At 67.1% G+C, this 111126-nt stretch carries 110 protein-coding genes, 1 tRNA gene and 2 pseudogenes (2 of these 113 running past the window's edge); 51 read left to right on the plus strand and 62 right to left on the minus strand.

Features of this window, described 5'->3' with window-relative positions; genetic code table 11:
• The 4 genes in view from BJQ94_RS18175 to dnaK are tightly spaced (at most 9 nt apart) and all read right to left on the minus strand, a layout consistent with a single transcriptional unit that may run on beyond the window.
• On the minus strand, positions 1–205 hold the start of the coding sequence (locus BJQ94_RS18175) for a MerR family transcriptional regulator (RefSeq protein ID WP_265399286.1). It extends 209 nt beyond the left edge of the window; 205 of the gene's 414 nt are visible here — the first part of the coding sequence; the start codon lies at positions 203–205; the stop codon falls past the left edge of the window.
• 9 nt (positions 206–214) lie between these two features.
• The gene (locus BJQ94_RS18180) at positions 215–1219 is read right to left on the minus strand and encodes a DnaJ C-terminal domain-containing protein (protein ID WP_265399285.1); all 1005 of its coding nucleotides are present in this window, start codon (positions 1217–1219) and stop codon (positions 215–217) included.
• Complete coding sequence (locus BJQ94_RS18185) at positions 1212–1856, minus strand: nucleotide exchange factor GrpE (protein ID WP_265399284.1); 645 nt, start codon at positions 1854–1856, stop codon at positions 1212–1214. The genes BJQ94_RS18180 and BJQ94_RS18185 overlap by 8 nt, the downstream gene beginning before the upstream one ends.
• Positions 1856–3721, minus strand: coding sequence for a molecular chaperone DnaK (gene dnaK, locus BJQ94_RS18190; RefSeq protein ID WP_265399283.1), 1866 nt, complete (start codon positions 3719–3721; stop codon positions 1856–1858). The genes BJQ94_RS18185 and dnaK overlap by 1 nt, the downstream gene beginning before the upstream one ends.
• A gap of 168 nt (positions 3722–3889) precedes the next feature.
• Between dnaK and BJQ94_RS18195 the strand changes: the two genes are divergently transcribed.
• The 3 genes from BJQ94_RS18195 (at position 3890) to BJQ94_RS18205 (ending at position 6326) form a co-directional block, all read left to right on the plus strand.
• Complete coding sequence (locus BJQ94_RS18195) at positions 3890–4372, plus strand: 2'-5' RNA ligase family protein (RefSeq protein WP_265399282.1); 483 nt, start codon at positions 3890–3892, stop codon at positions 4370–4372.
• Between the two features lie 67 nt (positions 4373–4439).
• Positions 4440–4943 carry a GNAT family N-acetyltransferase gene (locus BJQ94_RS18200; protein ID WP_265399281.1) on the plus strand — a complete coding sequence of 168 codons (504 nt, stop codon included), beginning with the start codon at positions 4440–4442 and terminating at the stop codon, positions 4941–4943.
• A gap of 54 nt (positions 4944–4997) precedes the next feature.
• Entirely contained in the window at positions 4998–6326 is a 1329-nt protein-coding gene (locus BJQ94_RS18205; protein ID WP_265399280.1) for an MFS transporter, read from the plus strand.
• Between the two features lie 25 nt (positions 6327–6351).
• Here the strand turns inward: BJQ94_RS18205 and BJQ94_RS18210 are convergent, their stop codons facing one another.
• On the minus strand, positions 6352–6618 hold the full coding sequence (locus BJQ94_RS18210) for a hypothetical protein (RefSeq protein WP_265399279.1): 267 nt from the start codon (positions 6616–6618) through the stop codon (positions 6352–6354).
• A 103-nt stretch (positions 6619–6721) separates the two neighbouring features.
• On the opposite strand from BJQ94_RS18210, the gene BJQ94_RS18215 reads away from it, so the two are divergent.
• Positions 6722–7522 (plus strand): isocitrate lyase/phosphoenolpyruvate mutase family protein, encoded by an 801-nt coding sequence (locus BJQ94_RS18215; protein WP_265399278.1) that lies wholly within the window; start codon positions 6722–6724, stop codon positions 7520–7522.
• A 162-nt stretch (positions 7523–7684) separates the two neighbouring features.
• Positions 7685–8770, plus strand: a complete 1086-nt coding sequence (locus BJQ94_RS18220) for a glutamate--cysteine ligase (RefSeq protein WP_265399277.1) — start codon at positions 7685–7687, stop codon at positions 8768–8770.
• Between the two features lie 19 nt (positions 8771–8789).
• Here the strand turns inward: BJQ94_RS18220 and BJQ94_RS18225 are convergent, their stop codons facing one another.
• The gene (locus tag BJQ94_RS18225) at positions 8790–10058 is read right to left on the minus strand and encodes an ROK family transcriptional regulator (protein WP_265399276.1); all 1269 of its coding nucleotides are present in this window, start codon (positions 10056–10058) and stop codon (positions 8790–8792) included.
• Positions 10059–10243: 185 nt separating this feature from the next.
• On the opposite strand from BJQ94_RS18225, the gene BJQ94_RS18230 reads away from it, so the two are divergent.
• The gene (locus tag BJQ94_RS18230; RefSeq protein WP_265399275.1) at positions 10244–12250 is read left to right on the plus strand and encodes an FAD-dependent oxidoreductase; all 2007 of its coding nucleotides are present in this window, start codon (positions 10244–10246) and stop codon (positions 12248–12250) included.
• Between the two features lie 62 nt (positions 12251–12312).
• Here the strand turns inward: BJQ94_RS18230 and BJQ94_RS18235 are convergent, their stop codons facing one another.
• From BJQ94_RS18235 to BJQ94_RS18245, 3 genes are read right to left on the minus strand one after another with little or no spacing between them, the layout of a single operon-like run.
• Entirely contained in the window at positions 12313–12807 is a 495-nt protein-coding gene (locus tag BJQ94_RS18235) for an FBP domain-containing protein (protein WP_265399274.1), read from the minus strand.
• A gap of 8 nt (positions 12808–12815) precedes the next feature.
• On the minus strand, positions 12816–13415 hold the full coding sequence (locus BJQ94_RS18240; RefSeq protein WP_265399273.1) for a TetR-like C-terminal domain-containing protein: 600 nt from the start codon (positions 13413–13415) through the stop codon (positions 12816–12818).
• 36 nt (positions 13416–13451) lie between these two features.
• Entirely contained in the window at positions 13452–14561 is a 1110-nt protein-coding gene (locus tag BJQ94_RS18245; protein WP_265399272.1) for a DNA alkylation repair protein, read from the minus strand.
• 159 nt (positions 14562–14720) lie between these two features.
• On the opposite strand from BJQ94_RS18245, the gene BJQ94_RS18250 reads away from it, so the two are divergent.
• Positions 14721–15098 carry a DUF2255 family protein gene (locus BJQ94_RS18250; RefSeq protein ID WP_265399271.1) on the plus strand — a complete coding sequence of 126 codons (378 nt, stop codon included), beginning with the start codon at positions 14721–14723 and terminating at the stop codon, positions 15096–15098.
• Here the strand turns inward: BJQ94_RS18250 and BJQ94_RS18255 are convergent.
• Positions 15020–16012, minus strand: coding sequence for a DMT family transporter (locus BJQ94_RS18255; RefSeq protein ID WP_265399270.1), 993 nt, complete (start codon positions 16010–16012; stop codon positions 15020–15022). The genes BJQ94_RS18250 and BJQ94_RS18255 overlap by 79 nt on opposite strands.
• Positions 16013–16059: 47 nt before the next feature.
• Here BJQ94_RS18255 and BJQ94_RS18260 point away from each other — a divergent pair, with 47 nt between their 5' ends.
• The 5 genes from BJQ94_RS18260 to BJQ94_RS18280 all read left to right on the plus strand — a co-directional run bounded on the left by BJQ94_RS18260 (position 16060) and on the right by BJQ94_RS18280 (position 19522).
• Positions 16060–16656, plus strand: coding sequence for a TetR/AcrR family transcriptional regulator (locus BJQ94_RS18260; protein ID WP_265399269.1), 597 nt, complete (start codon positions 16060–16062; stop codon positions 16654–16656).
• 99 nt (positions 16657–16755) lie between these two features.
• Positions 16756–17463: an alpha/beta hydrolase gene (locus BJQ94_RS18265; protein WP_265399268.1), complete on the plus strand. Its 708-nt coding sequence runs from the start codon at positions 16756–16758 to the stop codon at positions 17461–17463.
• Between the two features lie 82 nt (positions 17464–17545).
• Positions 17546–17992: an HTH domain-containing protein gene (locus BJQ94_RS18270; RefSeq protein WP_265399267.1), complete on the plus strand. Its 447-nt coding sequence runs from the start codon at positions 17546–17548 to the stop codon at positions 17990–17992.
• Positions 17993–18091: 99 nt separating this feature from the next.
• Positions 18092–18982: an aldo/keto reductase gene (locus BJQ94_RS18275; protein WP_265399266.1), complete on the plus strand. Its 891-nt coding sequence runs from the start codon at positions 18092–18094 to the stop codon at positions 18980–18982.
• Between the two features lie 87 nt (positions 18983–19069).
• The gene (locus tag BJQ94_RS18280; protein WP_265399265.1) at positions 19070–19522 is read left to right on the plus strand and encodes a VOC family protein; all 453 of its coding nucleotides are present in this window, start codon (positions 19070–19072) and stop codon (positions 19520–19522) included.
• A gap of 144 nt (positions 19523–19666) precedes the next feature.
• On the opposite strand, the gene BJQ94_RS18285 is transcribed toward BJQ94_RS18280, so the two are convergent.
• From BJQ94_RS18285 to BJQ94_RS18300, 4 genes are read right to left on the minus strand one after another with little or no spacing between them, the layout of a single operon-like run.
• Complete coding sequence (locus tag BJQ94_RS18285; protein ID WP_265399264.1) at positions 19667–21400, minus strand: biotin carboxylase N-terminal domain-containing protein; 1734 nt, start codon at positions 21398–21400, stop codon at positions 19667–19669.
• Positions 21397–23055, minus strand: coding sequence for an urea amidolyase family protein (locus BJQ94_RS18290; RefSeq protein WP_265399263.1), 1659 nt, complete (start codon positions 23053–23055; stop codon positions 21397–21399). Before BJQ94_RS18290 ends, BJQ94_RS18285 begins: the two co-directional genes overlap by 4 nt.
• Positions 23056–23068: 13 nt before the next feature.
• Entirely contained in the window at positions 23069–23854 is a 786-nt protein-coding gene (locus tag BJQ94_RS18295; protein ID WP_265399262.1) for a 5-oxoprolinase subunit PxpA, read from the minus strand.
• Between the two features lie 10 nt (positions 23855–23864).
• On the minus strand, positions 23865–25136 hold the full coding sequence (locus BJQ94_RS18300) for an NRAMP family divalent metal transporter (RefSeq protein WP_265399261.1): 1272 nt from the start codon (positions 25134–25136) through the stop codon (positions 23865–23867).
• 212 nt (positions 25137–25348) lie between these two features.
• Here BJQ94_RS18300 and BJQ94_RS18305 point away from each other — a divergent pair, with 212 nt between their 5' ends.
• The 4 genes from BJQ94_RS18305 (at position 25349) to BJQ94_RS18320 (ending at position 29240) form a co-directional block, all read left to right on the plus strand.
• Complete coding sequence (locus BJQ94_RS18305; RefSeq protein WP_265399260.1) at positions 25349–26017, plus strand: GntR family transcriptional regulator; 669 nt, start codon at positions 25349–25351, stop codon at positions 26015–26017.
• Between the two features lie 44 nt (positions 26018–26061).
• Entirely contained in the window at positions 26062–26616 is a 555-nt protein-coding gene (locus BJQ94_RS18310; RefSeq protein WP_265399259.1) for an isocitrate lyase/phosphoenolpyruvate mutase family protein, read from the plus strand.
• A 237-nt stretch (positions 26617–26853) separates the two neighbouring features.
• A complete protein-coding gene (locus tag BJQ94_RS18315; protein ID WP_265399258.1) occupies positions 26854–28779 on the plus strand; it encodes an MFS transporter in 1926 nt (641 codons plus the stop codon).
• Between the two features lie 41 nt (positions 28780–28820).
• On the plus strand, positions 28821–29240 hold the full coding sequence (locus BJQ94_RS18320; protein ID WP_265399257.1) for a GNAT family N-acetyltransferase: 420 nt from the start codon (positions 28821–28823) through the stop codon (positions 29238–29240).
• A 19-nt stretch (positions 29241–29259) separates the two neighbouring features.
• Here the strand turns inward: BJQ94_RS18320 and nrdG are convergent, their stop codons facing one another.
• The 4 genes from nrdG to dcd all read right to left on the minus strand — a co-directional run bounded on the left by nrdG (position 29260) and on the right by dcd (position 33602).
• Positions 29260–29862, minus strand: a complete 603-nt coding sequence (nrdG, locus tag BJQ94_RS18325; protein WP_265399256.1) for an anaerobic ribonucleoside-triphosphate reductase activating protein — start codon at positions 29860–29862, stop codon at positions 29260–29262.
• A gap of 8 nt (positions 29863–29870) precedes the next feature.
• Entirely contained in the window at positions 29871–32120 is a 2250-nt protein-coding gene (gene nrdD, locus BJQ94_RS18330; protein ID WP_265399255.1) for an anaerobic ribonucleoside-triphosphate reductase, read from the minus strand.
• Positions 32121–32351: 231 nt separating this feature from the next.
• Positions 32352–32873, minus strand: a complete 522-nt coding sequence (locus BJQ94_RS18335) for a hypothetical protein (RefSeq protein WP_265399254.1) — start codon at positions 32871–32873, stop codon at positions 32352–32354.
• A gap of 123 nt (positions 32874–32996) precedes the next feature.
• Positions 32997–33602 (minus strand): dCTP deaminase, encoded by a 606-nt coding sequence (gene dcd / locus BJQ94_RS18340; protein ID WP_265399253.1) that lies wholly within the window; start codon positions 33600–33602, stop codon positions 32997–32999.
• A 69-nt stretch (positions 33603–33671) separates the two neighbouring features.
• On the opposite strand from dcd, the gene BJQ94_RS18345 reads away from it, so the two are divergent.
• From BJQ94_RS18345 to BJQ94_RS18360, 4 genes and pseudogenes are all read left to right on the plus strand, one after another.
• A tRNA-Gly gene (locus BJQ94_RS18345) sits at positions 33672–33742 on the plus strand.
• Between the two features lie 715 nt (positions 33743–34457).
• Positions 34458–35693, plus strand: a pseudogene (locus tag BJQ94_RS18350) (IS256 family transposase).
• A 646-nt stretch (positions 35694–36339) separates the two neighbouring features.
• On the plus strand, positions 36340–37506 hold the full coding sequence (locus BJQ94_RS18355) for a hypothetical protein (protein WP_265399251.1): 1167 nt from the start codon (positions 36340–36342) through the stop codon (positions 37504–37506).
• 170 nt (positions 37507–37676) lie between these two features.
• On the plus strand, positions 37677–37994 hold the full coding sequence (locus tag BJQ94_RS18360) for a hypothetical protein (protein ID WP_265399250.1): 318 nt from the start codon (positions 37677–37679) through the stop codon (positions 37992–37994).
• A 261-nt stretch (positions 37995–38255) separates the two neighbouring features.
• Here BJQ94_RS18360 and BJQ94_RS18365 read toward each other — a convergent pair whose 3' ends face one another.
• The 3 genes from BJQ94_RS18365 to BJQ94_RS18375 form a co-directional block, all read right to left on the minus strand.
• On the minus strand, positions 38256–39218 hold the full coding sequence (locus BJQ94_RS18365) for a carbohydrate ABC transporter permease (RefSeq protein WP_265399249.1): 963 nt from the start codon (positions 39216–39218) through the stop codon (positions 38256–38258).
• Positions 39208–40086 (minus strand): sugar ABC transporter permease, encoded by an 879-nt coding sequence (locus BJQ94_RS18370; protein WP_265399248.1) that lies wholly within the window; start codon positions 40084–40086, stop codon positions 39208–39210. Before BJQ94_RS18370 ends, BJQ94_RS18365 begins: the two co-directional genes overlap by 11 nt.
• A 68-nt stretch (positions 40087–40154) precedes the next feature.
• Positions 40155–41435 carry a sugar ABC transporter substrate-binding protein gene (locus BJQ94_RS18375; RefSeq protein ID WP_265399247.1) on the minus strand — a complete coding sequence of 427 codons (1281 nt, stop codon included), beginning with the start codon at positions 41433–41435 and terminating at the stop codon, positions 40155–40157.
• 292 nt (positions 41436–41727) lie between these two features.
• Here BJQ94_RS18375 and BJQ94_RS18380 point away from each other — a divergent pair, with 292 nt between their 5' ends.
• On the plus strand, positions 41728–42711 hold the full coding sequence (locus BJQ94_RS18380; RefSeq protein WP_265399246.1) for an acetylxylan esterase: 984 nt from the start codon (positions 41728–41730) through the stop codon (positions 42709–42711).
• Here the strand turns inward: BJQ94_RS18380 and BJQ94_RS18385 are convergent.
• From BJQ94_RS18385 to BJQ94_RS18395, 3 genes are read right to left on the minus strand one after another with little or no spacing between them, the layout of a single operon-like run.
• Positions 42708–45116 carry a glycoside hydrolase family 95 protein gene (locus BJQ94_RS18385; protein ID WP_265399245.1) on the minus strand — a complete coding sequence of 803 codons (2409 nt, stop codon included), beginning with the start codon at positions 45114–45116 and terminating at the stop codon, positions 42708–42710. The genes BJQ94_RS18380 and BJQ94_RS18385 overlap by 4 nt on opposite strands.
• A gap of 14 nt (positions 45117–45130) precedes the next feature.
• The gene (locus BJQ94_RS18390; RefSeq protein ID WP_265399244.1) at positions 45131–47098 is read right to left on the minus strand and encodes a beta-galactosidase; all 1968 of its coding nucleotides are present in this window, start codon (positions 47096–47098) and stop codon (positions 45131–45133) included.
• The gene (locus BJQ94_RS18395) at positions 47088–48407 is read right to left on the minus strand and encodes an enolase C-terminal domain-like protein (RefSeq protein ID WP_265399243.1); all 1320 of its coding nucleotides are present in this window, start codon (positions 48405–48407) and stop codon (positions 47088–47090) included. The genes BJQ94_RS18390 and BJQ94_RS18395 overlap by 11 nt, the downstream gene beginning before the upstream one ends.
• A gap of 118 nt (positions 48408–48525) precedes the next feature.
• On the opposite strand from BJQ94_RS18395, the gene BJQ94_RS18400 reads away from it, so the two are divergent.
• The 4 genes from BJQ94_RS18400 to BJQ94_RS18415 are packed head-to-tail and all read left to right on the plus strand — an operon-like array spanning position 48526 to position 51929.
• Positions 48526–49278 (plus strand): SDR family oxidoreductase, encoded by a 753-nt coding sequence (locus tag BJQ94_RS18400; RefSeq protein WP_265399242.1) that lies wholly within the window; start codon positions 48526–48528, stop codon positions 49276–49278.
• The gene (locus tag BJQ94_RS18405; RefSeq protein ID WP_265399241.1) at positions 49265–50218 is read left to right on the plus strand and encodes an aldo/keto reductase; all 954 of its coding nucleotides are present in this window, start codon (positions 49265–49267) and stop codon (positions 50216–50218) included. Before BJQ94_RS18400 ends, BJQ94_RS18405 begins: the two co-directional genes overlap by 14 nt.
• Positions 50215–51060: an amidohydrolase family protein gene (locus tag BJQ94_RS18410; protein WP_265399240.1), complete on the plus strand. Its 846-nt coding sequence runs from the start codon at positions 50215–50217 to the stop codon at positions 51058–51060. The genes BJQ94_RS18405 and BJQ94_RS18410 overlap by 4 nt, the downstream gene beginning before the upstream one ends.
• Positions 51057–51929 (plus strand): fumarylacetoacetate hydrolase family protein, encoded by an 873-nt coding sequence (locus BJQ94_RS18415; protein ID WP_265399239.1) that lies wholly within the window; start codon positions 51057–51059, stop codon positions 51927–51929. Before BJQ94_RS18410 ends, BJQ94_RS18415 begins: the two co-directional genes overlap by 4 nt.
• Here the strand turns inward: BJQ94_RS18415 and BJQ94_RS18420 are convergent.
• The gene (locus BJQ94_RS18420; protein WP_265399238.1) at positions 51926–52645 is read right to left on the minus strand and encodes a FadR/GntR family transcriptional regulator; all 720 of its coding nucleotides are present in this window, start codon (positions 52643–52645) and stop codon (positions 51926–51928) included. The genes BJQ94_RS18415 and BJQ94_RS18420 overlap by 4 nt on opposite strands.
• Before the next feature lie 661 nt (positions 52646–53306).
• On the opposite strand from BJQ94_RS18420, the gene BJQ94_RS18425 reads away from it, so the two are divergent.
• The 3 genes from BJQ94_RS18425 to BJQ94_RS18435 are packed head-to-tail and all read left to right on the plus strand — an operon-like array spanning position 53307 to position 56916.
• Positions 53307–54050 (plus strand): SDR family NAD(P)-dependent oxidoreductase, encoded by a 744-nt coding sequence (locus BJQ94_RS18425; protein ID WP_265399237.1) that lies wholly within the window; start codon positions 53307–53309, stop codon positions 54048–54050.
• Positions 54044–55525 (plus strand): alpha-L-fucosidase, encoded by a 1482-nt coding sequence (locus BJQ94_RS18430; protein ID WP_265399236.1) that lies wholly within the window; start codon positions 54044–54046, stop codon positions 55523–55525. Before BJQ94_RS18425 ends, BJQ94_RS18430 begins: the two co-directional genes overlap by 7 nt.
• The gene (locus tag BJQ94_RS18435) at positions 55522–56916 is read left to right on the plus strand and encodes a hypothetical protein (RefSeq protein ID WP_265399235.1); all 1395 of its coding nucleotides are present in this window, start codon (positions 55522–55524) and stop codon (positions 56914–56916) included. Before BJQ94_RS18430 ends, BJQ94_RS18435 begins: the two co-directional genes overlap by 4 nt.
• Here BJQ94_RS18435 and BJQ94_RS18440 read toward each other — a convergent pair.
• The 5 genes from BJQ94_RS18440 to BJQ94_RS18460 are packed head-to-tail and all read right to left on the minus strand — an operon-like array spanning position 56913 to position 62972.
• Positions 56913–57830 (minus strand): TIGR03560 family F420-dependent LLM class oxidoreductase, encoded by a 918-nt coding sequence (locus BJQ94_RS18440; RefSeq protein ID WP_265399234.1) that lies wholly within the window; start codon positions 57828–57830, stop codon positions 56913–56915. The two genes, BJQ94_RS18435 and BJQ94_RS18440, sit on opposite strands and share 4 nt — an antisense overlap.
• A 3-nt stretch (positions 57831–57833) precedes the next feature.
• Positions 57834–58793, minus strand: a complete 960-nt coding sequence (locus BJQ94_RS18445; protein WP_265399233.1) for a transketolase C-terminal domain-containing protein — start codon at positions 58791–58793, stop codon at positions 57834–57836.
• The gene (locus BJQ94_RS18450) at positions 58790–59644 is read right to left on the minus strand and encodes a transketolase (protein WP_265399232.1); all 855 of its coding nucleotides are present in this window, start codon (positions 59642–59644) and stop codon (positions 58790–58792) included. The genes BJQ94_RS18445 and BJQ94_RS18450 overlap by 4 nt, the downstream gene beginning before the upstream one ends.
• Positions 59641–61281, minus strand: coding sequence for a condensation domain-containing protein (locus BJQ94_RS18455; protein ID WP_265399231.1), 1641 nt, complete (start codon positions 61279–61281; stop codon positions 59641–59643). Before BJQ94_RS18455 ends, BJQ94_RS18450 begins: the two co-directional genes overlap by 4 nt.
• Positions 61282–61322: 41 nt before the next feature.
• Positions 61323–62972 carry an AMP-binding protein gene (locus BJQ94_RS18460; protein ID WP_265399230.1) on the minus strand — a complete coding sequence of 550 codons (1650 nt, stop codon included), beginning with the start codon at positions 62970–62972 and terminating at the stop codon, positions 61323–61325.
• 116 nt (positions 62973–63088) lie between these two features.
• Here BJQ94_RS18460 and BJQ94_RS18465 point away from each other — a divergent pair, with 116 nt between their 5' ends.
• Positions 63089–63346, plus strand: a complete 258-nt coding sequence (locus BJQ94_RS18465; RefSeq protein ID WP_265399229.1) for a phosphopantetheine-binding protein — start codon at positions 63089–63091, stop codon at positions 63344–63346.
• A gap of 7 nt (positions 63347–63353) precedes the next feature.
• On the opposite strand, the gene BJQ94_RS18470 is transcribed toward BJQ94_RS18465, so the two are convergent.
• The 9 genes and pseudogenes from BJQ94_RS18470 to BJQ94_RS18510 all read right to left on the minus strand — a co-directional run bounded on the left by BJQ94_RS18470 (position 63354) and on the right by BJQ94_RS18510 (position 74489).
• Complete coding sequence (locus BJQ94_RS18470) at positions 63354–64787, minus strand: AMP-binding protein (RefSeq protein WP_265399228.1); 1434 nt, start codon at positions 64785–64787, stop codon at positions 63354–63356.
• Positions 64788–64800: 13 nt separating this feature from the next.
• Positions 64801–66033, minus strand: coding sequence for a DegT/DnrJ/EryC1/StrS family aminotransferase (locus tag BJQ94_RS18475; protein WP_265399227.1), 1233 nt, complete (start codon positions 66031–66033; stop codon positions 64801–64803).
• Positions 66030–66866: a DUF4037 domain-containing protein gene (locus BJQ94_RS18480; protein WP_265399226.1), complete on the minus strand. Its 837-nt coding sequence runs from the start codon at positions 66864–66866 to the stop codon at positions 66030–66032. Before BJQ94_RS18480 ends, BJQ94_RS18475 begins: the two co-directional genes overlap by 4 nt.
• Positions 66867–66942: 76 nt before the next feature.
• Positions 66943–68628, minus strand: a complete 1686-nt coding sequence (locus BJQ94_RS18485; RefSeq protein ID WP_265399225.1) for an ABC transporter ATP-binding protein — start codon at positions 68626–68628, stop codon at positions 66943–66945.
• A gap of 68 nt (positions 68629–68696) precedes the next feature.
• Positions 68697–70529 (minus strand): ABC transporter ATP-binding protein, encoded by a 1833-nt coding sequence (locus tag BJQ94_RS18490; protein ID WP_265399224.1) that lies wholly within the window; start codon positions 70527–70529, stop codon positions 68697–68699.
• Complete coding sequence (locus BJQ94_RS18495) at positions 70526–71182, minus strand: 4'-phosphopantetheinyl transferase superfamily protein (protein ID WP_265399223.1); 657 nt, start codon at positions 71180–71182, stop codon at positions 70526–70528. The genes BJQ94_RS18490 and BJQ94_RS18495 overlap by 4 nt, the downstream gene beginning before the upstream one ends.
• Positions 71179–72351: a sedoheptulose 7-phosphate cyclase gene (locus tag BJQ94_RS18500; protein ID WP_265399222.1), complete on the minus strand. Its 1173-nt coding sequence runs from the start codon at positions 72349–72351 to the stop codon at positions 71179–71181. Before BJQ94_RS18500 ends, BJQ94_RS18495 begins: the two co-directional genes overlap by 4 nt.
• A 561-nt stretch (positions 72352–72912) precedes the next feature.
• A pseudogene (locus tag BJQ94_RS18505) lies at positions 72913–74019 on the minus strand (IS256 family transposase); the annotation flags it as partial.
• Between the two features lie 113 nt (positions 74020–74132).
• On the minus strand, positions 74133–74489 hold the full coding sequence (locus tag BJQ94_RS18510; RefSeq protein ID WP_265398712.1) for a hypothetical protein: 357 nt from the start codon (positions 74487–74489) through the stop codon (positions 74133–74135).
• 95 nt (positions 74490–74584) lie between these two features.
• Here BJQ94_RS18510 and BJQ94_RS18515 point away from each other — a divergent pair, with 95 nt between their 5' ends.
• Positions 74585–74824 (plus strand): hypothetical protein, encoded by a 240-nt coding sequence (locus tag BJQ94_RS18515; protein WP_265398711.1) that lies wholly within the window; start codon positions 74585–74587, stop codon positions 74822–74824.
• A 10-nt stretch (positions 74825–74834) separates the two neighbouring features.
• On the opposite strand, the gene BJQ94_RS18520 is transcribed toward BJQ94_RS18515, so the two are convergent.
• Complete coding sequence (locus tag BJQ94_RS18520) at positions 74835–75323, minus strand: MarR family transcriptional regulator (protein WP_265398710.1); 489 nt, start codon at positions 75321–75323, stop codon at positions 74835–74837.
• Complete coding sequence (locus BJQ94_RS18525; RefSeq protein WP_265398709.1) at positions 75320–75862, minus strand: MarR family transcriptional regulator; 543 nt, start codon at positions 75860–75862, stop codon at positions 75320–75322. The genes BJQ94_RS18520 and BJQ94_RS18525 overlap by 4 nt, the downstream gene beginning before the upstream one ends.
• Positions 75863–76014: 152 nt before the next feature.
• Between BJQ94_RS18525 and BJQ94_RS18530 the strand changes: the two genes are divergently transcribed.
• Together BJQ94_RS18530 and BJQ94_RS18535 are read left to right on the plus strand one after the other, a co-directional pair.
• A complete protein-coding gene (locus BJQ94_RS18530) occupies positions 76015–76317 on the plus strand; it encodes a hypothetical protein (RefSeq protein ID WP_265398708.1) in 303 nt (100 codons plus the stop codon).
• A gap of 69 nt (positions 76318–76386) precedes the next feature.
• Positions 76387–76647 (plus strand): GlsB/YeaQ/YmgE family stress response membrane protein, encoded by a 261-nt coding sequence (locus tag BJQ94_RS18535; RefSeq protein ID WP_265398707.1) that lies wholly within the window; start codon positions 76387–76389, stop codon positions 76645–76647.
• Between the two features lie 97 nt (positions 76648–76744).
• On the opposite strand, the gene BJQ94_RS18540 is transcribed toward BJQ94_RS18535, so the two are convergent.
• The 7 genes from BJQ94_RS18540 to BJQ94_RS18570 form a co-directional block, all read right to left on the minus strand.
• Positions 76745–77464, minus strand: coding sequence for a CPBP family intramembrane glutamic endopeptidase (locus tag BJQ94_RS18540; RefSeq protein ID WP_265398706.1), 720 nt, complete (start codon positions 77462–77464; stop codon positions 76745–76747).
• A 4-nt stretch (positions 77465–77468) separates the two neighbouring features.
• Positions 77469–79709 (minus strand): EAL domain-containing protein, encoded by a 2241-nt coding sequence (locus tag BJQ94_RS18545; RefSeq protein WP_265398705.1) that lies wholly within the window; start codon positions 79707–79709, stop codon positions 77469–77471.
• A 162-nt stretch (positions 79710–79871) separates the two neighbouring features.
• Positions 79872–80096 (minus strand): hypothetical protein, encoded by a 225-nt coding sequence (locus BJQ94_RS18550; protein WP_265398704.1) that lies wholly within the window; start codon positions 80094–80096, stop codon positions 79872–79874.
• A 131-nt stretch (positions 80097–80227) separates the two neighbouring features.
• Complete coding sequence (locus tag BJQ94_RS18555; RefSeq protein WP_265398703.1) at positions 80228–81403, minus strand: epoxide hydrolase family protein; 1176 nt, start codon at positions 81401–81403, stop codon at positions 80228–80230.
• Positions 81404–81468: 65 nt separating this feature from the next.
• On the minus strand, positions 81469–81762 hold the full coding sequence (locus BJQ94_RS18560; RefSeq protein WP_265398702.1) for a hypothetical protein: 294 nt from the start codon (positions 81760–81762) through the stop codon (positions 81469–81471).
• Positions 81763–81835: 73 nt separating this feature from the next.
• Entirely contained in the window at positions 81836–82705 is an 870-nt protein-coding gene (locus BJQ94_RS18565) for a cation-transporting ATPase (RefSeq protein WP_265398701.1), read from the minus strand.
• A 113-nt stretch (positions 82706–82818) separates the two neighbouring features.
• Positions 82819–83322: a DUF6328 family protein gene (locus BJQ94_RS18570; protein ID WP_265398700.1), complete on the minus strand. Its 504-nt coding sequence runs from the start codon at positions 83320–83322 to the stop codon at positions 82819–82821.
• Positions 83323–83458: 136 nt separating this feature from the next.
• Here BJQ94_RS18570 and BJQ94_RS18575 point away from each other — a divergent pair, with 136 nt between their 5' ends.
• Positions 83459–84598 (plus strand): aminotransferase class I/II-fold pyridoxal phosphate-dependent enzyme, encoded by a 1140-nt coding sequence (locus BJQ94_RS18575; protein WP_265398699.1) that lies wholly within the window; start codon positions 83459–83461, stop codon positions 84596–84598.
• Between the two features lie 11 nt (positions 84599–84609).
• On the opposite strand, the gene BJQ94_RS18580 is transcribed toward BJQ94_RS18575, so the two are convergent.
• Both BJQ94_RS18580 and BJQ94_RS18585 read right to left on the minus strand, forming a co-directional pair.
• Entirely contained in the window at positions 84610–85167 is a 558-nt protein-coding gene (locus BJQ94_RS18580) for a hypothetical protein (protein WP_265398697.1), read from the minus strand.
• Between the two features lie 3 nt (positions 85168–85170).
• Entirely contained in the window at positions 85171–85533 is a 363-nt protein-coding gene (locus BJQ94_RS18585) for a PadR family transcriptional regulator (protein ID WP_265398696.1), read from the minus strand.
• Between the two features lie 121 nt (positions 85534–85654).
• Here BJQ94_RS18585 and arr point away from each other — a divergent pair, with 121 nt between their 5' ends.
• The 4 genes from arr (at position 85655) to BJQ94_RS18605 (ending at position 90221) form a co-directional block, all read left to right on the plus strand.
• Complete coding sequence (gene arr / locus BJQ94_RS18590; RefSeq protein ID WP_265398695.1) at positions 85655–86083, plus strand: NAD(+)--rifampin ADP-ribosyltransferase; 429 nt, start codon at positions 85655–85657, stop codon at positions 86081–86083.
• A gap of 85 nt (positions 86084–86168) precedes the next feature.
• Positions 86169–87107: a 5'-3' exonuclease gene (locus tag BJQ94_RS18595; protein ID WP_265398713.1), complete on the plus strand. Its 939-nt coding sequence runs from the start codon at positions 86169–86171 to the stop codon at positions 87105–87107.
• 132 nt (positions 87108–87239) lie between these two features.
• The gene (locus tag BJQ94_RS18600; RefSeq protein ID WP_275875526.1) at positions 87240–88859 is read left to right on the plus strand and encodes an HNH endonuclease signature motif containing protein; all 1620 of its coding nucleotides are present in this window, start codon (positions 87240–87242) and stop codon (positions 88857–88859) included.
• A 54-nt stretch (positions 88860–88913) separates the two neighbouring features.
• Positions 88914–90221: a GNAT family N-acetyltransferase gene (locus BJQ94_RS18605; RefSeq protein WP_265398731.1), complete on the plus strand. Its 1308-nt coding sequence runs from the start codon at positions 88914–88916 to the stop codon at positions 90219–90221.
• A 20-nt stretch (positions 90222–90241) separates the two neighbouring features.
• On the opposite strand, the gene BJQ94_RS18610 is transcribed toward BJQ94_RS18605, so the two are convergent.
• From BJQ94_RS18610 to BJQ94_RS18630, 5 genes are all read right to left on the minus strand, one after another.
• Complete coding sequence (locus BJQ94_RS18610) at positions 90242–91381, minus strand: hypothetical protein (protein ID WP_265398716.1); 1140 nt, start codon at positions 91379–91381, stop codon at positions 90242–90244.
• A gap of 3 nt (positions 91382–91384) precedes the next feature.
• Positions 91385–91918 (minus strand): NUDIX hydrolase, encoded by a 534-nt coding sequence (locus tag BJQ94_RS18615; protein WP_265398717.1) that lies wholly within the window; start codon positions 91916–91918, stop codon positions 91385–91387.
• Positions 91919–91962: 44 nt separating this feature from the next.
• A complete protein-coding gene (locus tag BJQ94_RS18620; protein WP_265398718.1) occupies positions 91963–92514 on the minus strand; it encodes a dihydrofolate reductase family protein in 552 nt (183 codons plus the stop codon).
• A 239-nt stretch (positions 92515–92753) separates the two neighbouring features.
• Entirely contained in the window at positions 92754–93401 is a 648-nt protein-coding gene (locus BJQ94_RS18625; protein WP_265398719.1) for a hypothetical protein, read from the minus strand.
• 55 nt (positions 93402–93456) lie between these two features.
• Positions 93457–94281 (minus strand): SDR family oxidoreductase, encoded by an 825-nt coding sequence (locus BJQ94_RS18630; RefSeq protein WP_265398720.1) that lies wholly within the window; start codon positions 94279–94281, stop codon positions 93457–93459.
• A gap of 104 nt (positions 94282–94385) precedes the next feature.
• Here BJQ94_RS18630 and BJQ94_RS18635 point away from each other — a divergent pair, with 104 nt between their 5' ends.
• The 4 genes from BJQ94_RS18635 to BJQ94_RS18650 all read left to right on the plus strand — a co-directional run bounded on the left by BJQ94_RS18635 (position 94386) and on the right by BJQ94_RS18650 (position 97438).
• Positions 94386–94976, plus strand: coding sequence for a TetR family transcriptional regulator (locus tag BJQ94_RS18635; RefSeq protein WP_265398721.1), 591 nt, complete (start codon positions 94386–94388; stop codon positions 94974–94976).
• Between the two features lie 96 nt (positions 94977–95072).
• On the plus strand, positions 95073–95606 hold the full coding sequence (locus BJQ94_RS18640; protein WP_265398722.1) for a putative immunity protein: 534 nt from the start codon (positions 95073–95075) through the stop codon (positions 95604–95606).
• A gap of 26 nt (positions 95607–95632) precedes the next feature.
• A complete protein-coding gene (locus tag BJQ94_RS18645; RefSeq protein ID WP_265398723.1) occupies positions 95633–96337 on the plus strand; it encodes a PfkB family carbohydrate kinase in 705 nt (234 codons plus the stop codon).
• A 312-nt stretch (positions 96338–96649) separates the two neighbouring features.
• Entirely contained in the window at positions 96650–97438 is a 789-nt protein-coding gene (locus tag BJQ94_RS18650; RefSeq protein WP_265398724.1) for a carbonic anhydrase family protein, read from the plus strand.
• Between the two features lie 57 nt (positions 97439–97495).
• Here BJQ94_RS18650 and BJQ94_RS18655 read toward each other — a convergent pair whose 3' ends face one another.
• Positions 97496–98311, minus strand: a complete 816-nt coding sequence (locus BJQ94_RS18655) for a bacteriorhodopsin-like (RefSeq protein WP_265398725.1) — start codon at positions 98309–98311, stop codon at positions 97496–97498.
• A 157-nt stretch (positions 98312–98468) separates the two neighbouring features.
• On the opposite strand from BJQ94_RS18655, the gene BJQ94_RS18660 reads away from it, so the two are divergent.
• From BJQ94_RS18660 to BJQ94_RS18670, 3 genes are all read left to right on the plus strand, one after another.
• Positions 98469–98927 carry a MarR family transcriptional regulator gene (locus tag BJQ94_RS18660; protein WP_265398726.1) on the plus strand — a complete coding sequence of 153 codons (459 nt, stop codon included), beginning with the start codon at positions 98469–98471 and terminating at the stop codon, positions 98925–98927.
• A 108-nt stretch (positions 98928–99035) separates the two neighbouring features.
• Positions 99036–99794: a hypothetical protein gene (locus BJQ94_RS18665; protein ID WP_265398727.1), complete on the plus strand. Its 759-nt coding sequence runs from the start codon at positions 99036–99038 to the stop codon at positions 99792–99794.
• Between the two features lie 57 nt (positions 99795–99851).
• Positions 99852–100277 (plus strand): MauE/DoxX family redox-associated membrane protein, encoded by a 426-nt coding sequence (locus BJQ94_RS18670; RefSeq protein WP_265398728.1) that lies wholly within the window; start codon positions 99852–99854, stop codon positions 100275–100277.
• A 10-nt stretch (positions 100278–100287) separates the two neighbouring features.
• Here BJQ94_RS18670 and BJQ94_RS18675 read toward each other — a convergent pair whose 3' ends face one another.
• Positions 100288–100629, minus strand: coding sequence for a helix-turn-helix domain-containing protein (locus tag BJQ94_RS18675; RefSeq protein ID WP_265398729.1), 342 nt, complete (start codon positions 100627–100629; stop codon positions 100288–100290).
• Positions 100630–100763: 134 nt separating this feature from the next.
• On the opposite strand from BJQ94_RS18675, the gene BJQ94_RS18680 reads away from it, so the two are divergent.
• The 3 genes from BJQ94_RS18680 to BJQ94_RS18690 all read left to right on the plus strand — a co-directional run bounded on the left by BJQ94_RS18680 (position 100764) and on the right by BJQ94_RS18690 (position 103341).
• Complete coding sequence (locus tag BJQ94_RS18680) at positions 100764–101402, plus strand: NAD(P)-binding domain-containing protein (RefSeq protein ID WP_265398730.1); 639 nt, start codon at positions 100764–100766, stop codon at positions 101400–101402.
• Positions 101403–101565: 163 nt separating this feature from the next.
• Complete coding sequence (locus BJQ94_RS18685; protein WP_265398157.1) at positions 101566–102633, plus strand: LLM class flavin-dependent oxidoreductase; 1068 nt, start codon at positions 101566–101568, stop codon at positions 102631–102633.
• A gap of 66 nt (positions 102634–102699) precedes the next feature.
• Positions 102700–103341 carry a TetR/AcrR family transcriptional regulator gene (locus tag BJQ94_RS18690; protein WP_265398156.1) on the plus strand — a complete coding sequence of 214 codons (642 nt, stop codon included), beginning with the start codon at positions 102700–102702 and terminating at the stop codon, positions 103339–103341.
• Between the two features lie 128 nt (positions 103342–103469).
• On the opposite strand, the gene BJQ94_RS18695 is transcribed toward BJQ94_RS18690, so the two are convergent.
• Positions 103470–104528 (minus strand): medium chain dehydrogenase/reductase family protein, encoded by a 1059-nt coding sequence (locus BJQ94_RS18695; RefSeq protein ID WP_265398155.1) that lies wholly within the window; start codon positions 104526–104528, stop codon positions 103470–103472.
• An 84-nt stretch (positions 104529–104612) separates the two neighbouring features.
• A complete protein-coding gene (locus BJQ94_RS18700; RefSeq protein WP_265398154.1) occupies positions 104613–105206 on the minus strand; it encodes a TetR/AcrR family transcriptional regulator in 594 nt (197 codons plus the stop codon).
• A 106-nt stretch (positions 105207–105312) separates the two neighbouring features.
• Between BJQ94_RS18700 and BJQ94_RS18705 the strand changes: the two genes are divergently transcribed.
• From BJQ94_RS18705 to BJQ94_RS18715, 3 genes are read left to right on the plus strand one after another with little or no spacing between them, the layout of a single operon-like run.
• Entirely contained in the window at positions 105313–106416 is a 1104-nt protein-coding gene (locus BJQ94_RS18705; RefSeq protein WP_265398153.1) for an acyltransferase family protein, read from the plus strand.
• A gap of 52 nt (positions 106417–106468) precedes the next feature.
• Positions 106469–106924: a helix-turn-helix transcriptional regulator gene (locus BJQ94_RS18710; protein ID WP_265398152.1), complete on the plus strand. Its 456-nt coding sequence runs from the start codon at positions 106469–106471 to the stop codon at positions 106922–106924.
• A 10-nt stretch (positions 106925–106934) separates the two neighbouring features.
• Entirely contained in the window at positions 106935–107348 is a 414-nt protein-coding gene (locus BJQ94_RS18715) for a VOC family protein (RefSeq protein ID WP_265398151.1), read from the plus strand.
• Here the strand turns inward: BJQ94_RS18715 and BJQ94_RS18720 are convergent.
• The gene (locus BJQ94_RS18720; RefSeq protein ID WP_265398150.1) at positions 107345–107989 is read right to left on the minus strand and encodes a TetR/AcrR family transcriptional regulator; all 645 of its coding nucleotides are present in this window, start codon (positions 107987–107989) and stop codon (positions 107345–107347) included. The two genes, BJQ94_RS18715 and BJQ94_RS18720, sit on opposite strands and share 4 nt — an antisense overlap.
• Before the next feature lie 33 nt (positions 107990–108022).
• On the opposite strand from BJQ94_RS18720, the gene BJQ94_RS18725 reads away from it, so the two are divergent.
• Complete coding sequence (locus BJQ94_RS18725; protein WP_265398149.1) at positions 108023–109009, plus strand: SDR family NAD(P)-dependent oxidoreductase; 987 nt, start codon at positions 108023–108025, stop codon at positions 109007–109009.
• A gap of 103 nt (positions 109010–109112) precedes the next feature.
• Here BJQ94_RS18725 and BJQ94_RS18730 read toward each other — a convergent pair whose 3' ends face one another.
• Both BJQ94_RS18730 and BJQ94_RS18735 read right to left on the minus strand, forming a co-directional pair.
• On the minus strand, positions 109113–110177 hold the full coding sequence (locus tag BJQ94_RS18730) for an SDR family NAD(P)-dependent oxidoreductase (RefSeq protein WP_265398148.1): 1065 nt from the start codon (positions 110175–110177) through the stop codon (positions 109113–109115).
• On the minus strand, positions 110174–111126 hold the 3' portion of the coding sequence (locus BJQ94_RS18735; protein ID WP_265398147.1) for an FAD-binding protein. The gene runs 757 nt beyond the window's last position; 953 of the gene's 1710 nt are visible here — the last part of the coding sequence; the start codon falls outside the window, past its right edge — the gene reads right to left on this strand; the stop codon is at positions 110174–110176. The genes BJQ94_RS18730 and BJQ94_RS18735 overlap by 4 nt, the downstream gene beginning before the upstream one ends.

Below are 111126 nucleotides of genomic sequence, written 5' to 3' on the forward strand. Positions count from 1 at the left end.
TGCCTTCCAGGCTCACGCCTTCGGCACCGAGGTCGGCGATCTCCCGAAGCCGGGCCACGTCGCGCATGGAATAGCGGCGCGAGCGGCCCGGCGTACGGCCGGGACTGACGAGGCCCAGGCGGTCGTATTGCCGCAGGGTTTGCGGATGCATCCCGGCAAGATCTGCGGCGGTACTGATCACGAAGACCCGGGTGTTCTCGTCCATGCTGTGTCGTTACCCCTTGGCCCTGGCGAGCATCTCGTCGCGCGGGTTCTCCTTGGGCAGCGCCTCGTTGAACGCGAGCAGCTTCTCCTCGGCGTCCTTCGACAGGTGCGACGGCACCGCCACTTGAACCTCGGCGAGCAGGTCGCCAGTGCCCTTGGGGGTCACGACGCCGCGACCCTTGACGCGCAGCACCCGCCCGCTCGGAGTTCCCGGCGCGACGCGCAGCTTCACCGGGGGCCCACCCAGGGTGGGCACCTCGATGGTGGCCCCGAGGGCGGCCTCGACGAAGGTCACCGGCACGTTCACGCGCAGGTTGAGGCCCTCGCGTTCGAAAACCGGATGCTTGCGCACGGTGACGGTAAGCACGATGTCGCCGGCCTCGCCGCCATCCGGGCTGGGTTGCCCCTGCCCGCGCAGCTTGATCTTCTGGCCGTCGGCAACACCGGCGGGGATCTTCACCTTGATCGGCCGCCCCTCCTGCGTCTGCAGGGTGATCTGGTCGCCGTGGGTGGCGGTGATGAAGTCGACCGTGGTCGACGCGATCACGTCACGTCCCCTCGTCGGCCCGCCCTGGCCGCGGAAGCCGCCGGTGGAGGTGCCGAACCGGCCACCACTACCCTGCGCGCCTCGGCCGAACATGCCGCCGAGGATGTCGTCGAACCCGCCCTGCTCGTAGGAGTAGCCCTGTTGCCGGGCTCCTCCGCCGAACATGCCGCCGAAGACATCGTCGAAGCCGCCCTGCTGGCCGCCCTGGCCGGGGGCGGTGAAGCGTGCCCCACCGCCCATGGCGCGCACGGCGTCGTACTCCTTGCGCTGTTCGGGGTCACCGATGACCGAGTGGGCCTCGCTGATCTCCTTGAACTTCGCCTCCGCCGCGGGATTCCCCGGGTTGGAGTCTGGGTGGTACTTACGCGCGAGCTTGCGATACGCCTTCTTGAGGTCGGCGGCGGAGACGTCTTTCGAGACCCCGAGAACCTTGTAGAAGTCCTTGTCGAACCAGTCCTGGCTAGCCATCGCTCGGTACCTGAACAACCACCTTGGCGACCCGCAGCAGCGAGGATCCGAGGTAGTAGCCGGTCTCGGCGACGTCACCGACGGTCTCCACGTCGACGCCGGGAGTGGGCATCTGGAAGATCGCCTCGTGCACGGTGGGGTCGAAGACATCGCCGACCGAGCCGTACGGCTTGAGGCCGATCCGCTCGGTGGCGGCGCGCAGCTTCGCGGCGATGGTGGCGAAAGCGGAGTCGCCCTCGAGGTCGCCGTGCTTCTCGGCCCGGTACAGGTCGTCGAGCACCGGGAGCAGCACCTTGACGACCTCTCCGGTGACGCGCTCGCGTTCGATCTCGCGGTTCGCCTCGGTGCGCTTGCGGTAGTTCGCGTACTCGGCGGTGACCCGCTTGAGGTCGGCGAGGTGCTCGCTGGAGGGATCGACGGCCTCGAGGTTGGCCGCATCCAGGATGTCCTGCACGGTCAGCTCGTCCTCTTCGATGCCCTCAGCGCCGGCAACGTCAGCGTCAGCGGCCGTCGCGTCGACGGCCGGGTCGGAGCCCGGCCCGCCCGCCGCGGGGGCGCCCGATTCGGGCGCTCCCGCGGCTGCAGCAGCAGACTCGTCTTCAGGACGGAAATCGTCCGGACGGTTGGAGTCGGTCATTACTTCTTCGCTTCGTCCTCGTCGTCGACAACCTCGGCGTCGACAACGTCTTCATCCGTCTTGGAGTCGTCGGCCGGCGCGGCGGTCTCGGACTCGCTCGCCGCGGCATCCGCCTGGCTGGAGGCGTAGATGGCCTCGCCGAGCTTGCCCTGGCTCTCGTTGAGCTTGTCGTACGCGGCCTTGACCGCGTCGTCGTCGTCGCCGGCGAGAGCGGACTTGAGAGCGTCGACGTCGCCCTGCACCTCGGACTTGACGTCCTCGGGCAGCTTGTCGTTGTTCTCCTTGATCAGCTTCTCGATCGAGTAGGCGAGCTGCTCGGCCGTGTTGCGGGTCTCGGCAGCTTCACGACGACGCTTGTCCTCTGCGGCGTGCTCTTCACCCTCGCGAACCATGCGCTCGATGTCTTCCTTGCCCAGCGCGGTGCCGCCGGTGATGGTCATCGACTGCTCCTTGCCGGTGCCCTTGTCCTTGGCGGACACGTGCACGATGCCGTTGGCGTCGAGGTCGAAGGTGACCTCCACCTGCGGGATGCCGCGCGGCGCCGGCGCGATGCCGGTGAGCTCGAAGGTGCCCAGGTTCTTGTTGTCACGGGTGAACTCGCGCTCGCCCTGGAAGACCTGGATGGCTACGGACGGCTGGTTGTCGTCTGCAGTGGTGAAGGTCTCGCTGCGCTTGGTGGGGATGGCCGTGTTGCGCTCGATGAGGCGCGTCATGATGCCGCCCTTGGTCTCGATGCCGAGGCTCAGCGGGGTGACGTCGATGAGCAGAACGTCCTTGCGCTCGCCCTTCAGCACGCCGGCCTGGAGTGCGGCGCCGACAGCGACGACCTCGTCCGGGTTGACGCCCTTGTTCGGGTCCTTGCCGCCGGTCTCGCTCTTGACGAGCTCGTACACGGCGGGCATGCGGGTGGAGCCACCGACGAGGACGACGTGCGCGATGTCCTCGACCTTGACGCCGGCCTCACGGATGACGTCCTGGAACGGCTTCTTGGTGCGGTCGAGCAGGTCTTCGGTCATCTTCTCGAACTGGGCGCGGGTGAGCGTCTCGTCGAGGTTGGCCGGGCCGTTCTCCGTCAGGGAGAGGTACGGCAGCTGGATGCTGGTGGACATGCTCGAGGAGAGTTCCTTCTTGGCCTGCTCCGCGGCTTCCTTGAGGCGCTGCTTGGCGATCTTGTCCTTGGAGACGTCGACGCCTGTGGAGTCCTTGAAGCGCTTGATCAGGTGATCAACGATGCGCTGGTCCCAGTCGTCGCCGCCGAGGCGGTTGTCACCGGCGGTCGAGCGCACCTGGATGGTGGAGAAGTCGTCGTCCTTGCCCACCTCGAGGAGGGAGACGTCGAAGGTTCCGCCACCGAGGTCGAAGACCAGGATGAGCTCGTCTTCCTTGCCGCGGTCCAGGCCGTAGGCCAGGGCGGCCGCGGTGGGCTCGTTGATGATGCGCAGCACGTTGAGGCCGGCGATCTCGCCGGCTTCCTTCGTGGCCTGACGCTCGGCGTCGTTGAAGTACGCGGGAACGGTGATGACGGCATCCGTCACCTTGTCGCCCAGGTACTGCTCGGCGTCGCGCTTGAGCTTGGCCAGGATGCGGGCGGAGATCTCCTGCGGGGTGTACTTCTTGTCGTCGATGGCAACGGTCCAGTCGGTGCCGACGTGGCGCTTGACCGACGAGATGGTGCGGTCCACGTTGGTGACGGCCTGACGCTTGGCGGTCTCGCCGACGAGTACCTCGCCGTCCTTGGTGAATGCCACGACGGAAGGCGTGGTGCGGAAGCCTTCAGCGTTTGCGATGACGGTGGGTTCTCCACCCTCGAGAACGGCCACCACCGAGTTGGTGGTTCCGAGGTCAATGCCGACTGCACGAGCCATGTGAGAGTATCTCCTTCAAAAGATGGGGTTCAAGGCGTAATTTCTAAGACTTGAGTGTTGCTGACTCAAGTGTGGCACCACCCGAAAATCGAGTCAAGCTGGACGCTTCAAAGTTGAGTCCAACCGACTCAACTCCCAGCATATTCACGGCTCGCGTAACGTGACAGGATGCCCCGACTCGTCATTGTGCTTCCCGTGGCGGCCCTGCGGGTGGGCGACTCCTTCGCCGTGAGCGCGTGGCCGCTGCACGTCACGGTGCTGCCGCCGTTTCTCACGGATTCGCCCGCCGCCGACATCGCAGCGGCCATGGCCGACGTCGCCCGCACTCGGCCGCCGCTCACCGTGGCCGCCGGCGAGGACGCACTGTTCGGGCGCCGGCACGATGTGCCCGTGAGCCTGATCGTGCCGAGCGAGGAGCTCACGACCCTGCACCAGGCGCTCCTGGCCGCCATCCGCCCGTTCGCCGCGGAGCCCGACGAACCTGCCTTCACGGGGCCCGGCTTCCGGCCTCACGTCACCCAGAAGCCGCCCGCGCGCCTGAACCCCGGCGCCGTGCTCACCCTCACCCAACTGGCCCTGGTAGACATGCTCCCCCGCGCTCACCTCGCGGGCCGCACGGTCCAAGCCGTTTCCCCGCTCCGCGAGCCGTGAGTTGAGCCCCGAAACCGGCGCGTTTTCGGGGCCGAACTCACGGCTCGCGGGCTAGTAACTTGGGGGGATGGAAATTCGGGAGGCCCGGGACGGCGACTGGGAACAGATTTGGCCGTTCTTGCGGGACGTCGTGGCGGCGGGCGAGACGTATTGCTGGACCCGGGACACCACCGAGGAGGCCGCGAAGGCCTGGTGGATGGGTAAGACCGGCGGCCGCGTGTTCGTGGCGGATGACGGCGGCCGGGTGCTCGGCACCGCCGAGCTGCACCCCAACCAGCCGGCGGCCGGCGGCCACGTCGCCAACGCCGGCTTCATGGTGGCTCCTTTGGCCGCCGGCCGCGGGGTCGGCCGGGCGCTGGCCGGGCATGTGCTCGAGCAGGCCGCCAACGAGGGCTTCCGCGCCATGCAGTTCAACGCCGTCGTCGAAACCAACCACAACGCCGTGAGCCTGTGGAAGTCGCTCGGCTTCACCGTGCTTGCCACGGTTCCCGCATCCTTCCGGCACCCGGTGCACGGTTTTGTGGGCCTGCACGTGATGTACCGCTCCCTCGAGGCGCCCCGGCCCGAGTGAAGCCGGCGGCGCATCCGTCGCCCATTGTTCACCGCGCGGCCTTAGTCTTTTCGCATGACCGAGACTCTCGACGGCGCCGGAGCCGCGAACATCCCAGCGGCACCGCTCCCCACCCGCGCCGCCGTGTTGGCCTGGAGCCTATGGGACTGGGGTTCGGCCGCGTTCAACGCCGTGGTCACCACGTTCGTCTTCTCCGTCTACCTCACCGGTGAGTCCTTCGGCGACAAGGATGTCACCGCCGCCCAGCTCGGCTGGGCGCTCGCGATCGCCGGATTCCTCATCGCGGTGCTCGCCCCGGTCACCGGCGCTCGTTCGGACTCCTCCGGCCGGCGCAAGTACTGGCTCGGCGTGAACACCTTCATCGTGGTGGCGCTCACCGCCGGCATGTTCTTCGTGCAGCCCTCCCCCGAGTACCTGCTGCTCGGCCTGGTGCTTCTGGCCGCCGGCAACGTTTTCTTCGAACTGGCCGGGGTGAGCTACAACGCCATGCTCGCCCAAGTGTCGACCCCGCGCACCATCGGCAAGGTCAGCGGCTTCGGCTGGGGCATGGGCTACCTCGGCGGCATCGTGCTGCTGCTTATCGTGTACTTCGGCTTCATCAGCCCCGAGGTGGGCCTGTTCGGCGTCACCAGCGAGAACGGCCTTGCCGTGCGGGTCACCATGCTCATTTCGGCGGCCTGGTTCGGCCTGTTCGCGCTGCCACTGCTGGTGCGGGTGCCCGAGTACCGGGCGCCGGATGCCGCGGCCCGCGCCAAAGTCGGTTTCTTTCGCTCCTACGTGGAGCTCGGCCACGACGTGGCCAGGCTCTGGCGCACGAGCCGGCAGACCGTGTACTTCCTCGTCGCGAGCGCCATCTTCCGGGACGGCCTGGCCGGCGTCTTCACCTTCGGCGGGGTGCTCGCGGCATCGGCGTTCGGCTTCTCCGCCGGCGAGGTGATCATCTTCGCGATCGCCGCGAATGTGGTTGCCGGCATCGCCACCATCAGCGTGGGCGCGCTCGACGACAGGCTCGGTGCCAAGCCGGTGATCGTCACGGCGCTGATCGGGCTCATCGTCAGCGGCAGCCTGGTCTTCCTGCTGCACGACGGCGGCCAGATCGTGTTCTGGACCGCCGGCCTGGCCCTGTGCCTGTTCGTGGGTCCCGCCCAGTCGGCCAGCCGCACCTTCCTGGCCCGCATCATCCCGGTCGGCCGCGAGGGCGAGGTGTTCGGCCTCTACGCCACCACCGGCCGCGCCGCCAGCTTCCTGGCTCCCACGGCGTTCGCGCTCATGGTGACGATCTTCGGCGAAACGTACTGGGGCATCCTCGGCATCGTGCTGGTGCTCGTCGTGGGGCTGCTTCTCTTGCTCCCGGTGAAGGCCAAGCAGAACCAGATGGCCTGATACCGCCTAGATTGCATGCAACGCGTCAGAACTCCAGGTCGTCGGCGCCGATCCACGGCACCGTAGAGGCCTGCTCGAAGACCGCCCCTGTCTCGACCTCGTGGGTCTCCAGCACGATGCTCACGCCCGGGGAGACCAGCACGGTCACATGTCCCTCGCCGGCCACGGGAATGTCGACCATGCCGCCACCGGCCCGAACCGCCGCCGTCAGCCGGGCGGAGAACTCCGCCGCATCGAACGGGGTGCGCAGCCGAAAGAGCCGGTCGCCGATGGAGAGCGTGAATGCCTGCACGGCGCCTCCTTCGACCAACACCTCAGGCTAGGGCGAAAGGCACACGACTGTATACAGGTTGACACCATCGCGGTCCGCCGCTACTTCGGGGCAGACTGTCTTGATGACTAGCTCACTCATCCAGAAGGCCGAACTCCTCAACGCCCTGCACGTGCCCGGCACGCCGCTCATCGTCACGAACGTGTGGGACGCCATCACGGCGAAGATCGTATCTGAGACTCCGGGCGTGAAAGCCCTCGCCAGCGCCTCGCACTCGGTGTCCAATGTGCGCGGCCTGCAAGACGGCGAAGGACTCAGCGTCGACGAAGCCATCATCGCCGCCCGCATCATCACCGGCGCCACCGAGCTGCCGGTCTCGATCGACTTCGAGAAGGGCTATGCGGCGGATGCCGCCGGCGTGACCCGCAATGTGCGTCGCCTCATCGAGGAGGCCGGTGCCGCCGGGATCAACCTCGAGGACTCCGTCGGCGCCCCGAAGGCTCCGCAGTTCGAAATCTCCACCGCCGCTGCCCGGGTGGCCGCGGCGCGCGCCGGCGCCGAGGCGGCCGGAGTGCCCCTGGTGATCAACGCCCGCGTCGACACCCTCGCCGGCGGCGGCGAGTGGACCGAGGCCGTGGAGCGCGCCAACGCCTACCTCGACGCGGGCGCCGACGTGATCTTCTTCCTCGGGCTCGGCGACGAAGACAAGGTGAAGCGTGCCCTCGACGAGGTCAACGGCCGCATCTCCGTGATCGGCCACCCCGGTGCCGTTCCGCTGGCCCGGCTGGCCGAGCTCGGCGTCTCCCGGGTGAGCTTCGGCCCCGGCACTCTCGGCCTGGCCCTCGCCGCCCTGCAGCGCGCGGCCAGCCAGCTCACCGCGCTCGGCGACTACCCCGAGGACCTCGGCTTCCCGTTCACGCTCTGACCCCTTGGCCGGCCCTGAGGGCGGCCCGGCCTGGCGGGTGTGGGCCGGTTCCCCTCCCCGCCGGGCGGTGGCAGGATGCTTCTGTCCGAGCCCGGCGCGCGGATCACGGATCTTGTGTCAGGCCTCCCCCGGACAGCGGGATGGTGCAGTGAGATGGCGAGCATGACGACGTTTGGCATCGAGGAGGAGTTCTTCCTCGTCGATCCCCGGAGCCTGCGGCCGGCGGGCCTCGCCGACACCGTCGTGCACGACCTGTCCACCGACGCTGAAGCGCCGGGGTTCGTCACGCACGAGTTCCTGGCCTCCCAGTTGGAGAGGTCCACGGCGGTCTTCACGGAGCTGGCCGAGGCCGAGGCCGACCTGGCCGGATTCCGCAGCGAGCTCGCGGCGACCGCCCGGATGCACGGCGTCCTGGCGGTGGGCACCGGCACCACCTTCGACGCCGACGCGGCCCCCACCCTCACCGACTCCGCCCGGTACCAGCGGATCGGCGCGGGGGTGCGGGGTGTGGTGCGGGACCACCAGATCTGCGCGACGCACGTGCATGTCGGCGTGCCCAGCCGGGAGGCCGGGGTGCACGCCCTCAATTGCGTGCGAGTGTGGCTGCCCACGTTGATGGCGCTGACCGGCAATTCCCCGTTCTGGCGCGGCCGCGAGACCGGTTTCGATTCCTGGCGCGCGGTGATCATGCGCCGGTGGGCCACCACGGGATGCCCGCCCGCGTTCGCCGACGCGGCCGACTACGAGCGGCGCATCCGTCGCCTGGTGGGGGTGGGGGCCACCGTCGACACCGCCACCGTGGCCTGGTATGCCCGGCTATCCGAGGCCTACCCCACCCTCGAGGTGCGGGTGGCGGATGCCCAGCTCGACCTGGCGCCCACGCTCCTGCTCGCCGCGCTCACCCGGGCGCTCGTGGTCACCGGCCTGGCCGAGGCCGAGCGTGGAGCGCCGCCGCCGGAGGTGGAGCACGAGCTCCTCGATGCCGCACTGTGGCATGCGTCCCGCGACGGCATCCAGGGCAAGCTGCTCGATCCCGCCAGCCGGCAGCTCGTGGCGGCCCGGGCGGTCACGGGCAATCTGCTGCGCTACATCGACGACGCCCTCGACGCCTCCGGGGACCGGTCACGGGTCATCGCGTTACTCGAACGGCTGTGGCGGATCGGCACCGGCGCCCAGCAGCAGCAGCGCTACTTCCGCGCCGGCGGACTGCCGGGGTTGCGCACCCTCGTCGAGTCTTCGTCGGCCTGAGCCGGTAGCGGGATCGGGCTCAGCCTTCGCCGGATACCAGCCGAAGCGATGACGGATCGGCCAGAAAGGCGCGGCGGCGGCGGGTCACCGCGGTCTCCACCGCGGCGAGGCGTCCGTTGACGCTGGCGCGGACGGCGTGGGCACCGTCCAGACTGTCGGTGCCCAGAATCGCCAGGGTGCTGGCGACCCGCGGGGTGAGCTGGCCGGTGAAGGCGGCCAGATAGCCCCCGAGGACCATGACCTGCGGCTCAAGCGTCACGATGAGGTTGGACAACGCGATGCGGAACCAACGGGCGGCATCGGCCAGCGCCGCCGTCGCCTCCGGTTCACCCCCAGCCACCCGGCGCACCAGTTCGTCGAGCGCCTCGGGCAGCCCGCGGTCGAGGCGGAAGTCATCGAGGCCCGCAGCGTGCAGGACCGCGGTCGGCCCGGCGACCACGACCAGGCAGCCGTCTTTTCCGCACTCACAACGTGGGCCGTCCGGAGAGACGATCATGTGCCCGGGTTCGAACGCGGCCCCGCGGGCGCCCTGCAGGATACGGCCGTCCACGATGGCGCCGCCGCCGATGCCGGTGTCGGACTTCACATAGATCATGTCGGTGACCCGGCCGACGGCCGGATCGTGCAGCAAGGAGTCGAATTCGGCGTAAGCGGCCATGTTGGCGTCATTCGACACTGAAATCCCGAGCGGCAGCACTGCCAGCCGGGTCGACAGCAGGCCGCCGATGTCGACGCCGTACCAGCCGAATTCGATCGACGACGTGACCAGGCTCGACCCGGCCGAGATGCGCCCGGGCAGCACCACCTCCAGGGCGAGGACCGCGACACCGGCGGCCTCCAGCTGGTTGACGGCATCGGTGACGTACCCGGCGAGTAAGTCCACCAGCGCCTCGGGGTCGCCGATCGGGGTACGAACGTGGTGCTCGGCTCTGGCGAGCACTCGGCCGGCGAGATCGGCGGCGTAAACGAGTACCTCGTCGACGGCGAACTGGATGCCCAGCACCGCCTGCCGGGTGCCCGCGATCTCCATCCGCGACCGCGGCCGCCCGATCCGGGTGGGTTCCGGAAGGGCCGGCTCGCCGGTCGCATCCGTGTCGACGGCGCGCACCAGTCCGAGTTCCACCAGGTCGGCGACCAGTGTGGTGACGGACCCGCGCACCAGTCCGGTTCCGGCGGCGATCTCGGCCCGGCCTGCCGGCCCGGCCTGATCGAGGTGGGTGAGGACGACCCCGAGGTTGTGTTCCCGCACGTCGCTGCTCACGAGCCGCACCGGAACTGAATTGGTCATCTACGGATGATCGCACAACCTGTCCCCGTCCGTTCCCGTCGCCGGGGACCGCGGCGGACGTACCGGGACCAAAGCCCCTGAAGAGACTTAGTTCAACGGTTGTACCATTTGGACAGGCTCATCCGGTCAGCGCTGTCGCAGCCGCGGCATCCTCGCGAGCGGCGAGCACTAGACCTGGAGCAGCCATGCTGGACGAGAAATACCACGTTCTCTTCGACCCGATGAAGATCGGTACCGTGGAGATGAAGAACCGCTTCGTGATGGAGCCGATGGGGCCCGGCGGCTTCTGCGACGAGCAGGGCGCCTATACGGAGCGGGCCGCCGACTACTACGTGGAGCGGGCCAAGGGTGGCGCCGGCCTGATCATCACCGGTACCACCAAGGTGGAGAACGAGGTGGAGGTCTGTTCCCTCCCGTCGCTGCCCTGCGCGACCCTCAATCCCAACTACTTCGTGTCGACGGCCAAGCCCATGACCGAGCGCATCCACGCTTATGGCTCCAAGATCTTCTGCCAGCTCGCCGCCGGATTCGGCCGCGTATCGATCCCGTCCATCCTCGGCCAGACTGCCATCGCACCGTCGCCCATCCCGCACCGCTGGATCGACGGCGTGACCTGTCGCGAGATGACCGTGGAGGAGATCCACTACATCGTGAAGAAGTTCGGCGAGGCCGCGGCCGTCTGCAAGAAGGCCGGTTTCGACGGCGTGGAGGTGCACGCCGTGCACGAGGGCTACCTGCTCGACCAGTTCGCTATCTCGTTCTTCAACCAGCGCACCGATGAATACGGCGGATCGCTGGAGAACCGCCTGCGCTTCGCGGTCGAGATCCTGCAGGAGATCAAGCGCACCTGCGGCGCCGACTTCCCGGTGTCGCTGCGGTACGGCATGAAGTCGATGATCAAGGACTGGAAGGTCGGCGGCCTGCCCGGCGAAGAGTTCGAGGAGAAGGGCCGCGATATCGAGGAGGGCATCGCCGTCGCGATCCTGCTCGAAAAGGCCGGCTACGACTGCCTCAACGCGGATGTCGGCAGTTACGACTCCTGGTACTGGACCCACCCGCCGATGTACCAGGCCAAGGGCCTGTATCTCCCCTACAACCAAATCCTCAAGAGCGTCGTGAAGATCCCCGTGATCACCGCCGGGCGCATGGAGGATCCGGACCGGGCATCCGATGCTATCCGCAACAGGCAGACCGACTTCATCGGCATGGCCAGGCCGCTGCTGGCCGACCCCGACATCCCCAACAAGATCCGCGCCGGAAAGTACAACACCGTGCGTCCCTGCCTGTCGTGCCAGGAGGCCTGCATGGGCCGATTGCAGCACTTCACCTCGATCTCCTGCGCGGTCAACCCCGCCGCCGGCCGGGAGAAGACCTACGGCCTCTCCCCCACCCTGCTCAAGAAGAAGGTCATGGTGGTCGGCGGCGGCGTGGCCGGCTGCGAGGCCGCCCGCACTCTGGCCCTCCGCGGCCACCGGGTCGAGGTGTTCGAGAAGACCGAGCGGCTCGGCGGCAATCTCATTGCCGGCGGCCAGCCCGACTTCAAGGAAGACGACCTGGCCCTCGCCGCCTGGTACACCAACGAGCTCACCGAGCTCGCGGTGCCGGTGCACTTCGACACCGTGGTCACCAAGGCCATGGTGGAGGCCGGCGGCTATGACGCCGTGATCGTGGCCACCGGGTCCAAGCCCAAGATGATGACCGTGGATGGCGCCTCCCGGGTCTACACCGCCGAAGACGTGCTGCTCGGCCGCGAAGACGTGGGCGCCTCCACGGTGATCATCGGCGGCGGCCTGGTCGGCAGCGAACTGGCGCTCTGGCTCGAGGGCCGCGGTATCACGACCACCCTGGTGGAATACCAAAGCGACATCCTCACCGCAGGCGGGCCGCTGTGCACAGCGAACTCCGACATGGTGCGCGACCTGGTGGCCTTCAAGGACATCGACCTGCGACTGAACAGCATGGTCATCGGCGCCCGCGACGGCGGCTACGTGGTGCGCGATCGCGCCACGGGCGAGGAAACCGTCATCGTGGCGGACTCCGCGGTCCTCGCGGTGGGCTACGTCTCGGAGCGGTCGCTCTACGAGGAGATCCAGTTCTCCGTGCCCGAATTGCACCTCATCGGGGACGCCGAACAGGTCTCCAGCATCATGTACGCGGTTTGGAACGCCTACGAGGTGACGAAGAACATGTGACGGATGCCGGCCGGTCGAGTGCGATTTGCGCCAGACCGGCCGGCGCCGCGCCTATCGCCGGGCTAGTCGCCGGGCCGTACCACTTCGCCGACGAACCCGGCGGAGCGGGTGCGCAGCATGGCCATGCGGGAGTCGCGTGCGGCCTCCACGTCGAATCCTATGTAGGCCATCGAGGGGAGCTTCCGCACGTTGGCAGAGCACTGGAAGGCCTCGCAGACGAGGATTCCGACGGTGTCGCCATTGCGGCCGGCCGCTCCCGCGCGCTGGGCGCTGTAGAGCACCACCTGGTTGGGCAGCGTCACGTCGCGGCACCACGAGCACTGGGCGCGCCGCTGCGGCGCCGCATCCGCTTGTCGCAGCACGATGCCGACGGGCTCGCCGTCGACGGGAACCACGACATAGGCGCGGCGTTTCATCTTGGGGTCGGTCCAGCCCAGGTAGTCCAGCCTGGACCAGTCGATCTCGTCGAAGCCGGCCGGCAGGGTCACATCGGCCACGACCTTGCGGGATGCGTTCACGAACGACGTCTTGATGGCGGCAACGGTGAGGGGGAGCATGCGAAATCTCAATCAGTTGTGGGGATGCGGGAGTGCGCGGCGGCCGTGGGCCAGTTGCGCAGCGAGGTGTCGACGGCGTCGAGCACCCGGTTCCAGCTCTCGGCGGCGGGCGGGACAGAGTGGTCGAAACCGCCACCGGATTCCAGCGCGACGAAGCCGTTGACGGCGCTGCCGAGCAGGCGCACCGCATGGACCTCGTCCTCGGCGGAGAGGCCGTAGCCGTGCATGATGGCCCGCGCCGAGCGGGCGATCGCGACTCCGCCGCCGGTGGTGGCGTCTTCCGGGGAGACCCGGCGCTGCGCCGCTTGCCAGCGACCGGGGTGGGCGCGGGCGTAGTCCCGGTGAGTGTCGGCGAAGGCGAACAGGGCATCGCGGCCGGCCTTGCCCGGCAAGGCCTCGGCAAGGCGGTCGGCGAGTTCCCGCAGCGCGAGAGCGGCGGTCAGGTCGAGCAGGTCGTCCAGACCCGCGATGTGGGAGTAGATACTCGCCGGCCGCACGTCGAAGCGGCGCGCGAGGGCGGAGACGGTCACGGCCGCCAGTCCGCTGGCGTCGGCCAGCTCGGCCGCGGCCTCGACCAGCCGGGCCTCGGTCAATCCGGGTCGTTTCATCGAAATTCCTATTGGTTGTAATGGATTAGCTACATACTATAGTTTTTCCGGCAGCAGCGTGAACTGGGCGCGGCCGGACGCCACCCCGTTCACCTGCACCTCGAGGGCGTGCGTGCCGGGGTGGTAGCGCCGGGTGGTGATCGCGCGGAAGGAATGCGTGCGGCTCAGTTCGATGAGTTCGCCGGGCGCCAGGGTCACGGTGGTGAGCTTGAAGGTCTTGCCGGTGAGGCTGCCGTTGGCCTTCTGGTGGTGCATCACGTAGTCCACGGCGAGGTGGGCCGGTTCGGTGCCGGTGTTGCGGATGCCCACGGTGAAGCCGATCGTGCCGCCGAACTCGAGGGTGTCGGCGTCGAGCGCCGGGCCCACCACGTGCACAGTGGCGGGGTGGAAACCCAGCTGCGCCAACGCCTGCGGGTTGCCCTTCTTGACCAGGCTGCGCAGCGCGTGCCGCACGAGCGGCGCGGTGTTCGCATCCGGCGCGGCCAGCCACGCGGCGGTGGTGGCTGTGACGAGGTCGGGTTGCTGCCGGCTGAGGTCGTTGAGGTGGTTGGCCACCGAGCGGCGCACCACTTCGTCGTCGTCCCGATAGAGGGCATGCAGCACGGGCAGGGTGGCCGCGGGTTCGGCGAGGATCGCCGGCACCCGGATGGCCCAGGGCAGGAACGGCCGGGTGCCCTCCGAGGCCAGCCGGCGCACAGCCGGGTCGGGCGAGCCGGTCCAGCCGAGCACGATCGGCATCGCCCGGGCGAAGTCGTGGGCGAGCAGCAGCCGGATGGCGAACTCGGCGGTGAGCCGCGGGGTGAGGACGGCGAGCATCCGCATGCCATCGTCGAACGCGGCATCCGTGCCGGCCTCGATGGCCTTGATCGCGACGGCGGTGGTGACCGGCCAGATCAGCCAGCCGCTGAACGGCAGGGCGCCCTGCGCTGCGGTGCGGATGGTGCCGGCGAAGGAGTCGTAATCGCCGGGCAGGTCGGCCAGCAGCGCGTCGCGCAACAGGTCGCTGCGCTCCCGCAGTGACAGCGGGCCGAGAGCATCCGCGGCGGCGTGCAGGGCGGTGAGCTCGGCCTGCGGGGCGGCGGCCTGGATGGCTGCGGCGAGCGCGCGGGCCGTGGACACTCCGATGAGTTCGTCGGCGAAGGGCATGGGACTCCTGGCGGTGGAAAGCGCGATGGTCGGCACGGTGGCTAGCGGGGTGGTTCTCCAGCGTGGCACACACCGGCTGACCGGTACCGACAGTGCCTGTTACGGACCCGCCGCCGTGGGTAGCGTCGAATGCGACCCTCAACACGAACGGAGCTCCCCATGGACACGTGGACCGCTGACGAACTCACCCGCATCGGCGCGGCGGAGGAGCTGCAGGTCTCCTCCACCCGCGCCGACGGCACGCTGCGCCCGTATGTCACCATCTGGGTGGTGCGCTCCGGCGACGAGATCTACATCCGCTCCGCCTACGGCGCGACCAACCCGTGGTTCGTGCGGGCTGCCGCAAGCGGCACCGGCCGCATCCGTGCCGGCGGAGTGGAGAAGGACGTCACCTTCGCCGATGCTGCGGATGCTCCCCACGGCGCGATCGACGCGGCCTACCACGCCAAGTACGACCGCTACGGGCCCGCCATAGTGGGGTCGGTCACCGGGGCGGATGTCGAGGCGACGACGTTCCGGCTGGTGCCCCGGGACTGACCCGCTCCCCCGTCCCGCCTGGGCGCGATGACGAGCGCGATGGCGACCCCGCCGAGCAGGAGACCGGCGAGGGTGATCGGTGTGAACGGCTCCCCGAAGAGGACGGTGCCGGCGACGGCGGTGGTGGGGGCGACCAGGTACAGCAGCGCGTTCAGGGTCGTGATGCCGAGGCGGCGCAGCAGGTACCAATACAGTGCGTAGGCGATCAGGGCGGGAAATACGGCCGTGAGCACCGTCGATACCCAGAAGTCGGCGCTGGCCGGCGGGACCAGGCTGCCGGTGACGGCGGCAAGCCCAGCGATCGCGACGAGGGTGACCGCAGCGTGCGTGCTGAGGGTGGCGAAGACGCCGAGGCGGACGGTGGTGCGGCGATCCAGGAAGGTGGCGGTCACGAGGCTGACCAGTGCGATGAGGGGAAGGGCATAGGCCGGGGTCGGGGACATCGAGGTGGATCCATCCGCCGTGACGATCACGACCACCCCGGTCGCGCCGAGGAGCAACCCCAGCCATTGCATCGCGCGCACCCGCAGCCCCAGGAGCGGGCCGACCAGGGTCGCCACCACGAGGGGCTGGATGGCGTCGATGAGGGCGGTCGTTCCGGTGGAGACGCCGGCACCGACGGCCAGGTAGATGGGAAGGATGTAGCCGAACTGCGCGAAGAGCCCGATGGTGAGGTGCGGGCGGATGTCCCGCCAGCGCGGCATGACGAGCTCGCGGCGGCGCAGCCGCAGTACGAGGATCGCAACCAGCAGGAGCGCCGCGACCACGACGAATCGCCACAGCAGCACGGTCAGGGGCGCGGCGGTGTTTGTCGCGATCTTCGCGATGATGAACCCGGAGCTCCAGGTCAGCACGAAGGCGGCCGCGGCTCCGACCACGAGGAATCGCTGGGGTATACCGATCTGTTTACTCATTCGATCGAGTATACAGATCTGTATAGTCGGCGCGGTATGATTGGTTCATGACCGCTGAGAATCTGCCCGAGGTGATTCCGCACTACACGCCGGGCGCCGAGAGGCTGCTGGCTGCCGCGTCCGATCTCTTCTATCGCGAGGGCATCCACGCCGTCGGTGTCGACACGATCGCGGCAGCGGCCGGGGTGACCAAGAAGACGTTGTACGACAGGTTCGGGTCGAAGGATGCGCTGGCCGTGGCCTATCTCCGCGGGCGGGACGCCAGATGGCGGGCGTATCTGGAGCACGACCTGGCCCTCCATCCGCGCGGCAGCGTGGATCGCATCCTGGCGGTCTTCGACATCTCGGCCCGCTGGGCGCTCAGCGACAGCGACAAGGGCTGCAGCGCCATCAACGCGCGCGCGGAGATGGACGACGCGACGCATCCTGTGGCCGTCGAAGCGATTCGGCAGAAGAAGTGGATGCGCGACGTGTTCGCCGATCTCTGCCGAGACGCCGCGCTCGCAAATGCCGATCAGCTGGCAGACATCCTGATGCTGCTCTACGAGGGCGGCCTGGTGACCGTGGGGATGGGCACCTTCGCCGACCCGTTTGCGGCCGCGCGCGAGGCCGCGGCGGCGATTCTGCAGGTGACATCGCCCTAAATTCCGGGCGCGCACCGGGCTGTTCAGTACACCGGCTATCCTCGTTCCCAGCTGAACGTCTGGCTCGGCCGGGCGGCTCGATCGTGGAAGGAACACCTGATGGAGTTGATCTTCGTGCACGGCGCCCTGGTGCGAGACGCAGAGTGGTGGTGGCAACCCGCGGCCGATCTGCTCGCGGACCGCACCGGTATCCGCAGCCGCGCCGTGAACTTGCCGTCCTGCGGCGAGACCACCCCAGAGGAGGCCGCCGGCGGCCTGGTTGCCGATGCGGCGGCGCTTCGGCGAGTGCTGGATGAGGTGGACTCCGCGATCGTGGTCGGCCACTCATACGGCGGCACCGTCATCGCCGAGGCCGGCCGGCATCCCGCGGTCGCGCATCTGCTCTACGTCTCGTCGTACCTGCCCGATGTGGGCGAGTCGCAGGCCGTGATCATGGGCGGCGAGAGCGATCCCGTGTCCATCGCCGCTAACGAGGACGGCACGCTGAGCCTGGCCGGCTACGACGCGAGCACCTTCGGGGCCCGGTTCCTTCAGGATGCCGACGCGGCGACGCAACAGCAGGCGTGGGAGCGGGTCACGGCGCAGGCGGCCGGAGCGTTCGTGACCCCGACCACCGCCGCCGGCTGGCAGGGAGTCGATTCGACCTACATCGTCTGCGGGCAGGACCGCAGCACGTCGGTCGAGCTGCAGAGATTCCATGCGGGCCGAGCGACCCGCTCCGTCGAGGTGCCCACCGGGCACCATCCGTTCATCACTCGTCCCGACCTGGTCCTCGACCAGGTGCAGGCCTTTATCGGCCGATCCTGAAACCCCCCGTGCGCTTCCGCCGGGACCACCTCAATCTTTGTAGCCTTTCCTCGTTGCGGCATGACGAGATGGAAGGACGGCCATGACGGCGGAAGCGTTCAATCCCGCGGACGAGTTGAAGCGGACCATCGCGGAGGGCGGTATCTCCGAAGACGCACTGCGGGCGATCACGGGCATCCAGCCTGAGAAGCTGCGGTCCTTCCTCGACGCGGATCCCGGGATGACTGGTCTCACCACGGAGCGGCGGGCACTCTCGATCGACGAGAGCTCGAGGCTGTCCATCCTCGCGGCGCACCTCACTCAGGGGATGCAAATTGACGACGACGAACGGTTGACGGCGATCTTCGAGTCACTGACGCTCGACTGCCACCTCACGCTTGACAACATCGCCCAGTTGACGGGACTCGACATCGACGACCTGGACAGCGCCCTCCGTGACCCGAGGACTGTTCCCATGCACAAGAAGTACGAACTCGCGATCAAGGGCTCGTACCTCGTGAACGCAGTCAATCAAGCTCGCGGTCGGTGAAAACCGCGACTGCTAGCTGGCCAGCCGCGCGGCGGTTCCCGGCGAGACAGGCCATCTCAGGACCTCCCTCGCGCCAGGTCACGGTTCTACGGTGGAGTCATGACTGATTTCATCACGCTCAACAACGATGTCCGGATGCCCAGCCTCGGGCTGGGGGTCTTCCAGAGCTCGGCGGAGGACACGGCCACGGCCGTCGAGTCCGCGCTGCGCACCGGCTACCGCCACATTGACACGGCGGCGGCCTACTTGAACGAGCGGCAAGTCGGCGAGGGGATCCGGGCATCCGGGGTGGATCGCGACGAGATCTTCATCGAAACGAAGGTGTGGATCAGCCAGTACGGCTACGACGAAACCCTGCACGCCTTCGACGTGAGCACCCGCAAGCTCGGCGTCGACACGCTCGACCTGCTCATCCTGCACCAGCCCGCCCCCTGGCAGTTCGACACCACCCTGGCGGCCTACCGGGCGCTCGAGACGTTGCTGGCCGATGGCCGGGTGCGTGCGATCGGGGTCAGCAACTTCACCGGGGCCCACCTCGAACGGCTGATGACGAGCAGCACGGTGGTGCCGGCTGTGAACCAGATCGAGCTGCACCCGTACTTCGCTCAGAAGGAGAACGAGGCGGCCAATACCGCCCTCGGCATCGTCACCCAGGCCTGGTCCCCCATCGGCGGCATCACCTTTTACCCGGGCAACTGGAACGACGGCACGGGCAAGAACGCGCTCAACGACCCCGTGATCGCCGCGATCGGTGCTGAGCACGGTAAGAGCAACGCGCAGGTGATGCTGCGCTGGCACCTGCAAAACGGTCGCAGCGCCATCCCGAAGTCCGTGCGTCCTGAGCGCATCCGTGAGAACTTCGACGTCTTCGACTTCGAGCTCAGCAGCGACGATCTCAGGGCGATCGATGCGCTGGACCTGGGTGTGCGCAGCGGCCCCGACCCCGACGCGGTGCGCCCGCCCGGTCAGTTCAGCATTCCCGAGAACTGACGCGTTCCCTGGCGCGACCCTCTTGCCCCGGTGAGAGACCTTTCGTAGCGTGTGTGCCAGAACCGCCCACGACGAGAGGACCGCACCATGAACGCATCGACCGGCATCCTGCGCGGCATGAGCAACGTGAGCTATTGGGCTGCAGACCATGCCGCCGCGACGGCCTGGTACACCGAGCTGCTGGGCATGGAGCCCTACTTTCAGATGCCCGGCTACGCGGAGTGGCGGGTGGGCGATTACGGCCACGAGCTCGGTCTGATCGATGCGCAGTACGCTCCGCGGCCGGCGGCCGATGTGCCCGGCGGGGCGGTGCTCAACTGGCATGTGGACGACATCAGGGAGGCCCTCGACCGCCTGCTCGCGCTGGGCGCGTTGATGCGCGAGGAGATCCGGGAGCGCGGCGAGGGCTTCACCACCGCGGCCGTGCTCGACCCGTTCGGCAATGTGCTCGGCGTGATGACCAACCCGCACTACCTGCAGGTGCTCGCCGATGCCACCCCCGACGGAGAGGCCGCCCGGGCCGGGCATCCCGCTGGCTGACTGGGCGACGCAGGAGGCTGTTCAATCGCCATTCGCGAAAGCGGCCGTGTGGCTGCTTCGCTGCACCCGAGGTGACCACAACCCCGCTTTCGCGAGACTGCCCCGGTTTCGCGAGACTGCCCAGCTTTGGCGAGGCTGCGGAGTTCACTCGAGGGTGGCGAGCTGCTCCCCGGCCGCGAGCGCGTCGCCCGGCGCACAGTGCTGGCGCAGGGTGCCCGCCCCGGTCGCCACGATGGTGGTCTCCATCTTCATGGCCTCCATCACCACCACCGGATCGCCCTCGGCGACCTCGGTGCCGTCCTCGACCAGCCAGGCGATCACGGTGCCGGCCATCGGCGCCACCAGACCGTCGGGCGGTGTGGCCGCCGCGTCGGCCGGTGCCGGTGCCCCAACGTTTGCGAGGGCGGATGCGCCGGTCAGCGCCCCAGCGCCGGCGGGCATCCGCAGGGTGTGCCGGCGGCCGTCGATTTCGATCCAGCTGCTGGTGATCCCGGGCTCCTCGGGCTCCTGCCGCAGCGCGTCCGCAGGCATCCGTTCGGCGAAGGACGTCTCGATCCACTGGGTGTGCACCTGCAGCGCGTCGCCGCCGGCGAAGTCGTCGTCGCGCAGCACCGCCCGGTGGAAGGGCAGCACCGAGGGGATACCCTCGAGCACGAACTCGTCGAGCGCCCGGCGGGCGCGGCGGATGGCGATCTCGCGGGTGGGGCCGGTGACGATCAGCTTGGCCAGCATCGAGTCGAATCGGCCGGAGACCACCGTGCCGGTCTCCACGCCGGAGTCGACACGGATGCCGGGCCCAGTCGGGGCCTCGAACCGGGTGATCAGGCCGGGTGTGGGCAGGAACCCGCGCGCGGCATCCTCGGCGTTGATGCGGAACTCGAGGGAGTGCCCGGTGGGCGCGGGCGTGGCCTGCACCGACAGCGGCAGACCCTCGGCGATGCGCAGCTGTTCGGCAACGATGTCGACGCCGGTGGTCTCCTCGGTCACCGGGTGCTCCACCTGCAGCCGGGTATTCACCTCGAGGAACGAGATGGTGCCATCCACACTGAGCAGATACTCCACTGTGGCGACGCCCTGGTAGTGCGCGGCGGCGCAGATGGCGGCCGCCGAGGTGTGCAGGCGGTCCCGCTGTTCGTCGGTGAGGAAGGGGGCCGGGGCCTCCTCGACGAGTTTCTGGTTGCGGCGCTGCAGCGAGCAGTCCCTGGTGCCGAGCACCACGACGTTGCCGTGGCTGTCGCTGAGCACCTGCACCTCCACGTGCCGGGGCGCGTCGAGGAACTGCTCGACGAAGCACTCGCCGCGGCCGAACGCGGTCACGGCCTCGCGCACGGCGGCGTCGTACTGCTCGGTGACCTCGTCCAGGCTGCGGGCCACCCGCATGCCCCGGCCGCCACCGCCGAAGGCCGCCTTGATCACGATGGGCAGGCCGTGCTCCTCGGCGAAGGCCACGGCGTCGGCCGCGGACGCCACCGGGTCGGGGGTGCCGGCCACGAGGGGCGCGCCCACGCTGGCGGCGAGCTGCCTGGCGGCGATCTTGTCGCCGAGCAGGTCGATGCTCTCCGGACTCGGCCCGATCCAGGTGAGGCCGGCCTCAATCACCTTGCGGGCGAAGGACGCGCTCTCGGAGAGGAACCCGTAGCCGGGGTGCACGGCGTCGGCGCCGCTCTGCTGGGCAATGCCGATGAGCTTCTCGGCATCCAGGTAGGTGGTCGCCGGGCTGTCGCCGTCGAGGCCCCACGCCTCGGTGGCCAGCCGCACGTGGATGGCGGCGGCGTCGCTGTCGGCGTACACCGCCACGGTGTCCAGGCCCCGGTCGGCGCAGGCGCGGATGATGCGCACGGCGATCTCGCCCCGGTTGGCGATCAGGACTTTCTTCATGGCTGTACCTCGGGGTGGTCGGAAGCGGGGTGGTCGGATGCGGCGGAGTATTCGGCGAACGGGCCGATGGGGGTGAACCGGATGCGCGTGCCCGGCGGAAGCTGGCCGGCCAGCGGCAGGTGGTGGCTGGCGACAGAACCGATCACCGGGTAGCCGCCGGTGAGCGGGTGGTCGGCGAGGAACAACACGGGCTGGCCGTTCGGCGGGATCTGGATCGCACCGGCGACGGTGCCCTCGCTGGGCAGTTCGGCGTCGATGACGCGAGAGAGGGCGTCACCCTCCAGCCGCAGCCCAACCCGGTTGGACCGGGGAGTGACCAGCCAGCTCTGCTCGGTGAGCACGTCCACGGCGTCGGCGGAGAACCAGTCGGTGCGCGGGCCGAGCACCACGTCGAGCTGCACCTCCGCGGCCACCTCAACCGCGCCGTCGGTGCCGGCAGGCTGGGCGACAGCGGGGATGCCGCGCGCGGGCGTGCCGACCGGCAGCAGGGTTCCGGCGGTCACCGGCGCCGGTCCCAGGCCGGCGAGCACGTCGGTGGACAGGCTGCCGAGCACGGGCTCCAGGGCGAACCCGCCGCGCACGGCGAGGTAGCTGCGGAGCCCAGAGGCGGGCCGGCCGAGCAGGAGTTCTTCGCCGGCGCCGAGGGCGAACGGTCGGCCGAACGCGACGCTGCGAGAGCCGGCGGTGGTGCCGTTTCCGGCGCCTCCGGCCGACGTGGGGGTGCGGATGCTCAGCGGCACGGGCGCGCCCGTGACGGCGAGAACCTGCTCGCCGCGGGCCTGGAGTCGCAGGCCGCCGAAGGTCACCTCGAGGCCGGCCGTGCCGGGAGGGTTGCCCACCAACCGGTTGGCCGCGCGCAGCGACACCGGGTCGAGGGCGCCGGAGGTGGAGACGCCCATGCTCGCGTAGCCCGGACGGCCGAGGTCCTGCAGCAGGGTCAGCATGCCCGGGTCGAGAATCTCCAGGCCGTGCGGGACCTCCACAGCGGATGCGGCCGCAGGTGCGGCGGCATCGGCGGCAACCGTCACCGCGGCCCGCGCTCCCCCGGTCACGTCCACGAAGCGCACCCGGTCACCGGGCAGCAGCAGGGCGGGGCGCTCACGGGACAGGTCCCACATCCGCGCCTCGGTGGTGCCGATCAGCTGCCACCCGCCCGGGCTCTCCCGCGGGTAGACGCCGCTGAAGGTACCGGCCAGGGCCACGGATCCGGCGGGGATGCGAGTGCGCGGGGAGCTGCGGCGGGGCACGTCGAGGGCAGGGTGGCCGCCGGAGAGGTAGGCGAAGCCCGGGGCGAAGCCGGTGAAGCCGACCGCGTAGTCCTGCCCGGTGTGCAACCGCACCACCTCGGCGGCGCTGAGGCCGAGCAGGCCGGCCACCTCGTCGAGGTCTTCGCCGTTGTACGTCACGGGGATCTCGATGAGAGAGCCCTCCCCCGCACTGCGGCCACCCAGGTCGCGGGCGCGCGCAGCTCGTACGATCTGCGCCGGCGTCACGGCGCTCGGCCGGTAGAACACCAGCAGGGTGCGCGCGCCGGGAATCAGCTCGCCGGTTCCGGCAACAGGGTCGCTGCTGAGCGAGTCGAACAGCGCCAGCGTGGTCGGCAGGTCCTCGAGCTCGATCAACAGGGCGTCGTCGCGCACGGGCAGAAACCGCATGGGCGCGCTCACCCTAGGCAGTCCGACCGGCGCCCGGCCGCGGCGCGAAGGGGGCGAGTTCGATGCCGGCCGCGGTGAGGGCCTGCCGCACGCGGCGGGCCATTTCGGTGGCGCCAGGGCTGTCGCCGTGCACGCAGACCGACTCCGCTGATACCCGGATGGTGCTGCCGTCGATGGCGGTCAGGGTGCCTTCGGTGGCCAGCTGCACCATGCGCGCGGCCACGTCCTCGGCGTCGTGCAGAACCGAGCCGAGTTTCCGGCGCGACACCAGGGTGCCCGCCGGCGTGTAGGCGCGGTCGGCAAAGGCCTCGGTCACGCTGCGCAGGCCCGCGGCATCCGCTGCCCGCAGCACCTCGGAGCCCGGCAGGCCCAGCAGGGCCAGGGTCGGGTCGATCTCGCGGATCGCGGTGACCACATCCTGGGCCTGGCGGGTGTCGTGCACGATCGTGTTGTACAGCGCGCCGTGCGGCTTGACGTAGGTGACGGTGGTGCCGGCGGCCCGTGCGATGCCCTGCAGGGCGCCGATCTGGTAGATCACGTCGGAGACGAGCTCGGCGCTGGAGACGTCCATGTTGCGGCGGCCGAACCCGGCCAGGTCGCGATAGCCCACGTGTGCGCCGATCGCGACGCCGGCATCCCGGGCCCCAATCACCGTATTACGAATCACCAGCGGGTCGCCGGCGTGGAAGCCGCAGGCGATGTTCGCGCTGGTGACGATGCCGAGCATCTCCGCGTCGTCGCCGAGGCTCCACCGGCCGAAGCCTTCGCCGAGGTCGCTGTTCAGGTCGATGATGCTCATCTGTCTCCTTCTAAACGGTCAGCAGCGAGAAGATCGGTCCCACCGCCATCACGGCCATGTACCAGGTGAGCAGGGTCGCCAGGGTACCGATGATCAGCAGCCAGCGCGGGTAGCGGTAGCCGTTCATCAGGTCGCCGCGGAACCAGCCGATGTACATGAAGATGGTGAGGCCGATCGGCAGGATCAGCCCGTTGAACCCGCCGACGAACACCATCAGGGTGGCCGGCGCGGTGCCGATGAGCAGGTAGACGCCGAGCGAGACCACGATGAAGACGATGGTGGCGAGGTCGGCGGCGCGGCCGACGATCTTCTTGGAGAACACCGGCAGGAACGACACCGAGGTGTACGCGGCACCGATGATGCTGGTGATCGCGGCGATCCAGAAGATCGCACCGAAGACGCGCAGCCCGAACTCTCCGGCCGCGGCCTGGAAGGCCTGGGCGGCGGGGTTGGCCGCGGTGCCCGAAGTGTCAATGATCACGCCACCGGCGACGACGCCGAGGATGGCCAGGAACAGGACGTAGCGCATGATGCCGGTGACCAGGATGCCGTTGAACGCCGCGCGGTTGACCTCCTTGACGTGCTCCACCCCGGCGGTGCCGCTGGCGAGCAGGCGGTGCGCGCCGGCGTAGGTGATGTAACCGCCCACGGTGCCGCCGACGATGGTGGTGATGGTGGCGAAGTTGATCTCGTCCGGGAACACGGTCTGGCGCAGCGCATCCCCGATAGGTGGCTGGGAGATGAAGGCCACGATGATCGTGAGCACGATCATGACGAGCCCGGCGATGACCACGACCCGGTCGACCACGGCACCGGCCCGCTTGGCAAGGAAGATCGCGATCGCGAACAGGGCGCTGAGCAGCCCGCCGATCTTCGCGTCCAGGCCGGTCAGCACGTTGAGGCCGAGGCCGGCGCCGGCGATGTTGCCGATGTTGAAGACCAGGCCGCCGAGGATGACGAGGAAGGCGAGCACAAAACCGCTGCCGGGGATGGCGAGGTTGGCCAGCTCGGGGGCGCGCTTGCCGCTGACCGTGATCATGCGCCAGATGTTCAGCTGCACAGCGAAGTCGATGAGGATCGAGGCCAGGATGCCGAAGGCGAACGCCGCGCCCATCTGCGCGGTGAAGGTGGCGGTCTGGGTGATGAAGCCGGGGCCGATGGCCGAGGTGGCCATCAGGAACAGGGCGCCGATCAGCGCGCTGCGGCGGCTCTTGGCGATGCTGCGAACGCTCGGCTGCTCGGTGGGTTCCGCTGTCGCAGTGGTCTTGGCGGGGTCGGTCACGGGCACATCCATTTCGTCGAGGGGAAAGATCCATCGGGTGTACAGCTACTCGAGGGGACCGGTACCCCACATAACGAGCCTAAACTCGTGAACGATCACCGAGCGATTGTTGAACAATCAATCGCGTAAACAGTTTGTTTCGCCCATGTTTCGGTGAACAAAGAGGGCGTCAACGCTGCCGTGGCTGCTGCCCCTTTGGATAGAGTGGCGTCGTGGCCCAACTCGACGAAGCGGATGACAGCAATTCCCGTGCCGATCAGGCCGCCGAGCAGCTGCGCCGGCTGCTGATCGCCGGCAACCTCGTGCCCGGCCAACGTCTGTCGGAGTCCGCCGTCAGCGAGCGCCTCGGTGTCTCCCGCAATACCCTGCGCGAGGCCTTCCGGATGCTCACCCATGAGCGTCTCCTCGTGCACAAGCCACACGCCGGCGTCTTCGTGGCCGTGCCGTCGCTCGCGTCGATCATCGACATCTACCGGGTGCGCCGCATGATCGAGTGCGAGGCGCTGCGGGCCGCCGACTCCAGGCACCCGGCCAGCCGACGGATGCGTGCCGCCGTGGAATCCGCGCTGGCCAGTCGCGAGACCGACGACTGGATCGCCGTGGGCACGGCCAATATGGAGTTCCACTCCGCCATCGTGGCGCTCGCCGACAGCGACCACCTCGACAGGCTCTACGCGAACATCTCCGCCGAGCTGCGCCTGGCCTTCGGCCTGCTCGACGACCCCGAATACCTGCACCGCCCCTACGTGGACCGCAACGTCACCGTGCTCGAGCGGTACCTCGCCGGCGACGCGGCCGGGGCCGCATCCGTTCTCGAGGATTACCTGCTGCAGTCCGAGCGCACGATCGTGGCCGCCTACGCGCGGCAGCTGCCCGCGTGAGCCCAGGGCGGAGCTAAAGGCGGACGCGGGAGTAGCGTGAAATCATGACCACTTTTCGGGAGCTCCATCAGACTGAGGCACCGTTTCTGTTGCCCAACGCCTGGGACGTCGGCTCGGCCCTGGCCTGTGCGGCGGCAGGCTTTCCCGCCATCGGCACCACCAGCTTCGGCATCGCGGCCAGCGCCGGCCTGCCCGACGGCGACGGCTCCACCCAAGCGGCAACCGCGGCCCTCGCCGGACAACTGTGTCGCCTACCCGTCCACATCACCACGGACATCGAAGACGGCTACTCCGACGACCCCGCCGAAGTCGCGGATTTCGTGGCCGAACTGGCCGCCCTGGGGGTGGCCGGTATCAACATCGAGGACAGCAGGGCCGGGCACCTGGTTGATCCGGCGATTCTTGCCGCCAAGGTGGCCGGCATCAAGCGACGCAGCCCGGATGTGTTCGTCAACGCCCGAGTGGACAATTTCTGGTTTGCCGAGCAAGCCACGGTGGACGCCGTCCTGCTCCGTGACAACGAGCAGACACCCACCGCAACCTCGTACTGGGACATGCAGTCGCGGCTCGTGAAATTCAGCCGCGGCATCCCAGACTGACCACCCCGACGGACGTCCCCGTGGTGTAGCTTGTGAGCATCTGAGGTAAAACCGCATTGCCCGTTAGCGGCATGCGCATACACGCGGCATCGAATGATTCGCCACTTCTTCACTATGAAGGAGTGTGCACCGATGTCTGTCGAGCACCCACAACTCGCCCCGCGATCAGCCACAACCGCACCACGAGCACCTCGAAGTCTGCGGGCGGCTTGGCTCGCCCTTTCCGGCCTGTCGGCCGTGTTCCTCATCGAGATGCTCGACAACTCGATCCTCAACGTGGCGCTGCCCACGATCGGACGCGATCTGCACGCCTCGACGGTGGGCCTGCAATGGGTGACCGGCGCGTATTCGGTGGTGTTCGGCGGGCTGATGCTGCTGTTCGGCGCGGTCGCCGACAGGTTCGGCCGGCGGCGACTGATGCTCATCGGCCTGGCCCTGCTCGGCGCCGCGAGCCTGGCGACCGCGTTCGTCACCACCGCCGAACACCTGATCATCGTGCGCGCCGTGATGGGCGTCGCGGCGGCGATGACCACTCCCGGCTCGATGGCTCTGGCCTTCCGGCTGTTCGACACGGATGACCTGCGCGTCCGGGCGCTCACGGTCATCTCCACCGCGGGCTTGGTCGGGCTCGCGATCGGGCCGACCGCGGGAGGACTCGCGCTCGCCGTCGCACCCTGGCAGGTCCTCCTGCTCGTGAACGTGCCCATCGCCGCGCTCGCCTTCATCGGCATCCGCCTCGGCGTCGCCGCCGACACGGCAGCCGACCTCCACCATGACCCGATCGACGTTCTCGGCGCGGTACTCGGCACCGTGACCATCGCCCTCGCTCTTGTCGCGCCCACTCTGTTCGTGGAAGAGGGCGCTGGATCATGGGTGCCCTGGACCGCGGCCGCAGCGGCTCTCGTGGGGGCGGTCGGATTCGTGTGGCGGGAACGATCCGCCCGGGCACCGCTCCTGGACCTGCATCTCCTCGCACTGCCCCTGGTCTCGAGCGGGCTCGCCTACAAGGCCGCGGCCGGACTGGCCGTCGCCGGTCTCGGCTACATGGCGACCCTGCAACTCCAGTTCGCCTGGGGATGGCCGCCGGCCCTCGCGGCTGTCGGGATGCTGCCGCAGGTAGTCGTGCTTCTTGCCGGCGGTCGTTTCGTGGGCCCGGTCGTTCAGCGAGCCGGCCTGAACCGTGCCGCCTGGATCAGCGCCGCGGCGGTAGTGCTCGGCCTCGCCGTCTTCGGCCTGTTCGGCCGGCTCGGCTACCCGTGGATCCTGCTCTCGCTCGTGCTCGTCGCCGCGGGCATGCGCGTGGTGGGTGTCGTCGCCGGCACCAACGTGCTCAAGGGTCTACCGCCCACCCGCACCTCCATGGGCGCGGCCCTCGTCGACACCGCGAGCGAGCTGGCCACCGCCATCGGTATCGCCGCCACGGGCACGATCCTCGCCGCGCTCTTCACCGGCAACATCACCGGAGCGACCTGGACCGCCGAGCAGAGCGCTCAATTCCAGACGGCGATCACCGTGGCCGGGCTCACGCTCACGGTCATCGCGGCCGCGCTCGTCGCGGTCGGGATCATCCGGTCTAGAGAGCGCACGGCGGCGGCATCCGCTAGCGTTACCGCCATGGGAGACCACCGCGAGCAGATCGTCGACATCGGCACGCCCCACGCTGATGCGGAGAGCCGCATCAAGGATGTGTCGGAGTGGCTCGTCGCGTCGGGCTGGGCTGTTCCGTTCGACGGCAGCGACTGGTTGCATCCGACCGAGCCGGCCCTGCGCGAGAGCGCGAGCCTCCTCTCCCGGTGGCCCGGATTCGGCGAGTCGACGTTCGTCGTCGCCCGCGGCTCGCACTGGGTGGCCGGGGACGGCACGGACGTGCCGGCCTGCCCCAACTGCGGCGAGCTCACCGGAACGTGGGAACAGCTCGACCAGTGGGACGAACAGGCCGCGGAGCCGCTCGCGCAGTGCCCGACCTGCGGGCACGAGGCGCTGCTGGGCGACTGGAACCTGGAGGGCTCGGTCGCCGTGGGCGCGCTCGCGATCGTGCTCGATCCCCAGTCGCTGACCGGACAGGGTGGACTCTTCGACCCGGCCGTCGTGGCACGGGCGCTGCGCGCCGAACTCACGGCAGGCATCGGCGGCCGCTGGGCCTACGTGCACCACCACCTCTGAACCAGAGCCGGGAACTCGGCGCGCTCTGCCAGAATCGACGGATGAACTACATCCTCGACGACAGCGCCGAGCGCATCGACTTTGAGGCGGTGTGGTCCTTCCTCTCCACGACGGCTCCCTGGCATCGGTGGCGTTCGCGCGCCCAGGTGCAGCAACAGGTCGAATCGGCCTGGCGGGTCGTCGGGGTCTATGAGGAGACCACCGGCGCGCAGGTGGGATTCGCGCGCGCCGTCTCCGACGGTGTGTGCGACGCCTACCTCGCGGATGTCTATGTGTTGCCGGAGCATCGCGGGCACGGTCTCGGCAAGGCGTTGGTGAACCGCATGGTCGAGGGTGGCCCTGGCGCACACTTCCGGTGGACCCTGTTCACTGCCGACGCCCACGGGCTCTACGAGCAGCACGGCTTCTCGGTTCCGAACAAAACGGCGATGGTTCGGCCCGGCCAGTTCCCGCCGACCTAAGCGGAAGCAGCGGTACGGCTCAGATCAGCGCCTGCTTCTCCACCTGCTCGTAGCTGCGGGTGGCGTCAACCCGGGCCGCCCAGAGCACGGTGCGGCCGGCGGCGAGGGAGGCCGGCACGTCGATGATGCGCTGATTGCTGCTGCCGCGAAACTGCAACCGCAGGTCCTTGAGCGCCTCGTCGAAAGGGCCGTCCACGAGCACGTCGATCAGGCCGAGCAGTTCGAGTTTGTCGGCGCTGTCCTGCAGCAGCTCCTCGAAGATGTAGCCGGTCCACGACCAGATGTCCTTGGCCGCGCCGAACTCCGCCCGCACCCGGCGCACGAGCGACAGGCACACCCCGGTGTTCAGGAACGGTTCGCCGCCGAGCAGGGTGAGGCCCTGCACGTACGGCTGGGCCAGGTCGGCGAGGATCCGGTCTTCGAGCTCGCTCGTATACGGGGTGCCGTAGCGAAAGTTCCAGGTGGCCTGGTTGAAGCAGCCCTCGCAGGCGAACAGGCATCCGCTCACATAGAGGCTGCAGCGCACGCCCTCGCCGTCGACGAACATGAACGGCTTGTAGTCGCCGACGTACCCCTGGCTCACCTTGTCAGAGAGCCACTCCTGGGGCTGCGGATGACGCACGCCGGGTCCTAGAGGGAGCCGCTGCTGCCGGTGGCGCCGGCCATGTGCTTGACCCTGGAGACGATCTCCTGGTGGCGGCCGTGCACCATCGGGCGGGCCTGCGGGTTGCCGAGGTAGCCGCAGGTGCGCTTGACGACGTCGCAGCTGGACGGGTCGTCGTTGCCGCAGTCGGGGCAGGCGAAACCGCGCGCGGTGGGGGTGAAGTCGCCGGCGAAGTCGCACTTGTAGCAGCGGTCGATGGGGGTGTTGGTGCCCAGGTAGCCGACGCGGTCGTAGGCATAGTCCCAGACGGCTTCGAGGGCCTTGGGGTTCTGCTGTAGCACCGGGTACTCGCAGTAGTGGATGAAGCCGCCGGAGGAGAACACCGGGTAGTCCTTCTCGAAGTCGAGCTTCTCGAACGGGGTCGGGTTCTTGCGCACGTCGTAGTGGAAGCTGTTCGTGTAGTAGTCCTTGTCGGTGATGTTCTCCACCGAACCGAACTTGGCCTTGTCCAGGCGGGAGAACCGGTCGGTGAGGCTCTCACTCGGGGTGGAGTAGACGCTGAACTGGTAGCCGTACTCGGCGCTCCACGCCTTGGTGTGTGCGTCGAGGTTCTTGAGGATGTCGAGGGTGAAGGCCTTCGCCTCGGCGTTGCCTTCCCAAGCGCCGCCGAAGAAGGCCGCGGCCACCTCGTACAGGCCGATGTAGCCCAGCGACACCGTGGAGCGGCCGTCCTTGAAGAGAGTGTCGACCGAGTCGGTGCGGGCCAGCTGCTGGCCGAACGCGCCGTAGACGTAGAGGATCGGGGCGTTGGCGGGGGTCGCCTGCTTGCACCGTTCGATGCGGTAGACGAGGGCGTCGCGGGTGATCAAGAGGCGTTCCTCGAGGATGCTCCAGAACTTCGCCTGGTCGCCGGCCGCCTCCAGCGCGATGCGCGGCAGGTTCACCGTCACCACGCCGAGGTTCATCCGGCCCTCTGAGACGTCATTGCCGTCGGCGTCGGTCCAGCCCTGCAGGAAGGAGCGGCAGCCCATCGGCACCTTGAAGCTGCCGGTGATCTCGACGAGCTTGTCGTAGCTGAGCACGTCCGGGTACATCCGCTTGGTCGAGCATTCCAGCGCGAGCTGCTTGATGTCGTAGTTCGGGTCGCCCTCCACCAGGTTGAGGTCGCGCTTGAGCGTGAAGATGAGCTTGGGGAAGATCGCGGTGCGCTTCTCGCTGCCGAGCCCGTCGATGCGGATCTGCAGGATGGCCCGCTGGATCTCCCGCTCGAACCAGTCGGTGCCCAGGCCGAAGCCGAGCGACACGAACGGGGTCTGGCCGTTCGAAGTGAACAGGGTGTTGATCTCGTACTCGAGGCTCTGCATCGCGTCGTAGATGTCCTTGCGGGTCTTCTCCTCCGCGTAGGGGCGGTGCTGGCTCTCGTCGGCGATCCAGCGCTCGGCGTCGGCGAGGTGCTTGGCGAAGTTGGCCCTGGCGTAGGGGGCCAGGAGTTCGTCGGTGCGGTTGGCGGAGCATCCGCCGTACTGGCTGGATGCCACGTTGGCGATGATCTGCGAGATCTGCGCGGTGGCGGTCTGGATGGAGCGGGGCGGCTCCACGTCGGCGTTGCCGATGCGAAAACCGCGGCTGAGCATGCCGCTGAAGTCGATCAGGCAGCAGTTGGTCATCGGCGCGTAGGGGCTGTAGTCCAGGTCGTGAAAGTGGATGTCGCCCTTCTGGTGCGCGTTGGACACGTGCGGCGGCAGCATCTTGTGTCCGATGGCCTTGCCCACGGCACCCGCGGTGAGGTCCCGCTGGGTGTTGAAGACGTCGCTGTCTTTGTTGGCGTTCTCGTTCACCACAGCCGAGTCTTTGCTCAGCAGGTTGATGATCGAGTGGTTGATGTCGGTGGACTTGCTGCGGGCGAAGTCGCGCTGGGTGCGGTAACTGATGTACTTCTCGGCCAGGTCGTATTCGTGGCTTTCGAGCAGCGCGTGCTCCACGATGTTCTGCACCTCGTAGATCTTGATGTCGGTGGCGAAGCGGCCGGCGATCTCTCGGTCGACGGCGGCGACGATGTCGACGATCGCCCGGTGCACGAGCGGCGTCATCTCCGTGTGGATCTCGACCGCGGCCTTCACCAACGCCTCGTAGACCTTGGTGTTGTCGAAGTCCACCCGGCGGCCGTCGCGTTTGACGACCTTGATGGCATGCAGCGCCGACGTCGGCGTCGTCTGGTCGACGGATTCGTCGATGCTGTCAGTCGTTTGGGCCGGGGCGCTGATGCTTGGATTCACGCCTTCAGCATAGGGACGGCACCGTGCCGAAATCACTATATTTGGGTGCCCTTGGTCCCTAACGCCGCTATATCTAGTGGTTGGGAGGCCGCGAAGGCCGAAAACACGCGACCCGCTTCACCCGCGGTTTTGGATGCACATCTGTGCAGTTCAGACGTCTCGGCGTGTTGCCTCGCCGGGTGTTTCCGGCTCGCGGAAATCAGCCGGCGGACGCCGGAGAACGGGCCGAGATCAGTGCACCCGCACGGCTTCGTTGTGCTCCACCAGGTGCCAGGTGGTGCCTTCGTCGTCGCTCACCCAGCCCTCCCAGGTGTAGCCGTCCTCGGTGATCGAGGTGAAGTTCCAGCGCACCGGGCGGCCGTCGGTGCCGGTGCCGTCCTGGCGCAGACCGTTGCGGTAGGGCGTGGCGATGAGGTGGCAGTACTCCCCCAGCGTCGGGGCGAAGTAGCTCACCCGCCAGGCGCCGGCCAGCTGGTCGTAGACCCGCACGGCGGTGGCGATGGTCTCGAAGCCCGACGGATGCGTGCTGCTGGGCACAACCTCCACGTCTTGCACCGCGCGGCCGTCGAGGATGAACTGCACGATCCAGGTGAATTCCCGCTCGGTCCACTCGCCGGTGGCCTCGTCGAGCTTGCTGCCGTGTGCCGCCCAGGTGCCCACGAGCTGGCCGAACCGGCGCATGCGTCCGGGGTACTCGGGAGTGGGGCCGTCGGCGATCAGCGCCTCGGCAAAGCGGGACTCTGAGGTGGTCATACTCAGGATTTTACCGGCCCCACGTAACGCGCGCGTGAACGTGGTGTTCCACATCCCCCGAGCCGTGAGCAGAACCCCAAAAAACGCGCCCGGATGGGGCTTTTCTCACGGCTCGCGAACCGATCAGTTCCCGTGGCTCCCGGCATCCGTCGCGCTCGTGTCGGTGCGGTGGAAGTTGAGGTGCGACCGGGAGGCGGTGGGACCGCGCTGGCCCTGGTAGCGGGAGAGGTAGGACGCGGAGCCGTAGGGCTTCTCGGCCGGCGAGCTGAGCTGGAAGAAGCACAGCTGGCCGATCTTCATGCCGGGCCAGAGCTTGATCGGCAGGGTGGCCACGTTGCTCAGCTCGAGGGTGACGTGCCCGGTAAAGCCCGGGTCGATGAACCCTGCGGTGGAGTGGGTGAGCAGGCCCAGCCGGCCCAGCGAACTCTTGCCCTCGAGCCGGGCGGCCACGTCGTCGGGCAGGGTGACGGCCTCGAAGGTGGCGCCGAGCACGAATTCGCCCGGGTGCAGGATGAACGGTTCGTCGCCCTTTGCCTCGATCAGCCGGGTGAGTTCGGGCTGGTCTTCGGCCGGGTCGATGAACGGGTACTTGTGGTTGTCGAACAACCTGAAGAACCGGTCTAAGCGCACGTCGATGCTCGACGGCTGGATCATCTCCGGGTCGTAGGGCGTGAGCGCAATACGTTCCGCGTCGATCTGGGCCTTGATGTCACGATCCGAGAGAAGCACGGTGCCAGCCTATCGGCGCGGGGTTGATAGGATGGCACGGTTCCAGTGCCGCTTTCGCGGCCCGGACGCGCGGATGTAGTTCAATGGTAGAACTTCAGCTTCCCAAGCTGATAGCGCGGGTTCGATTCCCGTCATCCGCTCTCGGCCTCGATCCGCAGCCTCCCTCGGTGTGACTCAGGTTGCATGATGAGCCTCCTTGCAGAGCACTTGAGCCTTCAGAGTCGAAGATGAACCTAGGCTCAAGAACTTGAGCGCGGATCCGCGGATCCGCTGGTTAGTTGCAGCCACACTCGCGCCTCGTGGGAACGAGGCTCCGCGTCCATTGCAAATCAGTCACTCCGCAAACTGGCGCTTAATAAAGGCGTGCATCCCCGGGACAGTGAAGGCCAAGAGCCCTCGTTCAGGCGCGTAGGCTATGCCCTTCTCAATGATTCCTTGACGGACTGCGCTTTGCGCGCTCATCGAGCTCTCTAGCAGGCCAGCGACTTCACTGGTTTTGCAGTGCTCCGTGCCCACGTCAGACATAGCCCGCAGGTATTTTCGCTCTGCGGGCGTTGCCCGGTCCCATCGAGCCGGGAAGAACCCCATATCAAGTGCTGCGTTGCCTTCTTGGACTGCTGCCAAGGCATCACGGTGGGCGATTAACTTCTCAGGCGCCGCGTCCCACGCTGCCCTCCCAAAGGTTTGGAGAAAATAGGGGTATCCGTCTGCTGCTCCCAAGAGCACACTCAGCGCCGGTTACGTCCCTGTGAGTGGTGTGGTTTCCGGCTCTTGAGCGTTGCTTCGTCAACGTGAAGAGCCACCGTGGGATGGTCAGTGAGTACCGATCAAAGAACTCACAAAGGACACCACACGATGGCTCTAGACCAGTCTGCCCTGCTCGACCTGCTGGGAGAACTCAAACTCACCGACGTCACCGACCGAATCCGCGTCGCGACCGAAAAGCTCTACTAAGAACTCATCGATGCCGAAGCGACCGCGTTCATCGGCGCAGCCCCGTTCGAGCGCTCCGGGGACCGCACCACCCACCGCAACGGCGCCCGGTCCAGGACCCTGTCGACGACCGCCGGTGACCTCGACCTGAAGATCCCCAAGCTCCGCGCCGGGTCATTCTTCCCCGCCCTACTGGAACGGCGCCGCCGGGTCGATCAGGCGTTGTTCGCGGTCGTGATGGAGGCCTACGTCCACGGCGTCTCAACCCGGAAAGTCGACGACCTGGTCAAAGCCCTCGGCGCTGATACCGGGATCTCCAAGTCCGAAGTGTCCCGGATCTGCGCCGGCCTGGACGCCGAGTTCCGCGACCGCACCCTCGCCGCGCAGAACTTCCCCTACGTGTTCCTCGATGCGACCTACTACAAGGCCCGGGTCGGGCACCGGATCGTGTCCCAGGCCATCGTCGTCGCCGTCGGCGTTGCCGTCGACGGGCGCCGGGAAGTCCTGGGTTTCGACGTGGGCGACAGCGAGAACGAGGGCTTCTGGACGTCGTTCCTGCGGTCGCTGAAGACCCGCGGCCTCGACGGGGTCAAGCTAGTCATGTCTGACGCTCACACCGGCCTGAAGAAGGCCATCGGGACCGTGTTCCAAGGCGCCGGCTGGCAGCGCTGCCGGGTGCATTTCATGCGCAACGTCCTCGCGGTAATCCCGAAAGGATCGCAGGACATGGTCGCCTCGATCATCCGCACCATCTTCGCCCAGCCCGACCGTGAACACATCGAGAAGCAGTTCCGCGAGGTCACCACGATGCTCGCCCGGTCGCACCCGAAGGTCGCGGCGATGCTCGTCGACGCGCAACCCGACCTGCTCGCCTTCGCCGCGTTCCCCAGACGGCACTGGCGCCAAATCTGGTCCACCAACCCGCTCGAACGGGTGAACAAAGAGATCAAACGCCGCACCGACGTCGTCGGCGTGTTCCCCAACGCCGCAGCCCTGCTGCGCCTGGCCGGGTCGGTCCTGATCGAGCAACACGACGAGTGGGAAGCCGGCGAACGCCGCTACTTCTCCGAGTCATCCATGCTCGAGCTGGGCACCATGACCAACCCCATCGAGGTCATCGACGAGGCGGTGATCCTCCCCGAACTCGCCGCCGCCTAAGCTAGAACAACTGACCCGCACGGTGTTGAGAAACTCCACCACTCAGCGGGACGTGAGCTTGAGCAGTTCAACCGGGTGGTTCCAGCCGAGAAGCTGCAGGCCTGGGTTGCACTGGCGGTGAAAGCCCGCAACGATCTCGTCCATGAGGGGCATTTCAAAACCAGGCTCAGCACGAGCGGCCTCGGGGCCTTGGCCATGGGAGTTCGTTGGCTTCTCAATCTCGCCATCATGAAGCACCTCGGCATTGACGACGCGTCTCTTCGTGGCGCCGCGTGGCACTCGCGGGAGGGGCAAGCTGCAACTTTCACCTCGAGAAGCTATCTCGCAGACGCCCTCGACCCGGAGGAAGGAAAGCGCCACGACTAAGCGCTCCGTCTGTGGCCTTGGAGTTAGGACCACCGATTCACCTCGGATGGCGTCCCGCCTAGTTTCCCAGGTTCGCAAACTGTCGGCCTTAGCCGCCCCGACGACAGGGACCCCAATGCCGTTGAGCACCATAGGGTGAGCATGGCCGAACTCCCTGACCGCCAAACATTTTTCTATGGGACGCCGGGCACTCGTCCGGGGTAGCTGAAAAAGTAGATGAGCCGCATGCTGCTGTCCCAAGCGTTCGCCAAATCAGGGTGCCTCATGGGAGCCTCGTCTAATGGAAGACCGCCTACCTATCTTCGACATTGAAGACCGGACCGAACATTCTCCCGCCACTCATGAAGAGACTAGCTTCGCCTTCTTGAACCGTGTCGGGGGTGAGTTTTGGGAGAACCCGCGGCGACTATTGCAGGAGTGGGCAAATCGACTGCCAGTCGACGCCTATGCCGACATTCGTGGTCGTCTGCGCGAGTCCAACGACCAAGCGCAGAGCGCGTTCCTGGAACTGTACATCCACGAGTCACTCCTACGCGCCGGTTTCAGTGTCACGGTGCATCCGGACATTCCTGAATCAAATCGCCACCCGGACTTTCTAGCCACCCGCGGGTCGGAACGCTTCTATGTTGAAGCGGTCATGCCGCAATCGCGCCCGGATGGCGGATCAGCGAACCGCCTAGCTCGGTTTCTAGATGGGGTGAACAAGCTGGACGACTCTCGCTTCTTCCTCGACCTTCAGGACGTGGTAGTGGGAGCAAGATCTGTGGGCGCGGGAGATCTTCGACGACGACTAAAGAAGTGGCTTGATGAACTAGATCCAGATGCTCCGGCCGACAGTGACCGATACCCCACTTTTCCCTGGACATCAGGCGACTGGTCAGCCCGGTTCGGGGCGATTGCCAAGTCTCCGCAACATCGCCGTTCGTCTCGTGGGCGGGCGATCGGCGTCTATTCCCATGGCGACGCCGAATTTATCGACGACGCGGGGCTCATCCGGCGCGGTGCAACCCTAAAAGCTCGAGCTTATGGCGAGCTTGACGCCCCCTTCGTGATCGCAGTTGGGGTGTACCTCTTCGACGACGATCTCGAAGATGCAATCGCGGCCATGTTCGGACACGAGGCATGGATCATTACGGCCTCGGGGACTGCTTCTCGCTCAACTCGAATGGCGGATGGATTCTTTGGAACGAGGCAGGCTGCACAACACATTGGAACATCCGCGGTACTCGTGGTAAATCAGCTGCAACCTCATCATGTTCCACGGAGCGAGGTCACGCTCATCCATCACCCATGGGCGACTCGTCCGCTTGAAGTGACACGGCCGTTCCACGCCGTTGAACTTCGCCTCAACGGCGCGCAGCTGCAGCGTGACGAACCATTTGAATCGGCTGCTCGCTTCTTCGGTATCGAAGCATGGGCAGATCTTGACCCATGGCCCAAAGCCTAATCCGAGCCGCCCAGAGGAATGGGCAACTCTTTCACGGCTGACCTCGGACGACGCACTGAGGTGGAGAACAGATCGGTGGACGGCACTCGAGTCTTTCGCGAGGTGGCATGCAAGTCGGGCGAGGATGCGGTCAAGAGTGACGCTATGCCGTGACCCACTACCCTTGGGGCATGAACGCCAAGTTCACCGATGGGCGAAAGCCAGCGCTCAATCCTGACTGGATCAACACGCTCGTCCGCTCCGCGAACGCACCCGATGGAATGACAGTGAGTCCAGAAGAAACACCGGCCAGCCATCGCAGGCAACCGGCCAGCACGCCCACTCAGACACTGAATGAGATCTCGGCCCGGGAAGCGCGGGCGACCTACGCGCCGCCTTACGTAGACACATGCACTCGAGACGGCACCGAGGTTCCCGAAACCCCTAACCGTCAGGTTGAGCTCCAACACCCCGGCACGACTGCTGTCAACCAAGGGGAACTCGACTGATACTTGGCGGAATTAGGACATGGATCTGGTCCCCAGCAGAGCTGTACTCCAAGTTGACGCTTGGCGCATCACTGCCTACGTATCTTGAGAGTTCTCGCTGGCGCCCGCGCTCGGCGGTGATCCTGAAATGGACGACCACGACGAACAGAGACCGCCGGCATCAAACGGCTCGATCTCAAGCCACTCATCGCCAGAAAGAAGGGCGCACGAGACACAGATCATTTCTGCCGAGAACCCACACGGGACTTAGGGAGCCACATCCTAGAACCGCACTCCGCCAGCGGAGATCCCGGCCTTCCAGAAGCGCTGAAGGGCGAGGAAGACGATCATGATCGGTACCACCGAAACTAGCGAACCAACCACCGTCAGGATTTGGAGTCCCGGGATCGTGATCGACGACTGGTTCCAGCCAGTCAGTCCCACCGTCAGCGGCATCAGCGTCTGGTCAGTGAGCACGAGCAACGGCAGCATGTAGCTGTTCCAACTGCCCAGGAAAGCGAACAGCAGGATCGTCACCAGGCCGGTCATCATCAACCGCAGGCCGATTGAGAAGAATATACGCAGTTCGTTCGCGCCGTCCAGCCGGGCTGCTTCTACGAGCTCAAGTGGAATCGAGGACTGCGCGTATATGTAGGCCAGCAAAACGCCAAACGGGTAGACAAGCGCCGGCAGCAGCACTCCCGCGTAAGTGTTGTTCAGGCCCAGGGTGACAAGCAACATGTAAGTGGGCTGGGCGAGCACGGTTCCGGGCACCAACAGGCTGGCAAGCACGGCGCCGAGCACGATCTTGCGTCCCTTGAACCTGTAGACCGCGAATGCGTAGCCAGTGAGGGCGCAGACAAAGGTCGTGAAAGCCGAGCCGACGACCGAGTAGATCACCGAGTTGAACGTCCAGCGCCAATAAATTCCGTCGTCGTAGTTCGACAGGTTCACGAGGTTGTCGATCAGGTGGAATTCGGAGAAAGCGAATCCCGGCGTGGAGAAGAGCTCGCCGCCGGACTTTGTCGAGGCTACGACCAGCCAATACACCGGCACCAGGAAGTACAGGGCGGCGAGGACCATGACCACCGTGACAGCGATCATCCACCCCCGTCCGTGCTGATCGGAGGCCGAAGTGTGGAACTTTGGAGCACGGTGAGGGCGCGAGGTGGTCGGTGCGGCGGGCAGGAGGCTCCCTACCGGGGAATCGAGGACCGGGGAGGCGGCGTTCTTGTTAAGCGTCACGGGAGGCTCCATTTCGACGGTTCGTCACGCGCATGATCACCAGGGAGACCACGAGTGTGGCGGCACCGAGGATGACGGCCATCGCCGACGACAGGTTCGCGTTGTTGCCGAGTGTGGCCGCAGAGAACACGGCCATGTTGGGCGTGAAGTCGCTCGAGATATTGGGGGTGATGGTTTTCAGCACGGCCGGTTCGCTGAAAAGCTGCAAAGTGCCGATAATCGACGACAGTGTGGTCAGCAGGAATGCCGGCCAGATCATCGGGATTTTGATGCTCCAGGCGATCCGAACTTCGTCGGCACCGTCGAGTCGGGCGGCCTCGTACATTTCGCGGGGCACCGACTGCAGGGCTGCGAACAGGATGATCATGTTGATGCCGGTATACGACCAAATGCTAATGTTTGCGATCGCCCACAGCACTGTGCCGGGCGCCAGCAGGTTAGCCTCGATGCCTATCGAAGCCAGGAACTGGATGACTGGGCTTACGGCCGGCTGGTAGAGGAACCCCCACAGCAGGGCCGCGATGACGCCGGGCACCGCGTAGGGAAGGAATACCGCGAACTGGAAGAATCGCTTGGCCTTGACCAGTGATGAGTCGAATAGCAGGGCCAAGCCACCGGCAAGGACCATCATGACCGGCACCTGCACGACACCGAAGAGCAGCACACGCCCGAAGCTGGCGATGAAGTCTGAATCAGTGAGTGCTCGAACGTAGTTCTCGATCCCGGCAAAGACCGCCGCCGTTTCGCCGCCGAACCCGAGGCCGGAGGACTTCACCGTGAACAGGCTGCTGCCCATAGCCACGAGAATCGGGGCGATAAGGAACAGGATGAAAAGCGCTGAGAAGGGAACGATGAAGGCATACGGCACCCACCACGCCCCCGCGCCGGTGAACCGACGCGGGGGCGTGGTGGTGCGGGACAGAAAACTCATTCCGACTACTCGTTCACACTCAGGCCGCGGGCCTTCAGATCGTCCACGGTGGCGGCCTGCGCGGCGTCTAGCGCCTCGAGGAAGGTCTTCTGGCCATTGATGACCTTGGCGAACTCATCGGTCAGCGCGGTCTGGGCGGTGCCGTAATTGGGGCCGTCCACCCATGTCGCTGGTGTGTTCTTGGCTGCCTCAATGAAGACCTCATTCACGGCCTGGTCACCGAAGAACGGAACGGGCGAAGTCAGCGCGGGCGAAGCCAGGCCGTTCTTGGTCGACGGGAAGATGCCGCCGACCGAGATCATAGTCTCCTGGGTGTCATCGGAGCCGTTCAGCCAGCTGATGAATTCAGCCGCCGCTTCGGGGTCGGCCGCGCCCTTGAGCACGACGTCGGCGGCGCCGCCGGAGTCACCGGCGTTGGCGGATCCCTCGTTGACAGGCAGCGCTGCGATCTTCCAGAGGCCGCTGGTGCTTTCAGCGTTGCTGGCCAGCAGGCTCGGGAACCAGGCTGCGTAGGAGATCGTGGCGATCTTGCCGGCGTTCACGTTCGCCCAGTACTCCGGGGTCCACATGGTGTCGGTGGTGACTAGCCCTTCGTCGAGCAGTGTTTGCCAGCGCTTAGCGACCAGCTGACTGCCGGAGTCGTTCATACCCACGTCCCAGGCGTCGCCGTCAACGCCGTACCAGCTACTCTCGGCCTGTTGAACCTCCTGCATCCACTGCCCCACTTCGCTGGGCGACATGTTGGCGATGTATACGTTCGGGTCTGCGGCATGGATGGCTCGGGCGGCGTCGAGGTACTCATCCCAGGTGGTGGGAACGCTGACGCCGTACTTCTCGAACATATCGGTGCGATACATCATGCCCGCCGGGCCGATGCCCTGCGGCACACCGTAGACCTGGCCGTCGAAGCTGACGGAGGCCCACGAGCTCGGTGTGTAGTTCGCCTCATCATCGCTAACGAACTCGGTGATGTCCTGCACCCGTCCGGCGATCACGTAGTCGGGCAGGTCGTGGGTGCTCAGCTGCACCACGTCGGGGCCGGCTCCGGCATCGACGGCGGCCTTGACCTTAGTGCCGTCGTCTCCGGTCATGCGGTGGAAGGTAACGGTGGTGCCGGTGTCGAGTTCGTTGTACTGGTCGACGAGGTCTTCGAGACCCGGGACCCAGCCCCAGAAGTCGACCGTGGATGCGTCGGCCGCTGCGTCGCCGTCGGTTGAAGCGGTTCCCGCGGAGCAGCCGGCCAGCAGCGCCAGGGCACTCGCCGACGCAATGACACCCATCACCATTCGGGACCTCGTTGGGCCCGCCAGATAAAACTTCATTGTCTTCCTTCCGATGACTGCATTGTCGAGGGTGAGGCATGTACTCGATGGACCATTGGGTCGCCATCTTGCCATCGAGATAACTGCCTCGGTACAAGGATGCCTATGGAAACCACCCCTGTCAAGCATTCATCCGATGTGTGATCGGCTTGTTGCGACATAAAGGCTCAACTCTCCGAATATGGCCTCCGAAGGTCGGATCAATAGGGGTAGTCTGTGCGTGAATCCGCCCGCGACATCAAGAGAGGTTCCCCTTGTGCCCCTGACTGATATTCCCCTCGACCAGCTCCGCGAATTTCGGCCGGAGGTACTGGAGCCTACTGACTTCGATGAATTCTGGGCCTTGACCCTCACTGAATCCCGCGCGCTGGCCTGGGAGCCCCGCCTTGAGCAGGTGTCCACGGTAATGCGCACCGTGGAGGTATTCGACGTGACCTTTGCCGGATACTGCGGCCAGCCCATCCGCGCCTGGCTGACGGTGCCCGTCGACGCCGGGGGGCCATTACCTACTGTGGTCGAATACCAGGGGTACAACGGCGGGCGGGGACTGCCGGGCGAGCGGCTCTTCTGGGCCAGCGCGGGCTACGCGCATCTCTTCATGGACACACGTGGCCAGGGCAGCGGGTGGGGCACAGGCGGACACACTCCCGATCCTGAGGGCTCAGAGGCCTCCGTGGCCGGCTGGATGACTCGTGGCATCCTCGATCCGAAGTCTTACTATTACCGGCGGGTATTCACTGATGCCGCACTGGCAATCGATGCCGCCAGGTCACTCATTCATGTCGATGCGAGCAGACTGAGCCTCGCCGGCGGCAGTCAGGGGGGCGGCATAGCCCTCGCCGCCGCCGCACTGGTGCCTGACGTATGCGCGGTTATGCCCGACGTGCCGTTCCTCTGCCACTTTCGGCGGGCTGCGGAAATCACCGCCGTCGAACCGTTCACCGAAATCAGCCGTTACCTGGCGGTCCACCGCGACGCCGTAGACCAGGTATTCGACACGCTCAGCTACTTCGACGGGGTGAACTTCGCTCGGCGAGCCACGGCGCCAGCCCTATTCTCGGCCGCGCTGATGGACGATGTTGTGCCTCCATCCACCATCTTCGCCGCATTCAACCGCTATGCCGGGCCAGCCGACATCGAGGTCTATCCGTTCAATGGCCACGAATCAGGGCAGACGCTGCACAACATTAAGCAGGCGACCTGGCTCCCTCAGCACATAGGCCAAGGCCTCCTGAGCTAGCTGTCAGGCGGGAAATCCGCCTCGGTCAGCTCTACCCAGCTGTCGGTAGTCAGTTTCACGGTTCGTTCGATGCTGTGCCAGCCGACCTTCACAGCACCGCTGGTGTGCACTGTGCGTGCACGCAGCCGTGCGCGCACGAGCCGCGGGCGACCGTGGGTATCCGGTGCCCAATCGATGTCGACCAGCACACCCGGTCGCACAACGAGCCCGGCAACGGAACCGGCGGGCCAACTGGCCGGCACTGCGGGCAGGAGGTCGATGCGGTCGGCGTGGCTGTGTACCAGACACTCAACGACGGCTGCAACGTAACCGAGGTTGCCATCAATTTGGAACGGTGGATGCGCGACGAAAAGGTTTGGGTATAGGCCTCCTTCCCACGGACCTGGGGCCATTGCGACGGAGCGAAAGACCAGCGGGAGCAGACGTTCCACCGCTTCGGGCTCACGAAGGCGCGCGCGTAATGCAATTTTCCAGACCAGCGACCAACCCGCGGAGTCGTCCCCGCGCTCGTCGAGGGTGCGTGAAACGGCAGCAGCGAGTTCCGGAGTGAGCAGTGTGTTGCCGGGGTACGCGAAGTAGAGCGGGGAAACGTGCCGATGCCCCGGTTCAGGCAGCACGAAGGGGTCGGCCCATTCCTGGATGCTGCCATCCGAGATAGGGATCGGGGGCAGAGCAGCGAGCGACCGAACGACCTGCTGCATGATCGCGTCGTCCTCGGGCCCGATTCCCAGGGCCGCCTCGAACAGCGCCCTGATCATTGCAATGTCAGCGGTGGATGATCGAGCTGCCGCCGCAGGCCTGCCGTCGGGAGCGGTGAAATGATTCTCCGGTGAAGTGGAGGGAACGGTGCCCAGGCTGCCATCAGGCTGGCGAACCAGCCAGCCCAGGATGAACTCACAGGCGCCTCGAATGACGGGCCAGGCCCGGGTACGTGCGAATTCCGGGTCACCGCCATGGCGCAGGTGCTCAAAGAAGTGCCGCACCAGCCAAGCGGGTGCCAACGGCCAGAAAGACCAGGCCGGGTCGCCGGCGACCGGCGAGGTAAACGCCCAGGCGTCGGTGTTGTGATGGGCCACCCAACCGGGCAGGCCGTAGAGCCGTTGGGCTGTGCCACGACCGTTGCGGGAGAGTGCCTCGATCAGCTCGAAGAAGGGCTCGTGGCACTCGGCCAGCGCGGTGCTCTCGGCAGCCCAGTAGTTCATCTGGGTGTTGATGTTCAGCGTGTAGTTCGAACTCCAGGGCGGAGTCATCGACTCATTCCAGAGGCCCTGCAGGGTAGCGGCCAGCGAACCGGGCCGGGAACTGGAGATGAGGAGGTAGCGACCGTAGTTGAACATCAACGCGGCCAGGGCTGGATCCCGGGGAGTCTGCAGCACGCGCTGGTCGGTCGGCAGCGGGCATGTCGGCAGTGGCGCGGTCGCGGTCGACGCTGACCGGCCGAGGTCAAGGGTGACCCTTTCATAGAACGCGGCGTGTTCTGCGCGGTGCTCGCGCCAGAGAGTGTCGACGCCGAGCCGACCAGCCGCGACGGCCGCTTCATTAGCCCGCGCGTAGGCCTCATCGGCCGAGCCGTTGGCGGCGAGTCCGACCCCGGTGAATGTGGTGGCGGTGCTCAGATATATCTGCAGCCGGTGCACTCCCGTGGCGGCGAGACCGGCCGTCGTCGCGCCCGCAGGCAGGCGGATGTCGGTGCCGTCATGTTGCCAATGCGCGACGACGGCGCCTTGCACCGAGATCGTCGGATCATCCGAGTACTGGACCTCGGCCGGCGGGTCGGCGTGGGTCGGGGGCACGTCGCTGGGCAGACGCAGGGTAAGCCCGCAAGCGCTGGAATCCTGACGGGCGTCGTCGACCTTCAGCTGGCTGGCGAGCCGCACCCGCACCGTGACCCCGTCCAGCGCCCCGACGCGCAAGTCGACGACCAGCACGTTGTGGGCTGCTGACACGAACATGCGTTGGTCTATGCGGCCGTGATCGGTGTCGAAACCGTGATCGTGGGACGCGGTGCGCAGATCTAGCGATCGCCGGTAGTGCTGCACTCCGGCGAGGTCGTCAATCTCGATGATCAGATCGGCGAACGGCATGTAAGCCTGCGTGTACGGCTGGGAGAGCCCGGCGAGTTCGACTTCGGCCGCTCCGTATTCGTTATCGCCGATCAGATCCCGGGCGTGTCGCAGCGCCCGCTTGTTGTCTTCGGCTGATTGGGGCAGCACCCGCAGCTCGCTGGCCATCGAGCCCGACCATGCTGTGTCGTCGTTCAGCCGGATCTTATCGACCCCGATTCCGCCAAAGCACATGGCGCCGATGCGTCCGTTACCCAGCGGCAGCGCCTCGGTGAAAACCGTGGCCGGCGCGCCGTACCAGAGCACCTGCGTCTCGTCAGGCAAGGTGCGGTCGGGACGCATCTTTGTGGGTAGGCTCACGTCCGCACAATCAAGTAGGCGCCTGCGGCGATTTCAGTGGGTCCAGCATACGACTGGCCGGTGATCAGGTCGTCGCCGCGCACGGTGACGACGCCCGGCGCGTCGGTGTGGTTCAACACGATGGTGAAATGTCCGTCGCCGACCCGGCGCTCGATCACTTCCAGACCGTCACCGGCCAGGCCCTGAATTCCGGCCTGATCGAGGATAGAGACGAGGTTTCTTCGCAGGGCGTCGTCGTCGAGGTGAGTGGAGAGGTAGTGAGCCACACCGCCTCCGAACTGATGGCGGGTTACGGCGGGCTGTCCGTCGAGGGCTCCGCCGCGATAGTGGCCCACTGCCTCGGCACCTCGTAGATCGAGGTGTTCGCTCCACCGGGTGGCGGTGGAACCGTCGGAAAGCTCGAGGGCGTTGTCAACGGGATGCACCATCTGCACTCGGATACCGAGCACACGGGCGAGCTGACCACCGTACCCGCCAGGCGCCACTGAAAAGTTGTCGTCGGTCGTTCCGCTGAAATACCACGCCACCAGAACCCCGCCGGCCCCGACATAGTCCTCGAACGCCTCGGCCTGTGCGGTCGAAAGCGGGATCGCCAACGGCAGCAGCAGCACGTCGTAACCGGAGAGCTCATGGTCCGGATGCACGAAGTCCACCCCTACCCCGGCCAGCCAGAGCGCCCGGTGAACTTGGCGCACGAGCGACAGGTAGTTGAGGTCTGCCCGTGGCAAACCTCGGGCCTCCGCGGCCCACCATGCTTCCGGGTACCAGAGAATGGCGACCCGGTTCTCGGCGACCGGTTCCGCCTGTCGCGAGCCCGGAGCAAGCTCGGACAGCTCGGCGAGCAGGGCGCCCAAGTGCACCGTGCCGCGAAACTGGTCGGTATCCTCACCGGAGTGCGGCACCATCGAGGAGTGAAACAACTCCGCGCCGGTCCGCGGCGCGCGCCACTGGAAGAACAACGCCCCAAGCGACCCTCTAGCGATGTATTGAAGACTGGAGCGGACCATCTCCTGGGTCGAGCGCACCAGCATGGCATCGCGCCGGTAGACCAAGTTGGTCGCCTGCTCCATGAGCAGCCAGGGACGGTTGCCTGCCAGCGACCGGGCGAGGTCACCGGAGAACGCAGCCTGGGCATGGCCCTCAACACCGGGCTCGGAAGGATAGTCGTCGATCGACACCATGTCCTCGGCCGCGGCGAAGGCCCACTGGTCGTAATGCAGCCAACTGGGAAGCATGAAGTTCGTAGTCACCGGGATGCCCGTGGACAGGGACTTGAGAATCTCGCTCTGTTCGTTGAACGCCGCGAGGAGCAGCTCCGCGGCAAAGCGCCTGAAGTCCAGCAGTTGCGCAGGGTTACCGAGGTACTGGGTGGCCTGCGGGGCGAAAATCTCTGCCCACTCCCCGTAACGCTGTGACCAGAAGGTCGTGTTCCAGACCTCATTGAGAGCCGATAAGGAGCCGTATTTGCGCTCCAGCCACAGCCGGAACTCCGCATCCACCACCGGACCGAACGACACGGTGCCGTACTCGTTGTGAACGTGCCACATCCGCAGGGACGGATGCGTGCCGTAACGCCGGCCCAACTCCGTCGCGATGCGCCGGGCCGCGTGCCGGTACGCCTCTGCGGCGGGGTTGTAGGTGTCCCGGCTACCGTGCAGCAACCGCACGCCGTCGGCGGTGATCGGCAAAGCTTCGGGATGCGCGAGTGAGAACCAGGGCGGCGGCGACGCGGTCGGAGTGGCTAAGATCACGCCGATCCCGTTCTCGTGCAGCAGGTCGAGCACATCGTCGAGCCAACCGAACGTGAAGACGCCTTCGCTGGGCTCCAGGGACGACCAGGAAAACACTCCCACGGTAACGGTATTCACCCGCGCTACCTTCATCAGGCGCACGTCTTCCACCCAGACCTCGCGCGAGAACTGTTCCGGGTTATAGTCGCCCCCGTACAGCAGTTCAGGCGCCAACAGCGACCCCCCGGGCGGCCTCGCTCCAGTAGGAGCCGTACGGGTATGCATACGTCGCCACTGATTCCGCCTTCATCTGGGCGCTGTAACCCGGCTTCGCCGACGGCCAATAAGCTGCCTGGGCAACCGTCACCGGGTCAGTGAAGTGTTCGTGCAGGTGCTCAACGTACTCGATCACGCGGCCCTGCCGGGAACCGGACACCGCGATGAAGTCGAAGTAACTGAGGTGCTGCACGAGCTCGCAGAGGCCGACCCCGCCGGCGTGCGGGCACACGGGCACCTGGAATTTCGCCGCCATGAACAGCACCGGCAGGATTTCGTTGATCCCAGCCAGCCTGCACGCATCGATCTGACAAAAGTCGATCGCTTCGGCCTGCAGCAGTTGCTTGAAAAGCACCCGGTTGTGGGCATGCTCCCCGGTGGCGACCCCGATCGGAGCCACAGCCCGGCGGATGGTCGCGTGCCCAAGCACGTCATCCGGCGCGGTAGGTTCCTCGATCCATAGCGGCTTGAACTCCGCAAGGGCGTTGGTCCATGCGATCGCTTCGTCCACATCCCACATCTGGTTAGCGTCGATCATCAGGTGCCGGTCCGGACCGATAAGCGTACGGGCTAGCGCGCAGCGGCGCCGGTCGTCGTCGAGGTTGCCACCCACCTTGAGCTTGATGTGCTGAAAGCCGTCAGCAAGGGCCTGTTCGATTAGGCCAGTCATTTTCTCGTCGGAATAGCCCAACCAACCGGGAGACGTCGTGTAGCACGGGTAGCCCTCGGCCTCGAGCAGGGCCGTTCTGTCGGCGCGGGTGGGCGCCAAGTTCTCAAGCAGCTGGAGCGCTTCATCCGGCGTGATGGCATCGCTCAGATAGCTGAAGTCGGCCGCGGCGACCAGCTGGGCGGGCGTCATGGCAGCCATCAATCTCCAAACCGGCAGATTCTCGGCGCGGGCGACCAAGTCCCAGACTGCGTTCATCACGGCCGCGAGTGCCAGGTGGACCACACCCTTGTCAGGACCGAGCCAGCGCAACTGATGGTCGGATTTAGCGTGTCGATAGATTGCGCCCATATCCTCACGCATACCGTCGATCTCCCAGCCCACCAGGCGCTCGGCGATCACCCCGGCAGCTTGCACGCACAGTTCGTTGCCGCGACCAATGGTGAACGTCATGCCATATCCGAGAAGGTCACCGTCCGTGTGGAGCACCACGTAGGTCGCAGAGTAGTCGGCGTCGACGTTCATGGCGTCCGAGCCGTCTAGCTCCAGCGAGGTCGGGAACCGAACATCGAGAACCTCGGCATGAGTGATTCGCGTCATCGGTTACTCTATCCAATCGTATGATGTATCAGGCGTAAAACTACCATAGTCGGCATCATCGCTCTATATTCGTTTAATACATCATATGTATTATCGTAATTCTCGAAGAGGAGAGATCATGACCGAGCAGAACCGGGTAATCGTCGTGACCGGCGCGGCGTCGGGCATCGGCCGCGAGACGGCGCAGCGGCTGGCCAGGGCGGGAGCGTCAGTTGTCGCTCTCGACCGCGACCTGCTGGCCGCTGGTGGGCAGATCACTCCCCTGGAGTGCGACGTCACGGATGACGCCTCGGTGAGGCGGGCCGCGGCACAAGTCGAGTCCCTCTTCGGAGCAGTGAATGGGCTCGTCAACTGCGCCGGAATCGGAGCGCAGGGAAGCGTCGAACGCGCCACGGATGACGAATGGCTACGCGTTCTCGATGTGAACGTGGTGGGCACCGCCCGCGTCTCGCGCGCCTTTCTTCCGCTTCTTCGACGCACGACTGCGGCCTCGATCGTCAACATTGCGTCCATCGCCGCCACCGCCGGCCTACCGGAACGTGCCGTCTATTCCGCGTCGAAGGGTGCCGTGCTCGCGCTGACCCGCGCTATGGCCGCCGACCATGTTGGCGACGGGATACGCGTGAACGCAGTGTCACCCGGAACCGTCGACACCCCGTGGGTGCAACGCCTACTCGCTTTGGCCGATGACCCCGATTCCGAGCGGCAGGCGCTTGAGGCCCGCCAACCGACCGGGCGTCTAGTGTCGGCCATTCACGTGGCCGCTGCCATCGAATACCTACTCTCAGAGGAAGCGGCATCCGTCACTGGCACGGCCATAGAGGTGGACGGTGGCATCGCTGGCCTACGATTGCGCCATGCCCGTGACTGAACCGTCAATGTCGACCGGGAGAATCCCGGTAGCCCCGGAATTGCCTGTCATCGGCGTCGGCTGCGCCGCCCTCGGCAACCTATTCCGCGCGTCCTCCGATGCCGATGCCCGCTCTCTGCTCGCCCGCTCTTGGGAGCGCGGCATCCGCTATTTCGATACCGCCCCGCACTACGGGCCCGGAGAAAGTGAGCGTCGGCTCGGCGACTTCCTCGGCACGGTTCCCCGCCACGAGGTCCAGATCTCTAGCAAGGTGGGCCGGCTCTTAGTTTCAGACCGGGATCCGCGCGCGGACCCAGAACCGATGTTCGTGGTGCCGAACGGATGGTCCCGGCGCACGGATTTTTCCGCCCCGGCGATCCGGCGGTCGGTGGAGGAGAGCCTGGATCGACTCAAGCTGGATTACCTCGACCTCGCCCTGCTGCATGATCCTGACGACAACCTAGACCAGGCCCGCGCCGAAGCACTCCCCGCCCTAGTGGAGCTGCGCGCGTCCGGGCTGGTACGGCAGATCGGGGTAGGCACCAACTCCGACACCGTGGCGGTCCAGCTTGCCGGCACTGGTGACCTCGACGCGGTTCTTCTCGCGGGCCGGTACACCCTGCTCTCCCCCGACGCACCCGCGATGCTGCCGCTGGGCGCCGCTACGAACACCCGGGTAATCGCCGCTGGAATCTTCAACAGTGGCATTCTCGCCAGCCCAGATGGTCGGTACGACTATGGAGCCGTTCCACCCGGCATCACCCGGGCGCTGGATCGGCTCCGGTCCGTGTGCGCGGCGCATTGCGTGGCGTTGCCCGCCGCCGCTGTGCAGTTCGTCGCCCGGGAAGCCCGCATCCACACGGTGCTGCTGGGTCCGGCGTCGGCGGCTCAGCTGGACCAGATACTCGACTGGCTGCAGGAACCGATACCAGAGCCGTTTTGGGTGGAGGTGAACGGGTGACCGTCGACGCCCACCTGCACCTCTGGGACCGGGACTTGTTCGCGCACGACTGGCTGGCACAGCCCGCCCTGAAAAAGATTAATCGCAGCTTCGGCCTGCCTGACCAGCCTGGCGGGACCGGATCGGAGCTGACCGGCCGGGTGCTGGTGCAGGCCCTACCGGACCCGCAGGAAACGGAGTGGTTATGCGGCATCGCTGACGCCAGCCCGGTTCCAACTGTCGTCACCGGATGGGTCGACCTACGGCGACCTGATTCGCTCGATGCCATGCTCGACAGGGTGCTCGCCGCGCCGGGCGGAGGGCGCCTGCGCGCCATCCGCCCGATGGTCCAGAACGAAGCTGACCCCGGCTGGTTCGACCAGGCCCCCGTCCGGGCGTCTGCGAGTATCCTGGCCGAACGGGGGCTCGCGGTCGAGTTTCTCGTGCGCGAGCGTGACTGGGCCAGCTGTCTCCGACTGATCGACGCCGTGCCCCAGGGCCAATATGTCCTCGACCACTTGGGCAAGCCCGCCGTTACGGCCTCGGGGCCGAGCGCAGGCTGGCGGTCATTCGTCACTGACCTGTCACGACGCGAGCAAACGGTCGTCAAACTCTCCGGGCTGTTGACCGAATGCTTGTTTTCCGACCCGACGGAATCGGTGATTGCGCCCTACGTTCTCCACGCGTTGGAAGAGTTTTCCCCGCGCCGGGCCATGTACGGCTCGGACTGGCCCGTCAGCGTCCTGGCCACAGACGACCCGTCACTTTGGCCCAGCATGCTGGCCGACATCGTGGGCGCACACGACCCGGACCTTTTCACCAACACCGCACGTCGCGTTTATACCCTGGAGGAAAACCCGTGAAGCTTGCCCAACTCGTCGATGCCGACAACCGTTCCCGCCTTGCCGCGGTCCGAGACGGCGAAGCGCTAATCCTGCAAGACCTCGATGCCGGCTTTCCATCCCGGCTGGAGGCGCTGATCGCCGACAGCTCCCTTGCCGACGTTCAGGCGGCGGTGATGCAGGCGGATCCGCGGCTCTGGAGTCCGCTTGCGCGGTTCCGTACCGCTCCGCCGATCCAGTCGCCCCCCAAAATCGTCGCAATCGGCGTCAACTACGTCGACCACGCTACCGAACAGGGCGCCAACCCGCCCGAGATCCCAATTGTCTTCGCCCTCTGGCAGAGTTCACTATCGGGCGACGGAGACACCATCACCTGGGATGGTTCCCTCACCAAGCAAGTCGACTTCGAGGTGGAGCTCGGCGTCATTCTCGGGCGAGACGCCCGGGACGTGAGCGTCGACGAGGCCCTCACATACGTCTTCGGCTATACGGTCATCAACGATCTCAGCGCGCGCGACCTGCAGTTTCGTGATCAGCAGTGGTCCAGGTCCAAGTCGTTGGACGGCTTCACCCCGATCGGACCCGTGGTCGTCACGGCGGACGAGATTCCTGACCCCCAGTCCCTCGACCTTTGGTGTGTGGTCGACGGCCTGCCGTTGCAGCGGGCGAACACCCGAGAGATGCACCGCGGAGTCGCCACCCTCATCTCGTATCTCTCCCGCGGGATGACCCTGGAAGCCGGCACCGTGATCTCTACGGGAACCCCCGGCGGTGTGGGCTATTTCCGCGACCCGCAAGTGTTTCTCGTTGACGGGTCAACAGTCACGGTCGGCGTGGCGGGCATCGGCGAGCTGACCACGCACTGCCGGGTCACGCCCGGGCTTGACTAGGGCTCTGTCAGATTGCTCACCGGACCGTCGCCGGACAGCTCGGTCACGAAGTCTTCCACCCCGAGCAGATGGTTTGCCATGCGGATGCGGGCCTGGTCCTGCTCACCCCGGGCGATCGCATCCAGGATTGCGCGGTGCTCCCGGTGGGTACGCTCGAACGCGCCATCGTCGTGAATCGCCCGCCACAGGCGCTCGCGCAGGGTGCGGCTGGACAACGTGTCTATGAGGGCGGCAAGGATATCGTTGCCGGTGGCATGCGCAATCTCCCGGTGAAAGCGGATGTCGCCGTCGAGGAAGACAGCTGGATCGACGTCTGACGCCGTCATCACAGCTTCCACCTCCGCAAGCGCCTCGGTGAGGCTGGCGACAAGTTCGGGCGTCACCTGGCGGGCCGCGATGCTTGCTGCCTCGGTCTCGAGAATGCGCCGCACGGTGTGCAGCTCCCTGTTTCCTGTTCCGGACTTCAGATCGACCATGAAGACCATCGGTGCCAAGAGTAAGTCCGCATCGAGGCTCGTCACGTAGGTGCCGTCACCCTGCCGAACATCGAGCACGCCGACTAACGCCAGGGCTTTGACCGCTTCGCGCAGCGAGCTCCGCGAGAGACCCAGACTCTCGCTCAGGTCCTTTTCCGGAGCCAGCCGCTGGCCCGGAGTCAGCCGACCGTCAACAATCATCATCTTGATCTGCGTGATCGCGTCGTCGGTTAGTGCCATATCCGGAGTTTATCGAGGGATGACACGATCGACCGCCCGACAATCCCAAATACGGAGACTTCATCCCAAGCCGTCAAGCCCGGCTGGCGATGGGCGTTCAGGATTAGAACATGACCGCAAGCAGACCTCGGGCTGCCTCCGGTCGACCAAACACAACAGAACCTAGACATAGGATGTATTCTCTGTCAATCTGTCAGAGGAGGCTGCTGTCGCCTTATTTATCGGCCCGAAGCACGAATAACCTCGGAGGAATGATGCGCGTAACTCGACTCAATTCTGTCGGTCACGAGATTTCCGCGGCATTCGTCGGAGGCCAGGCCCTCGACTTACACCCGCTCACCGGCGCCCTCGTGTCGACGTGGATCACCGCCGAGGCCCTGCCGCGCGACAGGATTGCGGGCTTCACAACCGCCAACGACCCCCAGAGTGGCAGCGGCAGGTGTCCCTCTTCGATGGCCAATCGCCCAAGGGCAAAAGCACACCGGTTCGCTGCCCCACCCGGGACCTGCCTGGCCGCCGCCGCCAACCGCGGGGGTCACCCGAGCCGCGCTGCCAGCGTTGCGCCTGTCACCGATCGCAGCGATCGTGAACACCTCTTCGATTGCCATCGGTGGCGGGATGCGGAGCCTGCGTCTGCGGCCCAACCAGGCAGCGGCCACGCATGAGTGAGGCGACGGCTCCGCCGCCGGTCGCGCTCGTCACGGGAGCCGAGCGCGGCATCGGGAAGGAGTGTGCCCGCCAGCTGCTGGAATGCGGATACACGGTGATTCTCGGATGCTACGACCTCTCTGAGGCCGCTATCACGGCGCGAGAGCTCTCGCCGCTCGGCACGGTGCATGTCGTCGCGCTGGACGTGGCCGACGATGACAGCATCGCGGCGGCCATGGAGGCCGTCGCCGACATCACTCCCGTGATCGACGCACTCGTCAACAACGCCGGCGTCACCGCCCTCGGATCAGCCCGAGACGTGACCCGGGCGCAACTACACTCCCTCTTCGATGTGAACGCCTTCGGCGCCGCCTTGCTGACGCGCGCCGCCCTCCCGCTTTTGGCCCGCGCCTCGTCGCCACGGATCGTGAACGTATCCAGCGGCGGCGGGTCGCTGACTCGCGCCGCCGCCTTCGCGGCCGCCGGCGGTCCCGGGGCGGCCATCCTCGCCTATGCCTCGTCCAAGGCCGCACTGAACATGATCACGGTCCAGACCCGCCTCACGCTCGATTCCGATCCTGCGCTTCGTCACATCAAGATCAACTCCGTGGGACCGGGCACTACCGCCACTCAGGTGAGCGGATTCGTGGGACAGCATCCGAGCGATGGAGCGCGCGTGCTTGTGCTGATGGCCACGCTCGACGACGACGGGCCGACCGGCGGTTTTTTCGAGTGGGAAGGACCGGTCGAGTGGTAGATGAGCCGTATTCGGCGACCCGGGAGTCGCTCGCTCGGCACCGGGTACCGCCGTGGTGGCAGGACGCAAAATTCGGGGTTCTCATCACATGGGGTCCGTACGCCGTGCCGGCCTTCGCCGAGCCGACCGACTCTTTCTTCGCGTTCTCGGAGTGGTATTGGTTCTTTCAGCAGCTCGCTCCCGGTGAACTTCACGATGCGTTGCCACAGCAGGCGTCCGACGGTGGTCGCTCCCCCGACGGCCTGCATCGCGACTACCATCGTGATGCCTTCGGGGCCAACGTCACCTATGACGACCTTCTCGACCGCTGGCGGGCAGAGAAGTGGGATCCTCAGGATTGGATCGATCTGATCGAACGCAGCGGAGCGGGTTACTTTGTGCTCGTCGCAAAGCACCACGACGGTGTTGCCTTGTGGCCGACTGCGACATCCGGGCGCAACAGCGTCGACCTCGGGCCGCGACGCGACGTCGTCGGCGAGTTAATGCGGGCCGCCGAAGCCTCACCGCTTCACACCGGACTCTTCTACGCCATGGCGGAATGGTTCAACCCCGCCCCGCACCCCAGGGTGATGGCCGACCAGAACGATCCCCTCTTCGATCTCGCCTTCAACCGGCAGCGGCGCGCCGCCGACCGTGACACGGGTGAATCGGTCGGCTATCGCGGCTACCGTCCTGTCTCCGACTACGCCCGTGGTCACGTCGTGCCCCAGATCGAGGAACTGATCCACGACTACGAGCCTTCTATTCTGTGGTTCGATCTGCCGGGCGACTCAGAATATTACAAAGCGGATCGACTCATCGCCGATTTCTACAACAGCGCAGAGGAGAGGGAAACAGACGGAGTCCTGGTCAACGACCGGGCCTCCGCCGACGCGCACGGCGACTTCCACTCCTATGAATACGGATTGCATCCGCGCGACACTTCAGGAGAGCGTCCTTTCGAGGCCTGCCGCAGCATCGGCACCTCATTCGGCTACAACGCCCGGGAGGAGGACGACGACTACGCGAGTAGTGCGGAACTGATCGAAACGCTCGTGGAAGTCGTGGCAGACGGCGGCAATCTGCTTCTGAACATCGGCCCGCGCGCCGACGGAACGATCGACCCGAGGCAGAGCGACCGGCTGCGCGAGATCGGTCGCTGGCTCGAGACAAACGGCGTCGCGATCCGCGGGAGCCGCCCATGGCCGGGAGCACCCAAAGGGCCAATCCGGTTCACGGTGGGCGCCGACGGATGCCTTTACGGCTTCCTTCCCGCGCAGGCAATGGACTCGAAAACAATCGATCTGCCGGTGCGGATCATTGCCGGAACGACGGTGGAGTACCTCGATTCTCCGCCCCTGAACTGGGAACGGCGGGACCACGGAACGCGAGTGAGCGTGGCGGCGGCAAGCCAATCGGATGCCGTACCGGGCGCCCCCCGGGTAATCCGGCTCGGCCTCGCCACCGACGCGCTAGGCACACCATCACAGAGGTGACACACGCCGTGACTCGATTACGCCTTCCGACGATCACAACCCAGGCCGATTGCTGGGGAACTCCGGACGGCATGCCGTACGCCTGGTGGCTGACGCTCGCGGTCGACGCCGAGCACCTCGACCGCGCGCAGCTGACCGCGGCGCTCGGACTGGTGGTCAATCGGCATGAATCACTGCGGGTTGTGCCGGTTCCCGGAGCGCGCGGTCGCGAGCAATACCTGCTCGATACCGCCGACGTGCCCGTGTACGTTATGGACATCGCCACCGACCCTTCTTGGCGCGAAGTCGACGGAAGGCCGTGGCCTAGCGAGCGTCCCCGCTGGGTAGCGGGGCTCGTCGAGGCTCCGTTGCGCAAGCTCGTGCTCAAGGTCTGTCACAGCGTCAGCGATCAGCTAGGTCTGCTGCTGCTGGCCTCCGACCTCACCCACGCCATCCGTAGCATCGCGTACGGCCGCCCCCTAAGCTGGCGACTGCCAGCGAGCTTCGTGCGGATAGCCCTCGATGAGGGCAGTCCTGCGGGGCAGGCTCGGCTGCAGCGCAACAACAAATTCGTCGCCGAGGCCTTCGCGCCCGGCTGGGTGCAGAAACCGATGCGCCCTCGCGGCGGCGAACGGAGACTAATACAGGTCGGCATCGCAATCTCCGAGCAGAGCCACCGCCGGTTCATTGCGGCGGCACGCGAGATCGGAGTTCCGTGGCAGAGCCTTATACGAGCCGCCTTCGTCAAGGCCGACCAGCTCGTCCAGGCCAGCGGGAACGTGCGCTTGCAGAGTCTCGAGCACAATCGCAACGACGAGCAACGCCGGCGCTGCGTCGCAAATTTCGCCTCATACCTCCCCGTCCTCATCAATGGCGCACATGCCCTAGCACTCGCCCCGAAGGACTGGGCGCGACAGCTCGACTCGCAACTTCAGGCCGCGTCAGCATGCTGGCCCGTCTCCGACCTCACGCTCGCGGACTCCGGTCTCGGCGTGGAGGATTCCCTTCGCGACGGCGACGGGGTACCTATATATGCTCCACACCTGGAGGTCGACACGTCCTCATCAACCCTTCATACTCCCACGATCATTCCGGGACACGGCGATCGGGTCGGAACGATCGGCTCAATCAGCACGCTCTGGCGAGCCACCGAACTCGTGCTGTACCGCCGGCCGGGCGAGATAGTGCTTGAGCTCTCGGACGACACGCGCCGGCGCAGCCCGGACGCCCTGCGATTACTCGCCACCTGCCTGCTGGGGGTTATCCACGACTACGCGGCGATCACCGGGCACCCGGCCTCCCGAGTGCTGGCCGATGCAAGCGCCCTCCGATGCACCGTTGGACCTCGTCCGCAACTGGATTGGCCGGGCGACGAGCTGATCGCCCTGATGCCAGAGCCCACTGAGGTCTAGAGCAACTCGGCGAGCGAGCGCAGGTGGTCGAGGTCGCGCAGATCCGGTAGCTGAAGGTAGAAGCGGGTGATGCCCTGCTCCCCCAGTCTGGCGAGTGCGGACCGGGCCTCGTCGACCGTGCCGATGATCGCGCCCAGATCAAGACCCAAATCAAGGCCTGCTCGGCCTGCCCGGTCGGAGAGCTCGGCGCGGGTCCGCCCGACGCACGCAAGGTGCGCGGCTGAAAACACGAGTGTGTCGAGATCTCGCCCCTCAGCGGCGCAAGTCTCTCGCAGGCGTCCGCGAACGGTCTCGGGTGTGCCCGGACGCGGGAACTCGAGGTTGAACTCCGCGGCCCATCGCGCCGCGAGGCGCAACCCTCGCGGCTTGCCCTTCCCTCCCACGATTATGGGTGGCGGCGTCTGCACGGCCCTCGGCAGGGCAGGGCAATCCTCCAGACGGTAGTGAGCGCCCTCGAAGCTGAACGTCTCGCCGACCGGGGTACGCCAGAACCGGGAGAGGATCTCCAGCTGCTCCTCCAGCCGGTCAAAACGAGTGACGACGTCGGGGAACGGGATGCCGTACGCCCGGTGCTCGCGCTCGAACCAGCCGGCGCCCAACCCTAGTTCGATCCGGCCGCCAGACAGCGAGTCAACCTGCGACACCTGCACAGCCAGCGGACCGGGTAGCCGGAACGTTGCCGCTGTGACGAGGGTGCCTAGGCGGATGCGGGAGGTCTCGCGGGCCAGCGCCGCCAGGCTCACCCATGCGTCAGAGGTCTCGGGCATAGCCTCCCCGCCACCGAGGCCGAGAGGAAGAAAGTGGTCGGTGCGGAAGAACCCACCGAAACCCAGCTCTTCGGCAAGTACGGCGGCGGCCCGCTGGTCGTCGAAGCCCGCTCCCTCCTGAGGTTCTATAAGGATGCGGAGATCCATTGTTCAGCTCCTCGCTTTCACGGGTGCGCGGCGAAGTTCCGCCGCGATGGAATCAGCGTCGAGACCGGCCGCGGCCACGGCGTCGGCCCAGCTCCCGTACCCGGCCACGTAGCGGTCCGGCAGGCCCAGGCGTACCACCCGGGGTACTGGCATCCACGATCCACTCGCGTCCGTACCCGCGCCCCCGTCCGCGAGGATTTCGAGAACGGCCGACCCTAGCCCGCCATCGCGTAGGTGCTCCTCCACAGTCATAACCAGCGGCACAGCCCCCACGATCGCGCGCACGGAGTCCGGGTCAAGGGGCTTGATCGTGTGCACGTGGTGCACAGCGACCGAGAGCCCCTCGTCGGCCAATCGCTCTGCCGCCTCCACGGCGCCTGGGGTCAGCGCCCCGGTCGAGAGAATCGCGACGTCGCAGCCCTCGCGCAAAGTGACCGGAACCCCGATTCGCGGCGCTAGATTCGTCTCCGGCACGGCGTAGTCCGGCCGAGGTACCCGGATGTAGGCGAAGCGCTTCGTGCGCAACGCCTCCTCTAGAAGCACTGCGGCTTCCGCCATCGAACCGGGCGATATGAGCGTCACCCCAGGGATAGTGCGCAAAAGTGCGAAGTCGTCGACGGCGCAGTGGGTGGGGCCGAAGAAGTGGTAAGCCACCCCCGGTCCTGTGCCCAGGAGCACGACTGGGAGGCCGTGCAAGCCGATGTCGATATGCACCTGCTCGAAGCAGCGGCGGGTAAGGAAGGTAGCGATCGTCGACACCACCGGTTGTGCACCTTCCAGCGCCATCCCCGCGGCCATACCGATCAGGTGTTGTTCCTGGATGCCCTCCATCATGAACTGCTCCGGCAGCTCGGTCCGCATTTCGGCGAGGAGCGTGGGGTTGAGGTCGGATCCCACGAACACGATAGATGGATCCTCGCGGGCGAGCCTGTGCACGACGTCCCAGAGGCTCTCGGCGGTCATCGGACCGCCTCGGACGGCTCCGGCTCCAGGCCGGATCGGGCGGACAGGGATTCCCACATTGACGCGATCTCCTCTTCGGTGAAGCCCATCCGATAGTGCCAGGTGGGAGTGTTCTCGGCCACAGCGAGCCCGCGGCCCTTGGTGGTGGCGCAGACCACGGCGAGCGGACCCTTGCCCTTGTCCGGTGCGGTCAGCGCAGCCTCGAGTGCTACCGGATCGTGACCGTCGACCTCACGTACGAGGCATCCGAACGCCGCGAGCATTTCGACGAGCGGACCGGTGTCGAGGATGTCGGAGGTACGTCCGGCCGACTGGAGTCCGTTGCGGTCGACGATCACGGCAAGGTTCGTGAGGCCATGGTGTCGCGCAGACAGCAGTGCCTCCCATACCGAACCCTCCCCGAGCTCACCGTCTCCGAGCACCACGAAAACTCGGCTCGCCGACCTCCGACGGCGAAGTTCGATGGCCATGCCGACTCCGACGGAGAGGCCGTGGCCGAGGGATCCGGTGGAGAACTCCACCCCGGGAACCTGGCCGCTTTCAGGATGACCGCCAAGCATCGCGAAACGCTTCCCCACCCGGCTGATTTCGCCTACATCGAAGTAACGGTGGTCAGCCAGCAGTACATATTGCGAGAGGCAGCCGTGCCCCTTACTCAGGATGATCCGGTCCCGGCCTGCCCAGAGCGGCTCGGAGGGACGATGGGCGGCGACCGAGTCGTAGAGCACCCGCATGATCTCCATACTGGAGAACGAGGCTCCGACGTGGCCTCCGCCCACGTCGATCAGTGCCTTGAGGGCAATCCGTCGAAGCGCCAGGGAGCGTTCATCGAGGTGAGCGTGCGAAATCATGGCTTTCCTTTCATAAGGTTGGGCGCGAAGTCGAGCAGCTCGATGCGGAAGGCGTCGAGGAGTTCCCGAGCCGCGCCGGAGGTCAGCATGTCTTCGCGGTAGCTCAGCCCAATCAAAAAGGCCTCGTTGGTGAACCGCGTCGAGGCATCGATGGTGTAGCCACGCCGGTCCCGGCTGTGGCTCGCCGGCACCGCCGTGACCCGGAGTCCCGCCCAGCGGAACACGTCCGGCGCGGCCGAGCCGTCCGCGAAGACGGCTCCCGGTCCCCGTTCGGAATCCGGTGCCGGTTCGGATTCCGGTGCCGGTTCCGGGTTGACGTGCAGCACAAGAATGGCGCGGTCCTCCGGAAGGATCCAGTCATCGTGGCGGTGCACCCGCGCGATGCGGTCGATCGGATGGAAAGCCTGGGCCATAGACTCCGCCACAACGGCGGTGACCCGGCGCACCTCTTGCTCGCTGCGCACCTCGGGAACCGGTGAGATTCGTGCAAGGGTGATCCCCGCGACGGAGCCGACGGTCGTGGCGACGTTCGGCAAGCTTCGGTTCGAGGTGTACCAGTAGATGGTTGCGTCTGGAACCCCAGTAACGCGTGCGGCCGCGCGGGCCAGGCTGAAGACGGCCAGGGCGTGCAACGTGGTGCCGAGCTCGGCGGCGCGCTCTCTCAGTCGGTGGCCCGCGTCACGGCCGGCCACGTGTAGCAGAAGGACGTCTTCGCCCAGAGGGTCGCTCGGCGGCGCGAGCGCGGGATGCGCGAACTCGCGCCACACCGGGCCGTCACCGATCTGTGCGAGCCAGTGCCGTTCGGCTTCCCGGCCGCGCGCGCTCTCGCACCATGAGGCCTCTAAGGCCGCGAACTCGACGCCCTCAACGTCGGCGTGCAAGGATGCGGGCTCGATCTCGGATCCCGACGGAGCGGTGAGGCCCGTGACCCTTCGCGAGTATTCCCGGGCGAGGCCGGCGACGACAAGGTCCCAGGAGACCGCATCAGACACGATGTGCTCGAGCACGATCCAGAGCTGGTGGCGATCCGGTGCGAACGACACGAGCACGAATCGGCCGAGCCGTCCGCTGTCCAGTGCGAACGGGCGGCGAACGGCTGCGGCGATCTCGACGGCCGGCATTCCGGTGGCATCGATCCGCTCCAGGCCGAAAATCTCGGGGCTCACGCGTTGCCGCATCGTTCCCGCCCGCCAGTCGAAAACAGTGCGCAGGGCACCGGTTCCGCGGACCAGATCCTCGACGGTCTCAGCGAGCGCCGGCACGTCGATCAGTCCGGCGATCTCGAGGCCCGCCCCTACGATCTCAGCCTCGCCGCGGAACATTGCCCGGCCGGTCGCCTCCGACAGCCGGAGCCGCTCCAGTCGCGCCGCCTGATTCTCGCTGACCGTCCGCCACTCGGCGGGGTCACTGCGCGGCGGAAGCTCCACCGCGAGAGTGCGATCCTCTCCCTGTTCCACCAGCGCCTTAGCCATCTGCGCGGGGCTGGCGTTCTGGAAAACGTCAGTGAAGGTGATTGAGCGACCCGTGGCCTCCGAGGCGGCGCGGGCGAAGATCTCAGCGTGCATAGAGGTTCCTCCGGCTGAAAATAGCGAGGTTTCGGCATCGAGGTTGTCGGTCGCCAGAACCAACCGGAGCACGGATGTCAGGGCGTGCTCGAGCTCCGACTGCGCAGCCCCACTCAACGTGCGACCGCCTCAGTCGCGGCGAGCCAGGCATCGCGCGCGGCCGCAATCCGTACCTTGCCACTCGTGGTAACCGGAAGCTCGCCCGGCGCGACGAGTTCGGTGTGGCCGACGATCAGACCGAGCGCTTGGAACACGCGGGACCGGATCTCCCCAGCCATACGTTTTACGTCGCCCTCCTTCGAGGACTCCACGAGGACCACCAATGACTGCCGCGACGGGTCTCGATCGTCGACAAAAGCAGCTATGCGCCCGGCACGCACCCCAGCGACACCTGCGCAAGCCTCGGTGATGTCCTGCTGAAAACAGTTGACACCGTTGACGACCACGACGTCGTCGTGACGGCCCAAAACAAAGACGTGCCCCTCGAGCACGAAACCGAGATCACCAGTGCGGATCCCACCCTCCGGCGACCGCGGGATCGGTGCGGAGTAATAATGCTCGGCCACCTGCGGACCCGAGACCTCTAGCTCTCCAACCCGACCGTCCTGACTTCCTCCGCGGTCGTCCCCGTCCGCGACCCGCACCACCGTGCCGGACACCGGCATCCCACTGGAGACGAGCTCGTGACTGCCGCTGTCGCGAACGACCCGATTGCCGACAATAAGCTGCTCACGGTCGACCCGGACGCGCATTGGGCGGCTGCTTGGAGTCGTCGCAGTCACGGTGAGCGTTGCCTCCGCCATGCCATACGAGGGGCAAAACGTCTCCGGAGCGAATCTCGCCGCGCGGGTCAGCTCCACGAACGCGTCGAAAGTGGAGGGCCGCACGAGCTCGCCGGCGTCCCGCGCGACCCGCCACCGGGAAAGGTCCAGCCCGATGAGATCGGCTGGCGTGAGCCGCCTGGCGCAGTAAGCATAGGCGAAGTCCGGAGCGCTCGAAAGGGTTCCGCCGTAACGGCTGATAGCGCGCAGCCAGCGCAGAGGATCAGCGACGAAGTCCGTCGGCTGCTGAAGCACCGTGGTGTAGCCAGCGAATAGCGGGCGCATCACGGCCGTGACCAAGCCCATGTCGTGATACAGCGGAACCCAGCTCACAACGACGTCGTCGGCCCGGTCTCCGTAGACCTCAGCCGCCTGGCGGCAGTTGGCCTGAATCATCCGGTTCGTGACAACCACCCCGCGGGGGGTTCTCGTGGAGCCGGAGGTGTACTGGAGCAAGGCCGCTTGCGACGAAGGCACTCGACGCGCCGCGTCGTGTCCGGCGGCGGCTTGGGCCCCACATAGTTCGACGATCGGCACGGCCCGTAGCCCGGCGACTGCTGGGAATGCCCTCCGCCGCTCGGCGAGTTCGTCGGCTTCGATCAGCAAGACTGGTGCACAGTCCGACCAGACACCGGACAGCCGTGACACGTAGGAGCTGTCGCGTCGTCCGCCGGGCGTGGGCAGCACCACGGCCACGGCACCCTCGGCGAGGATCGCCAGGAACGAGGCGATCAGTTCGACTCCGTTCGGCAGAGAGAGCGCCACCCGGTCGCCCGCCCGGATGTTGCGTGTCAGCAACCCGCCGCGTATGCGCGCCGTGAGCTTGGACAGGTCGGTCCAGGAGTGCGACACCGAGCCGTCGGGAGCGTCTACGATTACCGCCGCTTCGTTCGGGGTGCGCTCGGCGTGACGGATCATCCAGTCGAAGAGTGTGCCGCTCATACGGAAGTCTTCCTTTCGTTAGTCGTTGCGGGGTGCTGGGGATCGGCCCTTACATCGATGGGCGCTGCTGCCGTAGGCTTCCATCGACCACTGGCACCGATCCGAGGAGTGACGCGATGACGCCCACCGACCCGCAGCAGGACGAGGCTACGATGTTGCATCTCTGGAGCGAAGTACTGCAGATATCGTCCGTCGGGCTGGACGACGATCTGATCGACATCGGCGGCGACTCCCTGACCGCGATGACCCTGCTGTCGAAGATCACGGCGGAGTTCGGCGTGGAACTGGAACTCTGGGACTTGCTTGACGCAGGCACCCCGAGACGCCTGCTCGACGTCGTGCACGCCGCCGCCGAGGACCGATCCCGGATCTAGCTGGCGCTCAGCCATCAGCCGTCACCAGGTCACGCAGAATGGTGGTGCGGAGTTTTCCCGCCTCGCTTCGCTGCAAGCTCGACACCAACCGGATGTCGGCCGGTACCTCGCGCGGAGCGAGCTCGGTCATGCAGTGGAATAGCAGCGATGTGCGGAAATCTCCCTCACGGCTGGGCACCACGAGCGCAACTAGCCGCTGGCCGAGCACCAGATCGGGCACGGCCACCACCGCGGCATCCAGGACGCTGTCGTGGCGCAGCAGTGTGGCAACGACAGCCTCGAGGCGCACGTTCTCGCCGCCCACGATCACCTGGTCGTCACGGCGCCCTTCGAGGTAGAGATAGCCCTCCTCGTCTAGGCGGCCCATGTCGTAAACCGTGCGGAAGCCGTCGCGGCTGTTCAGCACGGGCCCACGAGCGTTGGCTGCGCTGGCGATCGTGCGCATGTAGACGGTTCCGACCTCACCAGGTGCCAGCGGTCCCGATCCATCGTCGGCATAGATTCGTATCCGGGTGAAAAACCCGCGTCCGACTGTGCCGGGCCGGGTCAGCCACTCGTCGGCTCGGCATAAGGTCACTCCGATCGACTCGGTGGCGGCGTACATCTCGTGCAACCGCTCGTGGCCGAGGGCTTCCATCCAGGTCTCCCGTGTTCGCGGGGCGCAAGGGCCAGCTGTGTGGAGCACGCCAACAAGCGCTTCGAGCGCTCCCGGATGCTCAACTAGAAGCGGGGCGAGCAACTGCAGGTGGCTAGGGGTGAGCTGGGTCCATTGCACGCGGTGGCGTTCAAGCGCCGCCAGCACGACATGCGGATTGAAGACCTGCGGCGTCACGATCTTAATGCCACCCAGAAGGGCTTCGACGAGGTGCGTTAGCGGAGCGGCGTGGTACCAGCCACCCGCCACCAGGTGCGTCTGCCCGGCCCTCCAGCCTGTCTGCTGTAGCAGCAGCGGCGCCCCGCGGCGCGGATCCCAACTCGGCCGACCGTGCCTCACCACGACCTTGGGATCGCCCGAGGTCCCCCCAGTGAACAGCACGATCCCTCCTGCGGGAGAGGGCTTAGCGGTGAGGGCCTCAGATCCTTCGGGAGAGGCCAACCATTCGCCGCGGAACCAGACGTCGCATCCGGTCTCGTCGGCCACCCTCTGCGCGAGTGCAGTCAGGGAGCGGGCTGCCATCGACGGCTCGATCAGTAGGAGCAGGCTCCCGCTGCGGAGCACCCCCAGCAGCTCGATTAGGGTGCGGGCGTCGTTGGACGCGGTGACCATGACAACGGTGGCCGCACCGTGCGCCTCTGCGACCTCCTGCGCGACAGCGAGCGATCCGTCTTCAAGCTCGCGCCGGCTTAAGGTCTCCTCACGGCCGGTCGGGTCAACGCCGACGAAGGAGAGGCGGTTGGGATCTTGCTCCGCCAGCTCGGTGATCCGCTGGTCGATGTCCATCGTCCGTCCCTTATCAGCGTACGACCGTCAAGCGCACGAGCTCGGCGATGCGATCGACGTCGGAAACCGTGATCCGCTCGTTCCACCAGACGACGATGGCGCGCTCGATGAACCCGTTCATGCCCGGGAAATGCACCGTATCGTCGCGGGCCTTATCGGCATAGCCGATCGCATCCTGACCTACGAGCCGGCGGGGGTATCGTTGGAAGAGCGTCTTCTCGAACAACGGAAGGTGCAGGTAGCACGGCACGACGACAGCACGACGCCGCGAAAACTCGTCGGCCATTGGGTCGCGCACGCCCGGGAGGACCTCAGGATCCACGCTGAGCAGGTACTTCCAGTAGGTCTGTACCTCGCCGGCAGAGTTAGACGGGCAGATCACGCCTTCGACACCGGCGAGCTGCTCCGATAGTAAATCGGCGTGGGAGATCCGGATCTCGATCGAAGCGTCCAGCTTGCCCAGCTGCGCCACAGCGATCGCCGCCTGCACCTCACTCATGCGCGCGTTCATGCCGAGGATCGGATGATCTGCCGAGCGGGATCGGGTGCGGGCGGCGACGCCCTTATTTACCCAAGAGCGCAGCCGGCGTGCGAGCTCAGGATCATCGGTAATGGCCAGGCCGCCCTCACCTGCGGAGATGTGTTTGGTCTGCTGCGTGCTGAAGGTGCCGATGGCCCCGAAGGTACCTACGAAACGGCCCGCATGCCGGGCATCGTAAGCCTGAGCGCAATCCTCTACCACCGCCAACCCGTGCTTTTCGGCGATCTGCATGAGCCGGGTCATGTCGCAGGGCTTACCGACCAGATGCGTTATCAGAATGGCCGAGGTGCGCGGTGAGATCGCCCGCTCGACAGATTCGGGATCGATATTGCCAGTGACCGGATCCACGTCAGCGAAGACCGGCACCAGTCCCTCCTGCAGGATCGGCGAGACCCCGCCGATGTCCGACAGCGGAGTGGTGACGACCTCGCTACCGGCCTCCAGGCCCAGCACAGCAAGTGCCCCTTGCAGGGCCGTGGTACCCGAGGAACAGGCTATGGCGTCGCCAACTCCGTAGCGGTCAGCGATCTCGAGCTCGAAGCGGCGGGTGAAGCCGGCATCAGAGGAGATCAGCACGCCGCTGCGGAGTACCTCCGTCACTAGGGCGAGCTCCTCATCGCCGAAGCTATGACCAGAGCCATCCTCCTCGCAGGGGATCCAGCGCTCCACAGCGTTATTCGTCATCGGGGTTATCGTGTCGGTCATTCGAACCGCTCCTTAGCTGCAGTGTGCCGCGCGACGAGGTCCTCGACCTCGTCAATGAGGGTGACCAGGCGAGCGCGCTGGCCGATAAAGTCGCGGCCCGGGGCCGCGGGGGCAAGGATCTCGGTCACACGCGCAGAGAACTCCGTCGGCACGATCGTGAAGGAGTCCGCCATTACGAGATTGTTGCCATCTCCCGGGTAGTAGACCCGGTTGAGCGCCGCGAGCACCTGCAGGATACGGTGCACGAGTGCCGACGTCAGACCGGCGAGGAAGACCACGTCGCCCCGGATGGCTTTGTTCTCGTAGTGGTAGTCGTCGCGCCAGTAAAGCAGCGGGCCGAGGTGGCGACGGATCGTGGCGTCACGCACGGATGCCGGATAGAGTTCGAGCCGGTCGCGCCAGCGCTCCACCAGCCCGTCCTTGTCTACGACGGCCACCTGGCGGGCAAGATCGGTAAGGGGATGGTACCCCCACACCGTCCAGATCAACTCGTCGGGCGCGACTCCACCAGCCAGCCACTGGTCGATCGTCTCGTCGACCTCGGCAATTGTGCGGAACCACAGTTCGTCCAGACGTAAGCCCCGTTCGGCCCAACGCTCGCGCAGCTGTTCCCAGCGCCGCTGCCATCCGCTGTCGTGCACGCCGACGGGGTGCTCGGAGTAGAAGCGGAAATCGACGTCGGAGAGCTCGTCGGAAGTGTTTTTGCTGAGGGATCCGCTGACGGTCAGGGCGAACTGCCCGGTCTTCCCTTCGCACAACAGTGGCAGCAGCTCGGCGGCAGCCTCCCGCACTTCCTCGGCTACCGCGGACGGGGCCAGTCGTTGGTCGGTCATTGCTCACTCCTTTGTGTTCTCGGTTCTTTAGATCGGGCGTTATGTCGCCCATCTAGGGGCGTCGGCAAGCGCGTCTTCACTCGTGCGCCCGCCTCTGCCGTGAGTACGTTGAGGCGTACGAGCCGCCTTGTCGGATCAGTTCGGCGTGATTGCCACGCTCGAGGATGGCGCCGTCCTTCAGCACAACGATGAGATCCGCGTTCATAACCGTGGCGAAGCGGTGGGTGACGGCGATGGTGACTGTGCCGAACTGGCGGCCGAGGGATTGGGCGAATCGCGCGTTGCTCTCGAACATGTCGCGCTCTGCGATCGGATCGAAAGAGGCAGTCGGTTCATCGAGGACGACAAGGAGCGGATCCTTCCTCATGAAACCGCGCGCTAAAGCGATCCGCTGCCACTGTCCTCCCGACAGTTCCGCACCGAGTCCGGGCGCGCCGAGCAGGGTGCGCAGCCCCTGGGGAAGGGTGGTCTCTAGCGGCTGGCCACCCGCCCGTTCTAGAGCCTCACGCACCCGGTTTTCGTCGTGAACGGCCGACAGATCACCTATGCCGACTGCGTCTATCAAAGGCGCAGGAATCCGCAGGAAATCCTGGAAGCAGGCAGATGTACGGATCCGCCAATCGGTCACTGGGATGCGGTCCAACGGCTCCCCATCGATCTCGATCCGGCCCGTCGTTGGCTCGTACAGGCGCAAGAGGAGTTTCACGAGAGTCGTCTTGCCCGATCCATGCGCGCCGACAAGGGCCACGAACGATCCGGCGGGCAGGTGAAGGTCGATCGCGTCCAGCGCCGGACGCTCGGCGCCGGGGTAAGAAAACGACACCCCGTGCAAGGAAATACCCGACCGCAGATTCTCCGGCATCCGGCCCGCGTGCGGCTGTGTACCCTCCGGCCTAGACGACACCACCGAGCGGTGCGCCCTGGCCACCTGACGTCCGCGTACAATTTCGGTCGAACCGTTCACCATCACAACCGCGATGCCCTGCATCTGCAATGCCATCGCGATAATCGGTACCGCATCGGCCGGGCCTGCCTGCTCAGAACCGATGATGGCGGCAAGAATGAGGGCGAATCCAGCGGTGAACAGGAGCCATGCGGCCCCCAGCACAGCCGCGCCTTGTAGCTGCGAGCGAATGCGAATACGCGTGCCGTACTCGTGTTGCCGGCTGTACTCGGAAAGCAGCACGGGAGCAGCTCCGGTAATACGAATCTCGCAGGCCGCAGCCGGATCGAGCAACGTTATCAGCAGCTCTTCGGCGATGCGATCAGCGTCGGCGGCCCGTTCAGAGCCTCGCACACGGGCCCGGAAAGAATACGCGGCGGCCACCATCAGCGGTGCACACAGCGGAATGAGCAGCAGTGCCGTGCCCCCGGCTGCGCCAAGCAGGGGGAAGGTGAGGAGCAGTCCTGCCACGACAGCTATTAGCTGTACGCCCCCCGTGACGGCGCTGCTCACGGCCCACCCCTCAAGGGCCACGCGAATCCGGCTGAGCGTCGCGGCGTCTTCAAAATGGTCGACGCCCGGACGGCGAGACAGGTCGTCAAGTAGACCCGTGGTCAGGCGCAGACCCGCCCGGTCCAGGATCTCGATCCGCAGCAGGTAGCTCTGGTAGAGCGCCTGGGCGAGGACTGCCGTGACGACGGCAGCAGCAGCCGCAGCGACAGCAGCCGTGGCGGCCGTGCCCGATAATGTCTCCCCCACCAGTGCCTTGAGCGAAAGCGCGAGGGCAGGCTGGCCGAGGGCGAGGGCGATCCAGGCCACTCCGAGTCCAGCGACGGCACGCGGGGCGGTCTGCCACAGTTCCCGCATTACCGACGTCCCACTCCCCGTCACGACGAGGTCCCGGCGGGTGCGACAACCTCCGGCTGCAGATACCGCTCGGCTTGGGCGGCGAACATCCGCGCGTAGTGCCCGTGATCCGCCAGCAGCGTCTCGTGGGTGCCCCGCTCAAGGATCCGTCCCTCAGCCATCACTACAATCTGATCGGCGTGGCGGATAGTGGCCAGCCGATGGGATACGACGATCACGGTCGCCGCCGAGGAGAGCACCTCGATCTGAGCGAGGACCCGTTCCTCGGTCTCGGCGTCTAGATGCGACGTGGGCTCGTCCAGCACCACAACGTCCCGCCCCGCCCGCACGGCAAATACCGCCCGCGCCAGCGCGACCCGCTGCCACTGCCCACCGGAGAGACCAACACCGCCCGCGCGCCCGGTTCCAAGCAAGGTATCCCAGCCCAGCGGCAGCTCGGACACCATGTCGTCGATGCCTAGACTGCTCTTCACCCGATCGAAGAACTCGCCGTCACCATACGCTTCGGCCGCCCCCATCTGCACGTTCTCGCGAAGCGTGAGCTCGTAGCGCACGAAGCCCTGGATCATGATCGCGAGACGGCGCCTCCATCGTTCCACATCGAGATCGCGGAGGTCGATGCCGTCGGCGGACAGGCACCCGCCGGTCGGCTCGTAGAGGCGCGCGAGCAGCTTCACTAAAGTCGTCTTGCCCGCCCCGTTGCCGCCGACGATAGCAAGCGTCGAGCCGGAAGGGACCTCGAGGTCAATGCCGCGCAGAACCAGCCGCTCGTCATGCGGATAGTGGAACCGCAGGTCCTCGAGGCGCACTCCGGGCGGATGGCCGGTGCCGAGGTTCCCGCGTCCTGTAGGCCCCTCCCTCGAGACCGCGGCGGAGGCCGCCGCACGCACCGCCCGAATAGAGGTTCCAATTCGGCGTCCCTGCTCGATCGTGAGGTTCTCTCCGGCCGGTTCGCTCAAGCGCAACAAGGTGAGCCCGGCTGCCACGAGCTGGGCCACCGCCACTGCAGTCAGTCCGGGCTGCAGGGCGATACTCAGTAAGATCACGAGCGCACCCGCGAGTCCCGCGGCCACAGAGGGCCAGCTCCAGCGACTCGCGGCTCGCCGGCCCGACCAGACCGGCGCGAACTTGTCAAACGCCGCGTCACGGAATCTCTGTAGCGACCAGTCTGAGAGCCCGAAAACCCTGATCTCCTTCGCCGAGGCGGGATCGACGTGGAATCGCCGCCAGTACTCAAAACGCCGCGCTGCCGGGCCCACCAAGGCCCAGGACCGGTAGACCATTCCGAAAGAATGCTGCTGCAGCCATCGTCGGAACAACAACAAAACCAACGCGAACACGGCGGCCACGAGCGAGTAGTCGGCGATCAGGACGACGCACCAGGCCGCCGGGATGATCCGCACCGCAAGCGAGAACCAGGCCGCGACAGCCATTCCTGGGGTCTGCCCCCGAAGGTCGCCGCGCACAGTGGCGAGATGCCCACGAACCTCCTCCGTCTCGCCGTGATCGATTGTCACGGGAGTGACCAGATCCTGCGTCAGACGCGTGCGGGAATGGAGGTCGGCTCCGCTCGCTCCCCACAGCGCTACCGGCTCAGCGACCAGTTCCAGAAGCCGCTGGAGCACCAGCAAGGCGGCTAGCAATGTGATCGCAGCAGCCGTGGCGCGTGAGCGTCCCTCCCCTGCCACGCCGAAGGCCGCGACGGTCCCCGAGAAGGCCAGCACCAAACCGATAGGCACCACGGCCAGCAGCCCATGGACAATCAGCAACACGCCAACCCGGCGCGGGCCCATCGCGGCGATGAGCGAAACCTCCCAAGCGACGGTCTGGAGACGTCGTCGCGCCGCGTTCACCAAGGACTTCCTGGAGCGCCAACGGCAACGGCCGTGAGGATGAGCCCTCGGGACACCATCCACCGACCGGTTGGGCCCACCAGGCGCCAGTCGAGCCCCCGAGCAGAAGCGATCCGCGCAGTGAAGGAGCCGCGTTCGTCGAAGGAAATATCCACGTCACGCCAGCCCAAGCCGCGCCCGACGAGGGGGAACCACAGCTTATAGACGGCCTCTTTTGCACTGAACAACATCCTGTCGACGTGCACCGTGTCGTTTGAGAAGTCGAGCAGGCGCCGGAGTTCGTCTTCGTCACAGACGATCGAGTCCCGCACACCAGGGGGAAGCGGGAGGTTCGGTTCGGCGTCCACGCCGACACCGACCAGCTTCTCGTCCGACGCCACTACGGCGACCCGGTAGCCCGGGCAGTGGGAAATACTCCCCACGGTGCCGGCGGGCCAGCGCGGGGCGCCGCGGAATCCACGCGGAACCGGCGAATCCGGATGGCCCAGTCGCGCCAGTGCGCGCCGGGCGCAGACGCGTCCGGTCACGAACTCGTCCCTCCGTGCGGGACGCATGCCGGCCGCCGCCACCTGCTCGGCAGGGTGGAGCACGCCGGTCAGCTCTGAAAAAGTCTCGGCCGAGGCGACCTCGAACGGAAGGAGACGTTCGATCATCGCCTGTTCTCCGTGACCCGGCGCATCAGCCGCACCGCGCCGGGTAGCTCGTCGCGAGAGAGGTCCTCGATAAAGGTGCAACGCCCGATCGCGGTGGGCAGTGGGAGGTGCTGGTGGCCATCGCGGTGAGCAATCGTCTCGCGAAACGACTCCCAGAGCAGGTCGACGTCGGCGTAGTCCGGATGGCTGGTCGGCAACGCGCACCGACGCATCACAGCGACGATCCGTTCCAGAGTCTCGCCGTCGATAAGGCCACGTTCGGCGGCTAGGCAGGAGCTCAGCAGGCCGTCCAACGCGACGGCATGCCCGTGGTGCTGGCCATTGCGCATCTCGATTAAGGGGCTGAAACTGTGGCCGAAGTCGACGCACCGGGCCAGATCGTCCTCCCAGAGATTCGTGCCGAGGTCCTCGGCCATTTCAGCGACCGCCAGGCGGCTGAACTGCGCCGATAGTTCGTCGGTCGCGATCCAGGCCGGCGACCAGCCCGCCGGTAGCTGTTCGAGCTGCCCGAACAGCTCGGGAGACTTAATTACCGCGAGCTTGAAGATCTCACCGAGCCCGTGTGAGATCTCCACCACCGACTGAGTCGCGAGAAAATGGCGATCCAGAACGGTGAGCTTCGCGGGCCAGAATGCGCCCAGCCGGTTACGGTATCCGCCGCGGTTCACCCCGGTCTTGATCGCGACCGAGACGTCGACCTGGGCCAGCAAGGTTGTCGGCACTCGAATGTAGGGGACACCACGCCGGTAGACGCTCGCAGCAAAGCCGACGACGTCGCAGACAACTCCGCCTCCGATCGCGACGATTGGGGATGAACGACGCGGCGTAACGCACTCATCCATTTCCTCCACCACCCTCAGCACATGCTCGAGGGTTTTGTTGGACTCGCCTCCGGGAAGCACGAGCACTCGGTGCGCGACCGTGACGACGTCGAGGTACTCCTGGATTTTGCGCCGGCTTGTGGCCCACACTGCGTCGTCTACCACGATCAAGGTGGTGCCGCGCGCACTATGCAACGCTTCGGTGAGCGGGCTGTCCAAGGCGAAGGCTGCCGGCGTCTCTACGATGCGGTAACGGGTCTCGCGTTGGGCCGCGACCGTTAGGTCGAACGTAGCCGATTGCCGTGATCCCGCGGTGACTTGGTCCACAACAGCGGAGTGAATGCTCATAGCTCACATCTTTTCCGTCTCATCGGGCCTCAGCGCCTCCTGAAATCGATCGTGATGCGACTCCCATGTCGCATAGGTCAGATGATATGACGTGTTCACCCCACCTTGCTACCCCTCAGCTCGATTTGACATCCTGAGTATTGCAACCATCTGCCCCGTGGCAATAGGCCGGGATGCCGATATGCACGCCTGACCTTCGCACTTAGATCGGATGTCTAATCCATGAAAAAATACCGAATGCGAAAATTCACATGCCAGAGAACTCCTCCTTTCGTCAGTCGAGAAGATCACCTTCGGGGGCGCTACAACACGCAGCAGCGGCCCAAAGAGGCGTGGACCGGCTACTGATATGGAGATAGAACATTCTCAATACCCGGTGAGAACGCTCATCTCGATGTCAGTAAAGTGCTCATCTAAATGTCAGTAGTCAGGCCTGCCCCTGCGGCCAGGGTTGGAGTGGCTGCGGGAGCGGTCCGGGGTCACGTCCCGCTGAGTGGTGGAGTTTCTCAACACCGTGCGGGTCAGTTGTTCTAGCTTAGGCGGCGGCGAGTTCGGGGAGGATCACCGCCTCGTCGATGACCTCGATGGGTTGGTCATGGTGCCCAGCTCGAGCATGGATGACTCGGAGAAGTAGCGGCGTTCGCCGGCTTCCCACTCGTCGTGTTGCTCGATCAGGACCGACCCGGCCAGGCGCAGCAGGGCTGCGGCGTTGGGGAACACGCCGACGACGTCGGTGCGGCGTTTGATCTCTTTGTTCACCCGTTCGAGCGGGTTGGTGGACCAGATTTGGCGCCAGTGCCGTCTGGGGAACGCGGCGAAGGCGAGCAGGTCGGGTTGCGCGTCGACGAGCATCGCCGCGACCTTCGGGTGCGACCGGGCGAGCATCGTGGTGACCTCGCGGAACTGCTTCTCGATGTGTTCACGGTCGGGCTGGGCGAAGATGGTGCGGATGATCGAGGCGACCATGTCCTGCGATCCTTTCGGGATTACCGCGAGGACGTTGCGCATGAAATGCACCCGGCAGCGCTGCCAGCCGGCGCCTTGGAACACGGTCCCGATGGCCTTCTTCAGGCCGGTGTGAGCGTCAGACATGACTAGCTTGACCCCGTCGAGGCCGCGGGTCTTCAGCGACCGCAGGAACGACGTCCAGAAGCCCTCGTTCTCGCTGTCGCCCACGTCGAAACCCAGGACTTCCCGGCGCCCGTCGACGGCAACGCCGACGGCGACGACGATGGCCTGGGACACGATCCGGTGCCCGACCCGGGCCTTGTAGTAGGTCGCATCGAGGAACACGTAGGGGAAGTTCTGCGCGGCGAGGGTGCGGTCGCGGAACTCGGCGTCCAGGCCGGCGCAGATCCGGGACACTTCGGACTTGGAGATCCCGGTATCAGCGCCGAGGGCTTTGACCAGGTCGTCGACTTTCCGGGTTGAGACGCCGTGGACGTAGGCCTCCATCACGACCGCGAACAACGCCTGATCGACCCGGCGGCGCCGTTCCAGTAGGGCGGGGAAGAATGACCCGGCGCGGAGCTTGGGGATCTTCAGGTCGAGGTCACCGGCGGTCGTCGACAGGGTCCTGGACCGGGCGCCGTTGCGGTGGGTGGTGCGGTCCCCGGAGCGCTCGAACGGGGCTGCGCCGATGAACGCGGTCGCTTCGGCATCGATGAGTTCTTAGTAGAGCTTTTCGGTCGCGCGTCACTATGGTCCAACGTCTTGGCCGCGCATCTATTCCGCAGCCAGGGGTGACCCATCAGGAAAGCGGGGCCGGGCGGGGTGTCAGCTCACTCGGGGCGAAGCTCGTCTGGCGCGGGAAATGGCAGCCGGAAGCGATCACTGTTGGCACCCACCGCGGAGGCGGCGCCATATTCGTCGGCCACGACCGTCACTCCGTCGGGGCTCGCCTCGCTGATCCGCACGGGCCGCTCCGTACCGTCGGCCAGGCGCAGCAGAAAGCGATCGGCCAGAAAGCCGATACCCAGCGCCTCCAGAATCTCCTCGGCCTCCAGCCAGTCGACCGGCTCCGTGGTCACCCAACGGCCCAGGCGATCCACCGGGCGGAAGCCCTCGCCCGCCGGCACGATCCAACCCACCGGTTCGCGGTCTTCGCGGCGGTGTTCGATCCAGTCCTCAGGCAGCATTGAGTTATCGTCGCAGACCAACTGGGTATCTCGGGGATGATCTGCAGGGTCGTAAGGCACAATAGGCTCACGCATTCCTGCCAATGGAGGACAGAATGACCGGCGAAACCCAGAACGAACCGATTCAGTCTCAGCACAGCGCCACGGATGCGGACATGGTGGCGGGCATTCTGAGCCAGCAGGAGGCGGACCTCGCCGGCCACGACGAAGCCCAGGTGCTTGGCGCTCTACGCGAGCGTTTCGCCGATGGCGGCCACGAGGTAGACGACGCGACGCTTCAGGAGCACGCGCGACGGATCGCCGGCCTCGACCCGAACAGCTTCTCTAGCAAGTAATCACTGGGTGTCAGCGGGCAGCATCCGAGTCCACGCTGTCGACGGCGGCCGTCATCGACGTGAGGAACTGCGCGATGAGCGCCGCATCGGCGGGGCTGAGCGCCCTGGCCGTGTCGATCATCCGTGCGTGCATGGCGCCGAGGGTTTGACGCACCTCGTCGTCGGAGCCGGGGGTGGCGGTGACCACGTTGCTGCGCCGGTTGGTGGGGTGCGGGGTGCGCTGAACGTGACCGCTCTTCGTCAGCCGGTCGAGCAGTGCTGTGACGGATGCCGAGGTCATGCCCAGGTGGTCCGCGAGGTCGCGACCGGAGACGATCCGCTGCTCCCCCTCGGCCTTGATCAGGAACCGGAGCGCCTGCAGGTCATTTGTGCCCATCCGCATCGAGTCGCGGGTGCGGCGCCGCATGGCTTCTTCTGCCTGCCGGTACTCCAGCAGTGTCGCGATGACCTCGTCGGCCTGGGGCGACGCGACCGGCCCTGTCGAACCCGGGATGCTCACCGGGACGACGCGGAGGAGGGCGGAGCGTCGGAGTCGACGTGCGCGTCGATCTCGTCGACCGCGGCGCGCATGTTGTGCAGGAAATCGACGACGACCTTGGCCTGCGCCGGATCCAGGCGGTTGGCGACCTCAACCATCCGCGCCGGCACGTCACCCAGGGCAGCCTGGATCTCGGCGTCGGTGCTGGCGGTGGGCACCAGGATCAGGGCGCGGCGGTCGAAGGGGCTGTGCTCCCGCCGCACTTGGCCGGCTCGCTCTAGGCGGTCGATCAACACGGTTGTCGACGCGCTCGAGATGCCCAGATAGGCGGTCAGTTCTTTGGGGCCGGTCGTGCGGCCGTCCTGCTTTGCGATGAGCAGGTAGCGCAGCGCGAGCAGGTCATTCTCACCCAAACCCATGGATCGCTGGGTTCGGCTGCGCATCGCGGACTCCGCCGCGCGATAGGTGCGCAACGCCTCGAGAACCGCGACACTCCGCTCCCGCTGGGCGTCGTCGGCGTACCAGTAATGCGTGCCCGCGTCCTGAACCGAATATGCCATCCACAAATACTAGTTCTCCTAACAAAATGTCGTCTCGGCCTCTCAGGGCCTTCGCAGCCACCTGCCCTCGTGGCATTTGCATTCGGTTTTGGTTCATGTAAATTATTACTAGATACACGAACTAATAGACCGACTAGCTAAAGGGGGGCTCGATGACAAGCGCCAACACCAGCACCCACATCGCCTGGTACAACCCCGAGAGCAATCTTTGGGTCGCCGCCGCCAACGGTGAGCATGCCGGCCTAGTCGAGTTCGTGGACGGGCACTTCACCGTGCGCAGCAACACCGGCTCGGTTGTGGCGGAAACCACGAGCATCCCGGCCGCCCAGGCGGCCCTCGCCCAGCACATCGACGCCCTAGCCAACCACGGTGACGAGTCCGCTGCCGTACCGACGCGGTCCTTCTTCAAGCGGGTGCCGCGGCCGGTCTACCTGCGCGGCTCCCTCGCCGCCTGACCTCTCACTTCCCTTCTTTTTTCTTCAGTTCCATCTCACCAGCAGCACGATCAGAAAGCAGAGACACTCATGGGCTTCTTCGGATTCCTCCTCCTCGGCCTCCTCGCCGGCGCCATCGCCAAGCTCATCCTCCCCGGCAAGAACGGTGGCGGTTGGCTCGTCACCCTACTGCTCGGCGTTGTCGGCGCCATCGTCGGCGGCTTCCTCGGCGGGCTCCTCTTCAACGTCGGCATCAACGACTTCTTCTCCCTCTCCACCTGGGTGCTCGCCATCGGCGGCTCAATCATCGTGCTCGTGATCTACGGCGCGATCACCGGACGCCGCCGCTAACCAGCGACAGGACGTTGAAGGCACCGATCCTCAGGGATCGGTGCCTTCTTTTGTATCCCCAGTTTCTGCACCACCGGCGCGCAGGCAGCATCGGACGCTACAGGGCCAGCAGGGCAACCCCGGTGACCAGGGCGTTCAAGGTCACATGCATCACGATGGGCGCCCACAGGGTGGTGTGGAACTCGCGGAGGTAGGCGAGCGCCAGGCCGAGGGTGAGCATGTAGGGCAGCAGGATCGGCACACCGTGAAAGGCCGCGAAGAGCGCCGCGCTGAGCAGTGCCGCCGCGATGGGGACGAACCGGCGGCGGAATCCGCCATACACGAGGGCACGGAAGACCACTTCCTCCCAGATCGGGGTGAGGAGAGCGATCCCGATGAAACTGGCGGCCGCCAGCAACGGACCCACGCCCAGAAGGAGCGAGTCCACCGCGTCGCCACTGCTGGCGACCTCCCCGGTCAGCGCGAAAGCGAGCCCCTGCACCGCGGCGAGGAGAAGGAAGATCACGGGGACCTGCCAGAGCAGGTGCAGGATGCGCGGTGTCGGGCGGTGGAATCCGATCGCCCGCCAGCCGCTGCCCGCCCGGCGCAGGCCCAGATGCAGCACGAGCAGCATCACCGCAGCATGACCGAAGAGAGTGCCCGCCAGCACCGGAACGGCGACCTCCCGCACGCCGGGGACGACCATGATCCCAAGCACGACGGCGCCGAAGAACACAACCGTCACCAGCAGCAGCGCCGCCAGGAGCACCAGCGTCGGCTTGAGCGCCAGCGGCGAGCGCACGGACGCCACTACGCCGTCACGGCCCGAGGTGGGCACCGGTCTACTCCCCGGCCACGGCGACTGCGGGATGCTGGGCGGCCTGCGCCGCACGTTGCGTGAACCAGGCGTCCAGCTCGGCGGCGGCAAGCGGGCGGGAGATGAAGTACCCCTGGGCTTGATCGCAGCCCAACCGGGCCAGGTCGGCGTAGGCATCCTCCACCTCCACGCCTTCGGCGACGATGCGCATCCCCAGCCCGTGGGCCAGGGCGATGGTCGACCCCACAAGCGTGGCAGCGCGGGCGTTGTCCGCCATCGGCAGCACGAACGATCTGTCGAGTTTGAGTTCGTCGATGGGCAGGTCACGCAGGTACGACAGCGAGCTGTAGCCGGTGCCGAAGTCGTCGATGGCGATGTGGATGCCGCTTTCGCGCAGCTGCGTCAGGATGCCGTGGGCCCGGTCCCGGTCGGCCATCAGGAAGTCCTCGGTGATCTCCAACAGCAGGGCCGCGGTGGTGAGGCCGCGGGACGCGATCATGGCGGCGATTCGAGCCGGGAGGCTGGCGTCGATGAGGGAGCTCGCCGACAGGTTGACCGCCACCGTCAGCGGCCGGCCGTCGGCCTGCCAGGTGGCGGCCTGGTCCAGCGCCTCGCCCAGAACGATCTGGGTCAGCTCGTGCATCAGGCCGGCCTCCTCCACCAGGGTGAGGAACTGGTCGGGGTGCAGAAGGCCTCGGCGGGGATGATTCCAGCGCACGAGGGCTTCGACCCCGCGCACCGCGCCGGAGGCCAGATCGACCTTGGGCTGGTAGTGCAGCACGAGTTCGTCATCACGGAGCGCGAGGCGCAGTTCCTGCAGGGTGCGCAGCCGTTCGTCGCCGTGGCTGTCGTTGGCGCTCACGTAGATCTGGTGCCCCGCGCGCGCAGACTTCGCCGCGTACATGGCCATATCGGCCTTGCGGAGCAGGCCGGTGACATCCACGCCGTGGTCGGGAAAGAGCGCGATCCCAATGCTGACATTGGCCTGCAGGGCGATGCCCTCGAGGGTGAACGGCTCGGCCAGCGCGGCGCGCAGAGTTTCGGCGATCGCCGTCGCCCGCTCGGGGCCGGCGTCGCCGAGCAGGAGCGCGAACTCGTCGCCGCCCAGCCGGGCGAGCAGATCGTCGGCGCTGAGCTGGTCGACCAGGCGCTGCCCCACCTGCACGAGTAGGCGGTCACCCACGTTGTGGCCCAGGCTGTCGTTCACTTCCTTGAATCTGTCCAGGTCCAGCAGAAGCAGCGCGCTCGGTCGCCCCGCAGACGCCGCGAGGCGCACGGGCACTTCGGCGTAGAGCGCCCTCCGGTTGGGCAGCCCGGTCAAATCGTCGGTCAACGCCTGGTTCTGCAGGTCCGCCATGCTCACGAGCTGCCGGAAGGCCAACTGGGTGCGCACCGCCGCCATGATCAGCGCCGCAGTGGCCAGCAGCACCGCCAGCCACGACACCGTCACCTGACTGCTCAACACCAGGATGCCGAGGCCCGCGGTCGTGGCCAGCGCCGGAACCGCCAGCACCCAGGTGCTGGACGTCTCCCGCCGCACCGCCCTCTCCCGCAGCGCCGAGCCGTCCACCCACACGGCCAACAGTGTGAGTCCGATGGCCCAACCGGCGTCGAGCGGGGTACCGATCACGTAATCCTCGTTGGACACCCGCAAGGCGTAGACAACATCCGCTGCGGTGAAAACCATCAGGCCGAAGACCAGGTAGCCCCAGCGTCGGCCGGCGACGAGCCCGCGGGTGGCGGCGATGCCCACGATGGCCGCCACCAGCACGAGGTCGAACAACGGATAGGCGACGGCGAAGACGGATGCGACGGACACCGGTCCCTCGAGCGCCGCATCCACGACCGGGCTGAGCAAAACGGCCAACACCGCGGCCGACCCGAGCGCCCCCATGGCGCTGTCGAGGATGACCGGCCACGGCAAGCGCGGTAGTTGCCGGTAGACCAGCGCGATCAACGCGGCCAGTGTGAGCGGGTAGAAGAGCAGATAACCGACGTCGGCGAACGACGGGAACGGCAGTGATCGGGAGCCGGCCAGCGACAGGATGTAGTACCCGTTCGCGAGCGCGAACGAGGTCACGGCGGCCGCCGCCAGGCCTACCTGCAGGCGCCGGGACCTGGTGCGACGCAGCGCCATCCAACATACGAAAGCCGGCACGAACTGGGTGATCGAGCCCAACCAGCCATCGACAAACGGGCTGTACGAGTCGCCAGGCACCAGCAGGCCCACCAGGTAGGCGGCCAGGATCAGCCACATGAGCCACATCGAGGCAGTGCGAAAACGGTCAGTCCCCGATGCGGGCCCGTCGAGATCGTCTGTTCGCCTTCGCATCCGACACCGCACCCCCTGGCATCAGAGTAGTTGACGGTGCCCGTTGCGAGTGTCGGCGCGGCACGACCCGGTGCCGGCGACCGCTACTCGGCCTGTCTATTCGGTGGTTCGGCGCAGGCGGATCGTCCACAGGGTCAGCATGGCCACCGCCGCCACGAACGCGACCGTCAACCCACTGCCGGTGAGGGAGAGCGTCGCACCCGCCGCCGTACCGACACCCACCACGAAGCTGGTGATCAACAGCCCGGTCGCGACCAGCAGGGCCAGCGCCGAGACGGACAGGGCCACGTTCGCGACCAGGAACTTGCGCTCAACCACCATCTGCACACCTCGATCTCGGTTTCGCACCTGCTGTTCAGAGGCGATACCGCAACCCTGCGCGCAATCGACGGCGATGGCTAGTCGGCGGAAGTGACGACTTGTGGGCGACGCGCGCGGGCTGTTAGCGTGCCTCAGGCCCGAGTCGAGGCCCGATACGGCCGGAAGAATTCCCGCAGCTCGTGGGCGTACAACTCGGGCTGTTCGAACGCGGCGAAGTGGCCGCCATGCGCCGGCTCGGTGGCTCGCACGACATTCGCGGTGCGTTCCAGCCAGGCGAGCGGCGGGCGCACCAGGTCGCCGGGGAAGATCGCGAAGCCCGACGGCACCGCCACCCGGCGGGCGAGCTGAGCGGGCGGGATGGCGGCGTTCGCGTTGTACATCCGCATCGACGACCCGATGGTGCCCGTGAACCAGTAGATGGTGAGGTTGGTGAGGATCTCGTCCCGGCTGAAGACGCTCTCGAGGTCGCCGTCGCAGTCGCTCCAGGCCCGCAGTTTCTCGACGATCCAGGCGGCCAGGCCCGCCGGCGAGTCGGTGAGCCCGAACGCGGCAGTCTGCGGCTTGGTGCGGTGCATGGCCGCGTAGGCACCCTCCGCCGCACCCCAGGCCGCACCGCCCTGCAACCAGTCGCGTTCTTCCGGGGCCAAATCTGCCAGGTCGCCGTCGAAGACGGCCAGGCCGGCGTCGGTGCGGTGCACGGCCACGACCTTGTCGGGGTGGTCGAGGGCGAGGTAGCGGCTCACGTGACTGCCGATGTCGCCGCCGGCCGCACCGAACCGGGCGTAGCCGAGACCGCCCATGAGTTCTGCCCAGAGCCCGGCCACCTCAATGGAGTTGAGCGCAGGCCCGGTAGGGATGTCGGAATAGCCGAACCCGGGCAGGTCGGGCACGATCACGTCGAACGCATCCGCCGGGTCGCCGCCGTGTGCACCCGGGTCGGTGAGCAGCGGGATCACCTTGGAGTAGCGCCAGAAAGAATCCGGCCAGCCGTGGCTGAGCACCAGCGGCAACACGGGCCCCGTGGGCGCAACGGCACGGGCATGCACAAAGTGGATGCCCAGCCCGCCGACCTGGGCTCGGAACCGGGGTAACCGGTTGAGTGCGGCCTCCGCTGCCGGCCAGTCGAACTCGTCGGCCCAGTAGCCGACGAGGTCGCGCAGGCAGTCGAGGTCGGTGCCGAGGGCCCAGCCGGCGTCCTCCGGCGCATCCGGCCAGCGCGTGGCCCGCAGGCGGGCGCGGAGGTCCGCCAGCGCGGCGGGGTCGGTCTGCGTGGTGAACGGTTCGGGGCGACGCTCAGCGTTCGGCATGTCCTCGACCATACTGCGGGCCCCGTGCTACGGGGCGTCCTGCACCGAGCCGATGCTGGCGCTCCTTACTCTTCGGCCTCTTCCACCTGTTCGGCGAGCTGGGCCCGGTCGTCGGCGGATGATTCGCGATCGCTCTTGGAGTGGGACCGGTCGATCGCGGCGGCGCGGCGTTCACCGTGGCCGGAATAGGTTTCCCCGACGTTGAGGAAGGCCTTGAGGTCGGCGGCTTCTGCACGCTTGTCAGATTCGGCGTCTCGGACGTCGGCTTCGTCGTCTCTGCGGTCGGCGTCGGCCAGAATCTTCTTGGCCTTGTGGTTCGGGTTCGTGGCCGGGGTGTCGGAGTCAGTCGGCTGGTCCATGTTCCCTATATAACACCAACGAATGGCGAATGAACTGAAGACCACTGGCCGCTCTACTCGGAGCCGCGCTTCCTCAGCTCTCGCGGCCGAAGAACCGGCCGAGGTCGCCCAGCCCGGGGATCTCGAAGTTCGAGGCCAGGTCGGTGAGGCTCGACGCGTCGAAGTTCGACCCGGCCTCGGTCAGCTGCTCGCCGACCCCACCGGCGTAGTCCTCTGCGCCCGTGGCGATGTCGCCCAGGCCGCTGGCGTAGTCCTCGGCGCCGGCGGTGAGGTCGCCGAGGCCACCGGCCAGGCTGTCGAAGTCGACGCCGAGCCCAGCGGCCTGTTCGAGGATCGGTGCGGCCACGCTGCTGAGCACGGCGCCACCGGCGACGGCGGCGAGGAGTCCGCCGGCCGCGCCCAGACCGGCTCCGGCGACAGCGCCGAGTCCGACTCCGGCAAGCGCGCCGGCGCCGCCCTGTGCGGCGGGCTTGGCGAACAGCGAGCGCAGGAAGCCGGGGTTGTGCGCTTCGCCCCTGGCTGCCGCGCGCGCGAGGTCGGCGGGTTCCGCCGACGCCGGCTGCTCGGTGGCTGGCAGCTCCGCGCGCAGCTGCGCGTTGACCTGCTCGCGCTGGGCGGGAGTGAGCCGGGCGAAGGCGTCGCGGTGCACCTGTTCGAGCTGCTCCGGCTGCGCGGTCTTCAGGAGGTAGTCGTAGCGGGCGATGGCCGCCGCATCCGCTGGGATGGCGGCGTTTTGGGGTGTGGCTGCGGCGCGCTGAGGCGTGGCGGCCGCGAGCGGAGCTGCTGCTGGCGGCTGAGTTGCGGCGGACGGCTGAGTTGCAGCGGCCGGCCGGGTGTCGCCGGTGACCTTGTCGGCCGCCGTGCGCACCAGGTCGCGCCAGTCCGTCTTGCCTGAGCCGTTCGTGGAGGACTGCCCCGACTTGTCGAGGGCTTTCGATGCCATGTTCAGAATGCGCTGGAGATTGCTCACAGGAGGCCCTTCAATTGACTGGTTCCCCAGTCTTCCCGACCGCGCCTGAGCAAAGCCTCTTAGCCGGTAGTCGGCACCGGCACCGGTCAGTGCTTGCGACGTATTCGACGCGGCACCACGATCCAGATCACGAGCACCACCAGGACGATGAAGGCGGCGAAGGCCACTCCCCAGGCCCGGCCGAGCACGAGGTCGAAGATCAGCAGCCCGATGCCGGCGACCGTGATCGCTACTCCGGCAAGTGTCGCCTGCACGAAGTAGTCGGTGTACCGCACGATGGTGTCCTTGGCCTGCCGGCGGAACAGCACCCGGTGCAGGCTCACCGGCGCCAGCCCGACCAGCGTGGTGACGATGGAGGTGACGACCAGCACGAGGTAGGTGTCGCGCTGGAAGGCATCCAGATCGGCGAAGCGGGACTGGAAGACCGCGGCGAGCAGGAAGCCGGTGAGGATCTGTGTGCCGGTCTGGATCACCCGGAGCTCCTGGAGCAGCTCGGCCCAGTTCCGGTCCAATTGCTCGGTGGGGGTTTCGGTGCGGCCGTCCGGAGCCGGGCTGGGCTCCTCCGGGGTGCGCGGAGCGGGGTCGGGCATCACTGAACCCTTCGTCTGTCGCTGTAATCGTCTTTGAGACAATAAGCGTGGCCCTCATCTGCCTGTTCCACCATCCCCACGGCCATCCCTGCCCACGGCCATCCCTACCCACTGCCCGGCCAGACCTTGGAGTCCCATGCCCCAGATATCGTCCACGGCGCGTTCCATCCCGGGGTCGGGCATCCGCCGCATCTTTGAACTCGCCGCCGCGTTCGACGATGTGATCCAGCTCAGCGTGGGCGAACCCGAGGCGCGGGTGGCACCGCACATCCTGGCCGCGGGCGCGCGGGCGTGGGAGAACGACGCGACCGGCTACAGCCCGAACAGCGGCCTGCTGCTGCTGCGCTCCGCGCTTGTCGGCAAGCTCGCCGCGCACAACGGCTACGCCGTGGACGAAGACCAGGTGCACATCACCGCGGGCGGCTCGCAAGCCCTGCACATGGCGATGTGCCTCACGCTGGATGCCGGCGACGAGATCCTCATTCCCGACCCCGGCTATGCCACTTTCGCGATGGCGGCCCGGCTCGTCGGCGCCGTTCCGGTGTCGTACCGGCTCACCGCCGAGCGCGGGTTCGCGCCCGCGATCGCCGAGCTCGAGCAGATCATCACCCCGCGAACCCGGGTGCTGCTGATCAACAGCCCGTCCAATCCGCTCGGCGTGGTCTACGGGCCGGAGGTGATCGGCGAGCTGCTCGATTTCGCCGCCCGGCACGACCTCTGGGTGATCAGCGACGAGGTCTACGAGTACTTCACCTTCGACGGTGCCTTCACAAGCGTCGCCAGCCTGGATAGCAGCGACCGGGTGTTCAGCGTTTACTCCCTCTCCAAGACCTACGCGCTCACCGGCGTGCGGGTCGGATACCTGGTCACCCCGCCCGGCGTGGCCGGCACGTTCCGCGCCGCCCAGGAGGCGATCGTGAGTTGCGTGAACCTGCCCGCGCAGCTCGCCGCCGTCGCAGCCATCGAGGGCGACCAGTCCGCGATCGCGGATGCGCGTGCGCACTATCGGAGCAACCTCGACGCGGCGTGCGCGGCTCTGGATGCCCGCGGCATCGGCTACCACCGCCCCGGCGGTGCCTTCTACCTGTGGATCAACGTCTCCCACGCCTCGAACGGCGATGTGGCCGCCTGGGCGGAGGACTTTCTGCTGACCCAGCGCGTGGCCGTCGCGCCCGGCACCGCGTTCGGGGCCGGCGGCGAGGGCTGGATCCGCATCTGCCTGGCCGGCCGGCAGGAGCCGCTGCTCACAGCGTTGTCGAGGCTGCCCGCAGCCTGAGCCGCGGTCGATCAGGCGGTAGCCGGCCTGGCTGTCGCCGGGGCCGCCCATTCGCGTCGGAGATAGCTGCCCACGAAGATATTGGCGAGCAGCGGCACGACGAGAAACACCGCCAGTCCGAGAATCCACGCGTCGGTGCCGCGCAGCAGGAGCAGCGCCAGAACCGCAATCACGGCAGCGACCACGGATGCGACCATCGCCGCGACACGCACCTGCGCGGCCCACCGGGCGCAGGCTCCGATCATGACGAGACCCACGATCCAGCCGACGATCGGAATGACGTACCACCCGGCCGTCAAGACGATGGCGGCAGCGGTGGGGTAGGCCTTGGACACCACCACCGGGGCGCCGGGCGGCTGGGCTTCGGCGGCCAGGTCTGCCGCGATGGCCCGGGGATCGCCGAGTTCGGCAATGCGCGACCGGGCCGCATCCGCGTCGAGGCCGGCAAGCTCGCCGGAGATTTCTGACAGGATCTCGGTGCGCAATGCCGGCGGCACGGCGAACAGGGCGTTCGACAGCTCCTCGAGGAATCGACGGGCCGGATCACTGAACGAATCGTTGGTGGTCATGGGTCATTCCTCTTTATTGGGAGTTGCGGTGGGAGTTGCTGTGGGGGTTGCGATGATGGTGCTGACCGCATCGGAGAACGGCTGCCACTGCGCCCGGAACAGGCCGAGTTGCTCTCGGCCGGCAGGCGTGAGGCTGTAGTACTTGCGCGGCCGCGCCGAATCCGACTCGTCGGCTTGCGCGATGATCAGGCCCTGGTCGCGCAACCGGCTGAGCAAGGGATACAACGTTCCGATGCTGCCGATCAGCCCCAGCGACACCAGTCGTTCCGAGATTTTCCAGCCGTAGGTCGGGGCGCCCTGGAGCAGGCCGAGCACGCAGTATTCGACCACCCCCTTGCGGAGTTGCGTTCCCACATCAGTTGCCATGCACAACAGCATATGCTGCATTGCACGATAAGTTGCATCGGAGTTGACCGCCTCCATCCGACTCACGGGCGCGCCCCGTTCGACTGGCCTAAAATCCCAGGGTGAACCAGATGGGGAAAGCATGACTAGCGAACCGATACCGTTCGAGGTGCACGAGACGGGTGCGCTCTTCCACGGCACAAAAGCCGACCTGGCCGTGGGCGACCTCCTCGTTCCCGGCCGTGAATCCAACTTCGAAGCCGGACGCGTCACGAACTACGTCTATGTGACGGCCACGCTGGATGCCGCGACGTGGGGCGCCGAACTGGCGTTGGGGGCCGGCCGTGGGCGCATCTACATCGTCGAACCGCTGGGCGCCCTCGAAGACGATCCCAACGTGACCGACAAGAAGTTTCCGGGCAATCCCACGCACTCGTTCCGCACCCGGGAGCCCGTGAAGGTCATCGGCGAGCTCACCGACTGGGTGGGCCACTCGCCCGAGAACCTGCAGGCCATGCGAGACGGCCTGGCAGCGCTCAAGCGCGACGGCGGCGCAGTCATCTACGACTGACCGGGCTGCGCTGCCAAGCTTCAGTCTGGATCGCGCGAGCCCGATGTGGCAGGATGCCGCCGTGACCACTCAACCCGAACGCCGGATGCTCCTCGACACCGCCGCCCTGTATTTCCGGGCGTTCTACGGGGTTCCCGACACCGTTCGGGCGCCAACCGGGGAGCCGGTGAACGCCGTGCGCGGGCTGCTCGACATGATCGCCCGGCTCGCCACCGAGTTCCAGCCCACCGAGATCGTGGCCTGCTGGGACGACGATTGGCGGCCGCAGTGGCGGGTCGACCTCATCCCTACCTACAAGACCCATCGAGTGGCCGCTGTGTCCGCCTCCAATGCAGGGCCCACGACGGATGCCGACCCGTCGATCGAGGACGTGCCCGACCTGCTCAGCCCGCAGGTGCCGATCGTCCGGGAGGTGCTCACCGCGCTCGGCATCCCGATCGTCGGCGCCGCCGAGCACGAGGCCGACGACGTGATCGGCACCCTCGCCTCGCACGCATCCATCCCGGTGGATGTGATCACCGGCGACCGCGACCTCTTCCAGCTCGTTGACGACTCCCGCGACGTGCGGGTGATCTACACCGGCCGCGGCATGGCCCGGCTGGAGATTCTCACCGACGCCACCCTCACGGCCAAGACCGGGGTCACCCCGGCGCAATACGCCGACTTCGCCGCCATGCGCGGCGACGCCTCCGACGGGCTGCCCGGTGTGGCCGGGGTGGGCGAGAAGACCGCGGCCACGCTGCTGGCCGACTTCGGCGACCTGGCCGGCATCGTCGCGGCCGCCGCCGACCCGGGCACGGCGCTCGGCGCATCCGCGCGGGCAAAGATTCTGGCCGCCGCGGATTACCTGCAGGTGGCACCGAAGGTGGTGAATGTGGTGCGCGACCTGAAGCTACCGGCGTTCGACGCCCGCATCCGCCCGACCACGCCCGAGCAGGCCGCCGAGCTGCAGAAACTGACCGAGCGGTGGGGCCTGAGCACGTCAATGAAGCGAGCGCGCGAAGCCCTCGCCGCGCTCGCCTGACACCCTCACGAGCCGTGAGCTAAACCCCGAAAATTCGGGGTTTTTGGGGCTTTTCTCACGGCTCGCTGATGGGTGCTCCCGGGCGCGCCGACGGGCGGGTGCGATGTCGGTGGTAGGTGAGACGATCTCATTATGAGTAGCCCCGACCAGGCACCACCGCCCGCTCCGGATGATGACCATCACTCTCCGGAGTCCGCTCCACCTGGGTCCACCCCCGCTCCTGCCGACCCGACCGAACCCCACGAGACCGAACCCCACGAACCCGACCCTGGCGATCCGTACGTCCCGAACCTGACCCTGGACGAACTCGTTCGCACGGAGCTGGTCCGCCGCACCGAACTGATCGCGGCCGAAGCCCGCGCCATCGCCCAGGCGCAGGCCCGGCAGGCCGAACTCCTCGTCGAGTTGCAGTGCTGGAGCGAAGACCCGCAAGTCTCCTCCCGGCTGCACGGCAACCCGGAGAGCATCCGGCAGTCCGACCTGGACGCGGCCAGCATGACCGAGGACCAGGCCCGCGCCGCCGCCTACAGCCGCTGGGACGACCGGGACGTGGCCCGCCGCACCATCGTGAGCGAGACCGCCTGCCTCCTGCGCGTGGCCGAGCGCACGGTGGAACGGATGATGGACCAGTCGCTCTGGCTGATGTGCGCCCCGGCCACCTTCGAAGCCCTCTCCGCCGGGGAGATCAGCCACCGGCACGCCCTGGCGCTCGTCGACCAGATGCGCACCCTGCCGGACGAAGACCAGGCCGCATTCGAAGAAGCCGTCCTCCCAGCCGCGAAGACGATGCCGCTGGGACGGTTCACCGACAAGGCCCGCCGACTGCGGGAGAGGCAGCATCCCGAATCAATCGTGACCCGCACCACGAACGCTTTCGCCGAACGCCGCACATACTGGGAGGCCGCACCGGATGGGATGGGCTGGTTGCACTGGTACGGCACCGCCCACGACACCACAGCCGCCTACGACCGCATCGACTCGATGGCCGTGAACCTGAAAAAGGCTAGCGAATCGGCGTCCTCGAGCACAGGGCCGGCCGCCGACGCGGATGAGGAGCAGAAGAAGCGCTCCCGCGACCAGCTTCGAGCCGACCTCACCCGCGCTCTCCTGCTGGACGGCATCACGCCCGACGGCCTGGGCGCCGGGATTCGCGGCACGGTGATGGTCACGGTATCGGTGTTCACCCTGCTGGGCCTGGACGAGGAGCCCGCCTCCCTCGAGGGCTACGGGCCGATCTCACCCGAGGCCGCACGGGAGATCGCCGCGCACGCGCCCAGCTTCACCCGGCTGCTCACCCACCCCGAGACCGGAGTGGTGCTCTCCCTCGGCACAACCCAGTACAAGAACACCAAGGCCATGAAGAAATGGCTCCGGATACGCGACGAAACCTGCCGGTTCCCGGGCTGCTCCCGCCCCGCCGTCAGGAGCGACGTCGACCACACCCAGGGTTGGGCAGACGGCGGCGGAACCGACAGCGACAACCTCGCCCACCTCTGCGAGCCCCACCACCGGCTCAAACACCTCTCCCAGTGGCGGGTTACCCAGGAACCCGGCGGGATCCTGCTCTGGACCTCGCCCGGCAACCGCAGCTACCGCACCGACCCGGCCAACCCGATGGGACCACCCCGGCCGCTGCCGCCGGCGGTGGGCCCGACGACCCGGAAGCGCCCCGCCGACAACACCTATCTGATGCCTCAGCATCAGCCGAAGCGGCGCCCGTCGCCTCCGGTGCCGGAGAACCCGCCGTTCTAAACGTTCATCGGGTGGTTCGAGAGGGGGTTCCCTAAACTCGGATGCATGTCCCCGATGAATGCAGAGTACGAGATCCGTCGGTTCGAGCCGGCAGCCCCTGGCGAGCCCGGGTACCCCGAAGCGACGGCCTGGGACAAAGCGGTCTCTTTCGGGTTCCATGAGGAGCGCAGCACTGACGAGCGGATACAGGAGTCCATTGCCAGAAGCCGCATAGACGGCGCCGTGTTCACGGGCGTCTACCAAACCGGTCAGCCGGCACCGCATTCGCTGGGCAGTGAGGTGCCTGTCGCCACGTTCGGCACCCAGCCCAGCACGCTCAACATCGGGTTCGGCCGGCTGCTGGATGCGCACCTGATCACCGGCGTGACCGTGCGCACCTCGCACCGGCGGCGCGGACTGCTGCGCCGCATGATGACTGAAGACCTCGCCCTGGCCAAGGAGAGCGGCATCGCGATCGCCGCCCTCACCGCATCCGAGGCGTCGATCTATGCCCGATTCGGCTTTGGTGTGGCCACCGCGGAGCAGAGCATCACGGTTGACACCGGTGCCAAGTTCCGGCTCAGCCATGTGCCGGTGGGAACTGTGGAGGTCGCCGACCCAACCGTGCTTCTCGAGCTGGCACCCCAGATCTTCAACCGGGTGCACGGTGCCCAGCCGGGATCCATCGGCCGGCAGGAGTTCTATCGCCAGCTGGCCGCAGGAACAGCGAGTCGCGAGGGCGGCCCGGATACCAAGGTGAAGGTTGCGCTGCACTACGCGCCTGGAGGCACGGGCGAGAACACAGGCGAGAACACGGTCGACGGCTATGTTTCCTACCGGTTCGGCGGCTGGGACAAGACCCCCGCCACGATGGAGATCGTGGACCTCGTTGCCGCCACTCCGGCGGCCTACCTGGAGCTCTGGCAGTACCTGGCGGCCATCGACCTGGTGGAGCGCATCACCTGGAACGAGGCACCGGTGGACAACCCGCTCACCTGGGCCCTCACCGATTCGCGCTGCGTGGCGGCGTCGAACCCGCGAGACCTGCTCTGGTTGCGCATCCTCGATGTACCCCAGGCACTTCAAGCGCGTCAGTTCGCCGCCGACGGCACCCTCGTTCTCACAGTCACCGACGGCCTGGGTCTCACGGCAGGCACCTTCGCACTCGAGGTGCGGGACGGCACCGCGCGGGTCAGCGCATCCGCCGCGGCGCCCGACCTGGAACTGGACATCGCCGCGCTCTCCTCCATCTACCTGGGCGCGGTGAACCCGGTGACGCTGGCCGCGGCGGGCACGGTGCACGAGCACTCCGCGGGAGCAGCGTTCCTGGCTGCCCGGCTCTTCGCCGTGGAGCGACCGGCCCACTGCCTGACGCACTTCTAGTCCAGACCGGTCGTCTCGGCTCAGGCCTCGTGACGCTCTCCGGGCCACGGCCGCCACGCACCGTCCGCGTCGTCGAGGTGCCACTCCGCCGCGGTCGACTCGTGTCGGTCCAGGTCCCGCAACCAGTAGGTGGCGTCGGGGTCCCACCCGGCGAGCACGGTCGCGCGGTCATCGTCGAGACGGATGCCCGTTCCGGCCGCGCTCAGATAACCGCCCACAGTCAGGTGCACGGCGTCGTAGTCGTGCCGCACTCGCGACCAGTCCGGGATGACCCAGGTGCCGCTCCGTCCCGTGATCCGGTACCAGTCGTGCCGTCGGGACGCCGTGACCTCCAGCGGGTAGCGGTCCACCAGATCCGTCCACGCCGCGGCGCCGTCGATCTCGAAGATGCGCGCATCCGCCGGGAGGTGCACTCGTTCGACCGTGGCCGACTCCCAGCCGAGCCCATCTTCGACAAATCGGAGACCCATCGGCCCGTGGCCCGGCAGCGCACGTGTCGTGCCCATCAGGCCAAGGGCGGGTCGTGACCACCAGGTGCCGCTGAACCTCGCGGCGGGGTCGGCGGGGCGATCGCGCTGGGCCGTGGCCTCCTCCTCCAGCTGGAGGCCCTGCCAGCGGTCGAGGATCTCCCGCGCCGTGCGCGCCGGCGGCCGCGGGATGTGCGGCAGGTCGGCGAAGGTGACCACCCATTGCTCGCGGTCCTGCATCGGGCCGGCCCACCAGACGCAGCCGCGAGCGGCGGCGATGGCCTCAGCCACCCTGGCGAGCGCCGCGCGCACCTCCGGCGTTCCGGCGAGAACATCTTCGCCGTCCGGTTCCTGCCAGTACCTCGCGGTGTCCACCACGGTGGCGAGCGCGGAGAGCAGGGTGCTCGCGTCGAGATCCGGCAGGGGCGCCGCGTCCAGAAGTCGAGCGACCTCCTGCGGTGTCGGCGCGAGTGGCACCTCCGCGCGCTGATTTACGCCCGCACCGAAGAGCACTCGCGACATTCCCCGCTCAGGGTCGAGGTCGTAGGCGGCGAAGAAGACGGCTGTACGCAGCTCCTCCGTCGCCGCCGTCTCGGCATCTCGCAGAGTGAGCATCGTCTCCAGGCAGAGCCGACGGCCCCGGGGCCCGGCGAGCAGGTCGGCGGCGCGCAGGCCCACGCTCTCGGCCCCCAAAGCTCAAGCCTGCCGGTCGAGCACCACGTAGGTGTACGCGGCGATGGTCGCCGCATCCACAATCTCGCCGTCGCGGATCATGCGGCGGAAGTCGTCTTCGCTAAACCAGCGGTGCACCATGTCTTGCTCGGTGATCTCGCGGTCCGGCGGACCGGGCGTGAGGGCGGTGGCCAGGTAGAGGTCGCAGCCCTGGCTGCTGTGGCCGTAGGCGCTGTAGAAGTGCGCGAGGTGGCGCACGTCGGCGGCGCGCATCCCGGTCTCCTCCTGCAGCTCGGCGCGGGCCAGGTCCTCCTGGCTGCCGCCCTTCTCTGCCGGCCAGGAGCCCTGCGGGAACTCCCAGGCCCGGCGCCCGACGGGGTAGCGGAACTGTTCGACCAGCCAGAACCCATCGTCGGTGTACGGCACGACGATGGCGAAGTCGGGTTTGTCGACGACCCCGTAGATCCCTGTGGACCCGTCCGGTCGGCGCACGACATCCTCGCGCACGGTCATCCAGGCATTGCGGTAAGCCTCCCGCGTTGACAGGGCTTCGATCATGGGCACCGCCTCTCGCACCCATCCAACCACGCCCGTCTGGCGGTCTAGTCGGTGCGGAGCCCGTAGCTGAGGATGGTGTTGCCCTTGCTGGTCACACGGGAATTCTGAAGGACCAGTTTGGTGGTGGGATCGCTGGGTTCGAAGAGGTGCCGGCCCTGCCCCGCCACCACCGGGTGCATCATCAGCGTCAGCGAGTCCAGCAGGCCGGCGAACAAGAGCTGCCGCACCAGCGAGATGCTGGCCATGACGCTGATCTCGCCGCCCTCGGTCTGCTTGAGCGCGGTGACGAACTCCTCCAGCGGCGCATCCATCAACTGGGAATTCTGCCACTCGAGGTCCCCGGTGAGGGTGCGGGAGGCGACGAACTTTTGTACCGGGGTGATGAAGCTGCCGAACGGGTCGTCGGCGTCGGCGTTCGGCCAGTACCCCGACCACTCCTGGTAGCCCACCCGGCCGAGCAGCACAGTGTCGACGCGGCTGATCACCGCGCCCATCTCCTCGCCCATCTCGGCGTCGAAGCTGTCGAACTGCCAGAGGTTCGGCGACTCCACGACCCCGTCAACGGAGTAAAAGAGGCCTGCGGTCAGTTTGCGCATATCGTTTTCTCCACAATCTGAGACGTCCCCGCCTCGCTGGTTGAGCTTGTCGAAACCTCGTGACCATGTTTCTCGCTGGTTGAGCCTGTCGAAACCTCGTGAGCTTGTTTCTCGCTGGTTGAGCTTGTCGAAACCTCGTGACCATACCTGCGAAAGCCGCCAATCACACGTTCACATTCGCACCAAACGGGTATTGCCGGCAAGGAGTTCCTCCAGCAAACCGCCCAAGACAGCGCTACTTACCTAACGGTTGATTCCATCCGCAGTTGTTCCAAGACCTTCACGACCTGCACGATGTCCTTGTACTGACCGGTCTGCGCCACCTGGGACGGGATGAAGAGCAGCACTCGCAGATCAGGTTCGGGCGACACAAACTTCAACGTCATGGCGGTCTGCGGTGAGTCAGCACCAATGAAGTCCATGGCTTTCGGAGGCAAGATCCGGTCGATCTCGGCCCACCGCACCGAGGCAACTCTGACCGGCGTTCTCCCGGCGCCAGCCCAGACCCTCATTCCTTCACTATCTGCTGTCAACGCCACGCCAAAGCGCGACACCTTCACCGGCACAGTACGCGTGCGGTCGGCCCGAGTCCCGATCCACCGGCGGAAGGCGGCATCCATATCCGCGTCTAGGACGATCGCAGACCGTTGCTGCTTGAGTTCGCGAATTCGAGCTCTGGCCGGCACCCGACTTAGACCGAAGTAGACCAGCGCACCGGAAGCAGGGCCCAGAATGAGCACGAGAATTGCGAGAACCACCAACTCAGCGTTGAACGCCACGTCCCCCGACCAGCCGAACCACTGAAAAATCAGGTGGCTGAGAAACTCCAATGCGATGATCGCGATCCACGCAAGACGACTCAGCGTCCAACTGTTTCTCGAATTCACCGAATCTCCCGTGTTTACCTACAAAGTAGCGGGTGCGCCACCTGACTCCCCCGCGCTATCTCGCCGCGGCGGTGCGGTTACGGCGCGCGGGGTCGGTGAGTCGGTGCATCATCGTGACGGTTCCGCGTCGGCTCATCACTCGGCCGATGTTCGCGCCGACCCGGTTGGAGGAGCCATCGATCACACTCGGGCCCGGGTTGCGCCGGTCGAGGTGGGCGAGCGCGGTGGCCACGACGTCGTCCGGTGTGCGCATCCGGGCTCCCGCGGTGGCGTCATCGGTGCCGACGACGGCGTTGAACTCGGTGCTCGTGGCGCCGGGCGAGACCGCGAAGACGGTGACTCCTGATGCGCGGGTCTCTGCCCAGAGGGACTCCGTGAAGCTCAGCACGAACGCTTTCGCCGCACCGTAGACGGCCATCCTCGGGGTGGGTGTGTAGGCAGCCATGCTGGCGACGTTGATCAGGAACCCTGTGCCCGCCTTGACCATGTCGGGCAGGAACGCGGAGCTAATTTGGACGGGTGCGCTGACGTCGACGGCGATCTCGAGAGCAAGGCGGTCGGGGTCTTCCTCGACGAAGTCGCCGAAGGTGCCGAAACCGGCGTTGTTGATGATGCCGGTGACGTGGAGCCCTGCCGCTGCCACCGCATCTGCGAGCCGGACGCCTACCGAGGACGAGCCAAGGTCCTGGGTGATCGCGGTGACGGTCACGCCGTGGGCTTTGGTGAGCTCGGTGGCGAGTGCGTCGAGTCGATCCCGGCGGCGGGCGACCAGCACGAGGTTGGCGCCGCGAGAAGCCAGGGAACGGGCAAAGGTCGCGCCGATACCGGATGACGCTCCGGTGATCAGGATGGTGTGGCTGGGATAGTCCAGTGCGGGCACGAGCAGCTCCAATATTCGTGAGTGTGGGCGCGATCTGCGTCCGGTGAGAATGTATGCCCACCTGGCACTCAGTGTCAAGCAGGCATTTAGGCTACGATGCTGACATGAGCACTGAGCCGACGTTGTGGCAGCGATCCCGTCAGTCGGCCTACGCCGAGATCACGAGCACTGCTATGCGGCTGTTCCTGGATCAGGGTTTCGACCAGACGACGATTGATCAGATCGCGTCGACGGCCGGCATCTCGCGGCGCTCGTTCTTCCGCTACTTCGGCACCAAGGAAGACATCGTGCTGGGCGACCTGGCGGGCCAAGGCGAACTCATGCGGGAAGCGCTCGAGAAGGTGCCACAGACCGTCGGGCCTTGGGAAGCTCTTCGGCAGGCTTTGCACGCCGTGGATGCGCTTGAAGTCGACCCCGGTGTCACGCTGAAAATCGCGACGATGATGTACGGGACGCCCTCGCTACGAGCGCGCAGTATCGAGAAGCACCTGCATTGGCAGACGCTGTTGGTACCCGACATCCGGAGGCGTCTCGGACTAGCCGACGACGTGTACGACCCGGCGCCCGCCGCGATCGTCGCCAGCGCGATCACCTGCCTGGACGTGGCAGGGGAGCTCTGGGTCACTGGCGGCGGCGTGGGCGATCTCGCGGCTCTCTACGATCGCGCGGTCACCGCAGTGCGCCTGGGGTCGTAATCTCCACCGCGAAGCGAATCTGACCACGCCCGCAGTACCGCTGACCTGTCGCCTCCGTAGGCGATGCAATTCTGGGACCAAGTGCAAAGATGAAGCATGCTCTCCCCACAATCATTGAGCGAGAACGACCGCCGAGTCGTCGCCGTTTGGGCCGCGGATTGCGCTGAACGCGTTCTGCCCCTGTTCGAGCAGGAGGTACCAGGCGACGAGCGAGCACGGGATGGAATCGAGCGCGCCCGAGCTTTCGCCCGCGGAGAGCTGGACACGGCAGGCGAGATTCGTCGGCGCTTCGTCGCGGGCCGTGCTGCCCAGGCCGCCGCTTCCCCCGCCGGCAAAGCGGCAGCCTGGGCGGCCGGCCAAGCGTCCGGTGTCGCGCATATGGGCGCGCACGCCCTCGGCGCTGCTGCCTACGCGGCTAAAGCGGCCCAGTTGGCAGCCCCCGATGGCGGAGCTGCAGCTGAGATTGCGTGGCAGGTGGCCAACATGAATCAGGCCGTGAAGATCGCTCTCCGACAATTGCCACTACTCGGGGAGGATTCGTCCGGACCGCTCGGTACTGGGCTACTTGCCTCTGGTGTTCTCGGAGCAAACATCCGATCCCTACAGTCCGCACTGAGCGGCACTGCATAGCTCGGGGATGGCTGGAGGCGTCGAGCGTGCGGGTCACGGCGAGCGCGGCCGGGTCGACCTCCACCGCCACCGCGGTGCTGGATGCGACCGGCGCCGCCAGCTACGAGTTCGACCTGGCCTGGTCGATCGACGGCTCGCTGGCGGGCCCAGCCGATCTTGTGCACATCGGGTCGATCGCCACGGTGCTCGAGCCGGGTGCCTCGGATGTTGCCCGCTTGGTGCAGGACCGGCGTGCGACGGCCACCATCACCTTCGACCCGAACATCCGCCCGGCCCTGATCGACGACGCCGCGGCGGCCCGGGCGCGAATGGAGCAGCTCGTGCGGCTCGCCGATGTGGTGAAGGTCAGCGACGAAGACCTGCGCTGGCTGCAGCCCGATAGGAGCCTGGCCGACGCGGCGTCCGCGTGGCTGGCCGCGGGGCCAGCCGTTGTGGTGGTCACCCGCGGCGGGAATGGTGCGTTCGCGCTCACCGCCGCGGGCCGGGTGTCGATCGTGGCCCCGCTCGTGACCGTGGTCGACACCGTCGGCGCCGGCGACACCTTCATGGGCGCGCTCATCGACGGGCTGCTCGAGGCCGACCTCATCGGTGCCGACCGCCGCGATGACCTGCGCGAGCTGCCCCTGGGGCTGCTTGAGCAGATCATGCGACGAAGCGCGGATGCCGCGGCCATTACGGTGTCGCGGCCCGGCGCCAACCCGCCCACCCGAGCGGAGCTGGCGGCCGCCTGACGCCCGCGCGGGATGCTGACTTGCCAGTTGAGGTCCCTTCGCGACATGCGAATCGGCCCCAACTGGCAACTCACCCGACGACAGCGCCGTGAGATGGCAGTTGAGGCCCATCGCGAGTCACGGACAGGGCCTCACGTGGCAACTCACCGTCCGCCCGGGGCCCCTTACAACGCTGCCGGCGGGCCTTTGGCCCTGCGACCGCTGCAGTTCGCCCGGTGGCCACAGAGGATGATTCGGGAAGACGACCCTCGTTGGAGGGTGGTCACGCCGCATGTTCGGTGCGGCGTCGTCTATGCAGTTCTAGGAGTTCCCATGTCCGCACGATCCTGGCTCGTCACCTCAGCTCTCACGGCGGCCGCCGTCACCCTGGTCGGATGCGCAGGGCCCGCGACAGAACCGAGCGCGACGCCCGCAGCGGAGCCGGCACACTGGTCGTACGACGGCGACACCGGCCCGGCCTCGTGGGCAGACGTGGACTCCAGCTTCGAGACCTGCGCGGCGGGCACCGACCAGTCCCCCATCGACCTGCCGGCCACCGTGCCCGCGCCGAGCACCAGCATCGAGCTGAGCGCGGAGGATACGGACGGCGACGTCTTCGACTCCGGGCACGCCATGGAGTTCGAGTCCGACGGGGAGGGCGAGACCCTCACCTTCGGCGGAGACGAGTACAGCCTGCAGCAGATGCACGCGCACGTGCCGTCCGAGCACACCGTGAACGGCCAGCCCGCCGCGGCCGAACTACACCTGGTGAACGCCGACGCGGACGGCAAGCTGCTGGTGCTCGGCGTCCTGGTAACCGAGGGCGCAGCATCCGACGCGCTGGCGCCGTTCATCGAAGCGGCCACGCACGAAGCCGACGACGAGGACGTGACGCTGGATGTGTCGGCCGTGCTGCCGGCGTCGCTGGAGAACTACGAGTACTCGGGCAGCCTCACCACCCCGCCGTGCACCGAGGATGTGCAGTGGGTCGTGCTGAGCACGCCCATCTCGATGTCGGCGGAGCAGATCGGCACGCTCGAGGGCGCGCACAGCCACAACGCCCGGCCTACGCAGCCGCTTGGCGACCGCACGGTTGTGGGCGGGACGGCAGAGCTGGGGTAACGGATGTAGGCGGCTCGCGAGGTCTCGACCGACTCGAGGCGGCGGCGGGAAATCGGCTCAGACGCGAGTCGGTTTCTCGTCGAGGGAGCGCTCGACCTCGGAGAACTCGGGGTCGTCATCGAAGGACTTGATGCGGGCCACCCTGAAGATGATCAACGCATAGACGGCCTTGGCCAGAATGTCGGCTACCGAGTAGCCGACCTGCTTGAAGACCCAGGCATCCGCACCCTCGATGTTCAGCAGCGGCAGCAGATAGGCGATCGGGTAGACGCCCCAGCTCAGGAGCAGCAACCAGCGCAGCTGGCTGAGGATTCTGCGCACCCCAACGGGCTGCTTGTTCAGCGACTTCGTGAGCTGCACGAACAGAACATAGAGAATGTAGGCGAACGGGATGGTGGAGAGCAGCCCGAACAGGCCACGGATGCCGTTGTCGCCGCTGATCTCACCGGGGTAGCCGAGGAGAATCATGAGCGCGGCGGCGGGAACGAGCCGCACCAGCAGGCCACGCTGCACCGACCTCGCCAGGGCGAGCACCGCGATGAGCTCCACCAGCAGCAGCGGCACGGTGAGCAGCCAGTCCACGTAGCGGTAGCCCTCGTTGAACCCGGCTCCCGCAGCCTGCGCGTAGTCGCCCTGACCACCGGCTGCCTCGGTCACGAAGGCTTCCCGGAACGAGTCGAAGATGCGGAAGTAGTGGTACGCGGCGATACCGCACACCACAATCGCCACGGTGATCGCCTGCCGGTACCGCGGGAGGATGCGCGGCAGGGAGATGAGCAGGAACACCGCCGTGAACAGCTGCGCGGCGATCACCAGCGAGAGGGAATTGTAAACAGTGTCGTACTGGCCGGGCGAGAGGATGTCGGGAATCATGAGCTACTCCATCGGGGTTAGACGGTGCCTGATATCGCTTAGCAACTAAGTTGCTTAGTCATTCAACTACATTCTCAGCTTGTTTGGGAGGGATTCGGTAGAATACTTTTCACCCACAGGGAGTGACGCAACTCGCTCCGCCCCGGCCGGAGAAGCCATGACCCCACCCGCACCGCTCGCACACACCCTCACCGGCTTTCCGGCCGCAGCAACGGCGTTCGTCAGCGCTCTCGACGCCAACCGGCAGCGCATCGCCGAGGATGCCGGCGTGAGCGCCACCGAACTGCGCGCGCTCTTCATGGTGGCCAGGTCGGTGAGCATCATGCCCAAGGACTTGGCCAACCACCTGGGCATGACCACCGGGGCGATCACAGCCATCGCCCGCCGATTGGTGGAGGCCGACCTCCTGCACCGAGTGGACCATCCCGGCGACCGCCGCAGCCTCTACCTGGAGCTGACCCCGCACGGGCACGACGTGATGGGCGGCATCCACCACGACTTCTCCGAGATGCTCGCCTCGTCCACCGCGAGCCTGGATGCCGATCAACTGACCGCTTTCACCGAAGCGTTGACCTCGGTCGCTGCCGAGGTGCGCACCCGGTTGGCCCGGTACTGACCACACGCTGCAACCGGCGCGCGCCCGCCAGCATCCGCGCCGTCGCCAGCCTGCCCCATACTTGGATGGATGGGCACACGCCCGCCACGATTCACGGAGATGAGACCGGTGTCAGACCCCAGCCTTCGCCTGCCCAACACGCAGTTCTGCGCGGTGCTCAACCTGGGTGCGCTTCCCCTGGTGGCGCCTCCCCTGCCGCCCCGCTTCGCATTCCCGGTTCTGGATGCGCAGTGGCTGGAAGACGGCGCCGCCGTCTACATCGGCTTCGAAGAGGGCGAACTGCACTTCGACGTCACCGAACAGGGCACCGAGCACCACTTCCACAACGCCGACGGCGTCGACAGCGACATCAGCCCGTGGCCGCGCTCCGACACCGCCGCACTGCTGGCCTGGGCCGTGCCGTTTGTGCAGCACGTCAGCGGGCTGCTCGAAGAACTCACCATGGATGCCGCCGAAGCCGCCGAGTGGAGCGCGCTGGGGCTTACCGTCTACGCGACCAGCCCGGAGGAACCTGTGCAGCTGGAGGTTGTGGACCTGGAGCTCGAGGGCGAACAGCTGATGCTGCCCTGGTTGGGCGCCGGACACGTGGGGCACGACCACATCGACGGACCCAACCACCCGATCGCTCTGCTCTGGAACGCGCAGCACGAGGAGCCCGACCTGCCCCTGGCCTCCGCCTGGACCGACCCGACCAACGGCCAGCCGGCCGTGCTCGCCCGGCCCGGCGTGGACTGGGACGCCGTGGGCCTGCCTGAGGCCGAGGTGCTCGAGTGGCTGGAGGGGCTCTACCTCAACCACCACCTGCTCGCCGACCCCGAAGAACTCATCCTGCGCGCCGGCCTGGAAAGAATTGCCGGAATCCGCTAACCACGCCCGCCGGGTCGCTGAACCGACGAGATTCGCTGAATCAATAAGGGAGCCCGCATGACACAGTCACCCGCATCCACCGGCCGAAGCACGGGTCGCACCATCGGCCGGATCGCGCTCGGCGCCATTCTGGTCTTTGCCGGCACGAGCCACCTCACCTTCGCGCGCGACGACTTTCGCGCCCAAGTGCCCGAGTTCGTGCCGCTCAAGGAGGACACGACGGTGCTGCTCTCTGGGGTGGCCGAGATCTCGCTCGGTAGCGCGCTGCTGTTCGCGCCGGCAGGGCTGCGCGGCAAGGTGGGACTGCTGGCCGCCACCTTCTTCACCGCGATCTTCCCCGGCAACATCGCTCAGGCCGTGCACCACAAGGATGCGTTCGGGCTGGATACCGACAGGAAGCGGATCGGCCGGCTGTTCGGGCAGCCGCTGCTGATTGCGTGGGCGCTGTGGAGCACGGGCGCGTTGCTGCGGCGCGCCAAGTAACGACGCGGGGCTAGGAGACCTGAGCGCTCTGGCGGGTACGGCTCCAGGTGACCAGGGGGTGCAGCAGGGAGATCAGCTGCCGGCCGGACGGGGTCAGGTTGTAGCTGATCGACACCGGTGTGGTGGGCTGCACGTCCCGTTCGATGAGGCCCTCCTGCTCGAGTTCCTTCAGCCGGGCCGCGAGCAGCCGGTCGGAGATGCCGTCGACAAGACTGCGGTACTCGGAGAACCGGCGAGCGCCGCGGGCACCGGCCATCAGGATCGCGGCACTCCATTTGCGGCCGGCCAGCTCCACGGAGATCTGGAACCGGCGGCACTCTTCCTCATCGAGGGCGAAGGTGGACTCGCTCATGCTCTGCTTCCTGTTCGTGCATTACTAACCATTGATTAGTAGCTTACCCCCGAGTGGCGGTTGGTGGCAGAGTTTGCCATCGTGGGATATCGGCGCTCGCACTCGGGCGCCGCGCACTCTGCAGAAAGGCCACCATGGTCAGCACGATCGGCATCCTCGGAGCGGGCCGCGTGGGCTCCGCCATCGCCCGCACCGCCCTCAAGGCCGGCTACGCCGTGCACATCGCCGGCTCCGGCCCGGCCGCCGACATCCAGCTGATCGTCGACATCGTCACCCCGGGCGCCGTGGCGATGACGGCCGCGGATGTGGCTGCCACCGCCGACCTCGTGGTGCTCGCCGTGCCGATGCACAAGTTCCACTCCGTCGACCCGGGCACCCTGGCCGGCCGGATCGCAATCGACACCATGAACTACTGGCAGCCGATCGACGGCAACCTGCACGAGTTCACCGCGGATGCCCGCAGCAGCAGCGAGGTGGTCGCCGCCTACTTCGCCGACGCCCGGCTGGTGAAGACGCTCAACCACATCGGCTACCACGACCTGGAAACCGACGCCCGACCGGCCGGCGACCCCGAGCGGCACGGCCTCGCGATCGCGGGCGACGTCGAGAGCGCCGCCGTCGTGGCGGAGGTCATCAACCGATTCGGCTTCGACCCGGTCTACGCCGGCCCGCTCGAGGCCGGCGCCGACTTCGAGCCGGGCTCGCCGATCTTCGGTGGCCGGCACACCGCGGCGGAACTGGCGATCGAACTCGGCCTGGCCGAGGCCGCCTGACCCAGCCCGCCCGACAGCCCCGCCCCTCCCCCGCGCGACTGTTCCCCGTGCGGACAATTGCGTCCGGTGCGCCGGGTGCAATTGTCCGGAACGGGAACAGTTACGCGGAGGCCCACCCACACCCCGCTCACACCCCCAGCTTCACCAGACATTGGACAAACCCATGGAAATCGGCGCATACAGCTTCGGCGACACCCCGTTGAACCCCGATGGCAGCGCGGGAAGCACAGCCGCCGCCATCCGCAACCTCTTCGACGCCATCGTGACGGCCGACCGGGTCGGCCTCGACTACTTCGGCATCGGCGAACATCACACCGTGAGCATGCCGGCCTCCTCCCCCGGCGCGATGATCGCCGCGGCCGCCGCCGCGACCAGCCGCATCATCCTCGGCAGCGCGGCGAGCATCATCAGCACGGATGACCCGGTGCGGGTCTTCCAGCAGTTCGCCACCGCCGACGCCATCTCCGGCGGCGGCCGGGTGGAGATCACCGCCGGCCGCGGGTCCTCCGTGGAGACGTTCCCACTCTTCGGCTACGACCTGGTCGACTACGACCGGCTCTACGCCGAAAAGCTCGACCTGTTGATGACCATCAACGACAGCGCTGCTGAGACCGGGCACGAGACCGTGACTTGGTCTGGCACCGTGCGGCCGGCGATCGACAACCTGGCCGTGGTGCCCCGCCCGGTCAACGGGCGACTGCCGATCTGGCTGGCCACCGGCGGCAACGCATCCTCGTCGGCGCGGGCAGGCAAGCTGGGCCTGCCGATCTCCTACGGAATCATCGGCGGTGAGCCGCACCGGTTCGCACCGCTGGCCGAGCTGTACCGCCGGTCGGCGGCGCAGGCCGGGCACACCGACCACAGCAACACCAGCAATATCAAGGTGTCCGTCGCCACGTTCGGCTTGGTCGCACCGACGAAGCAGGAGGCACTGGACCGGTTTTATCCGGGCTGGCACAACCTCAACGTGGAAATGGGACGCCTGCGCGGCTGGGGCGCCCCCGACCGCCGACAGTTCCTGGCCCAGAGCCACGGGGCCGGTGCCTATTACGTGGGTGACCCCGATGACGTTGCCGAGCGCATCGTGCACCTGCACGGCTACCTCGGGCACATGCGGCACTTCATGCAGGGCGACTTCGGCGGGCTACCGCAGGAGCATCTGCTGGAGTCGCTCACTCTGCTGGCCACCGAGGTGAAGCCCCGGGTGGAGCGGCTGCTCGCCGCCAAGTAGGGGCAACCTCCAATAAGAGCCGACCGCGGTTCGGGGCACCGCACGCGCACGAGGTACCCTGCGGAGATGGACGCACGCGAGGACACACCGACCGCTGCACCCGCCCCGACGCGGCGGCGCGGCCCGTACCGCAAGACCGAAGCGCGCCGCAAAGAAATCGTGGCCGCCGCCCTGGAGGTCTTCTCCACCTCGGGCTACCGAGCCGGATCGCTGCGCGAGATCGGCGGCCTGATCGGCTTCGAACCGTCGTCGATCCTGCACCACTTCCCCAGCAAGGAAGCGCTCCTCGAGGCCGTGCTGGAATACAAGGAAGACAGCGACCTGCAAGCCAGAGACGGACGCACCGACTTCGCCCCCGCCGAGATCCCCGCCCTGCTGCTGCGCCTGGCCGAGCTCAACGAGCAGGTGCCCGGCGCCATCAGCCTGTACGCGATCATGTCGGCCGAATCGGCCACACCCGACCATCCCAGCGGCGAATACTTCCGGGTGCGCACCGAACGCACCCGCCGTGACTTCCGCACAATGTTCCAGAGCCTGGCCGATGCCGGCCTGCTGGCGCCCGGCGTCGACGCCGAGTACGCCGCGATCTCCACCTTCGCCATCTGGGACGGCATCCAGGTGCACTGGCTCATCGAGCCGGACGCGGTGAGCGTCACCGACACGCTGCGGGCGCACCTGCGGATGATCACCCGGGTCACCGACATCTGAGCACTCACTCTGGCGCCCCGAGCCGCAGCTATCGACGCGTTCGACGCGGCACCGCACGAAGTCACCGCGCTCATGCACGACTTATTCAGCGCCAGCAGGGCATAGGGCATAGGGACCGACGCCCCCGGTCACGGCAGCAGGATGACCTTGCCGTTGAGGGTGCGGGATTCGGCGAGCGTCAACGCGGCGGCAACCTCGGCGAGGGGGAACCGGGCCGCGATGTTGGGAACGATCGTGCCGTCGGCGACGAGGGCGAAGACCTGCCCGAGGTCGTGCTCGAGGTGGCGGCGGAATCGTGCCGGCCGGGCGCGGTGTCCGGCCCAGAGGTCGTAAAACGTGGCCGACCTGCCGTTGGGCAGGGCGCTCCACAGCAACGCCTGGCCGATGGCCTTCAGGAACGGCATGATCAGGGGCCCACTTCCGCTGACCGCGGTGATGATCGAATAGGTCACCAGGGTGCCCCCTGGCGCAAGGAGGGTCCACGCCGTGCGCGTCATGGCCCCACCGACGTTGTCGAAGACCGCATCCACGCCCGTCGGCGCGATCGCACGCACCTGGGCGGCCAGGTCAGGGTCGCTGTAGTCCACCGGGATCACGCCGGCCGCGCGGAGCGCATCGTGGTGGCGGGATGCGGCCGCCCCGATCACGCGCACGCCAGCGTGCCGCGCGAGCTGGATCAGGATGCCGCCGACGCCGCCGTTCGCGCCGAAGAGCAGGATCGTCTGCCCGGCCGTGACCTTGGCGCTGCGGTGCAGCATCTGCCACGCCGTCACCCCGTTGACCACCACGGTCTCGGCATCCTCTGAGCTGATCTCGTCGGGCACAACGATGCTGTCCCTGGCCTGCACAGCCGCGTGCCCGGCCCAGGCGCCGGTCTTGGTCATGGTCGCGACCCGGCGGCCCACGAGGCCGGCGTTGCCGGCGTCGCCGGCCGCCAGGACGGTGCCCACCAGGTCGTACCCCGGCGTGAACGGGAACGCCGGCTGGCCGAAATAGCGGCCGCGGCGCATGGACTGTTCGGCGAACGAGATGCCGGTGGCCTCGACGGCAACGAGCAGCTCCCCCGCCGACGCGACCGGCATCGGGGCCGTCTCCAGCAGCAGGCCGGCCGGTTCGACGAGGCCCGGCAGCACGACGCGGGTGGTGGTGGCGGGACGTGAAGTGGGAATTGAGCGGGTGGTAGTCATCTGCGCTTCTCCATGGTTGTTGTGACTGTCTGAACAGTCACTTGTGTGGGTAAATGAGACGCCGCCAGGTTGGCGGCGTCTCGGTTAGTTGTGGCGGATGCCGGCGGTGAGGGTGTCAGCCCAGCCGTCGGTGAGATCGGTGAGCTCGGCCTGCACGATCAGGTGGCAGAGCTGTCCATAGGCGATGAAGCGTTGCACTGCCGCGGGCTCGGCGCCGGATTCGCGGGCGACGGCTCGCACGACGCTGGCCAAGCCCTGGCGCACGGCGTCCCGAATCTCGGGCACATCGCAGGCGCTTTGCGCGTGGGCCTGCAGCATGATCAGGTCACGATCCTTGATCAGGTCGACATACGCGGTGGTCATCGCGTCGAGCACGGCATCGGGATCGGTCGTTCCCGCTGCTGCCGCTCCCGCGACCAGGGCGGAGACGACCTGTTCGTAGCAGTGGCTGACGGTTGCGACGAAGAGGCCGAGCTTGCCCGGGAACAGCCGGAAGACATAGGCCGGTGAGACCCCCGCCTTCTCGGCGATGTCGGTCACCGGGGTCGCGTGGTAGCCGGCGTGCGCAAAGGCCGCCACGGCGACGGCGACGATCCGCGCGCGCTGGTCCTCGGCGGTGGACCTGGAGCGGGTGGCCCGTGGGGACGGTGCGGCTAGGTCCTGGGGCTGAATCGTCATGTAAGTGATTGAACAGTCACAACTCGGTTTTGTCAAGCGGCCCGGTCCCGGGCGGCGCCCCCGGCGCTGCTGTACGGTGGACCAAACCCTGTCGAGAGGTGCCCTCATGTCCGGGTCCGCTGTTGTCTCCCCCGTCGCACCCCGCCTGCAGCGGGACCGGTACATCGTGCCCGATGTGGCCCGCGGGGTGGCGATCATGGCCATGCTCGTCGCTCACGCCGGACCCCTGATGGTCGGGCAGCCCTGGGCCACGGCGTTCCTGCAAGGCCAGTTGAACGATCTCGCCTCGCCGCTGTTCGCCACCACCATGGGCGCGGCCGCGGCGATCGTGCTGGCGAAGGCCGGCGCTGACGTATCCGCCCGCCGCACGGTGATCGTGCAGAACGTCATCCGCGGCGTCATCCTGGTGCTGCTCGGGCTGTTCCTGTCCACCTGGGGCAGTTGGATCGCGATCGTGCTCTCGTTCCTGGGCCTCGTGCTCGCCATCGGCACGCCTCTGGTGCTGCTGGGCACCCGGGCGCTGATCGCCGTGTTGACGCTCGTGCTGGTTCTCGGCGCTCCGCTCAATGAGCTGATGCTGACCGCCACCGGCCCGTTGATCACCGGCGGCGAGCGCACGCCGGCCAGCTTCCTGCTGGAGTGGTTCTTCCTCAGCCCGCACTACCGGGTGACGAACCTGTTGCCGTGGTTCCTGTTCGGGGCGCTGCTGTTCCGCATCCGTTTCGGCGGCCGCCGGGCCGGCTGGATCCTGCTCGCGGTGGCCGTGCCGGCGTGGTGGCTCGGCCCGCTCTGGCGCGGCGTCACCGGCGAGGAGTTCAGCGCGTCCGGCAGCTATCTGGACACCCTGCACGACGCGGGCCTCGTGCTCGGCACGCTGGGCCTGATCATGCTGCTCGCCTCACCGCGCCGCCGGCCGGCCGCCGCGGCGGTGCACGCGGTCTTCCTGCCGCTCAAGGCGATCGGCTCGCTCTCGCTCTCGCTCTACGTGTTCCAGGTGGCCGTGGTGGCATGGATGTCGGCCAACGGAATCAGCTACGGCATCACCGATCCCGTGGCCTGGCTGGTTCTCGTGCTGGGGGTGCCGCTGGTGGGGATCCTGTGGTGGCGGTTCGTGGGCAAGGGCCCGATCGAGTGGCTGATCGGCGTGCTCTCCGGCCGCTACCGGCCGCGCCGCCGGGCCGGAATCGCGCCACGGAACGCCGCATCCTGATCGGTCCGGCTAGGCTCTCGCGACCGGGCGGGCCGGGTGCTAGCTTCGGTGCATGACCCCGCAGGAGCTTGAGAACCTGGTCTGCCTGCGCCGCGCCCGGGACATGATCGACCGGGACTACGCGAAGCCGCTGGACGTTCCCACCATCGCCCGCCGGGCGCTGATGTCGCCGGCGCATTTCTCCCGGCAATTTCGCGCGGCCTACGGCGAGACGCCATACAACCACCTGATGACCCGCCGGATCGAGCGGGCGATGGAGCTGCTGCGCGCCGGCGCGACCGTCACCGAGGCGTGCATGGCGGTGGGTTGCACCTCGCTCGGTTCGTTCAGCTCACGGTTCACCGAGATCGTCGGCGAGACCCCGAGCGCGTACCGCGGCCGCGAGCACGGCGCGGTCAAGGCGATGCCCTCCTGTGTGGCCAAGGCGCACACCCGCCCGGTGCGAGTCGCATCGAGTGGCACCGCATCGAGCAGGATCGAAGAAGCACCCGGCCAGGCCGCGGCCTAAAGTCGCCGGTATGACAATCTCACTCCAGTACTGCAACATCACCGTGAACGACGTCGACGAGGCGATCGGCTTCTACAGTGGCGCGCTCGGCCTGCAGGTGCAGAGCGATGTACCCTCGGGCAAGTACCGCTGGGTCACGCTGGGCAGCGACGCGCAGCCCGGGCTCGAGATCGTGTTGTCGGAGCCCCACGCCGGCCGATCGCCGGCCGACGGCGACGCGATGCAGGAGCTGCTCACCAAGGGTGTGCTGCCGATGCTCGTGTTCCGCTCCGACGACGTCGACGCGACTTTCGAGACCCTGCGCGCCTCCGGCGCCGAGGTGCTCCAGGAACCCATCGACCAGCCCTGGGGCCCTCGCGACTGCGCATTCCGCGACCCGTCGGGCAACACCGTGCGGATCGCGCAGGCCCCGGCGGCCTCCTAGGCTTCTGCGGCCGGCGAGGCCGGAACCCGGCGGTCGGTGACGGCCGCCTGGTGCAGGGGCGCCAACGCCGAATCGAGGGCCGCTTCGAGCGGCCACGCCGAGCGCATCGGCTGGCTGAGCACGAGCCCACCCTGGATGGCGGCGAGGATAACCACGGCGATGCGCTGGGGGTCGACCGCCCGCTCGATCTGCCCGGCGGCCTGCATCTTCGTCACCCCGGCTGCCAGGGTGTCGCGCCACTGGGCCATGCTCGCACTGAAGAAAGCCTCGAGGTCGGGGTCGGTCATCGCGGCCTGCGTGGCCAGCGACCCGATCGGGCAGGCCCAGCGGCCGAGTCCCAGGTAATAGTCCACCAGGGCGGAGCGCCACTGGTTCCAGGACTCCCAGGTGCTCAGGTCGTGAATGAACGGCTCCTGGGCCTCGAGGAGCTGCTGGCCCTCCCAGGTTGCGACCTCGCGCACGAGCTCGGTCTTGCCGCCGGGAAAGTAGTGGAAGAGCTGGCTCTTGCTGGTGAGCGTGGCCGCGCGCACAGTGTCGAGGGTGGTGCCGCCGATCCCGGCGGCGAGGATCTGCTCGCCGGTGGCCTCGATGATCCGCTGCCGGGTGGCGCGGCCCCGCGCCGTGATCTTGGTCTCCTCCATGGGCCGATCGTAGCGCACTGGACCGTGCGGTCCATGTTGTGGTACGAATGGACCGTGAAGTCCAATCCTGATGACATCCAGTCCATTTCCTCCGATTTCCCGGTCGCCGGTTTCGGGGCCGAGTCGACCGCGCTCGAGGTGGTGCGGGGCATCGACCTCACCGGACGTTCCGCCCTTGTCACCGGGGCGAGTTCGGGCATCGGGGTGGAGTCGGCGCGGGCGTTGGCCGCTGCCGGCGCAAGCGTCACGCTCGCCGTGCGGGATGTGGCCGCCGGCGCCCGAACCGTCGAGGACATCCGCTCGAGCACCGGCAACAGCGCCGTGCGGGTGGCCCCTCTCGACCTGGCCGACCTGGGCACGGTGCGGGCACTGGCCGCGTCGTGGTCGGAGCCACTGCACATCCTGGTGAACAACGCCGGCATCATGCACACCCCGGAACTGCGGACGCCCGCCGGCTGGGAAATGCAGTTCGCCGTGAACCACCTGGGCCACTTCGCGCTCGCAACGGCGCTGCATCCGGCCCTGGCCGCCGCCGGCGGTGCCCGGATCGTGTCGGTGAGTTCGAGCGGGCACGGCTCGAGCGGCATCCGGTTCGATGACCTGTTCTTCCAGCGCGACGCCTACGACTCCGGGCTGGCCTACGGCCAGTCCAAGACCGCGAACGTGCTCTTCGCCCTCGAGGCTACCCGGCGGTGGGCGGATGACGGCATCGCCGCGGCCGCCCTGATGCCCGGCGGCATCTGGACGAACCTGCAGCGGCACTGGGACCCGGAGGTGTTGGCGGGAATGAAACGCCGGTATCCGGGCAAGAGCCCGGCGCAGGGGGCGGCGACCTCGGTGTTCGTGGCCACCCGGGCGACGCTCGGCGTGGGAACGCCGGGCTACTACGAGGACTGCCACCCGGCGGCCGTGGTGCCGGGCATCGTCGACGGCATCTACGGTGTGCTCCCGCACGCGCTCGACCCAGACGCCGCCCGCCGGCTGTGGGAGGTCTCGGCCGAGTTTGTCGCCTCCGTCTGACGGGTTGGTCGCGTGGGTCTGACGGGTCACGGGGTCTCGACCAGCGAACGGGTCACGCCCAGTCCGTTGGTCGAGCTTGTCGAGACCTGGCGAACCGGTGTGGCTAGGCGACCGACCAGCCGCCGTCGCTGGCGAGCACCTGGCCGTTCACGTTCACACCGTCGTCGCTGAGCAGGAACGTGATCGACGCGGCGAGCGCATCCGCCTCGACCGCGTCGGGCAGCAGCGCCATGCCGGCGCGCACCCGCTCGGCGCCGAGCTGGGAGGCGAAGGTGGCTTCGATGTTGGTGATGGTGGGGCCGGGGGCCACAGCGTTTACCCGGATGCCGCTGGGCCCGTACATGTAGGCGCTGCTCTTGGTGAGCCCCACGACAGCGTGCTTGGACGCCGTGTAGGCCACCCCGGCGGCGGAGCCACGGAGCGCCGCCTCCGAGGCCACGTTGACGATCGAGCCGGACTGCCGGGCGAGCATGCCCGGCACGACGGCGCGCATGAGCTTCATGGTGCCGTCCACGTTGATCGCGAACACCCGCTTCCAGACGGCGTCGGTCACCTCGTGCACCGGCGTCATGTCGTCCATGATGCCGGCGACATTGGCCAGGGCGTCGATCTGGTCGCCGGCCGCGGCGAGGATCGCGGCCACGGCGGTGTCGTCGGTGATGTTCGCCACCACCGGCACGATGTCGGCGCCGGCCAGTTCGGCCACGAAGTCGTCCAGGCGCTCCTGAGAGATGTCCACGGCAATCACCCGGCCGCCCTCGCGAGCGACCCTGGAGGCGGTGGCCCGGCCGATGCCGGAGCCCGCTCCGGTGACGATCACGGTCTGGCCGGTGAACCGGCCGGTGTCGAGACGCTCCACCCACTCGGGGCGCTCGACCGGGGCGGGACCGGCGGCGGCCGGGGCGACGGCGGGCGGCGCATCCGTCGTGCCGGAAGACACCGGAACGTCGCCGGCCGCGGCGCGGCGCACGAGGTCGTCGATCAGCTCGGGTGGGAACTGGCCCTTGCTGAGCTTGACCAGGCGCTTGAGCGCGAGCCTGCGCACGGGCCTGAGCGCGTCGGCGCTCTGGCCGGCCTGGGCGAGCAGGTCGCGCAGAATCGGGCCGCCGGTGGGGTCGTCGAGCCAGGTGCCGACCGAGGAGTCGCCGGTGAGGGTGGTCTGTGTCATGCGAGGAGGTCCTTTTCTGTGGGGATGACTGCTCTGGGGATGACCGTCTCCGAGGGGGTTGCGGAGGCGGAAGTCGAGGCCGCGTGCAGCGCGGCGAGATAGCCGAACACCACGGCGGGGGCGATGGTGGAGCCGGGGCCCGGGTAGGTGTGCCCCATCACGGATGCCGTGGTGTTGCCGGCGGCGTAGAGACCCGGAATCGGGGTGCCGGCCTCGGTGAGCACCTGGCCGTGCTCGTCGGTGAGCAGGCCGCCCTTGGTGCCGAGGTCACCCGGCACCACCTTGACGGCGGTGAACGGACCCTTCTCGAGCGGACCGAGGTTGGGGTTGGGCTTCACGCCGGGGTCGCCGTAGTAGTTGTCGTAGACCGTGCGGCCGCGGCCGAAGTCGAGGTCGACGCCGGTGCGGGTGAAGCCGTTGAACCGTGTGACCGTGGCGCGCAGTGCGGCCGGGTCGATGTCCAGCCGGCCTGCGAGCTCGTCCAGGGTGGCCGCGGTGACGACGGTGCCGTTCGCGCGCAGGGCCTTGCCGCCCATCAGCAGCGGCGAGAACAGGTAGCGGCGGCGGTGCCGCACATCCACGATGAGCCAGGACGGGATCGTCGGCGCCTGCCGGTGGTGCTCGATCATGTCGTGGCCGAAGTCGATGTAGCTCTCGGACTCGTTGGTGTACCGGTTGCCGGCCTGATCCACGATGATGCCGAACGGCATCGACCGCTCGGCGAGCATGAACTGGGCCGTTCCGTCCGCCATCGGCACCGCGGACCCCCACCAGGCGTCGTCCATCATGGCGAGCGCGCCCCCGGCCCGCACGCCCACGTCGATGGCCGTGCCCTGATCGCCCGCGGCCGCCGAGCTGTTGCCCGGCATGCCGTGGTATTTCTGGCGCCACTCCTGGTTCTGCGCAAACCCTCCGGCGCCGAGGATCACGCCCGCCCTGGCCCGGATGC

The organism is Cryobacterium sp. SO2 (genome assembly GCF_026151165.2).
Lineage (GTDB): Bacteria > Actinomycetota > Actinomycetes > Actinomycetales > Microbacteriaceae > Cryobacterium.

Bases quoted from the DNA above. Each gene is read 5' to 3' on its own strand.
- BJQ94_RS18180 (WP_265399285.1), bottom strand. From the start codon at position 1,219: ATGGCTAGCCAGGACTGGTTCGACAAGGACTTCTACAAGGTTCTCGGG.
- BJQ94_RS18185 (WP_265399284.1), bottom strand. From the start codon at position 1,856: ATGACCGACTCCAACCGTCCGGACGATTTCCGTCCTGAAGACGAGTCT.
- dnaK (WP_265399283.1), bottom strand. From the start codon at position 3,721: ATGGCTCGTGCAGTCGGCATTGACCTCGGAACCACCAACTCGGTGGTG.
- BJQ94_RS18195 (WP_265399282.1), top strand. From the start codon at position 3,890: ATGCCCCGACTCGTCATTGTGCTTCCCGTGGCGGCCCTGCGGGTGGGC.
- BJQ94_RS18200 (WP_265399281.1), top strand. From the start codon at position 4,440: ATGGAAATTCGGGAGGCCCGGGACGGCGACTGGGAACAGATTTGGCCG.
- BJQ94_RS18205 (WP_265399280.1), top strand. From the start codon at position 4,998: ATGACCGAGACTCTCGACGGCGCCGGAGCCGCGAACATCCCAGCGGCA.
- BJQ94_RS18215 (WP_265399278.1), top strand. From the start codon at position 6,722: ATGACTAGCTCACTCATCCAGAAGGCCGAACTCCTCAACGCCCTGCAC.
- BJQ94_RS18220 (WP_265399277.1), top strand. From the start codon at position 7,685: ATGACGACGTTTGGCATCGAGGAGGAGTTCTTCCTCGTCGATCCCCGG.
- BJQ94_RS18225 (WP_265399276.1), bottom strand. From the start codon at position 10,058: ATGACCAATTCAGTTCCGGTGCGGCTCGTGAGCAGCGACGTGCGGGAA.
- BJQ94_RS18230 (WP_265399275.1), top strand. From the start codon at position 10,244: ATGCTGGACGAGAAATACCACGTTCTCTTCGACCCGATGAAGATCGGT.
- BJQ94_RS18235 (WP_265399274.1), bottom strand. From the start codon at position 12,807: ATGCTCCCCCTCACCGTTGCCGCCATCAAGACGTCGTTCGTGAACGCA.
- BJQ94_RS18240 (WP_265399273.1), bottom strand. From the start codon at position 13,415: ATGAAACGACCCGGATTGACCGAGGCCCGGCTGGTCGAGGCCGCGGCC.
- BJQ94_RS18245 (WP_265399272.1), bottom strand. From the start codon at position 14,561: ATGCCCTTCGCCGACGAACTCATCGGAGTGTCCACGGCCCGCGCGCTC.
- BJQ94_RS18250 (WP_265399271.1), top strand. From the start codon at position 14,721: ATGGACACGTGGACCGCTGACGAACTCACCCGCATCGGCGCGGCGGAG.
- BJQ94_RS18255 (WP_265399270.1), bottom strand. From the start codon at position 16,012: ATGAGTAAACAGATCGGTATACCCCAGCGATTCCTCGTGGTCGGAGCC.
- BJQ94_RS18260 (WP_265399269.1), top strand. From the start codon at position 16,060: ATGACCGCTGAGAATCTGCCCGAGGTGATTCCGCACTACACGCCGGGC.
- BJQ94_RS18265 (WP_265399268.1), top strand. From the start codon at position 16,756: ATGGAGTTGATCTTCGTGCACGGCGCCCTGGTGCGAGACGCAGAGTGG.
- BJQ94_RS18270 (WP_265399267.1), top strand. From the start codon at position 17,546: ATGACGGCGGAAGCGTTCAATCCCGCGGACGAGTTGAAGCGGACCATC.
- BJQ94_RS18275 (WP_265399266.1), top strand. From the start codon at position 18,092: ATGACTGATTTCATCACGCTCAACAACGATGTCCGGATGCCCAGCCTC.
- BJQ94_RS18280 (WP_265399265.1), top strand. From the start codon at position 19,070: ATGAACGCATCGACCGGCATCCTGCGCGGCATGAGCAACGTGAGCTAT.
- BJQ94_RS18285 (WP_265399264.1), bottom strand. From the start codon at position 21,400: ATGAAGAAAGTCCTGATCGCCAACCGGGGCGAGATCGCCGTGCGCATC.
- BJQ94_RS18290 (WP_265399263.1), bottom strand. From the start codon at position 23,055: ATGCGGTTTCTGCCCGTGCGCGACGACGCCCTGTTGATCGAGCTCGAG.
- BJQ94_RS18295 (WP_265399262.1), bottom strand. From the start codon at position 23,854: ATGAGCATCATCGACCTGAACAGCGACCTCGGCGAAGGCTTCGGCCGG.
- BJQ94_RS18310 (WP_265399259.1), top strand. From the start codon at position 26,062: ATGACCACTTTTCGGGAGCTCCATCAGACTGAGGCACCGTTTCTGTTG.
- BJQ94_RS18320 (WP_265399257.1), top strand. From the start codon at position 28,821: ATGAACTACATCCTCGACGACAGCGCCGAGCGCATCGACTTTGAGGCG.
- BJQ94_RS18335 (WP_265399254.1), bottom strand. From the start codon at position 32,873: ATGACCACCTCAGAGTCCCGCTTTGCCGAGGCGCTGATCGCCGACGGC.
- BJQ94_RS18355 (WP_265399251.1), top strand. From the start codon at position 36,340: ATGGAAGACCGCCTACCTATCTTCGACATTGAAGACCGGACCGAACAT.
- BJQ94_RS18360 (WP_265399250.1), top strand. From the start codon at position 37,677: ATGAACGCCAAGTTCACCGATGGGCGAAAGCCAGCGCTCAATCCTGAC.
- BJQ94_RS18375 (WP_265399247.1), bottom strand. From the start codon at position 41,435: ATGGTGATGGGTGTCATTGCGTCGGCGAGTGCCCTGGCGCTGCTGGCC.
- BJQ94_RS18385 (WP_265399245.1), bottom strand. From the start codon at position 45,116: ATGCGTCCCGACCGCACCTTGCCTGACGAGACGCAGGTGCTCTGGTAC.
- BJQ94_RS18395 (WP_265399243.1), bottom strand. From the start codon at position 48,407: ATGACGCGAATCACTCATGCCGAGGTTCTCGATGTTCGGTTCCCGACC.
- BJQ94_RS18400 (WP_265399242.1), top strand. From the start codon at position 48,526: ATGACCGAGCAGAACCGGGTAATCGTCGTGACCGGCGCGGCGTCGGGC.
- BJQ94_RS18405 (WP_265399241.1), top strand. From the start codon at position 49,265: ATGCCCGTGACTGAACCGTCAATGTCGACCGGGAGAATCCCGGTAGCC.
- BJQ94_RS18420 (WP_265399238.1), bottom strand. From the start codon at position 52,645: ATGGCACTAACCGACGACGCGATCACGCAGATCAAGATGATGATTGTT.
- BJQ94_RS18425 (WP_265399237.1), top strand. From the start codon at position 53,307: ATGAGTGAGGCGACGGCTCCGCCGCCGGTCGCGCTCGTCACGGGAGCC.
- BJQ94_RS18440 (WP_265399234.1), bottom strand. From the start codon at position 57,830: ATGGATCTCCGCATCCTTATAGAACCTCAGGAGGGAGCGGGCTTCGAC.
- BJQ94_RS18445 (WP_265399233.1), bottom strand. From the start codon at position 58,793: ATGACCGCCGAGAGCCTCTGGGACGTCGTGCACAGGCTCGCCCGCGAG.
- BJQ94_RS18450 (WP_265399232.1), bottom strand. From the start codon at position 59,644: ATGATTTCGCACGCTCACCTCGATGAACGCTCCCTGGCGCTTCGACGG.
- BJQ94_RS18460 (WP_265399230.1), bottom strand. From the start codon at position 62,972: ATGAGCGGCACACTCTTCGACTGGATGATCCGTCACGCCGAGCGCACC.
- BJQ94_RS18465 (WP_265399229.1), top strand. From the start codon at position 63,089: ATGACGCCCACCGACCCGCAGCAGGACGAGGCTACGATGTTGCATCTC.
- BJQ94_RS18470 (WP_265399228.1), bottom strand. From the start codon at position 64,787: ATGGACATCGACCAGCGGATCACCGAGCTGGCGGAGCAAGATCCCAAC.
- BJQ94_RS18475 (WP_265399227.1), bottom strand. From the start codon at position 66,033: ATGACCGACACGATAACCCCGATGACGAATAACGCTGTGGAGCGCTGG.
- BJQ94_RS18480 (WP_265399226.1), bottom strand. From the start codon at position 66,866: ATGACCGACCAACGACTGGCCCCGTCCGCGGTAGCCGAGGAAGTGCGG.
- BJQ94_RS18495 (WP_265399223.1), bottom strand. From the start codon at position 71,182: ATGATCGAACGTCTCCTTCCGTTCGAGGTCGCCTCGGCCGAGACTTTT.
- BJQ94_RS18500 (WP_265399222.1), bottom strand. From the start codon at position 72,351: ATGAGCATTCACTCCGCTGTTGTGGACCAAGTCACCGCGGGATCACGG.
- BJQ94_RS18510 (WP_265398712.1), bottom strand. From the start codon at position 74,489: ATGCTGCCTGAGGACTGGATCGAACACCGCCGCGAAGACCGCGAACCG.
- BJQ94_RS18515 (WP_265398711.1), top strand. From the start codon at position 74,585: ATGACCGGCGAAACCCAGAACGAACCGATTCAGTCTCAGCACAGCGCC.
- BJQ94_RS18525 (WP_265398709.1), bottom strand. From the start codon at position 75,862: ATGGCATATTCGGTTCAGGACGCGGGCACGCATTACTGGTACGCCGAC.
- BJQ94_RS18530 (WP_265398708.1), top strand. From the start codon at position 76,015: ATGACAAGCGCCAACACCAGCACCCACATCGCCTGGTACAACCCCGAG.
- BJQ94_RS18535 (WP_265398707.1), top strand. From the start codon at position 76,387: ATGGGCTTCTTCGGATTCCTCCTCCTCGGCCTCCTCGCCGGCGCCATC.
- BJQ94_RS18545 (WP_265398705.1), bottom strand. From the start codon at position 79,709: ATGTGGCTCATGTGGCTGATCCTGGCCGCCTACCTGGTGGGCCTGCTG.
- BJQ94_RS18550 (WP_265398704.1), bottom strand. From the start codon at position 80,096: ATGGTGGTTGAGCGCAAGTTCCTGGTCGCGAACGTGGCCCTGTCCGTC.
- BJQ94_RS18555 (WP_265398703.1), bottom strand. From the start codon at position 81,403: ATGCCGAACGCTGAGCGTCGCCCCGAACCGTTCACCACGCAGACCGAC.
- BJQ94_RS18560 (WP_265398702.1), bottom strand. From the start codon at position 81,762: ATGGACCAGCCGACTGACTCCGACACCCCGGCCACGAACCCGAACCAC.
- BJQ94_RS18565 (WP_265398701.1), bottom strand. From the start codon at position 82,705: ATGGCATCGAAAGCCCTCGACAAGTCGGGGCAGTCCTCCACGAACGGC.
- BJQ94_RS18570 (WP_265398700.1), bottom strand. From the start codon at position 83,322: ATGCCCGACCCCGCTCCGCGCACCCCGGAGGAGCCCAGCCCGGCTCCG.
- BJQ94_RS18575 (WP_265398699.1), top strand. From the start codon at position 83,459: ATGCCCCAGATATCGTCCACGGCGCGTTCCATCCCGGGGTCGGGCATC.
- BJQ94_RS18580 (WP_265398697.1), bottom strand. From the start codon at position 85,167: ATGACCACCAACGATTCGTTCAGTGATCCGGCCCGTCGATTCCTCGAG.
- BJQ94_RS18585 (WP_265398696.1), bottom strand. From the start codon at position 85,533: ATGGCAACTGATGTGGGAACGCAACTCCGCAAGGGGGTGGTCGAATAC.
- arr (WP_265398695.1), top strand. From the start codon at position 85,655: ATGACTAGCGAACCGATACCGTTCGAGGTGCACGAGACGGGTGCGCTC.
- BJQ94_RS18595 (WP_265398713.1), top strand. From the start codon at position 86,169: ATGCTCCTCGACACCGCCGCCCTGTATTTCCGGGCGTTCTACGGGGTT.
- BJQ94_RS18600 (WP_275875526.1), top strand. From the start codon at position 87,240: ATGAGTAGCCCCGACCAGGCACCACCGCCCGCTCCGGATGATGACCAT.
- BJQ94_RS18605 (WP_265398731.1), top strand. From the start codon at position 88,914: ATGAATGCAGAGTACGAGATCCGTCGGTTCGAGCCGGCAGCCCCTGGC.
- BJQ94_RS18615 (WP_265398717.1), bottom strand. From the start codon at position 91,918: ATGATCGAAGCCCTGTCAACGCGGGAGGCTTACCGCAATGCCTGGATG.
- BJQ94_RS18620 (WP_265398718.1), bottom strand. From the start codon at position 92,514: ATGCGCAAACTGACCGCAGGCCTCTTTTACTCCGTTGACGGGGTCGTG.
- BJQ94_RS18635 (WP_265398721.1), top strand. From the start codon at position 94,386: ATGAGCACTGAGCCGACGTTGTGGCAGCGATCCCGTCAGTCGGCCTAC.
- BJQ94_RS18640 (WP_265398722.1), top strand. From the start codon at position 95,073: ATGCTCTCCCCACAATCATTGAGCGAGAACGACCGCCGAGTCGTCGCC.
- BJQ94_RS18650 (WP_265398724.1), top strand. From the start codon at position 96,650: ATGTCCGCACGATCCTGGCTCGTCACCTCAGCTCTCACGGCGGCCGCC.
- BJQ94_RS18655 (WP_265398725.1), bottom strand. From the start codon at position 98,311: ATGATTCCCGACATCCTCTCGCCCGGCCAGTACGACACTGTTTACAAT.
- BJQ94_RS18660 (WP_265398726.1), top strand. From the start codon at position 98,469: ATGACCCCACCCGCACCGCTCGCACACACCCTCACCGGCTTTCCGGCC.
- BJQ94_RS18670 (WP_265398728.1), top strand. From the start codon at position 99,852: ATGACACAGTCACCCGCATCCACCGGCCGAAGCACGGGTCGCACCATC.
- BJQ94_RS18675 (WP_265398729.1), bottom strand. From the start codon at position 100,629: ATGAGCGAGTCCACCTTCGCCCTCGATGAGGAAGAGTGCCGCCGGTTC.
- BJQ94_RS18680 (WP_265398730.1), top strand. From the start codon at position 100,764: ATGGTCAGCACGATCGGCATCCTCGGAGCGGGCCGCGTGGGCTCCGCC.
- BJQ94_RS18685 (WP_265398157.1), top strand. From the start codon at position 101,566: ATGGAAATCGGCGCATACAGCTTCGGCGACACCCCGTTGAACCCCGAT.
- BJQ94_RS18690 (WP_265398156.1), top strand. From the start codon at position 102,700: ATGGACGCACGCGAGGACACACCGACCGCTGCACCCGCCCCGACGCGG.
- BJQ94_RS18695 (WP_265398155.1), bottom strand. From the start codon at position 104,528: ATGACTACCACCCGCTCAATTCCCACTTCACGTCCCGCCACCACCACC.
- BJQ94_RS18700 (WP_265398154.1), bottom strand. From the start codon at position 105,206: ATGACGATTCAGCCCCAGGACCTAGCCGCACCGTCCCCACGGGCCACC.
- BJQ94_RS18705 (WP_265398153.1), top strand. From the start codon at position 105,313: ATGTCCGGGTCCGCTGTTGTCTCCCCCGTCGCACCCCGCCTGCAGCGG.
- BJQ94_RS18710 (WP_265398152.1), top strand. From the start codon at position 106,469: ATGACCCCGCAGGAGCTTGAGAACCTGGTCTGCCTGCGCCGCGCCCGG.
- BJQ94_RS18715 (WP_265398151.1), top strand. From the start codon at position 106,935: ATGACAATCTCACTCCAGTACTGCAACATCACCGTGAACGACGTCGAC.
- BJQ94_RS18720 (WP_265398150.1), bottom strand. From the start codon at position 107,989: ATGGAGGAGACCAAGATCACGGCGCGGGGCCGCGCCACCCGGCAGCGG.
- BJQ94_RS18725 (WP_265398149.1), top strand. From the start codon at position 108,023: ATGTTGTGGTACGAATGGACCGTGAAGTCCAATCCTGATGACATCCAG.
- BJQ94_RS18730 (WP_265398148.1), bottom strand. From the start codon at position 110,177: ATGACACAGACCACCCTCACCGGCGACTCCTCGGTCGGCACCTGGCTC.